At 33.8% G+C, this 115,343-nt stretch carries 55 protein-coding genes and 2 tRNA genes (2 of these 57 cut by a window edge); 49 read left to right on the top strand and 8 right to left on the bottom strand.

Going from position 1 to position 115,343, the window contains the following annotated elements:
- The 26 genes from BD809_RS08145 to BD809_RS08020 all read left to right on the top strand — a co-directional run.
- A protein-coding gene (locus BD809_RS08145) for a tetratricopeptide repeat-containing sensor histidine kinase (RefSeq protein ID WP_148782478.1) crosses the window boundary here: on the top strand, positions 1 to 873 show its final stretch. 1,062 nt of this gene lie to the left of the window's left edge; the window shows 873 of its 1,935 coding nt (coding positions 1,063–1,935); the start codon falls outside the window, past its left edge; the stop codon is at positions 871 to 873.
- A gap of 10 nt (positions 874 to 883) precedes the next feature.
- On the top strand, positions 884 to 1,567 hold the full coding sequence (locus BD809_RS08140) for a response regulator (RefSeq protein ID WP_148782477.1): 684 nt from the start codon (positions 884 to 886) through the stop codon (positions 1,565 to 1,567).
- Between the two features lie 179 nt (positions 1,568 to 1,746).
- Positions 1,747 to 2,274, top strand: coding sequence for a UpxY family transcription antiterminator (locus BD809_RS08135; RefSeq protein WP_148782476.1), 528 nt, complete (start codon positions 1,747 to 1,749; stop codon positions 2,272 to 2,274).
- A gap of 89 nt (positions 2,275 to 2,363) precedes the next feature.
- On the top strand, positions 2,364 to 8,843 hold the full coding sequence (locus BD809_RS08130) for a non-ribosomal peptide synthetase (RefSeq protein ID WP_148782475.1): 6,480 nt from the start codon (positions 2,364 to 2,366) through the stop codon (positions 8,841 to 8,843).
- 75 nt (positions 8,844 to 8,918) lie between these two features.
- Positions 8,919 to 9,662, top strand: coding sequence for a hypothetical protein (locus BD809_RS08125; RefSeq protein WP_148782474.1), 744 nt, complete (start codon positions 8,919 to 8,921; stop codon positions 9,660 to 9,662).
- Between the two features lie 151 nt (positions 9,663 to 9,813).
- Positions 9,814 to 12,195 carry an ABC transporter permease gene (locus BD809_RS08120; protein ID WP_148782473.1) on the top strand — a complete coding sequence of 794 codons (2,382 nt, stop codon included), beginning with the start codon at positions 9,814 to 9,816 and terminating at the stop codon, positions 12,193 to 12,195.
- A 380-nt stretch (positions 12,196 to 12,575) separates the two neighbouring features.
- On the top strand, positions 12,576 to 13,514 hold the full coding sequence (locus BD809_RS08115) for a cupin-like domain-containing protein (protein WP_148782472.1): 939 nt from the start codon (positions 12,576 to 12,578) through the stop codon (positions 13,512 to 13,514).
- Positions 13,515 to 13,554: 40 nt separating this feature from the next.
- Positions 13,555 to 19,857 carry a non-ribosomal peptide synthetase gene (locus BD809_RS08110; RefSeq protein WP_148782471.1) on the top strand — a complete coding sequence of 2,101 codons (6,303 nt, stop codon included), beginning with the start codon at positions 13,555 to 13,557 and terminating at the stop codon, positions 19,855 to 19,857.
- Between the two features lie 4 nt (positions 19,858 to 19,861).
- Positions 19,862 to 32,077: a non-ribosomal peptide synthetase/type I polyketide synthase gene (locus BD809_RS08105; protein ID WP_148782470.1), complete on the top strand. Its 12,216-nt coding sequence runs from the start codon at positions 19,862 to 19,864 to the stop codon at positions 32,075 to 32,077.
- 1,008 nt (positions 32,078 to 33,085) lie between these two features.
- Positions 33,086 to 41,017 carry a non-ribosomal peptide synthetase gene (locus BD809_RS08100; protein WP_148782469.1) on the top strand — a complete coding sequence of 2,644 codons (7,932 nt, stop codon included), beginning with the start codon at positions 33,086 to 33,088 and terminating at the stop codon, positions 41,015 to 41,017.
- A gap of 451 nt (positions 41,018 to 41,468) precedes the next feature.
- Positions 41,469 to 43,331, top strand: a complete 1,863-nt coding sequence (gene asnB, locus BD809_RS08095; RefSeq protein ID WP_148782468.1) for an asparagine synthase (glutamine-hydrolyzing) — start codon at positions 41,469 to 41,471, stop codon at positions 43,329 to 43,331.
- A gap of 86 nt (positions 43,332 to 43,417) precedes the next feature.
- Positions 43,418 to 46,546 carry a non-ribosomal peptide synthetase gene (locus BD809_RS08090; protein ID WP_148782467.1) on the top strand — a complete coding sequence of 1,043 codons (3,129 nt, stop codon included), beginning with the start codon at positions 43,418 to 43,420 and terminating at the stop codon, positions 46,544 to 46,546.
- Positions 46,547 to 46,724: 178 nt separating this feature from the next.
- Positions 46,725 to 47,549, top strand: a complete 825-nt coding sequence (locus BD809_RS08085) for a hypothetical protein (protein WP_148782466.1) — start codon at positions 46,725 to 46,727, stop codon at positions 47,547 to 47,549.
- A 15-nt stretch (positions 47,550 to 47,564) separates the two neighbouring features.
- Positions 47,565 to 47,993, top strand: a complete 429-nt coding sequence (locus BD809_RS08080; RefSeq protein WP_148782465.1) for a glycosyltransferase — start codon at positions 47,565 to 47,567, stop codon at positions 47,991 to 47,993.
- 102 nt (positions 47,994 to 48,095) lie between these two features.
- Positions 48,096 to 49,154 carry a fatty acid desaturase family protein gene (locus BD809_RS08075; RefSeq protein WP_148782464.1) on the top strand — a complete coding sequence of 353 codons (1,059 nt, stop codon included), beginning with the start codon at positions 48,096 to 48,098 and terminating at the stop codon, positions 49,152 to 49,154.
- Between the two features lie 78 nt (positions 49,155 to 49,232).
- Positions 49,233 to 58,115 (top strand): non-ribosomal peptide synthetase, encoded by an 8,883-nt coding sequence (locus tag BD809_RS08070; protein ID WP_148782463.1) that lies wholly within the window; start codon positions 49,233 to 49,235, stop codon positions 58,113 to 58,115.
- A 6-nt stretch (positions 58,116 to 58,121) separates the two neighbouring features.
- Positions 58,122 to 67,751 (top strand): non-ribosomal peptide synthetase, encoded by a 9,630-nt coding sequence (locus BD809_RS08065; RefSeq protein ID WP_148782462.1) that lies wholly within the window; start codon positions 58,122 to 58,124, stop codon positions 67,749 to 67,751.
- A 66-nt stretch (positions 67,752 to 67,817) separates the two neighbouring features.
- Entirely contained in the window at positions 67,818 to 68,837 is a 1,020-nt protein-coding gene (locus tag BD809_RS08060; RefSeq protein WP_148782461.1) for a thioesterase domain-containing protein, read from the top strand.
- A gap of 152 nt (positions 68,838 to 68,989) precedes the next feature.
- Positions 68,990 to 73,129 (top strand): non-ribosomal peptide synthetase, encoded by a 4,140-nt coding sequence (locus tag BD809_RS08055; RefSeq protein ID WP_148782460.1) that lies wholly within the window; start codon positions 68,990 to 68,992, stop codon positions 73,127 to 73,129.
- An 89-nt stretch (positions 73,130 to 73,218) separates the two neighbouring features.
- Positions 73,219 to 76,314 (top strand): cyclic peptide export ABC transporter, encoded by a 3,096-nt coding sequence (locus BD809_RS08050; RefSeq protein WP_170251819.1) that lies wholly within the window; start codon positions 73,219 to 73,221, stop codon positions 76,312 to 76,314.
- A 25-nt stretch (positions 76,315 to 76,339) separates the two neighbouring features.
- A complete protein-coding gene (locus tag BD809_RS08045) occupies positions 76,340 to 77,671 on the top strand; it encodes a serine hydrolase domain-containing protein (protein ID WP_148782458.1) in 1,332 nt (443 codons plus the stop codon).
- Positions 77,672 to 77,716: 45 nt separating this feature from the next.
- Positions 77,717 to 78,679, top strand: coding sequence for a TauD/TfdA family dioxygenase (locus BD809_RS08040; RefSeq protein ID WP_170251818.1), 963 nt, complete (start codon positions 77,717 to 77,719; stop codon positions 78,677 to 78,679).
- A 940-nt stretch (positions 78,680 to 79,619) separates the two neighbouring features.
- Positions 79,620 to 80,387: an aspartate/glutamate racemase family protein gene (locus BD809_RS08035; RefSeq protein ID WP_148782456.1), complete on the top strand. Its 768-nt coding sequence runs from the start codon at positions 79,620 to 79,622 to the stop codon at positions 80,385 to 80,387.
- A 5-nt stretch (positions 80,388 to 80,392) separates the two neighbouring features.
- Positions 80,393 to 82,489, top strand: coding sequence for a penicillin acylase family protein (locus BD809_RS08030; RefSeq protein WP_148782455.1), 2,097 nt, complete (start codon positions 80,393 to 80,395; stop codon positions 82,487 to 82,489).
- Positions 82,490 to 82,510: 21 nt separating this feature from the next.
- Positions 82,511 to 83,254: a thioesterase II family protein gene (locus BD809_RS08025; RefSeq protein WP_148782454.1), complete on the top strand. Its 744-nt coding sequence runs from the start codon at positions 82,511 to 82,513 to the stop codon at positions 83,252 to 83,254.
- Position 83,255: 1 nt separating this feature from the next.
- Positions 83,256 to 83,906: a 4'-phosphopantetheinyl transferase family protein gene (locus BD809_RS08020; RefSeq protein WP_148782453.1), complete on the top strand. Its 651-nt coding sequence runs from the start codon at positions 83,256 to 83,258 to the stop codon at positions 83,904 to 83,906.
- Here the strand turns inward: BD809_RS08020 and BD809_RS08015 are convergent.
- Together BD809_RS08015 and BD809_RS08010 are read right to left on the bottom strand one after the other, a co-directional pair.
- The gene (locus tag BD809_RS08015; RefSeq protein ID WP_170251816.1) at positions 83,881 to 85,134 is read right to left on the bottom strand and encodes a sensor histidine kinase; all 1,254 of its coding nucleotides are present in this window, start codon (positions 85,132 to 85,134) and stop codon (positions 83,881 to 83,883) included. The two genes, BD809_RS08020 and BD809_RS08015, sit on opposite strands and share 26 nt — an antisense overlap.
- 100 nt (positions 85,135 to 85,234) lie before the next feature.
- Complete coding sequence (locus BD809_RS08010) at positions 85,235 to 86,623, bottom strand: sigma-54-dependent transcriptional regulator (RefSeq protein ID WP_148782451.1); 1,389 nt, start codon at positions 86,621 to 86,623, stop codon at positions 85,235 to 85,237.
- A gap of 178 nt (positions 86,624 to 86,801) precedes the next feature.
- On the opposite strand from BD809_RS08010, the gene BD809_RS08005 reads away from it, so the two are divergent.
- From BD809_RS08005 to BD809_RS07910, 20 genes are all read left to right on the top strand, one after another.
- Positions 86,802 to 88,049, top strand: a complete 1,248-nt coding sequence (locus BD809_RS08005; RefSeq protein ID WP_148782450.1) for an efflux RND transporter periplasmic adaptor subunit — start codon at positions 86,802 to 86,804, stop codon at positions 88,047 to 88,049.
- A gap of 29 nt (positions 88,050 to 88,078) precedes the next feature.
- Positions 88,079 to 88,768 (top strand): ABC transporter ATP-binding protein, encoded by a 690-nt coding sequence (locus tag BD809_RS08000; RefSeq protein ID WP_148782449.1) that lies wholly within the window; start codon positions 88,079 to 88,081, stop codon positions 88,766 to 88,768.
- An 11-nt stretch (positions 88,769 to 88,779) separates the two neighbouring features.
- Positions 88,780 to 90,126: a TolC family protein gene (locus BD809_RS07995; protein WP_148782448.1), complete on the top strand. Its 1,347-nt coding sequence runs from the start codon at positions 88,780 to 88,782 to the stop codon at positions 90,124 to 90,126.
- 141 nt (positions 90,127 to 90,267) lie between these two features.
- Complete coding sequence (locus BD809_RS16030; RefSeq protein WP_148782526.1) at positions 90,268 to 90,471, top strand: transposase; 204 nt, start codon at positions 90,268 to 90,270, stop codon at positions 90,469 to 90,471.
- 1,158 nt (positions 90,472 to 91,629) lie between these two features.
- Entirely contained in the window at positions 91,630 to 93,045 is a 1,416-nt protein-coding gene (locus BD809_RS07985; protein ID WP_148782447.1) for an MBL fold metallo-hydrolase, read from the top strand.
- Between the two features lie 439 nt (positions 93,046 to 93,484).
- A complete protein-coding gene (locus BD809_RS07980; protein WP_246131465.1) occupies positions 93,485 to 93,850 on the top strand; it encodes a rhodanese-like domain-containing protein in 366 nt (121 codons plus the stop codon).
- Between the two features lie 347 nt (positions 93,851 to 94,197).
- Positions 94,198 to 94,887 carry an aspartate/glutamate racemase family protein gene (locus BD809_RS07975; protein ID WP_148782446.1) on the top strand — a complete coding sequence of 230 codons (690 nt, stop codon included), beginning with the start codon at positions 94,198 to 94,200 and terminating at the stop codon, positions 94,885 to 94,887.
- A gap of 529 nt (positions 94,888 to 95,416) precedes the next feature.
- Entirely contained in the window at positions 95,417 to 96,664 is a 1,248-nt protein-coding gene (locus tag BD809_RS07970; protein ID WP_148782445.1) for an NAD(P)/FAD-dependent oxidoreductase, read from the top strand.
- A 124-nt stretch (positions 96,665 to 96,788) separates the two neighbouring features.
- The gene (locus BD809_RS07965) at positions 96,789 to 98,009 is read left to right on the top strand and encodes a sulfite oxidase (RefSeq protein ID WP_148782444.1); all 1,221 of its coding nucleotides are present in this window, start codon (positions 96,789 to 96,791) and stop codon (positions 98,007 to 98,009) included.
- Between the two features lie 2 nt (positions 98,010 to 98,011).
- Positions 98,012 to 98,488, top strand: coding sequence for a monoheme cytochrome C (locus BD809_RS07960; protein ID WP_148782443.1), 477 nt, complete (start codon positions 98,012 to 98,014; stop codon positions 98,486 to 98,488).
- Positions 98,472 to 99,428, top strand: coding sequence for a sulfurtransferase (locus BD809_RS07955; RefSeq protein WP_170251814.1), 957 nt, complete (start codon positions 98,472 to 98,474; stop codon positions 99,426 to 99,428). Before BD809_RS07960 ends, BD809_RS07955 begins: the two co-directional genes overlap by 17 nt.
- Positions 99,429 to 99,434: 6 nt before the next feature.
- Complete coding sequence (locus BD809_RS07950; RefSeq protein ID WP_148782441.1) at positions 99,435 to 100,310, top strand: sterol desaturase family protein; 876 nt, start codon at positions 99,435 to 99,437, stop codon at positions 100,308 to 100,310.
- Between the two features lie 290 nt (positions 100,311 to 100,600).
- Positions 100,601 to 101,779: a molybdopterin molybdotransferase MoeA gene (locus tag BD809_RS07945; protein ID WP_148782440.1), complete on the top strand. Its 1,179-nt coding sequence runs from the start codon at positions 100,601 to 100,603 to the stop codon at positions 101,777 to 101,779.
- 186 nt (positions 101,780 to 101,965) lie between these two features.
- Complete coding sequence (locus tag BD809_RS07940; protein WP_170251812.1) at positions 101,966 to 102,718, top strand: sulfite exporter TauE/SafE family protein; 753 nt, start codon at positions 101,966 to 101,968, stop codon at positions 102,716 to 102,718.
- A 50-nt stretch (positions 102,719 to 102,768) separates the two neighbouring features.
- Positions 102,769 to 103,002: a MoaD/ThiS family protein gene (locus BD809_RS07935; protein ID WP_170251810.1), complete on the top strand. Its 234-nt coding sequence runs from the start codon at positions 102,769 to 102,771 to the stop codon at positions 103,000 to 103,002.
- Between the two features lie 18 nt (positions 103,003 to 103,020).
- Complete coding sequence (gene moeB / locus BD809_RS07930) at positions 103,021 to 104,103, top strand: HesA/MoeB/ThiF family protein (protein ID WP_148782438.1); 1,083 nt, start codon at positions 103,021 to 103,023, stop codon at positions 104,101 to 104,103.
- Complete coding sequence (locus tag BD809_RS07925; RefSeq protein WP_148782437.1) at positions 104,100 to 104,540, top strand: molybdenum cofactor biosynthesis protein MoaE; 441 nt, start codon at positions 104,100 to 104,102, stop codon at positions 104,538 to 104,540. Before moeB ends, BD809_RS07925 begins: the two co-directional genes overlap by 4 nt.
- A gap of 432 nt (positions 104,541 to 104,972) precedes the next feature.
- Complete coding sequence (moaCB, locus tag BD809_RS07920) at positions 104,973 to 105,884, top strand: bifunctional molybdenum cofactor biosynthesis protein MoaC/MoaB (RefSeq protein WP_148782436.1); 912 nt, start codon at positions 104,973 to 104,975, stop codon at positions 105,882 to 105,884.
- Position 105,885: 1 nt separating this feature from the next.
- Positions 105,886 to 106,893: a GTP 3',8-cyclase MoaA gene (moaA, locus tag BD809_RS07915; RefSeq protein WP_148782435.1), complete on the top strand. Its 1,008-nt coding sequence runs from the start codon at positions 105,886 to 105,888 to the stop codon at positions 106,891 to 106,893.
- Positions 106,894 to 107,271: 378 nt separating this feature from the next.
- On the top strand, positions 107,272 to 108,450 hold the full coding sequence (locus tag BD809_RS07910; RefSeq protein ID WP_170251808.1) for an OprD family outer membrane porin: 1,179 nt from the start codon (positions 107,272 to 107,274) through the stop codon (positions 108,448 to 108,450).
- A gap of 272 nt (positions 108,451 to 108,722) precedes the next feature.
- Here BD809_RS07910 and BD809_RS15955 read toward each other — a convergent pair whose 3' ends face one another.
- The gene (locus tag BD809_RS15955; RefSeq protein WP_262712883.1) at positions 108,723 to 108,851 is read right to left on the bottom strand and encodes a hypothetical protein; all 129 of its coding nucleotides are present in this window, start codon (positions 108,849 to 108,851) and stop codon (positions 108,723 to 108,725) included.
- Positions 108,852 to 109,137: 286 nt separating this feature from the next.
- Between BD809_RS15955 and BD809_RS07905 the strand changes: the two genes are divergently transcribed.
- Positions 109,138 to 109,791: a DUF6799 domain-containing protein gene (locus BD809_RS07905; protein WP_148782433.1), complete on the top strand. Its 654-nt coding sequence runs from the start codon at positions 109,138 to 109,140 to the stop codon at positions 109,789 to 109,791.
- Positions 109,792 to 109,856: 65 nt separating this feature from the next.
- Entirely contained in the window at positions 109,857 to 110,729 is an 873-nt protein-coding gene (locus tag BD809_RS07900) for a hypothetical protein (protein WP_246131463.1), read from the top strand.
- Between the two features lie 413 nt (positions 110,730 to 111,142).
- Here BD809_RS07900 and BD809_RS07895 read toward each other — a convergent pair.
- Positions 111,143 to 111,227 (bottom strand) — tRNA-Ser (locus tag BD809_RS07895).
- Positions 111,228 to 111,493: 266 nt separating this feature from the next.
- Here BD809_RS07895 and BD809_RS07890 point away from each other — a divergent pair.
- Entirely contained in the window at positions 111,494 to 112,525 is a 1,032-nt protein-coding gene (locus BD809_RS07890) for a M28 family metallopeptidase (RefSeq protein ID WP_148782432.1), read from the top strand.
- A 126-nt stretch (positions 112,526 to 112,651) separates the two neighbouring features.
- Here the strand turns inward: BD809_RS07890 and BD809_RS07885 are convergent.
- The 4 genes from BD809_RS07885 to BD809_RS07870 all read right to left on the bottom strand — a co-directional run.
- Positions 112,652 to 112,728: transfer RNA gene (locus BD809_RS07885), tRNA-His, on the bottom strand.
- A 59-nt stretch (positions 112,729 to 112,787) separates the two neighbouring features.
- Entirely contained in the window at positions 112,788 to 113,504 is a 717-nt protein-coding gene (gene bshB1, locus BD809_RS07880) for a bacillithiol biosynthesis deacetylase BshB1 (protein WP_148782431.1), read from the bottom strand.
- Between the two features lie 84 nt (positions 113,505 to 113,588).
- Entirely contained in the window at positions 113,589 to 114,752 is a 1,164-nt protein-coding gene (locus BD809_RS07875; protein ID WP_148782430.1) for a trans-sulfuration enzyme family protein, read from the bottom strand.
- Between the two features lie 108 nt (positions 114,753 to 114,860).
- On the bottom strand, positions 114,861 to 115,343 hold the end of the coding sequence (locus BD809_RS07870; RefSeq protein ID WP_148782429.1) for a tetratricopeptide repeat-containing hybrid sensor histidine kinase/response regulator. It continues 1,752 nt past the right edge of the window; the window shows 483 of its 2,235 coding nt (coding positions 1,753–2,235); the start codon falls outside the window, past its right edge; it ends in the stop codon at positions 114,861 to 114,863.

Here is a 115,343-nt window from a genome sequence, read left to right as displayed (position 1 = left end):
AGCTTACAAACGGTAGAACGTAAAATTCAAAATAAGTTTATGCGGATTTCTTATGAAACCGATGAATATATAGAAGAAACTGAACGCTTATCACAGAAAATAATCTGGGTATTACTAACTAGCTTTGGACTAATTTTAACTTTAGGATTACTGTATTTTATAAAGATTCAAAATGCAAAAACAGAAAAATTACTATTAGAAAACGAGCAACAGAAAGCGAACGAACAAGTCTATCTTATCACCTTAAAACAGCAAGAAGAATTAGAAAAGGAAAAAATTGGAGAGCGTAATAGAATTGCTGAAGAATTACATGATGGTATATTGAGCAAATTATTCGGGACAAGAGTAGGTCTTGGCTTTTTAGACTTTGAATGCGATGAAAATATAAGGAAACAGCATCAATTATTTTTAGAAGAATTGCAAATTATAGAAAAGGAGATAAGAGAAGTGTCTCATCAACTAAGTAACAATATCGATAGCTCGCAGATTGGTTTTTCTAAAATTATTTATAACCTCATAGAAAGTAAATGTAAAATAGGAAATTTCAAATATGAACTTGATTTTGATGAGCATATCAATTGGCAAAAAATTAATGAAGTTATTAAAGTAAACCTATATAGAATTATACAAGAAGCTTTATTAAATATTATTAAATATGCTTCTGCTAAAAATTTAACTGTATCTTTTAAATACAATAACAGAAATTTGGTTATAATAATAAAAGACGATGGTCTTGGTTTTGACGCAAAACAAAAGAAAAAAGGTATTGGAATAAAAAACATGAAATCCAGAGTTAAAAAAATAAATGGCGTATTTTATCTCCATTCCAAGCTAAATGAAGGTACTACAATAAAAATTCAAGTTCCTATTTAAATTATCAAAAATGGAAAACAAAGAATATTCAGTTCTTATTATAGATGACCATCCTTTAATTACAGATGCTTATAAATCTGCTTTTAATTACTATAGCAAACTAAATGAGTCTATTGTATTTTCAATAGTAACAGCTCAAGATTGTGATAGTGCTTTTAAGTTAATCAAAGAATTTTCTAAAAGTGAGAAAAACCTTGAGATTGTTTTTTTAGATATTAAGTTGCCACCATCGATAGATGGTGAGATTTTATCAGGAGAGGATTTGGGCTTGAGAATAAACAAAATGTTACCGGATACAAAAATTATTGTATCTACTACATTTAACGATAACTATCGTGTACATAGTATTTTTAAAAATTTAAACCCCGATGGTTTCTTGATTAAAAATGATATTACACCAAAAGAGCTTATAGAAGCGATTGACACTATTTTAAATGATCCGCCTTATTACAGTAAAACAGTTATAAAATTACTTCGCAAGCAAGTTTCAAACGATTTTTTACTGGATAATATTGATAGGAAAATTTTATATGAGTTATCTATCGGAACAAAAATGAAAGATCTTCCCAATATTTTACCACTTTCTATAGCAGGCATAGAAAAAAGAAAACGGCAACTAAAACAAATTTTTAATATTATAAGCTCCGATGATAAGGAGCTTCTCCATATAGCCAAAGAAAAGGGTTTTATATAGTTTAGTAACCCAAACAGAAAAAAGTAAGGATCATCCTTACTTTTTTTATTCCATATATTTTCCAAAGACTACATTAATTGAATAGTTTTGAAACAGACAAACCTTAGCATATTTTTAAGAAAATGTGACTCAAGGAAGCGTAGCTTTTATAAACCTTCCATATTAAACCAAATATTTTGATGAAATTCTTTACAAAAGGATGGCACGTTATCTATGTGAAATCTCGACAGGAAAGAAAAGTGTATGATTCACTAATGAAAATGTCCATAGAGTCGTTCTTGCCTCTCGTTAAAACTGTACGACAATGGAGTGATAGAAAAAAAACAATAGAAATACCTCTTTTCCCCTCTTATGTATTTGTTAATATTCATTCTTCGTTGGATTTCTATAGAGCATTATCTGTAGAAGGAGCATGTGCTTATATACGTTTTGGAAACGATTACGCGGTGGTTAGGGATAGTGAAATTGAAAAAGTAAGAATTCTCTTAAATATTGATGGAGTAACAGATATTGCGACCACAGAGGTTTTGCCTAAAGTTGGGGAGATTCGTAAAGTAGAATATGGTCCATTAGTTGGATTAGAATGTGAAGTTCTTCGAGTTGATAATAAAGATATGATTTTGGTTCGAATAGATTCGCTTGACAAAAATATTTCAGCAACTCTCTCTTCAAGCATATTGTCAGATTGTATATCAAGTGCCATTTGAAAAAAAAAGATTTCAAGCCTTCTGTGCTGAAACAAATATAACTCAGTAGATTACACTTTTTTAAATTTTTCTGTTCATAATTAGTACATATGATACAACCCAGTACGCTCTCTGAAATTCTCTTACAAAGAAGTAACTTGTCTTCGGTAGGAATAACATTTATTGAAGGTAGTTCAAAAGAAACTTTCCTGTCTTATGAAGAGCTGTACAAGGAAGCTTTAATAGTATTAGCAGTATTACAAAGTCGAGGAATGGGTCCGGCGGACGAATTGGTTTTCCAGATCGAAGACAATAGATCTTTTATCATTACTTTTTGGGGATGTATTCTTGGAGGTATAATCCCTGTGCCACTCACAATAGGTCATAAAGAGGATCACAAAGGAAAAATATTTAATGTGTGGTCCGTATTAAAAAAACCTAAGCTTATTTCTTCAAAAAAGAATTTAACCTCTTTAAAATCCTATGCAGAGGCTCATGATTTAATGGTTATCCATGACCATATTGAAAAGAACGTTATTGAATTTTCAAAAGGTATGGAGGTGAAGGAAAATGAACCGGCTATTGTCCATAAGGCTAGAGAAAATGATATAGCATACATTCAATTTTCATCAGGATCCACAGGAAGTCCTAAAGGAGTAATCTTGACTCATAAAAATTTAATTTCGAATGTTTCAGCTATTGCAAATGCAGCTTCTTATTCTGAAAATGACTCTATGATAAGTTGGATGCCTCTTACTCACGATATGGGTCTTATAGGTTTTCATATCAATCCTCTTTTTAGTGGTATGGATCACTATTTAATACCCACAACTCTTTTTGTGAGAAGACCAGCACTATGGTTTGATATAGCTACAAAGTATGAGGTGAGCATCTTGTGTTCTCCTAATTTTGGTTATAAGTATATTCTACAACACTGTTCTGACAGACAAGCGTATAGTTGGAACTTGTCTCATGTTAGAGTACTTTATAATGGAGCTGAACCTATTTCAGAGCAACTGTGTAAGGAATTCTTAGAAAAAATGGAGCCTTATGGACTTAGAAAACAGGTGATGTGCCCAGTATACGGATTGGCTGAAGCGAGCTTAGCGGTTTCAATTTCACGAATGGACGAAGAGCTTAAATCATATAGCGTGGTTCGTGAACTTTTAAATTTCGGGGATATGGTGATGCCCTCTCGGGAAAATGAGTCGGTTAGTTTTGTGAATGTGGGAACTGCAATTGACGATGTTTCAATTCGAATTACCGATCACCAGAATAAGGAACTTTCAGAAAAAACTATAGGTCATGTCCAAATAAAAGGGGCTAATGTAACTTCGGGATATTACAATAATTATGAGGCTACAGAGGAAGCTATACAAGATGAATGGCTTAAAACGGGTGATTTGGGCTTTATGAAGAATAATTGCCTGTACATAACGGGAAGAATTAAGGATCTTATTATTGTTAATGGGCAAAATTATTATCCACACGATATTGAAAGCGTTGCGGAAGAAATTGACGGAATTGAAATTAATAAAATAGCTGTTACCGGATTCTTTAATACTATTACAGATAATGAGGAGACCGTTGCATTCGTGTTCTATAGAGGCAAGAATTTTAATAAATTTGCAACTTTAGTAATTGAGTTGAGAACGTTAATTAATGCTAAAATAGGTTTCCAACTGGATCATATTATTCCCGTTACAGATATTCCTAGAACTACAAGTGGTAAACTTCAACGCTACAAACTACTACAACAATACCAAAAAGGTGTTTATCAGGAGGTTGAAGAAACGGTATTGCAATTATTGTCTACTCAGGAATCAAAAAATATGGAGGCGGTAGCTCCAAGGAATACACGAGAGACTGCTATTTACGATATATGGCAATTAGTTTTAGGTAGAGATGATTTTGGAATAAATCATAAATTTTTTGAACTAGGAGGGACCTCTCTAAAAGCTGCACAAGTAGCTATGCTGTTGTCAAAAAATCTTCAAATAGAGTTGCCAATTGATTTGCTATATGAATGTCCAACAATACGTGAATTAAACAAGGCAATTGTATCATTCGAAAGTACGGGATACACTGCTATTTTGCCGTCGCCTACTGAAGCTAAGTATGTACTTTCCGAAGCACAAAAAAATATTTTTAACGCATGGAAAGTAAACCCGAAGACCGTGGCGTACAATATTCCAGTTGCTCTTTCCATTGACGTACGGATTCAATTAGATCAAATAGAGAAAGCTCTGAATACGCTTTTAAAGCGTCACTCACTTCTTCTTTCGGTATTTGATGATGAAGATGAAGCATCATTTTTTCAGGAGAAGTATGAATTTGTTGCCTTAACCAAATTAAATTGTGATCCTGATAAAATAGAGGAAACTTTAAAAGAATTAATCACTCCGTTTGAACTTACAAAACCCAAATTATTCAGGTTTTATCTGTTAGAAGTTATTACACAAAATAACATTTTATTTTTAGATTTTCATCATAGCATAGCTGATGGTCAATCTCTTCAAATTTTTATAAATGAATTTGCTCAATTATTACAAAACTCAGAATTATCACCGATTTTAATAGACTATAAGGATTATATTCATTGGGAAAATTCAACAACATATCAAGAAAAACTTTTAGATCAAGAATCCTTCTGGCAAAGTAAACTTAAGGAGCCTTTACCTTTATTAGAATTACCAATAGATTTTGTAAGACCCCAACTCTTTAATAATTCTGGGGTACGGGTAAGAAAACAGTTAAGTGAGAACCTAAGTAATAGCTTACGTGATATAGCCACTTCAAATAACACTACCTTACATAATGTTTTATTCACAGCATACAAATGGTTCTTGTCAAAGATTACAGGCACTAACGTAAATTGTATAGGAGTTTCTGTCTCTGGAAGAACTCACATTGATTTACAGCCTATCTTCGGAATGTTTGTAAATTCACTACCGGTGGTCACTTCGGTTCAAGGGGACGACACCTTTCTTGAATCGTTATCTATTGAAAATAAAAATTTAAGAGCTACATTTAAAAATCAGGAATATCCTTTTCATAAATTAGTTCAATTTGATCAACGTGAAAGGGATGTAAGTAGAAACAACCTTTTTGATACAATGTTTCTCTTTCCTGATGTTTCAATTAATTCTTATCAGGACGGTGTTGCTTTGGAAAATTTCTTTTTTGATCCTGGCTATTCTAAATACGATCTTTCAATTGAACTGTATAATGAAAATTCGATCGTCTATATTTTGGAATATGCTTCGGCACTTTTTAGACCGGAAACAATAGCTAATTTTCAGAGCTATTTTGAACAAACTTTAGAAACGATAGCTAACAATCCCGCGGTAGTATTTTCAGAATTATCACTTCTGTCAAAACAGAAACAAAATGAAGTGATTGTTGATTTTAACAATACACCTCACAGGTTCCCTAAAGAGACGGTTGTTGATTTGTTTCTCGATCAGGTTCATGAAACGCCAAATAATAAGGCAATTTGTTATGGATCTTATAATGAAGATTTTATAACGTTGAATGATAGATCTTCTAAAATTGCAGCACATTTACAAAGTTTTGGTGTGAAAAAAGGAGATGTTGTTTCGGTACAATTAGATAAGCATCCTGAATTAATACATTGTATACTCGGAATTTTGAAAGTGGGAGCTGTGTATTTGCCTATAGGAGAGGATTTACCCATAGATAGGATAAACTTTATGTTGTGCGATGCCTCTTGTAAATTATTGATATGTAAAGAACCAGTAGAAAATCTGGATATTGCGAAAAAGCTGATACTAACATTGTCAGCACTAGATGCGGCCTTGACCAAAAACGAGTTTGAATTTACTCAAATTGAATCAAGCGACCTAGCTTATATCATATATACCTCTGGAACCACGGGTCGTCCTAAAGGGGTTATGATATCACACAAATCACTTGCAAATTACGTGCAATGGGCAAAAGACGCATATCTGGATTCAAATTCGGAAAGCATAGCACTCTTTACTAATATAGCATTTGATTTGACGCTTACTTCTATCTTTTTACCCTTATGTAGTGGAAACCCTATGTACATTTATTCAGGCGATTCAACAACTCTAGATTTTGAACAAGTGTTACAAAACAACGAGACGAATATTTTAAAAGTGACCCCCTCTCATCTTAGATTATTACTTGCATATGACTTCGGATCTATTGCAAATTGTCGTTTAAAGAAATTAATTGTAGGCGGTGAAATTTTGGATACACAATTGGCTAACGCTATTCACTTAAAATTTGGAGGAGCAATCAAAATTTTTAATGAATATGGTCCCACCGAAGCTACTATTGGGTGCATGATTTATATTTATAACCCTACAGATGACTACGCTTCTGTACCTATTGGTAAACCGATTGCAAATACTCAAATATATCTTTTAGATTCATTTTTACAGCCGGTGCCAACCGGGATTATTGGAGAGTTATTTATTGCCGGAGATGGTTTAGCAAAGGGATATGTTGCAAGTGAAGATTTGACAAATGAAAAATTTCTGAAGAACCCCTTTATTAAAGGATCAAAAATCTATAAAACTGGAGATATAGCCAAGCGTAATCTTCACGGTGATATTGAATATATTGGTCGGGCAGATGAGCAGGTAAAAATAAATGGCTACAGAGTTGAACTGGAAGAAATCAAAAGAGTTCTTCTTAATCACAGATCTATAACTTCCTGTGTGATAACAACCAAAATTGAAAATGACACGTTAAAACTGGTCTCTTATTACACTGAAAAACGAATATTAGAAAAACCACTTACCGTAATTGATTTAAAAAATTATTTGGCTGGAAGCATACCTCATTTTATGATACCTGAGATGTTTATAAAAGTGGATACTATTCCACTTACATCAAATGGTAAAATTGATATCAAAAAACTTTTACAACTTTCTAATCAAGCTACAATTCAAAATGAAACCACTGACGTATCGCAAAATGAAATATTTAAAGTTTTAAAGGAAGTTTGGTCAGAGGTTCTAAAAAAAGAAAACTTTAGTGATAAGGATAGCTTCTATGAGTTAGGAGGAGACTCTATAAAAGCGACTCAAATTGCATCAAAACTTCAGGAGCGAAATATTCTTGTTAAGGTCAAAGAAATATTAACCTATAATACCCTTCAGCAATTAGGACTCTACATAATTTCTAGAAAGAAAGAAATCGCCGTCCGAAATAAAATGTCACAAGAGATGGTTCAGGGGTCCAAAAAGTTATCACCTATTGAATGGTGGTTCACCAAAAATACTTTCAAGGATCCTGGATTTTATAATCAATCCATCGTGTTGAGTTTGAAGCGTAAGGTGATAAATGAATATTTAGAAAGAGCGTTTGAATTGCTAATTAGGCATCATGATGGGCTCCGTCTCAATTATAATACTAATCACGGAGATTTATTTTATAATACTAATCATATAGAAAGAAAATTCGAACTACAAAATTATTCACTTGCAGATACAAATGAAGACGATAGTATACAGCTATTTGAACGGATAAAGTCAGATTTCGATATTTCATCATCATTATTATTTAAGGCCGCTATCATTAAAAGCGAAGGTACATGTGATAGATTATTTCTTACGGCTCATCATCTTTTGGTAGATGGCGTTTCTTGGCGTATTCTATTAGAAGATTTATTAACTATATATCTGGCTTTAGAAAAAGAAGAGGATGTTTTGCTTCCATCTAAAACAGCTTCAGGTATCATTTGGCATCAATATATGGAGGAATTTTGTGAAACGGATGATTTTGTCAATGACACCAAGTACTGGACTAAAAGCGATACCTCCACTTTCAAAATTCCTTTAGATTATGAAACCGACGATTGGCAAGTTTCAAACGTTACAGAGCTGATAGGAACTTTTAGCAAAAATACCATTGATACACTTCTTAAAATTACAGGACAAAAGAATGTGTTTAACTTAGATATACAAATTGTATTATTCACAGCTTGGGCTTTGGTACTTAAAAAGTGGACTTCACAAGAAACGATTGTAATTCAAGTTGAAAATAATGGTAGAACAATGCTTGATCTTGATGTATCGAGAACAATTGGTTGGTTCACAACATTATTTCCGTTACAAGTTAAATTGGTGAGCGAAAATTTAAAGGAAACGCTTTTACTGATAAAAGAAAAGTTTAGAAGTATCCCCAACCAGGGCATTGGATATATGTTGATGCAACAATCAAACAACGCTACCAGCAATAATTTTTATCTTCCTGAAGTACGCTTTAACTATTTAGGAGAGTTTGGAGCTGAGTTTGCAAATGAGTTATTTGTTTTAAATAGTTTATTCTCTGGAAATGAAACCTCTAAAAACAATCAAATGACCGCCAAATTTGAAATTAATATGATGATTATTAATGGAGAATTACAGTACAAATTACTTTATAATACTAAGAGTTTGAAACGTGAAACAGTTGATCAATTACTTCATCAATTCGACAAAGAATTATCCTCAATTATTGAGATGGTTATGAAAGAAGAAGAGCATCATTTTTCACCTTCAGATTTTAGTAATGCCAATTTGATGCAGGAGGATATTGATAGCTTGTTTCTATAAATTAATATTTCTAACGACAGATAATTGAAAAACCAGTTCATTTATACCGGCCATGAATATTTTAAATAGATTACTATGGATAAAATAAACAGAGACATTAATCAACTTACAAAAGAGCAAATCATCATGTTAGCCTCGGCATTTACTGAGGATACTTTTGAAATTGTTACAACGGTTCCATCGAGTGATAATATTCCTTTAAATCTTAGCGAAACCTTACAGAATAAAGAAAATTTTGCTGTGCTAATGGAAGACGAAAATGCAAACTTTAATTATTTTTCAATTAAGTATCCGATCGGTAAATCACAAAGCGCCATTATGCCATTTGGAGTCTATGGAGTGAGCGATAAACGTAACATACGCTTCCCCTTGGTTATCAATGGCATTTGGGTCTCGCTTTTTATGCTTGATGAAGCAACTTTTGGAGCCGGTCTACAGATTTGTGATGCCAGCGAACTTTCAAAATATTATAGTCGTTTTACAAGTTGGAAGCAGCAGCTTATCTCTAAGGTTTTTAATTATTACTATCTTTCAGAATATAACTCGATCATGTCCTGGCCAAAACGTGGTGAAAGGAGTTTTACCAGGCAATTGGCAGAAGAAATTGGATTTTTGTGGCAGGATTTCAATAATAATGAATTATTTAGCTCACTTTCACTATCTACAAGCGAAATCGATTATGTTAAAAATTCTCTTTTTAGATGGAAGGTACTTGGTGAAAATGACCCGAATCCACGTCCGCCTATCACTCCGCAAATTATTCAATTAATAACCAGTATTATTGGATTCCCGTTAATGGCTGACCATAGTAATATCTAATATGTACTATATCGAACTTAAGTGTACATTTTAGGACATAATTAAAAATATACTAATAGATTAATAATTTGAATATCAGGTGGTTATTAGTTTTTTTACTGATGGCATCAAATTTGTCTCTCTCCGAATAACGATCTGTAAACCAAAAAATATGCTATATCATAACTTTTTAATTTCAATAAGAAATTTTTTCAAGAATAAGCTTTCATTTTTTATCAATGTCTTTGGTTTGGCTATTGGTTTGGCTTCTGTAATTCTGATCTACATGTGGATTAGTTCTGAATTAGGTGTAGATAAGTTTCATGAAAATGATGATCGATTATTTCAAGTTATGGAAAATCAGGTATTGGGTGGAGAGATTGTGACGCAAGGAGCTACTCCAGACTTGCTTGCCGAGACGCTCAAAAATGAAGTATCAGGAATTGAATATGCTGCAGCTGTAGCACCATCATCTTGGTTTGGAGATTTTACATTGCGTGTAGGTCTTGACGTGATTAAGCAAAAGGGACAATTTGTGGGTAAAGATTATTTCTCAATCTTTTCATTTACTATGTTAAAAGGGGATGCAAAGACCGTATTGCATGATAGAAATAATATAGTTATCTCAAAAGATTTAGCGACTAAGTTATTTGGAAGTCCTGAACAAGCTATCGGGCAATCTATAGAATGGAATTTGATTGGTAAACAAAAGGAAAGTCGAGTAGCTGGTGTATTTGAAACACTATCAGCAAATTCTACTGAAGAATTTGACTTTGTTATTCCTTACCAAAAATTTGTGGATCTCTCTAACGAAATAGGCCGGCCAATGACTTGGGGAAATCATGGTCCTCATACATATATTGTATTAGAAAAGAATGTGACTTCTGAAAGAATTGATAAACTTATCAAAGATTTCATAACGAAGAAAGATAAAAATCAGGATAATGTAATTCTCTTTCTGAAAGAGTATTCCAGTAACTACCTTTATGGAGAATTCGAAAATGGTACGGTAAGTGGCGGACGAATAAGTAATGTGAGGCTCTTTGCATTAATAGCCATTTTTATTTTAACCATGGCCTGTATTAACTTCATGAACTTATCTACGGCAAAGGCGACTAGAAGATTAAAGGAAATTGGTGTTAAAAAGGCAATAGGAGCGAGTAGGTTAGATTTAATAATTCAGTATTTAGGAGAATCGGTAATTCTCAGTTTTATAGCAATGTTTTTTGCGATTATCATAGTTCTATTAGTGCTTCCGCAATTCAATGAAATTATAGGAAAAACGTTAGAGTTCAATTTCACTCTAGAAATGATTTTGGCGCTTGCCTTCATTTGCATAGTAACGGGACTTATCGCAGGAAGTTATCCGGCAATTTATTTATCTGGCTTTGAACCAGCGAAAGTTTTAAAGGGAAAGTTGAGTAATTCGTTCTTAGAAATATGGACAAGAAAAGGTCTTGTTATTTTCCAGTTTATTTTATCAGTGATACTTATCGTTTCAGTTATGGTTGTGTACCAGCAAATCCAGTTCATTCAAAATAAAAATCTGGGCTTTGATAAGGCAAATATAGTATACTTTACATTAGAGGGTCGGGCTAAAAGCAATCTGGATCCATTTCTTAAAGAATTAAAAGCAATTCCGGGAGTAGAGAATGCTACCAGTATAGAAAATAGCCTAGTTGGTAATGAAGGTTATACCGTTGATGTAAATTGGCAAGGAAAAGATCTTGATCAATTAGTCAATTTCACCAGCTTTCAAATTAATCATGATTTTATCGAAACATTAGGCATTGAACTTTCAGAAGGTAGAAGCTTTTCTGAAAATTATGTCGCGGATAATACAAAAATCATACTGAATAAAGCAGCTATCGAGGTTATGGGATTAAAATCGCCTATAGGAACGACAATTCAACTCTGGGGAGAAAATAAGGAAATTATTGGTGTGGTTGAAAATTTCTATTTCGAATCATTTAGAAATAACGTCAAACCTGCTTTCATGATTTTAAGTCCGAATAAAACTCTAATTTCTGTTGTTAGGATAAAGAATGGCGCAATGAAAAATACACTGAGTCGAATTGGTAGTTTTTACAAAAATTATACTAATTTTTCATTTGATTATAAATTTTTGGATGATGATTTTGAAAAATTATATGAAACTGAAAACCGAATCGCAGAGCTTTCAAAATATTTTGCGCTACTTGCGATATTTATATCATGTTTAGGTCTCTTTGGTCTTTCGGCTTTTACTTTAGAACGAAGAAAAAAAGAAATAGGAATTAGAAAATCACTTGGTAGCACTAATATGGGAATTGTCTATGTACTCTCTAAAGAGTTTGTAGTATTGGTACTATTCTCTTTGTTTATTTCTTTGCCTCTAAGTTTTTACATAACAAAGTCTTGGTTAATGGGTTTCAGTTATAGAATTGAGCTTCAAGTATGGTATTTCTTATTAGCCGGATTGTTTGCCATTATCATTGCAAGTTTGTCTATCATATTACAGACTATAAAATCTATAAATGTCGATCCTGTAGAATATTTGAGAGAAAACGATTAATTACTAAATCATTTTTAGAATATAAAGTTTCGGAAAGGTGCGCCTTACGGATTCCCTTTTTCTTTTATACTTTACTATACTTAAAACGATTCTAATACATACTATCTGCTTAGCTCATCAAAAAGCTTTTAATTAGATCTGCCTATTTATTTCATATAGCTATCTGCTGATACGAGTGAATACCGTGGTCATTTCAGATAATACTAGCTTAAGAAACCTTGTTAAGGTGCTCTAATATTCATTTCTATTTAGGACCGACTATTTTTTAAAGAAAATTAATAAACAGTTCTACCGCACGTATTTAATATGCTTAACAGTCTCGGCTTGTGTGTTATATAATATGTATATCATAATAATCTAATAACTTAAAATTTGAAGAAATGAATGATAAAGACAATCCATATTATGATGAGCTATTTTCTTTTATTCCTGGGATTGAAAATGCAGGGCAATTACCAGAAGTTGATGCTAAAACCCTTAGCGAAAGTGATTTTCACAATAATTGGGTGAATAAAAATGAAGCTTGTCTTATTAAAGGTGCGGTAAAAGAATGGCCAGCTTGGACCAAATGGAGAAAACCTGATTATTGGACATCTTTTTGTAAAGATTTCAAAATTTTCATTTATCCCCATAGAAATTTTAATGATAGAGATCTCAACAATGAAGGTCGTATGGAAATGTCTTTTTACGAAGCTGCAAAGCGTTTTTTTAGTAACGAAGATAAAGATGAAGTACTTAGCCTTCCAGCCGAAATAATTAATGAACACTCTTTTTTTGGTCCTTTGGAAAACGATATGCTTACTTTTCCGTTTTTGACTAATCCTAAAAGTGCAAGAGCATATCCACCTAATCGTTTTTTCTTGTATAAGAACGCGTCAACCGGATGGCATTATCACGATGTTGATGAAACATTAATGTGTCAAGTAAAAGGTGATAAAATCGTCGCCTTGCTACCACCGGATATTCCAAATGCCCATACGGTAACTAATTATTTAAATAACGAAGAATACATGTCTGGGAAGCGTCTGGATCCTAATATGAACTTGAAGCCAATCTTGGTAAAGGTTATGGATGGAGATGCGCTCTATATCCCTATAAATTGGTTTCATGCCGTAGTACCGGCTGATAATCAGGTAGGAGTTACATTGGCGTATTGCTGGAGAAATTCACTTCATAAGTTCGGTAATTTATCCAATTATTTTGTGAGACGTACGTATAGACAAATACTTTGGCCTATTGGCCCATATACCTTTTTGATGCCATTTATGGGTGCGTACTCAGTCTTTAGTTTCTTTACCCATAAACTTTCTAGACGATAATTCTCAATATTAATAAGTGACATATTAAATCTGTATACGTATGCTCGATAAGAAGAACATTAAGGATATTATTAATCTAAATGCAACCCAAAAGGGAATGCTTTTTCATTATTTACGGGATGAGTATAACAATTCATATAATACTCAGCTCCACTTTATCTTTGAAGAAAATGTTTCTGTACCATTTTTAAAGAAAGCATTTTTAAATGTCCAACTAAATAACGATATACTTCGATCTGTTTTCAGATGGGAGAATATTAGCAATCCGATTCAAATTATACTGAAAGAGATTCCTTTAAATTTTGAGTACATTCATGCATTAACAAATAAAAAACAGGTTGAAACCATCAAAAATAGTGATTGGTTAAAGCGTTTCGATCTAAAACAAGTACCGCTGCGTATCACTGTTATTGAAGAGACAAAAAATCGTTATCACTTGTTAATAACTCATCATCATATTCTCTATGACGGTTGGAGTACAGGAATATTTTTGAAAGAATTTTTTGACGTGTATTCAAAGCTTACGCAAGGTTTCCAAATTAAAAGTCATTCAAAAATAAATTATAGCACGGCGTATAAATTATATAATCAACATCTTAATAGTGAAGTAGAACAAAATTTTTGGAAACGTTATTTAACTGGTTTTGAACCTGTTAACATAACACAGTATCTGGTAAGAAATGAAAGTGATAAGAACGATTTGCATCATAAAGTATTGTCCAGATCATCAATGCAAACCTTAGAACAGTTTGCTATACAAGAGAGCGTTACGAAAGCTTCTATTATTTATGCGGTTCTTGGAATTGTTTTTAGCAAATGCTTTAGTGTTACGGATTTTAGTTTTGGTACTACCGTGTCTACTCGATCCATAGCAAATAATGGATTAGATGAAGTTATGGGTGTTTTTATAAATACCCTTCCACTTAGAATGCAAGAAATAGATAAGATATCGGTACTCGAGCTTGTTCATCAGACTCATCAACATCTTTTAGAAAGAAATGAATTTAATACAATTCCTTACGCTCAGCTAAAAGAAATGAAGCAGTTAGGTCCCAGTAAGGATTTATTTGATATCGTAGTGGCTGTAGAAAATTATCCATTAGACAAGTCTATTTTGAATCTGGATACCCAGATAACACTAGATTCTGTAAGAGAAAGTATCGATTCTCCATTATTAATATCGGTCTTTTTCAAAGAAACGCTGGACATTGAGTTTACATTTGATGCCTCCAAAATCTCTACATTCGGTATTGAGAATTTGAAAATGTGTGTGACTACAATGCTCACAAAGCTTTTTGAAAATAGTACAACTCATATTGGTGATATTAGTCTTGCAACACCAGAGTTTTTAAAACAAATTGATGATTTAAATGCACAGAGTACCCAGCACCCTCATGAAAGTATTGTGACTATAATCAATGAAAGAGTACGCGAATACCCCAATAAAATAGCACTCTCAAATAATGGAAAAAAAATAACATATCAACAGTTTAATGAAACAGCCAACAAGATAGCAAGACTTCTTATAAAGCAAGGAGTAGTTGAAAATGATATTGTGGGAATTTTAGCTGAAAGGTCTGAGAACCTTATTATCTATATGCTAGCTATTTTAAAAACTGGTGCTGCTTATCTTCCAATAGACCCTCAATACCCCAAAAAAAGAATTGATTATATAGTTGAAAATAGTAAGTTATCGTTGTTAATTTCCGAAAATGAACTTAAAAATATCTGCAGTGATCTTTCCGTAAAGGTGATACAAGTCGATTTTAACGGAACACTATTCAGAAATGCGAATTCGGATAATTTAGATATACCTATAAAATCTGATAAAGCTGCATATGTTATTTATACATCTGGCTCAACAGGTAACCCTAAGGGGTGTGTGGTGTTGCATAAAAACTTGACCAATCTGTATTATGGTTTTCTTGATGTAACCGGCTATTCAGCGCAAGATGTTATTTCATGTATAACAACAGTTTCGTTTGATATTTTCCTTACGGAAACGATTATACCACTGTCCATTGGTATGTCTGTAGTATTGGTAAGTAGCGAAGATCAAAAGAACCCAGAAAAGATAGCCGAGATAATAATTGAAGAAGGGGTAAATATCTTCCAAGGAACACCTTCTCATTTTAGAATTTTATTGGATTCAGAAGTGTTTAACTTGGCATTGACGCGACTACGATCCATATTATTAGGAGGTGAAACTTTCCCAAAAGAAATACTTTCAATTTTAAGGAATACATACCAGGGTAAGATCTTTAATGCTTATGGTCCCTCTGAAACTACCGTATGGTCAACAGTCAAGGAAATATCAAAAGACTCAAGCATTTCTATAGGTACTCCTTTAGTCAATACTCAATTATACGTTCTTGACTCAAATCTTAATAAAACTCCTTTTGGCTTTCCGGGAGAACTGTATATTGGGGGGGATGGGGTATGTAACGGATACTTATATAACGAAGAGCTATCTTCACAACGATTTATCGTATTAAAAAATTCAAAAGATCCTGTATATAGAACGGGGGATTTAGTGAAATATCTTCCTAATGGAGATTTAAAATTTTTGGGACGTGTTGATAATCAAGTAAAATTACGGGGTTATCGAATTGAGCTTGGCGAAATCGAAACCAAAATTCTTAGCTGCTATCCTTATATCAAGCAAACTAAAGTTTTGGTAGATGAATCCGGGAACTTCAAAGATTTAGTTGCCTATGTGGTTGCATCAAAAATGGTAGATATCGAAGCGTTAAGAAATGAAATTAAGGGCTCTTTACCTGATTATATGGTGCCAGCTAAAATACTTCAGTTGCCAGAATTTCCTCTGACTCCTAATGGGAAAATTGATACCAAGCGTTTCCCTAAATTCAATGACGAATCGGATACTGTTAAGGAACTAATTGCTCCAAACAATTTAGTACAAGAAAAGCTTATGGGTGTTTGGGAAGAAATACTTTCAATTTCAGAAAAGGATATTAGTATCACCGACAATTTTTTTGAAATAGGCGGAAACTCTTTAAAAGCTATGGTATTACAGAATAGAATTAGAAAGATTTTCAATGTAAAAATAATTCTTAATCAAATTTTAAAGTCACCAACAATAGCTGGCTTATCCGATTGTATTGAGTTAAATGAAACACAAGCGTATGTGCCTATAAAGCCATCGCCTAAGATGCTTCGTTATGAACTTTCTCCAGCACAAAAACGGCTTTACTTATTACAGAGAATCCATCAAAAATCGGTCTCTTATAATATGTTGTATGTAGCTAAAATAAACGGCAATTTAAATATTGAAAAAGTGGTGGCTGCTTTTAAAGAATTAATAAAAACACATGCGGCATTGAGAACTTCTTTCCGTATGGTAAATGGTGCTCTCTATCAAAAAATAAATGAGCATGTATCTTTTGATTTAGAATTAATAAGCCGAAAAAGTTCGATGAATGAAGCTTTTGATTCATTTTTAAGACCATTTAATTTAGAGCAAGCTCCATTGATAAGAGCAGCGATTTATAAAAATGATGAAGAAGACCTTTCCTATTTATTGGTAGACTTACATCATATTATAGCCGATGGCGTTTCTCAGGGTATTTTAATTGAAAATTTTAGCAAATTTTATAATGGACAGAGCATTACAAAACCACAGATAGAATATGTAGATTATGTCTCTTGGCTATCAAAGAGTCTTGCCCATAATACAACAGCGTCAAAAAAGTTCTGGCACGAACAATTAAAAGATATCAATTCGTTATCAGACCTACCCATTGATTTTAAAAGAACGGCAGAAAGACAGGAACTCGGTGATGTTGTGAAGCACAAACTTAGTGTGGATACTACTAATACACTAAACACTATAGCTCTAGCCAATCACACCACTCCGTATGTACTGTTATTTACGGTTTTAAATATTTTACTACAAAAACTCTATAACGACTCTCAAATTTCTGTAGGGACTACAACTTCTGGACGAGAGCACGCAGATTTGGAAGGTGTGGTAGGAATGTTTGTTAATACTTTAGTGATAACTAATAAGATACCATCTGAAGTATCATTTACGACCTTATTGAAAATGGTACAGGAAAAAATATCGGTTTGCTTCGAGCATCAATCTTATCCTTATGAAAACTTGATTAATGAATTAGAAGTAAATCGTGAGAACAGCAGAAACCCGCTATTCGATGTGATGTATACCTATCAAAATTTTGAACAGAATGCTTTAGAACTTGAAAACTTGCAAATTCAGGAGATGGAGTCTTACAATAAAATTTCAAAGTTCGATCTTACACTCAGGGTTTCGGAGATTCATGGAAGTTTGAACCTAGAATTTGAGTATGCTGAGGCATTATTTAAAAGAGAAACTATTGAAAAATATAGTAACTATTTCGTAAATATTTTGCACTGTGTTTTAGAAGAGCCGGATACTCTTGTCTCAAAAGTTAAGCTCTTATCCGATAAAGAATTCATAGCTATTTATAACGAATTTGATAATACAGACATTAAGTATCCTGAACAAGAAACAATAGTAAGTTTGTTTTCAAATCAAGTAATAGCAAATCCTAACAAGGTGGCTTTGAAAATTGGAGATGAGCAACTAACATATTCAGAACTTGATGAAGAAATAAATAAGCTCTCAATGTATCTTCTGGAGTCAGGAGTCAAAAGTGAAACCATTGTGGGTCTGTTTGTTGACAGATCTATGCACACTATAATTGGGATGCTTGCCATTTTGAGGTGCGGTGCTGCTTATTTGCCAATAGATGTAGACCACCCGATATCGAGAATTAAGTTTATGCTTGAAGATAGCAAGTGCACATATTTGTTAACTACTAAAAACTGTATTGTACCCGATAATTACAATAAAAAGGTGCTGTTCTTTGAAGATGCTCAGGAGCATCCGACACAGGCTGCAAGTGATTTTAATATGGTGTCTCCCAGCTCCTTGTGTTATATAATTTATACATCAGGTACTACCGGGAAACCAAAGGGGGTAATGATAGAACATAAAAACGTTGTTCGCCTATTTTTTAATGACTCAACCAATTTTAACTTTAACGAACAGGATGTATGGACCCTATTTCATAGCCCCTGTTTTGATTTTAGTGTGTGGGAGATTTATGGCGCTCTTCTTTTTGGAGGGACACTTATAATTGTTCCGAAGGATACTACCAAAGATACCAGACTTTTCATTGATCTGCTTCATAAAGAAAAGGTTACTATTTTAAATCAAACTCCAAGTGCTTTTTACCAGTTGAGCTATTATAGCGCATCAGAAATTGACAAAAAAACGAAATTATATTTACGACACGTGATATTTGGTGGTGAAGCATTGCAACCAAAGAAATTAAAAGCATGGAAAAAATTATATCCTGAAGTACAATTAATTAATATGTTCGGTATTACTGAAACAACCGTACATGTTACTTATAAAGAAATAACGAGCAAAGAAATAGATAATGGTAAGAGTAATATTGGGGTACCTATTTCTACCTTATCCATGTACGTGCTGGATTCAGATTTAAATAGAAACCCTCCAGGTATAACTGGAGAATTATATGTCGGTGGTAGTGGAGTCGCTAGAGGGTATCTTGGCAATGAAGAACTTACTAAGAAAAAATTTATTGACAACCCGTTTAAACCAGGTAGCAAAATGTATAAAACGGGTGACCTCGGTAGAATTTTATGGAATGGGGATATAGAATATCTGGGACGATTGGATAATCAAATTCAATTACGAGGATATCGTATTGAGCTAGATGAAATTGAAAAAGTGTTACAAGAATATAGTCTAATTAAAGATGCCGTCGTAGCAGTAAAGTCTTTTACTAATGATGATGTGATATGCGCCTACTATATTGCGGATAAAAAGATTAATAATAAAGATTTCCGAAGTTTTTTATTAGAATTTTTACCAGATTATATGTTGCCTTCATTTTTCATTCGAGTTGCTAGTTTTCCGTTGACAAATAATGGAAAACTAGAAAAAAAACTCCTACCAGACCCTAGTATTAAAAGGTCTGTTGACGATCTTCCGAAGAATGAAATCCATAAAAAGCTTATTAAAATCTGGGCCGATATACTAGCGGTTCCCGAGTATGAGATTGGTATATATATGAATTTCTTTGAAATCGGAGGAGACTCTCTGAAAGTGGTACAAATTTCAGAAAGAATAAAAAAAGAGTTTAATAAAGAAATTTCTGTAGCTAAGATTTTCAGCTATCCTATAATAGCAGATCTGTCTGAGTACTTAAGTACCTCCAAAAATCCTGTTTCTTTCTCATCAACGGATACGGGAGATGATGTAGAACAAATCAGCAATGTTATTGACTTGCTTAACAATCTAAATTAAAGATATGAGTACATATACTGGCTTAGAAATAGCAATTATTGGATTATCGTGTAGATTTCCTGATGCCAAAACTCCAGAGGCATTTTGGGAAAACTTGAAGTCTGGCAAAGATAGTATTTCAAGTTTTACAAAAGAGGAAGCAATCGCCGAGGGAGCTACTGCAAAAGAGATAGAAGATCCAAAGTATGTAAGGTCAAGTGCTTACCTGAAGGATAAGGAGAAGTTTGATTCTTCATTTTTTGATTACCTTCCGGATGAGGCAGAATTAATGGATCCACAAACTAGATTGTTTCACGAAACATGTTGGGAGGCTCTCGAAGATTCTGGATATGCTAATGAAAATAATGCTAAAATAGGCGTATTTGCAGCGGGTTCTCCCAATCCAAAATGGATGCTACATGCAAGTATTAAAAATAAACGCGAAGAACTACTAGATGAATTCACCGCATCTCAATTAGGGGATATTACATTTTTAAGTACCCGAATAGCCTATAAGCTTGATTTAACTGGACCTGCGTTATTTGTTCAATCGGCCTGTTCATCATCATTAGTAGCAGTGCACGAAGCCTGTAATAGTCTTTTACTTGGTGAATGTCGTGTAGCATTAGCTGGTGGGGTGAATGTTAATAATTATTCACAACAAGGATATGTATACAAAGAAGGAATGATCTTGTCGCAAGACGGCAAATGTAGACCTTTTGATGCAGAGTCCAGTGGAACAATTGTTGGTGAAGGGTCGGGAGTCGTTGTCCTAAAGCGATTAAAAGATGCGCTTCAGGATAATGATAATATTTATGCCATAATAAAAGGTTCTGCTACCAATAATGACGGTTCCGCTAAAGTAGGATATACTGCCCCGAGTGTGCGTGGACAGATTGAAGTAATTAAAAGAGCCTTAGGCGTTTCTAAGATAAACCCAGAATCTATAAGTTATATTGAAGCTCATGGCACAGGTACGCAGTTAGGAGACCCTATTGAAATAGAGGCTCTCAATGAAGTTTTTAGCGGGGACACGAGAGAACCGTGTGTTATTGGGGCAGTAAAGTCAAACATAGGACATCTGGATAGCGCCTCGGGCATTGCAGGCCTGATAAAAACAGCCTTAGCTTTAAAAAACAGACAAATTCCTCCAACCCTAAATTTTAGGCAACCTAACAAAAAGGTACCTTTTGATGATGGACCTTTTTATGTTAGTAACCAATTGCAGGATTGGAAACAAGACGAACCCTTGCGAGCCGGAGTAAGCTCTTTCGGGATTGGTGGATCTAATGCTCACGTAGTTCTTGAAGAATCACCAGAGCGAATCCCTAGTTCTTCAAGTAGAGATTTTCAATTGCTACTAGTTTCTGCCAAAAGTAAAAAAAGTTTTGAAGGGAATGTAAAGAATTTGGCAACCTACTTTAAAGAACATCCGCAACAAGTTATTGCCGATGTGGCATACACTCTTCAAAAGGGAAGAAAACGCTTTCAATATAGAAGTTCGTTGATATGTGAAAATAGCGAACAAGCTATTGAAGCGTTAACTTCAAAAAGTATTGCCATTCATAAGGCTTCTTTGCAAGAGAATATTCAGCATGTAATATTCATGTTTTCAGGCCAAGGTAGTCAGTATTTTGAAATGAGTAAAGATCTTTACGAAAAGGAAGTATTCTTTAGAGATACCCTAGATGAATGTTTTGAAATCTCAGAAAAATTTTCAAATAAAGATTTTAGAGAGGCGCTTTTTACAAGTGGTCCGGCTGTTACCTCAGATGCAAGTCTAATCAATGAAACTGTCTATACTCAGCCCATTTTATTTAGTATTCAATATGCGATAGCTAAGTTACTCATGCATTGGGGCCTGATACCGGATTATTTAATAGGTCATAGTATTGGGGAGTACACGGCAGCTTGTATTAGTGGTGTAATGACACTTGAAGATACATTAAAATTAGTTATTAAGCGAGGAGAATTAATGGGTAAAACGCCTAAAGGATCCATGATTAGTATAACAGCAACTCGTGAAGAAATTGATGCTATTATTGCTGGACATTCTATGGAAGTCGATATCTCCGTAATTAATGGAGAAAATTCTATTGTAGTTTCGTCTTCTACGGAAGAAATGGAGTACTTTAAACAGGTGTTGGATCAGGAAGAAATAACCTTCGCTAACGTGGTAACATCTCATGGATTTCATTCACGTTTAATGGACACAATTCTTGAAGAATTTGAGAACGAAGTATCTGGGATAGAAATGCATCCTCCACAAATACCTTATATTTCAAATGTTACAGGTGAACTGATCGCTTTTGAAGAAGTTGAGGAGCCTAGGTATTGGAGTTCTCACTTAAGAAATACAGTGCTTTTTCATCAAGGAGTCTCTAACTTATTAAAAAGAGGAACTAGTTGTTTTATCGAAGTGGGACCGGGAAGGATTTTAAGTAATATAGTTCAGAACAATACTCTTAAAACCGATGCTAATGTTGTTTTATCAACAATGAGACATCCAAAGCAGGATGTTAATGACCAAAAGTTTTTAATAAGTAAAGTTGGTGAAATGTGGGTAAATGGTCTTGAGATTCGTTGGGACAATTTTTATCAGAACGAGAAAAGACACAGAATTTCTTTGCCGAAATATTCATTTAATCCACAAACCTATACCACTAATTATAGGATTGATCATATTCTGAGAATGGAAAATGATAAAATTCCTGATGCAGAAGTTTCGTCAAATCTTTTAAATTTTATTTATCAACCTACTTTTAAAAAGTCTTTATACCCAAATAAGCCTTTATCCTTAGCTCAAAAAAGTATAGTGTTCTTTGAGAAAGAGTCAAATTTTGACAATGCCTTGATAAACGACTTGAAATCATCGGGAGCAAAGGTTATTCGTATAAGAGAGAATTCAGAATTTAAAAAAATCGCAGAAGATCTTTTTGTTCTGGATGCTTGCGATGAATTGCATTTGGAGTTATTATGGAAGTCCATCTTGGATGCGGAAATAAGTATTTCTGATATTGTTTATAGCATAAACGACGTTTCAGAGAAAGTTTCGGATACAAAGGAAAATATAAATAACGAATTAAATAAAGGATATCTTCCATTGTGTTTGCTTGGTAAATCCATACAAAAAAATGGTGTTAAAAATAAAATTCATCTTTCAGTTATTGCTTCGGGAATAGCTAAAGTGACCGCTCAAGATGTTATCAATCCGCTTCGTTCCACAATACTTTCACCCATAAAAATTCTTCCTTCGGAAATAAATAATCTTAGCGCAAGATTAATTGATTTACCACAAAATATGGGTGGTGAAGAAATAGCTGAATATGTATCGTTGGCTATTAATGAAATATGCTATAACGCCATAACTCCGATGGTAGCATATCGCCACTATAATCGGTGGACCCAAAGTTTTGATGAGTTTTCAAAATCTGAAAAAATTGAATCTAATGTAGCTATCGATACAAAGAAAACTTATCTAATAACGGGCGCCTTTGGGGGAATGGGATTGAGCATTGCAAGTAACCTAGTATTAGAAAAGAGGGCTAATATAGTTATGGTGTATAGATCATTTTTTCCTTCTGAAGATCAATGGGAATCATGGCTAAAGGATACCACTAAGCCTGATAGTATTAAAGATAAGATTGCGCTTTTAAAACGTATGAAATCATCAGGTTGTAATGTGACACTTATGCAGGCCGATGTATCTGATATCGATGAGGTGGAACGTGTAGCTTCAGAATTACAGAAGCAGAACACCAAAATTAGTGGGATTATTTGGGCAGCTGGTGAAGTGGATCATGGGGGAATTGTACTAAATAGAGACCGCGCTGAGATGATGAAATATTTAGGTTCTAAACTTAATGGTTTGCACAACTTCCAAAAGTATTTTGATTTTAGAAAGCTAGATTTCCTTAGTTTGTTCTCTTCTATGGGTAATGTATTTTACCAAGTTAAATTTGGTCAAGTCAGTTATAATGCGGCAAATGAGTATTTAGATTCCTATGCTCATTATATAAAAGATACTTTTGGAATACACGCTTTTGCTATAAACTGGTGTGATTGGTTAAACGTAGGGATGACTTTTAATATAAAGAAGCAACAGCTTAGTTCTGAAAACTTAAAAGAAATCAACAGCACGATTGATGATGCTATTTATCCAGAACAGGGAATTAGTATTTTTTATCATTGTTTAAACAGCAAAGCGGTACAATCTGCCATTCACAAATCATCCATGACGGCTGCTTTGGCTCAACATAGTAATTATTTAGAAGCTACACGAAGAGAAGTTATCTCAACTGACGATAATTCTCAGATACAGAGCGATACCCTCCATTTAAACACAATAGAGCAAAGAATGATATCGCTCTACAAAACTTTTTTCGGAAAAGATGCTATAGGGCTTGATGATGATTTTTTTGATCTTGGAGGTGATTCTTTAAAAGCCATGACTTTGGCTTCAAGAATTAATAAGGCTTTTGATGCTGATTTATCTATAAGTGATATCTACGAATACTCTACGCTCCAACTGCTTATAGATAATTTATTTTTAAAAGGTTCCAAAAAACACATATCCATTCCGAAGGCAGAAAAGCAAACGTACTATCCGTTATCGTCTCAGCAAAAGAGCATGTATTTTTTGCAGACACTAAATGTTGATAGCATTGCATATAATGAACCAAAACTATATAAATTTAAAGAGGCTCCTAATCGTAAAAAAATAACGAAGGCTTTTGAAGGAGTGTTAAAAAAACATACCAGTTTAAGAACAATATTTACAGTAGTCGCAGGAGAAGTTGTACAATCCGTAAAAGAGGAGTTGTCGCTTGATCTACAAATAATTAAAAATGATGATGTACAACAAGCGGTAACCTCTTTTATAAGACCTTTTAAATTGACAGAATCTCCGTTATTTAGAATTGGTATTATAGAATCTTCTGCATCTGAGCAATATCTTGTTATAGATTCGCATCATATCGTAACAGATGGTACCTCTAATGGCATCATCATTAAAGATTTTATAGATTTATATAACGGAAAAAAACTAGAAGAAAACAGACTTGATTATGTAGATTATGCGGTTCATCAACAATCTGAAAAACAACAGGCTGCTATTGAAAAACAGGAAACCTATTGGATAGGAGAAATTGATAAAAACTATGTTAATTTAGAACTTCCAATTGATTATAAACGCCCGCTCAATCCCGATTATAAAGGTGGTATCCTTAGTTTAGAGCTTGATGATGTGGTTGTTGAACAACTCAAATCACTTTCACTAGCAAATGAAACAACCCTATTTACAACATTGCTCGGAGCGTTTTATATTTTATTGCATAAAATAAGTGGTAGCGAAGATATTATTGTCGGAGTACCTACTTCTGGTAGGAGAGATCCTGAAATTGAATCGATTGTCGGAATGTTTGTGGGTACGCTAGCACTTCGAAATTACCCTAATGGAGATCAATCATTTTCAGAATTTATTCAGATACTTAAAAAACGGGTAACTGAAGGTTTTGATAATCAAGATTACCCGTTTGAAAGTCTTATTAAAAATTTAGGGTTGGAGCGTGACGCAGGAAGAACTCCTCTTTTTGATACTATGTTTGTATTCGAAAACTTGGGTGACGCAGATGTCACTAATTGCTTTATTGAAAATGTCCCGCTTAAGTCAAATGTATTATCCCGTTTTGATCTTACACTATCTGCAGTAGAACAATCCAACAAGCTAATCTTTAATTTCGTGTACGCCTCACAATTATGGAATCGAAAATCTGTTGAAAATATTTCAAATTTCTTTTCAAAAATTTTATCGGAGGTTAGTTCTAATCCAAATCAAAAAATTGAAGCTATTGAAATCCTTTCAGAAAAAGAAAAAGATAAAATACTTTTTGAATTTAATGATACTCTGGAGGAAATCAATCCTAACAAATGTGTTATTAACTATTTTAATGAACAAGCGGTTGTGCACGCTAAAAAAACAGCGCTTATATTTGAAGATCAGTTGTTTACTTATGAGGCATTGCATCATAAATCTAACAAAATTGCCCAATCAATAATTGAAAAAACCCACAAAGAATCTGTACGAATAGCTATGGTTTTGAGTCCAGGCCTTGCAATGGTCTCAACTATATTGGCAATACAAAAAGCCGGTTGTACATACATACCTCTGGACCCTAACGCACCTGATAAAAGAAATACATTTATTGTACAGGATTGCAATGTAGAAATTTTGATTACCGAGGACACTCATGTATCACAATGTGAGTGGTTTGAAGAGGAAATATTAAATGTCTCTCCTCATGTGACTAGTACTAATGATGATATTACTGAGAATGTATTAGTAAAAAGAGATACCCAGCATATTGTATATATTGTATATACTTCCGGTACTACGGGGAACCCAAAAGGAGTTGCGATTCGTAATGAAAGCCTTGTGAATTACACGTTATGGAATATTGCAAATACAAAACTGTCATATAAGGACAACTCAATTGTGTTGGTCCCTTACTATTTTGATGGCTTTTGTTGTAATTTTTATTCCACCTTACTTTCTGGAGGAAGTCTCGTACTTGTATCACCTGATGATATGCTGAATTCAAGATCATTGGTGTCTAAGTTGTTAACTTATAATGTAACGAACTTTGCATCACTGCCGGGGCTATATGGAGCTGTTCTTGATGATCTGGAAGCAATGGAAGTTACTACCAGTATAAAACAAGTTATTCTGGCGGGAGAGAGAGCTAATAAGAAAATGGTTGAAAGACATCATCAAATATTGCCGGAAGTGATGTTGGCAAATGAATATGGCCCTACCGAAACTACTGTTGCCGCAACGCGTTCTAATGAGATGACCGGTGACAAGCTAAATAATATAGGAGCTCCTATATGGAACACATTCACATACATCCTTGACAAAAATCATAAACCATTGCCTATTGGAGTGCAAGGAGAATTATATATTTCTGGTACTTGTGTGGCACAAGGATATGTAAATAATAAAGAACTAACAGAAGCTACTTTTATTGATAATCCTTTTGTAGAGGGTGCTAAAATGTACCGCACAGGAGATTTAGCCAAATGGAACAAGGATGGATCCATTTCTCTACTGGGACGCGCAGATTTACAAGTTAAAATAAGAGGGCACCGTATCGAGTTGTCTGAGATTGAAACGGGACTTTTATCCTTTTCTAAAATAAAGGAAGCAGTAGTAGGTGTTATTAATGAAGAAACAGAAGGTATTCTAATTGCATTTTATACTGAAAAAAATGATACCGTTAATAAAAATGATCTTAATAAACACTTGTCACAGCTGCTACCAAAGTATATGATCCCTAATGATTATATTCTCTTAAACGAAATTCCCATTACAACAAATGGAAAGACTGATTGGAAGAAACTTAAAAGTGTTGAACTTATTTCGGAAGAGGTATATATCGCTCCCGTATCTAAAATCGAACAGACAATTGCCGAAGTATGGTGTCAAGTATTAGAGAAAGATAAAATAGGAATTAGAGATAATTTCTTTACAATAGGAGGAGATTCGATCAAATCAATTCAAATATGTTCTAGACTTTACGCGCAAGGCTATGATGTGTCTGTAAAGGACATTTTTGATAATCAGTCTATTGAACAACTGGCGTTGAAAATGAAAACGTTGAAAATTCACTCCAGTCAAATGAATGTTATGGGAGTTGTTCCCTTAAGCCCTATTCAGTTTTGGTTTTTTAATACTAGCGGTCAAGCCTTAAATCATTTTAATCAATCGGTTCTGCTTCAGTTTACAAAAAAAATAACAGAGGAAGAAGTTCGGTCAATCTTCGAAAAATTAGTAAACCATCATGATGCGCTCCGAGCCATTTTCAAAAAAGAAAAGAACGAATATAGACAAATATATGTAGCTCCTGAAGCATACATGTTAGATTTGGTAAGTCATACTTTCGTAAATGAAAAAGAGTTCGAAGTCGAATTTTATTCTATTGCAAATACATTACAGCAAAGCATTGATATCCATCGAGGCCCCCTCCTAAAACTCGCATTATTTATAACCCCATCGAGCACTAAATTATTGCTTATTTCACACCACCTTATAATCGACGGTGTGTCCTGGAGAATTCTCTTTGAAGATATAGATAGTTTAGTGACACAATTGAATAATGAACGTTCTTTAGAATTACCATTTAAGACAGATTCGTATTCATTGTGGACCGAAAGTTTAGCAAACTATAGTGATACAGAAGGCTATGCAAAGATTCGGGAATATTGGACTGCCATAGAAGCAACAAACTATTCTAAACTTCCCGTTGATAAAGAGTTACCACAGAATTTGTACAAGGATAATACTAAACAGAGTTTTGCACTTACTGAAGCTGAAACGACTTCTTTTAGTACAGATACAAATGCCAAATTTAATGCTTCTACTCTTGAGTTGTTAATTGCGGGTCTATCTATGACACTTAATGAAAAATGGAACATGGATACGTTCAAAATTGATTTAGAGGGTCACGGAAGAGTGCATGAAACGTGTAACCTAAATAGGACCGTAGGTTGGTTTACCAGCATTTATCCAGTAATAATCACTCATCATAAGGAGTTACATACTACAATAATTTCTACTAAAGAACAACTTAGATCGGTACCAAATCAAGGTAATGATTATCTACTAACTCGTCAGAATAGTAAAGAACGGGATGGCATAACGTATACTTCAGAGATTAGTTTTAATTACTTAGGACAATTCAGTAATACTCTTGGAGATAACAACTTTAAGGTTATTACAGATTATACAGGAAATGATGTAGATGGGCAAAAAGAAAGCTTGTATAAGTTAAACATAGCCGCTATTATAAAGGATAATCGGCTTGAAGTTTCAATAGAGTATAATAAGAAAGAGTATAATAATAAAACGATCAAGGAGATTCTATCGATATACGAGACAACACTGAAACAGTTTATTAGCGAAGCAGGTAAAACATTCAAAACCCTTTTGACTCCTTCAGACTTAACTTATAAAAAGTTACCTTTTGACAAGATTGTTGCACTACAAGAGCTTTACGATATAAGTGATGTCTACCCAATGTCTCCTATGCAACAGGGTATTTATTTCCATTCAAATTTTGAAGAAAAGGATATTTACTTTCAGCAAATGACGCTTCATGTAGAAGGTACATTAGATATTCATATTCTGAAAGAAACAATGAATATCATCATCAAGAAATACGATATTCTTAGAACTTCTTTTGTTCATAAGGATTTAGAATTTCCGCTACAAATAGTAAGGAAAGAAAATTTTATAGAATTCAGTTATAATGATATTTCGGATAAAATAGAAAGTTTTTCCTTACAAGAATCGATTAAAACACATGAATTGCTAGATCGTGATAAACCATTCAATCTTCAGAAGGATGTTCTTATGAGATTGAAAGTAATAAAAACAGGTGATAATCAATTCGCACTGATATTGAGCCACCATCATATTTTAATGGATGGATGGTGCGTGAGTCTAATTTTTAAAGATTTAAAAGAAATTTATCAAGCGATAAAAACAAAATCTTTAGCTCAGATAAATTTTGAGGCACCGTCCTATGCTAGTTTTATTAAATGGTTAGGTAATAGAGATTTCCTAAAATCAAAAGATTATTGGACCGCTTATTTAGAGGGCTATGAAGAATCGACTTCTTTACCTAGTGAAATAACTAAAACAGAGGTAACGAAATTGGCTTCCGAGCATGTTTTTGAAGAATTAGTAATAGATTCTGAAAGATTGCAAAAGCTCAAAGTGGTTGCTCAGACGTGTAAGGTTACCATAAGTTCGATACTCAAAGTGGTTTGGGGATTACTATTAGCGAAACATAATAATAGAGATGAAGTGGTTTTTGGTTGTGTTAACTCTGGGAGACCCAAAGAAATAGACAACGTAGAACAAATTGTTGGCTTATTTATTAATACTATCCCATTGCGCATAGCAATACGACCAGACGAATCTTTTAAACAACTTTTCCTGAGAATACAAAACGACTATATAGCGGCCGAATCTTATCAATATTATCCCTTGTATGAAATTCAGAAATTGACACATTTGGGATCAGATTTATTTAAGACGATTTTCGTTTTAGAAAATTATCCGGTTTATGAAACTATGAGTGAAGTTAGCGAAGCGTTTGAAACAGATTTCAACATTACAGGGCTTAGCTCACATTATCTCACAAATTATGACGTATCTTTTGTAATTGTTCCGGGTGATGTTTTAAGAATACGGTTAGAATATAACAATCATTTGTATAATGAAAATCAAGTGAAAAATATTATGCATCAAATAGATGCTATACTGGATGCGGTGATTGAGAATGTTAACATACAAATTAAAGATTTAGAAATTGTTTCTAAAGTTGAACTGGACATGTATCAGCAAATAAATGCAACCACAACTAAGGACGACTTCGAGTTTGATACCGTATTAGATCGTTTTAAAGCTCAGGTTGCCAGGTATCCTGAGAATATTGCAATAAGGCATAATAAAGAACAGTTTAGTTATAGGGATATTGATCATAAATCCAACTTAATAGCTGAATACATGTTAAGTAATGGTGTTAAACCAGGACAAGTTGTAGGATTATTGCTACCCTTATCTTCTAATGTTGTAACTGGTATATTAGCTATCTTAAAAATTGGGTGTACTTACTTACCTATAGATCTTACATATCCTGAGGAAAGAACCACGTACATGTTAAAGAACAGTTCATGCAATTTTTTATTAACCAATAAAACAGAAACATTTTATACTGAAGAAAAAATTAACAAGTTCTTTATAGAAGATGCGATAGAAACTCATTTACCATCCACATTGTTAGATAAAATTATCCCTGATACCTCAACACCTGCTTATATAATGTATAGTTCTGAAGCTACGGGAAAATCCCAGGGCGTTGTCATCTCACATAAATCTCTTTACAATTATATCGATTGGGCTGCCAAAGAGTATGTTAATGATAATGAAAAAACATTCGGTTTATTTACATCCATTGCTCTTGATAGTAATATCACCACTATATTTACCCCATTAGTTACTGGGAGTAACATGGTTATTTACAGTGATACCAATCCTCTGGTGAACTTAAAAAATATCATAAAGGATGATATGGTAACAACGCTTAAGGTTACACCTTCTGACCTTAAAATATTAGCAAATATTGATACATCGAAAACAGAAAAAGGCGGAAGCAAGATAGAACAATTCATAGTTGGAGGAGAAGCATTAAACACACAAATGGTCGACTCGATAAAGAAAAAATTTGATAATGTATTGATCTATAACGAGTATGGTCATACAGAAACTACAGGTGGGTGCATGATCCACGTTTTCAATAATGAGGATAATGCCCTTACAGTACCAATAGGTAAGCCAATACAAAATATGCAAATCTATTTGTTAGACGATACTTTGAACTATATACCTGTTGGGGCAACAGGCGAGATTTATATATCAGGAACCGGCATAGCAAATGGATATATTAATCAATGTGAAACTACAAAAGACAGATTTATAGAGAACCCTTATAAGAAAGGAAGTACACTATACAAAACAGGTGACATTGCTAGATTACTCTCATCCGGTGTGTTTGAGTATATAGATCGTGCTGACAGTCAAGTTAAAATAAACGGATACCGTATTGATGTATCGGAAATAGAGAGAAATCTGATTCAACACCCCGACATTGATGAACTAATTGTCGTCGTTGAGGAAAAGGATAATCCAAAACATCTCATAGCGTATTATAAATCGAAATCAGAAATTGCAGTAGGAAGCATGAAAAAATTTCTTGCAAACCGAATTCCGGTATATATGTTTCCTACATATTATATGCGTTTGGAAGTCTTTCCATCGATCGTTAATGGAGAAATAGACAAAAATGAGTTACCTGATCTTGATGACGTTTTAGTTTTCGAAGAACCAGTTACAAAAATAGAATTAGCCCTAGCCTCTATTTGGTCTGACGTACTCAAAATAAAAAAAGAGGAGATAGGAATTACCGATAGCTTTTTTGATCTTGGGGGACATTCCTTAAAGGCTATGCTTTTGATAACGAAGATGAACAAAGAATTTGATATTAATATTTTACTAGACGAACTTTATAATAATCAAACGATTAAGGAATTGTCGGTTTATATAGAGAACATGGTAGAAATTCAACATAGCGATAGCTTTAATGAAGCACATGAAGACATGTTGGACATTGATATTTAAATTCTTACAATTCGTGATATTATAAGGGAGATATGTGATGTAATAACATACACAAACATTTTCGATACGTTCATAATGCTGGCAAACCAAATTATAAGTCAAACAGTTATTGGGGAACATGAGCCAATGCTGTTCTATGGGTAAAAGGAAAGACAGTTAGTAATTGAAACCCATTTTTTATTAACAAATAAGTTAATACCAAGAGTTTGCTTTATACTGGTTAGCATCGCTTTCAATACAGTTATATCCATCTTAAATATTGTAACGTCTAAAAAGTTTTTGAACCTGTAAATGACGTTTTACCAATGCGTTATAATACGTCTCACCAAGAACACAAACCACGTCATATCCTGTATGGTAAAATACTAATGGAATGAATATTTTCGATGTCTAAAAAAGCTGCTTTAGTAAATGATAGCAACAAACTGAAATTAGAAAAATTTTGTAATTTTTTCGGAATCGTCTGCAGAAAATCCATAGCTAGTGTCGCAAGTAACCGTGTATCAGGATATGCTTTGTTATTTATATTTTTTTAGGGTTCAAACGGTAAACCGAAAAGAATATCTGGTGCACTAAAAGGTATAAATTAAGAGGTACATTGAAAATTAAAAGCTTCAACTAAATATTACGAAACTCCTTATATAAGTGAATTCTCATCGTATACACTTAATGTTTTATACATAATTTATTGGAACAGTTGCGTAATGGTGGGATTGTTTAATTTTCAAAGAAGTCTGGAATATTAGATGTTTAATGAATGTTAGCATTGGAGTGAAATGCTCTTTGAAGTTATCTCTTAAGATAATACGTTAAATGAAAATTTTGAAATTAACTTTTCTACAGAAGATGTTTTAATAAACTATGTATAAAAATGTAAGCCGACTAGCTGTCATCGTTGAATGATAACGGTCAATTAAGAGCTTTACAGCAAGTAGTAATAACATTAGCAGCCATATAAACTAAGTAAACTTTTTATCCCGTAATCCGGGCCTCACTAAAATATTAGTAATGAAAATACACGATTTCATATCAAATTTGAGAAATGAGCATGATATACACATCGTGCTTAATGGAGAAGAGTTAAAACTCAGGGGTACGAAGGAAAATCTAACCAAAGAGATTATTACCCAAGTGAAAGAAAGAAAAGCGGAAATTGTAACTTACTATAAGTCGATTCTTGCTAAAAAAGGTATCTCCAAAATTCCTAAAGCAGAGAACAAAGAGTATTACCCTCTTTCAAATGTACAGAGAACTATTTACTTTAGATATGAATTCGACTCTGACTCTACGGCCTTCAACATGCCAAAATTGATTAAATGTATTGGAAAACTCGATAAGGATATTTTAACTAAGGCCTTCGATAAACTAATTGAAAGGCATGAAAGTTTACGAACAAATTTTATTGTAGTGGATGGGCATCCGTTTCAAAAGATACAGCCTCCATTTTCTTTAAAAATAGATACTATTCGTGTTTTAGAAGATGAAGTGAAACAATCGATGTCTGACTTTATGAAACCGTTTAAGTTGGATACGGATGCGTTAATTCGTATTGCGCTTCTGGAGGTCTCTAATGAGAAGAATTATTTGTTGATTGATACGCATCATATAGTTAATGATGGTGTGTCAGATGGGCTGATCATTAAAGATCTCATTGCTTTCTATCACGGGATCGCAGTACCCGAATTGAAAATTCAATTTAAAGATTATACTGAATGGGAGAATAGCAAAGAGCAACAAGAACGAATTCAAAAAAACGAAGACTATTGGGTATCAGTTTTTAAAGATAAAGAAACCGTACTTCAATTACCGTATGATCATGATCGTCCAAATTTTGTGAGCGATAGCGGTGGAGTGTGTTTATTGGAATTGGATAAAGAGCTATCAAAACAGTTACAAGAATTAGCGCAACGAAACAATGTAACAATGTTTATGCTCTTTCTTGCTGCGTATAATATTCTACTTAGCAAGCTCTCCAATCAACAAGATATAGTGGTTGGAGTAACAACTGCTGGACGTAGTCATTCAGATCTGGATGAGGTGGTAGGGATGTTTGTACGCTCCATACCTATTTTAAATGAGGTGGTTGATTCCCAGACTTTTGAGGAATTTCTACATACAGTTAAACAATCGACTGTAAAAAGTTTTGACCATCAAAATAGTGATCTGGACGCGATTGCAGAGCGTCTCAATAGAAAACGAATTCCGGGTAGAAATCGTTGGTTTGATACGATGTTAGTGTTTCATAATTACGAGCAACCATCTATAGATATTTCGGGTCTTCAAATAGAACCTGTAATTATCGATTTTTCATCTGCAAAGTTCGATCTCACACTTAATGTAGAAAATGCAGAAGATCACTTCGTTTTATTTTTTGAGTACGCAAAGGATTTATTTGAAGAGTCCTCTATTGTCTTATTTGGAAGCTATTTAAAAAATGTACTTACTACTATTGCTACAAATGAATCAATATCAATTGGAGCGATAGAGTTGCTTTCGGAAGATAAGAAGAATACGATTCATGATTTTAATCCGTTACCAATCACAAGACCATCGCAAACAACTATCATCGATTTATTTCATAAACAAGTAGAAGAAAATGCGGATAGCACTGCGGTTATTTTTGAAAAAGAGGATGTCAGCTATTTTGAGTTGAATGAAAGAGCTAATAGGTTGAGTAATTATCTATTAAACAATTATAGCATTGGTAAAGATGATATTATTGGGATTTATGCAAGTCGAGGTGTTGAGATGATTATATGTCTTTTAGCTGTGCTAAAGGCGGGAGCTAGTTATACCCCCATTGATATAGAGCTTAATCAAACTAGAATTAAAGCAATAGTATCAGATTCTGATTTGAATTTTATACTCACCAATCTGTCAAATTCACTCAAAGACATTGTATCAAAGAATAAAATTGTAGATATAGACAACCTTTCAGAAGCTCTTTTAGTAGCTGATACTACAAATCCTCAAATTTCAATTTCTCAGGACTCTTTGGCATATTGCATGTTTACCTCAGGAAGTACCGGAAGACCTAAAGGCATATTAATAGAACATCTTGCTTTATTAGACTTCTGTCTTACTACGAGAGATATGTTTTCTATCTCTACAAGAGATCGCATGATACAGCAAGCATCGCTATCATTTGACACTTCAATTGAAGAAATTTTTCCTGTATTAATTTCTGGAGCATCCTTACTCATTATGCGGGATAAAGGAAGAGATATATTTGCAATTATTGATGCTGTAAAAAATAAAGGAGCTAATATTTTGAATACCTCTCCGGTTGTGTTAAATGAATTAAATAAATATGCTAAAGAAATTAGTTCTTTGCGTTTTATAATTATTGGAGGGGATGCATTGCATCCTTCACAAATAGATCAGATAATCCACTACTGCGACATATATCAAACGTATGGTCCTTCAGAAGTGACCATTGGTATTACCTGTGGGAAACTTTATAAACCTGAAGATGCAGCAAACATCGGAAAACCAATATCCAATAGAAGCGTTTATATATTGAATGAGACCAATACTCTTTGTCCTATTAATGTTCCCGGAGAGCTATGTGTTGCAGGTATAGGTCTTGCACGTGGATATCTTAATAATGATCAGCTTACTCAAGAGAAATTCGTCGTGAATCCTTTACATCCAGATGAGCGCATATATAGAACAGGTGATTTAGTGAAATGGTTGCCAAGTGGTGACCTTCAGTTTTTAGGTAGAATAGACAATCAAATTAAGATAGGAGGGATTCGAATTGAACCTGGAGAAATAGAACTACATCTTTTGGAGCATTCCCAGATTAATGAAGTAGCTGTCTTGTTATATGGTCCCGTAAATAATAAATCTTTGGTTGCATACTATGTCAGCAGCGAAGCAATAGAAATTGGAGAGATACAATCATTTTTACGAGATCGTCTACCACATTACATGATACCAACGTATTTCGTTTATATGTCATCTTTTCCACGAAATATCAGTGGAAAAATTAATAAAGGAGAACTTCCAGAACCAAAAATAAATCTTGAGACAGCTTTTGTTGGATCGTCTACAAAAGAGGAAAAACTGCTGGCTACCGTTTGGGAAAAAGTACTTAAAATAGAACGAATAGGAGTGACCGATAATTTTTTCTCATTGGGAGGTGATTCAATTAAATCCATGCAAATTGTTACCAATCTCAGGATGGAGGGATATTCACTATCGATTAAAGAGATCTTTAAATTTCAAAATATAAAGGAGCTTGCTCAAAATTTAGAGTTGCTTAATGATCCCGACGATCAAGAAATCAATGAGGATAAAACGAAGAAAAACTCAGTGTTAATTCAGGGCGATAAATTAGACGCTTATTTACGGGGATCTTCTATAAGTTCTCAATTAAATATTGATGTACTCCAACAGCTACACAAAAAAGAAAATATAGAATTATTGTATCCCTTATCGCCGATGCAACAAGGTATGTTATTTCATTCTTTATTGATTGAGGATAGTGGAGATTATTTCTCACACATAACTTTTCAGGTAGAAGGAGATTTAAATATAGATTTGTTACAACAAAGCTATTCCGAAATTATAAAACGTCATGAAATATTAAGAGCAAATTTTTTTCAAAAAGGATTTGAAAAACCCTTTCAAATTATTACTAAAAATAAGAAACCAGATTTCACTTTTATAGATGTACGTGCATTGTTAATTAATTCCTCTACAGAGGAATATTTAGATTCATTTCTCAAAAAAGATCAATTACGAGGTTTTCATTTGACCAATGATAATTTAATGCGTCTTACTGTAATACAAACGAAAGAGACTACCTATCAACTTGTCTGGAGTTATCATCATATTATAATTGATGGGTGGTGTATGGCTCGTATTATTAGCGAATTTCAGACTTGCTATAAGAATTATGCATCAGGAATCTTACCGCAATTACCTTCGGTAGTCTCTTATTCCAAATTCATAGAGTGGCTAGGTTTTTTTAACAAAGAGGAGGCTTCTCATTATTGGAGCAACTATTTGGAAAACTATAATAATTTATCTGAGATTCCACAACTTGCAAAAAGTACTGAGAAGGTGGTTTCACCAAATTATGTAGAAAAGGCATTCAAAATTTCAGAAAAAATAACGCAACAACTTCAGGATATTTCGATACGCTCTGGTGTGACACTCAATACCATTTTGCAAACAAGTTGGGGTATTTTATTGTCAAAATATAACAACACATATGATGTAGCTTTTGGTACCGTAGTATCCGGAAGACCTTCAGAAATAGATAGGGTTGAAGAAATTGTTGGCGTTTTTATTAATACCATACCGGTACGAATTCAATTTAATGAGACAACAACTATTGATGAACTGCTAAAACAAACACAGTTACAAGCTTTAGATGGCTTAGATTACTTGCATTATCCACTATCTGACATACAGAATACAAGTGAATTGAAATCAGGATTGTTTAATCATATTATGGCGTTTCAAAACCTTCCAGTAGAGGAAAACAACGCATTAGAGTCACCTTTTAAAATATCTAACGTAACCTCTTTAAATAGAACAAGTTACGACTTGTGGATTATCATTACGCCTTCCACGCAACTTGATATAGCTATTAATTATAATGCAAATGTTTATGACTCACAGACGATTGATAGAATAGAAACACATTTATTACACATATTAGCTTCAATTATTGCAAAGATTGATGTGCCTATTTCAGGTATAAATCTCTTATCTCCTTTAGAAAGCAATCAGATTTTATATGATTTTAACGATACAGCTAAGCCCTATTCTTCAAAAAAGTTAATGCATCAATTATTTGAAGAACAAGTAGTTAAATCTCCTGGTAATGTGGCTGTTATTAGTAATGGAAACTCTTATTCTTATCAATGGTTAAATGAAGCTTCCAATCAATTCGCTCACTATTTACGAGCTATCGGTATTGAGAGAGAAGATGCGGTTGCGGTTATTATGGACCGGGATATCTCACTCTTAGTAACACTATTAGCAATTTTAAAGGCTGGTGGAAAGTATATTCCAATAGAACCCTATATTCCCGATAATAGAAAGCTGGTATTAATTAATACGGTTGCAACCAAATTTGTTGTAACCAATGGCACCAACCATAAAGAGCTTGTAAAACGACTTGAAAGCATCAAAACGTTAAAAAAGCTTATTTCCTATGATAGTATTAACCGGTCAATGGTATGTAAGGAAATAGGAGGAGAAGGAATTAAGGAAATAAATATAGGATCCTATCCGATGCATAATCCAAAAATCATTGGTGATAGTATGGATTTGGCTTATATTATTTTTACATCAGGTTCTACAGGAAATCCAAAAGGAGTAGCGGTACAACATGCTCCAGTTATCAATCTCATTGAATGGGTAAATAATACTTATGATGTTAATACTTTAGATACTATATTAATGGTAAGTTCTGTGAGCTTTGATCTTTCGGTATATGACTTGTTTGGAGGTTTTGCTGTGGGTGCAAGTATTAGAATTGCAAATGAAGAAGAACTCGCAAGCCCAGCTACTTTGGCTAACATCATAATTGAAGAGCATATCACTTTCTGGGATTCTGCACCGGCGATGTTGCAGCAGGTACTTCCTTTCTTGGAACAGAGAAGAGAAGAAGTAAAGGAAAAAGGCGTCTTACGAATTTCTTTTTCCAGCGGAGATTGGATTCCTTTAGCCCTCCCCGATAGAATGAAAGCCCTATTTGACAACTATAAATTTATTGGTCTTGGAGGAGCTACCGAGGCTACTATATGGTCCAACTATTTTGAAGTACACGAGGTAAAAGAATATTGGAAAAGTATCCCTTACGGAAAGCCTATTCAGAACGCTAAATATTTAATTGTAGATGACGCCCTGAATTTATGTCCTATTGGTGTAAAGGGTAACTTAGTTATTGGCGGTCAGTGTTTAGCCCAAAGCTATTTTAATGAAAAAGAACTAAGTGCGCAACGTTTTATAGATAGTCCTTTTTACGAAGATGAAAAGCTATACTATACCGGAGATATGGCGAGATGGTTTGAAGATGGAAATATAGAATTCCTTGGGCGTAAAGATTCTCAGGTTAAAATTCGAGGTTATCGCATTGAACTTGGAGAGATAGAAAAAACAATTTTGCAACATCCTGAGATAAATCATGTAGTAACTCTTGTAAGAGAGCGTAGCAAGTATGATAAATATATATGCGCCTATTATTTGTGTGAAAGAGAACTAACTAAGAAAGAATTGGATGTTTTTTTAGGTGAATATCTCCCGTCTTATATGTTACCTAGTTATTATGTGAGACTTGAAGAGATTCCAATTACCAACAATGGAAAAATAAACAGGAAAGAATTACCCGATCCTTCGTATTTAGACAAAAACAGAAAACTCAAAAAACCTTCTACAGTAACCGAAACCAAGCTAATACAAACTGTAGGTGACCTTTTGCATATAGACTTTGATGTTATTAGTATGGAGGATGATTTTTTTGAACTTGGCGGACATTCTATTCTTGCAGTTCATTTAATGGGACAAATAGAAAAACAGTTCAACTGCATAATAAGTCTTAGAGAGATTTTTGAGAATGGTGTTCTTCATCAATTAGTAACGATCATTAACTCTAAATCACAAAATAAGACTTCTGCCATAACATCTATTGGTGAGCAAAAATCGTATGTGCTATCTTCTGCTCAAGAGCGTATGTACTATCACTATCTATATAATAAAGACAATCTTCTTTATAACATATCATTGGCTTATGTACTTAAGGGTGATGTGGATTATACAAAAATTGAAAGCTGTATTAAACAATTGGTAGCACATCACGGAGCTTTGCGTACAAGTTTTGAACTTACAGATTCTGGTGTTCGTCAAAAAATTGAAAGTACAGTAGAGACACCGTTCGAAATAGGTAAAATTGATAGCGATACTAGTATTGAAGATGAATTTAAAATCTTTAGAAAATCCTTTGATCTTTCTAAGGCCCCTTTAATAAAATTTAAAATAATGGAAGCTCCATTTAAAAAAATACTATTCGTAGATGTACATCATATCATTTGCGATGGAATTTCTTTAAACAATTTGATGAATGATTTCCAGAAGCTTTATTCTAATAAGTCATTAGATGATTCTCTAATTAGATATGTTGATTATGCCAGCTGGCAAAAGGATTTAAATGGATCCATAAACAACATGAAAACATATTGGTCCAATAAACTCACACCGCCTTTGTCTGTAATAGAATTACCTACGACAGAGCTAAATCAAGATTTACAAAGAAATGAGGCGGCAATTGCAAATTTGACAATATTAGAAGAGGATTATAAGAAATTGAAAATTGTTACGTCTAAAGAAAGGGTTTCTGAATACATGTATTTGATATCTGCTTTTTATCTTCTTTTATATAAAATTTCGGGAAGTGATGATTTAATTATTGAGACAGATGCTGTTGGACGAACTTCTATACAATTGGAAAGGGTAGTGGGAACATTCATCAATATAGTGCCTTTGCGTATAATTATTAATCCAGAAACTTCCTACAATGATTTTCTGAAACAGGTAAAAGAAACAGTACTGGAAGCCATGGAAAATCAGGATTTTCAATATAATGATTTGCTTCATCTTCTGAACGAAAAAGAAATAGCTACAGAGCGAACTATGGGACGTGTGCATTTTGCCTATGCGAACTACTATCAAAATGAGTCTAAGAATGATACCATTCAGTTTGAAGCATTGTCATTAGATAGAGATCATTCGTCCGGTTATGAATTAAAAATTGAAGCCCAAGCTAATAACGGAGAGTTGAAACTGTATTTTATTTATAATCTTCATTTGTTCGAAGAGGAGACGATTACTTTGCTAATGAAATATTATCGTGAAATTCTTACAGCCATCATTCAAGACACTAGCATACCCATAGGTGAGATGATATTTAATACTGTAGACTAATACGTACATACCCAGAATCGAAACGATACAACTTTCTAATATGTAAATCAGACTTACTTAAAGTCATGTAATTATATGATAAAAGATTCATAATGAATACAAAAGGTCTCTTTGTAGGTTTTCTGATAAAAAGCACAAATAAGTATAAAAACATTTAGCACGAGTACAAATATTTGTGGCTTGAAAGTTCTTCCGATTCTGTTTAGAAAAGAATTGGAAAAGAGCAAATTAAATTAGATGTCTACGAATCTATAATGGGAGTCAACAACACTGTTATCAGAGGTGTTGTATCGTTAGCAAAAACTTAAAGGCGCTAATACTGTGTAAAACGAGGAACTAAAACGAATAATAATGGTATAAGAAGTATCTGTTAAAGCAGGTTTATACCTACTACCTAGGCCAAATCAATTTTTTAAATTTAATAGGAATACCAAAAACTAAAAGCAACCGAATGTGTGGAATTTGTGGATATATAAAGAATAGCAGAGTTAACGACTCAGATCATGAGATTATTGAGAATATGAATAGGAAACTAATTCATAGAGGTCCCGATGCACAAAAAACACTTATCATGGATAATGTTGTTTTGGGATTCACTAGGCTGAGTATCATTGGTTTAAATAACGGAATGCAACCGTTATATAACGAGGATAAGTCTTTGATTCTTATTTGTAACGGTGAGATTTTCAATTATATTGAATTAAAGCGACAATTGAAGTTGAAAGGTCATGTGTTCTCTACTGAAACCGATATCGAGGTGATTCTCCATCTCTATGAAGACCACGGAAAGGATTTCTTGAATCTTTTGAATGGTCAATTTGCATTTGCACTCTACGATATTAAGAAAAAAGAGATGTTCTGCGCGCGAGATCATATGGGAGTAATTCCTTTTTATTACACCAAAGTTGAGAACACATTTATTTTCGGTTCAGAAGTTAAAGCAATATTGGAGCATCCCAGCGTAAAGACTTCGGTGGATCTTATTGGATTAGATCAAGTTTTAACCTTCCCGGGTCTTATTAGCCCTAGAACCATGTTCGAAAATATCCATAGTTTGGAAAACGGTCATTACTTGGTATATAACGAGAACGGAGAAATTAAGACCACAGAATATTGGGACCTAATGTATCCTGAAGAGAATGGAAACAATAACTATGATCACGAACAACATTATATAGAGACAATGGAGTCATTGTTCGATACGTCCTTAAAGTATCGATTGCGTGCTGATGTACCCTCAGGAATCTACCTGAGCGGAGGATTAGATTCTTCCATGATCGCATCTAAGATTCATAAAAATTTCCCAAATACCGTAAAGGATGCATTTTCAATAGATTTTACAGATTCGTTACATTCAGAATCGTATTATCAGAAATTAGTGGCACAACAAAGTGCATTGGATTTACACCAAAAAGTGTTTCTTTTTGATGATATAAGTGATCGGCTTATACAATCCGTTTATCATAGCGAGTGTCCAATAAAAGAAACTTATAATACAGCTTCTCTTTCCTTATCTGAAAGCGTTAGAAACAATAAAATAAAGGTCATTCTTTCGGGCGAGGGTGCAGATGAGTTTTTTGCTGGATATGTTGGTTATCGCTTTGATAAGATGAGAAAACAGGGATTAATTTCAATTGAAGGAGAAGAAGAGGAAACGAATCTTCGCGAAAAATTATGGGGTGATGCTTCTTTTTTTTACGAAAGAAATTATACGGCTTATAATAAGGTTAAAATGGGACTATATTCCTCTGCAATTAAAGATGTTTTTAATGACATTAACTGTCTTAACCATCCACTTATAAAAAAGGAACGTATAGAAAATAGGCATGTTATTCATAAGCGTGCGTACATAGATTATAAAATTCGCTTGGTAGATCACTTGGTTTCAGACCACGGAGATAGAATGGGAATGGCTAACTCAGTAGAGGTGCGATATCCATTCTTAGATAAAGATATTATAGAATATTCTACAACTATTCCTCCTGATTTGAAATTGAATGGTTTTACTGAAAAATATATTTTGAAAAAGATAGGTGAAACCTGTGTGCCACGAAAAATATTAGAACGAGAAAAATTTCATTTTATAGCCCCTGGAAGCCCTTATTTATTACAACAAAAGATTGAATATATTCAGGATTTATTATCCTATGACCTTATCAAAAAACAAGGTTATTTTGACCCTGATACCATCGAGTCACTCAAAAAGAAATATAGTGAAAAGGGTTTTACAATTAATGCACCTTACGAAAATGATCTGCTCATTACAGTTATTACTTTTGGTATTTTCTTAGATCAGTTTTTTGGTAAAAACTAAACGAGAGAAAAGTTACCTATCATCATTCGCATGAGCGTACGGTACGCTTCAGAAAATTAAATTATCATCTATTTAAAAAAGCATTTATGATTTTTCAGAAAGAATTATTAGAGAGCTTAAAACGCTTTAAGGATAACGTGGCCATACACGATAAGGAAGAAATCAGCTATTCTCAATTGTTAACACAGTCTTTGAAAATAGCTTCTTTTATCAAATCTAAAGGAATAGAAGAGCAATCTTACATTGGAGTAAGTGTATCCCATAAATCCTCCATAATAAAGGCTGCTATTGGAATTTTTCTATCGCGAAATATTTTTGTTCCTATAGACACAGAACTTCCAATAGATAGAAAGAAAAAGATTTTAGAAAAGGCCGAAATTAATACAATTATCACCTCAAAAAATGACAAGCCTCTACAAATTAAAACAAACAATCATTTTTATATAGAAGATATTTTTTCTGAGGCATTCTCTGAAAGTAATATTTCATTTCCGAAATGGAGAAGTGAAGATGATATTTATCTGTATTTTACATCGGGATCTACCGGAGAGCCCAAAGGTATCATTGGTAAAAATGAAAGCTTACTTCAATTTTTAAAATGGGAGATAAATGCGTTCTCTTTTGAACCGGCAGCTAGATTTAGCCAATTTATTAGCCCGTACTTTGATGCATTTTTGAGAGATGTATTTGCACCACTTTTAAGTGGCGGAACAATTTGTATTCCTCAAGAAGATGCTTTTTATACTTCAGATCAAATGATTCCTTGGATAGAAAAAATGGCTATTAATTATATTCATTGTGTACCAAGTGTTTTCAAGTTGTTTAATACTGCAGATATAACTTCCACTCATTTCAAATCACTGCATTATGTTTTTCTTTCGGGCGAACGTATTATTCCTTCAGAATTAGAAAATTGGTTCAATAAATTTAATACCGATATTCGGTTAGTTAATTTTTATGGTGCTACCGAAACTACTATGATTCGTTCATGTTATCATTTGAAACCTTCTGATGTAAGTAAAATGAGAATACCTATTGGCAAACCTATAGACGATACTCATTTTCAAGTATTGAATGAGCAGATGAATATATGTGGTCCCTTGGTACCCGGTGAATTATATATTGCTACCAAATACCTAACTAATGGCTATTTAAAAGATGAGGTATTACAGGCAGAAAAATTTGTTAACTTAACTATTAACGATGAAACATTTACCGCTTTTAAAACAGGTGATACAGTAAAGAAACTAATTGACGGTAATTTTGATTTGCTAGGCCGCACCGATAGACAAATAAAACTTAGAGGGATTCGTATAGAGTTGGCAGAAATAGAAAACGCTATAATATCTCATCCTACTGTGAAAGAAGCTTTGGTTATTCCTAATATCGAGGATGAGAAAAAAACCATAGAGTCGTTAGAAGCGTTCATTGTGCTTAAAAAAGCTAGTAAGGATATACAAAGTGATTTTAAGGAAACATTCCTCCATACAAAACTCCCAAGTTATATGATACCTTCTCAAATCCATGTTCTTGACGAGTTCCCATTATTAGAAAATGGAAAAACTGACGTTCAAAAATTATTAAAACACAGAAATACTGAAGTATCATCTAGTAAAGCGCCATCAAATGATATCGAAAAACTGCTACATGATATTTGGACTGATATTTTGGGGGTTCAAGCGATTTCAATAGATGCTAATTTTTTAAAGGTAGGTGGTAATTCAATTTCTTTAATGCGATTAATTGGAGTAATATATAAAAAGTTCAATGTACGTATTGCTCTTAGTGAAATTTTTAACAACTTAACAATTGAAGAACAGGCAATCAAAATATGTTCACTTCAAAAAGAAGATGTTCTGAAACTAACAAAATCTGATACCAAGAAATTATATCCTTTAACAACCAATCAGGAACGAATATTCTACCAATACGAAACTAACAAGGAAGACGTATCGTATAATCTACCTCTTGCATGGGAAATATCTGAAGAAGTTAGCATCCAAAAGATGGAAGATATTTTTAAGCAACTTATTGCAAGACATGAAGCTTTTAGAACGAGTTTCACTTACCAAGAAAATGTTCTATGGCAAAAAATTAGTGATGATGTGCCCTTTCAAATTGAAGAGATTTTTACTCAAGGTACTGATCAACATATAACCGAAGCAATAAACGTTTTTATTAGTCCATTTAATTTAAGTAAATCACCTTTGTTACGTGTTGCAGTTATTAATGCTGAAGGCTTCAAGAATGTTCTGGTATTAGATACACATCATATTATTTGTGATGGAATGTCTCAAATTATACTTTTAAAGGAATTTGTAGCTTGTTATAATGACAGTAAATTACCACCACTAGAATTTCGGTTCAGAGACTATTCAGAATGGGAGAACCAATTCAGAAAAACAGAAGAATATGTAAACACTAAGAATTTCTGGCATACCATGCTTGGCAATGATATACCTAAACTTCAGCTACCCGTAAACTTTAAAGTTGAAAATCTATCTAATTCTGGAGGCAGTTCTTTCACATTTTATATCGAAAAACACAAGATAGATACTATTGTCCAATCTTTTTCAGAAAAAAATATTACGCCTTTCTCTGTACTATACTCGATATACCATCTTTTTTTATTCAAACTTACCGGGCAACGAGATATTATAATTGGTATTAATACGTTGGGTCGTATACAAAATGAATTGTTAGCTATGATTGGAATGTTTTCAAAAACATTACCTATACGCTTTAACTCAGATAAGAATTCCTCATACAGTGAAATTCTGCCTGAACTACATAACATCTTGCTTCAAAGTAGTGAAAATCAAATTTATGATTTGTCACACATTAAGAAAAATCTGCTCCAAAATACATCTCAAAATATTGCAGATGAATTATTTGATACCATGTTTGTATTTCAAAATTTTGATTTCTCTGTAATTGAGAATTCAGAAATGGATTTTAGATCGTATTCATTGGATAATGAAACCTCTAAATATCCTCTAAGTCTTTTTGCTACTGAAGAGTCGGAGAAGTTTTGTTTCAGGTTTGAATATTATACTGCTCTTTTCACTGAAGAGGATATGAAGCTTTTGGGAAGTCAGTTTGTTCAATTAGTTCATACAATTGCTGAGAACATTGATGTCAAAATCTCAAATTTACTTCAAGATGAAGACATGTTGAACGAGGTAGAAAAAGATGAGATTTCTTTTAATTTTTAATATATCTCAGGCTGAATTCTTACTCTTCAATTGAAATAACAATTTATGTTGTGTAATATCTATAAATATGCTTAAAAAGCTACAGAAAGAACTAATTTGTACTCTCATTAAGTAGGAAGCAAGTAGTTTAAGATCAACTCAACTTATTGCAACTCTATTAATACATCATGGTTATGAAGTGGAGTATGTAGGTGTTTTCAATCAAAAAGCGATCAAATATTTTGAAGAAAATCAATTTAACCACGTCACTTTCGAAAACCCAGATGTCGCTGTCGAATCTACTGTGACAACGGATAAGATGACCAATAAACAGAAACGAAAAAACTTTAAAGCAAAGCTGGAGTTTGAAAAAGGGTTGCTTGTTAAGTGCTATCAACATTATAAGAAGTCACCACCCGCACTTGTTATTTTTGAGGTACTCAATACATCATGGACCGTTCCATTTGTGAAACTTGGAGTTCCTTTATTGGGTATAAGCATTACGTTATTAACAGAATTTAATCTGAATTTGCCATCAGTACATACCAATTATGTTCCATCTAAAAAAAAGAACCTGAAGGATTCGCTATTTATATTAAAGGATTGGCTCATAATTTATGTTTTTGTGCATTGGAAATATAAAATATTGAATCTTTTAGTATTGCGATGGATGTTTGGTTTTTCTAAAATTCCTAAAATTAATTTTAAGCAGTTTTTTAGGAAGAATGACTTTAGATTACTTTGGGGGGATTATCCCTTGAATGATTTCAGAATAAGTATTCCTTGCATTTTATGTTGTCCACAAGAATTTGATTTTCCTCATAGAAAACGTAGTGATGAAATTTTTTATGCCGGAAGCTCCATTCTTTTGAACCGAAAAGAAAATGTGAATTTCGATTGGGTAAAACTTGATTTGAACCGAAAGAATATTTATGTCACTCTTGGTTTCATGCCAGAATATACTGATAAAAAGTTAAGGGTTAACTTTTTCAAATTTATTATTCAAGCCGCTATGCAACTCTAGGATTCGTATAATTTTATAGTACAAATTGGAGACGAATCCGACCTGAAAGGGATCAGTATACTTTCAAATGTTTATATATATTCTTGGGTCTCTCACATGGCGATTTTTGAAGATGTTTATTTAATTATTTGCCATGCAGGATTAGGTACTTTACGAGAGGCACTTTATCACGGAAAACCCTCAATTGTATTTCCTGTCTTGGGAGATCAACCCGGTAATGCTTCAAGAATTCTGTATCATAAATTAGGGCTTTTAGGAAACCTGGACACAATTAATTGTACCGAAATGATCAGGCTTATTGCTGCGGTTACATCCGACGAAGAAATAAAAATAGCAATGCATAAATTTTTTAACATTTTCAGAGAACAACAAGAATTTTCGTTGGGAATTGAATTTTTTGAAAAATACATAAAAAATATAAAGGACAGTCCTTCAACGTATTAAAGAGTGATGCTCTAGGTATATCTACTGCAATGCCTCTCCGGATTAGTCTATATAAACCCTTAGGTATTTTTAACTACTCATATAATTAAAATTAAAAAGAAAATGAACACGATTAATAACTTCGACAGTCTAAATATTCCAAAAGAACTAAGAATTGAAGTTCTGAAACTAAAAGATAGTAATACCCTGTCTGCAGTATCTATTATACTGTTTAATTACTTATTAGTAGCATTGTCAATTTATTTATGTTATAAAGTTTCCTTTTGGTTTTATTTAATTAGTATTGTAGTTATCGGATCCGTGCAGCGTGTTATGGCTAATCTACTTCACGAAGCTGCACACGGGCTGCTCTCTCCAAACAAAAAGTTGAACGATATATTAGGTACATATTTTACTTCCTATCTAATATTACATTTACTAATCCCATATAAAAAAACACACCTTCATGGACATCATCCCCATTGCGGTGATGAAGAGAAAGATCCAGATTATAATTTCCAGCTTTCTATGGGATTGTATGATGATAACGAAAGATATAGTATTTTCTTTTTAAAGAATATTATCTTAACTCTTATTGGGTATAGAACGATTGAATATATACGATTTATTTATAATGACCGCGTATTTTACGATACTAAAAATTTATCTCGCAAAAACAAAAATGAGTTCAAAAAAGAACGCCTTCGTTTTTTTGCATTATGGGTAGTAATCCTCACTACCATAGGTTTTTCTGGTTTATTTTTGGATTTTCTAATTTTCTGGATGATACCTCTTTTTACAACTTATATTACCATAGGATGGATTGCAGAACTGGCAGAACATTATCCTTTACCAGAATCTGAAAATGCTGAATTACTTTTGACAAGAAATCGTCATGGGAATGGTATCGAGAATTTTATATTCGGGAGACATGGCGACCGCTATCATTTGGTGCATCACCTTTGTCCTTCCATACCGTGTTATAGATTAAAGCAGGCTCATGAAATTTTACGGAAAAGTGAGGCCTATTGTCAGTGGGATGATATTTGGGGAGGTATATTTTTTAGACGACTATCAAATACCGAAACACTTTTATCTTACACCAAAAAGTATCGCGAATGGAAAAAAAATCCAAAAGAAAAATCCTTCGGCAGATACATGTTATACACCTCCAAGCCATAATTATTTTTCCAATCTTGGAATTCTCGTTAAATATACTTTGGAACAAGCAGCTATATTTTTTACTTATAGAATTGACTTATGAATACTACACCATATAAAGACGATATTAGACATAAAAGTTATTGGGCTAAACAATTATTAGATTATAACTTTACAGATTTTTTCAACTCTTTTCAACCAAAACAACCGCTTCATATCCGACAAGGACGTGACAGTTGTACTCTAGTTGCTGATAATGAACTAAATCAAAAATTTCTTGCCGTTTCTGAATCTCTAAAAGGGAGACAAATCTTTCTTGCCACCAATTTGTTGGTAATGGCTCAAAAGTGTTCAGGAGCTAACGATGTGTTATTTTTTACACCTGATTTTTTAGATTCTGATGCCAGCAATCAAGAAGGCACCGTACTTCCGATTCGTATAGAAAATTTTCAAAATCAAAGCTTCAAGGAAGTACTCAATACTACCAAGAATAAAATTATAAAAGGGAATACCCAAACCAATTGCTCTATTTTTTCTCTACTCAAAGATAGGGTAGTGAACGCTAACGAAATATCTTCAATAGGATGTTGGAGTAAAGGAGTTCAAGAAGATAGTAGCATCAATAAGCTGGAATTGGATTTACTTTTTATTTTCGACATACATCAAAATTTAGAACTTACTATTGATTATAATAGCCAAAAATATGATGCAAAGACTATTGAGAAACTGGCACAACTCTTTTTTGACCTTTTAAAAAATTTACTTCTTCAAAGCACTGTTTCTATTTCTGAAATCGAACTTACCTCTGAGGAAAACAGAAAGCTGTTGTTACAAGAGTTGGATTTCACTAATGTAAAATATCCTGAAGATGAAACCTTGTGTAGTTTATTTAAAAAACAAGTTGAAATTTATGGAGATAAAATCGCTATAGAATTTAAAGGTGCCCAACTCACCTACAAAGATTTAGATGAGCGAAGTAATCAAGTAGCAAATCTTCTTCTAAACAATAATGTAAAACCCGGCGATGTTATAGGATTTTTAACTGATAGATCAGAAGATACAGTTGTTGGAATACTCGGAATTTTAAAAGTGGGGGCCGCCTACGTTCCTATCGATATTGATTATCCCGAAAAAAGGAAAGAGTATATTATTACTAATAGTAAAACAGAATTAGTTCTTACTGTGACCCAAGATGATGAGATTAGTTCTGTAAAAGTACTTTCTATTCAAGCTGCTGCCTCTTTTAGCATCAACCCCGTATCAGTTACTATATCTCCTGAAGATTTAAGTTATATTATTTATACTTCCGGAACCACAGGTAATCCGAAAGGAGTCATGATAAGCCATAAAAATGTTGTTCGGTTACTTTTTAATGATAATTTCAATTTTTCATTTGTTCCTGATGATGTTTGGCTCATGTTTCACAGTCCTTGCTTTGATATAAGCGTGTGGGAAATTTTTGGGGCACTCTTATATGGTAGTTCCTTGATTATCATCCCTAAAGAATCAGCAGTTGATACCGCTACCTTTATTGAAATACTTAGAGAAAAGAAAGTAACGGTGTTAACACAGACACCAAGTGCTTTTTACAATTTTGTATATCACGATCTGCAGCATATTAAGGCAGATCTCAATTTGAGATATATCGCACTGGGAGGCGAAGCATTTAGTCCGGCAAAAATAAAGGTCTGGTTTAAAAAAAGAAGCCATATCAAGGTTATAAATATGTACGGAATAACCGAGACGACTGTTCATAATACTTTTCACGAAATCACCCAGCATGACATAGATTACAACGTGAGTAATATTGGAAAACCACTGCCTACACTTTCAGCTTATGTAATGGATTATCAAAGAAATTTAGTGCCTAAAGGAATGATTGGTGAACTTTATGTTGGAGGACTTGGAGTGGCAAAAGGATATTTAGGAATGGAAGCTCTTACCAAAGAGCGATTTATAACGAATCCTTATAAGCAGGAAGAAACAATTTATAAATCTGGTGATTTGGTGAGAATTCTTGATAATGGTGATTTAGAGTATCACGGAAGAATCGATCATCAAATACAATTACGAGGATATAGAATAGAGCTTGGTGAAATAGAAAATCAGCTAATAAATTTTTCAGAAATAAGTGATACCGTAGTGTTACTTAGAGAAAAGGAAGAGAGTTCGTACTTGATTGCGTTTTATGTTTCTAAAAAGGAAATAGATAAAGATATTTTGAAAATGTATCTGGAAGAACATCTCTTGGAGTATATGATTCCAACACGCTTTGTTTTTGTCGATAAAATTCCGATTACTTCTAACGGAAAGGTAGACAGGGTTGAGCTTTTTAAACTTGCTGAAACTAAAACAAAAGAAAAAATTCAACCGACTGGAGAATTTGAGATCGCACTGACAGAGATTTGGAGCACGTTACTACGGATAAATAAAGATGTAATTGGAAGAGATGATAATTTTTTTGAACTGGGCGGAAACTCGCTCGCAGCAGTATTATTAAAGCATAAAATTGCGAGCAGTTTTCAATTAAGCATTAATATTACTCAAATTTTCGAGAATGGTGAGCTTAGTGATATGGCTAACTTAATAGCGAATTCCGAGAAATTCATAACGACACCTATTCCTGTAGCAGATATTAAAGATTTTTATCCATTATCTCCAGCACAGAAAAGATTGTATTTTATTTATCAATTCGATAAGCAAAGTACTACCTATAACATGCCTTTTGCTAATGAGTTGAAAGGGGAATTGGATAAAACAAAATTAGAAAAAGCTGTAAGCAACTTAATTGCACGGCATGAAATTCTTAGAACCGTTTTTGAAGTCATTGAAGGAAAGCCAGTTCAAGTGGTGAAAGCTAGTGGCATTTTTGAGATAGAGTATTATCCGGAAGGAACAAATACAGCAAACGTTGTAAAAGAATTTAGAAAACCATTTTCATTGGAATCATTACCATTATTTAGAATAGGGGTGTTACCAACCAGTGATAATGCATCTCTTTTATTATTTGATATTCATCATATTATTTCTGACGGAATATCCCAAACCTTGTTGTTAGACGAGCTTATTTCCTTTTACAATGGAGTTGAGCTCCCAGCACCTAAATTACAGTACAAAGATTATGTAGCTTGGTTTAATAGTAATGAACAGCGTACTATATTGGAACGTCAAAAACAGTACTGGTTATCAAAATTCACTGAGGTTCCTGTATCCTTAAATTTACCTTCAGATCATAAAAGACCTATACAGAAAAGCTATAAAGGAGATACCCTGTCGTTTCAGTTTGACAGCGTTACAACACAAGAGATAAAACGCACGGCACAAGAATGTGGTGTTTCGGTATATATGCTATTATTAGCGTTATATACACTCTTTATTTCTAAAGTTTCTCAAGAAGAGGATATTGTTATTGGAACCATAACTTCAGGAAGAGTACATCCAGATATGGAAAAACTTTTGGGTGTATTTGTAGGTACTTTACCTATTAGAATTGCAATTGACAGTACTAAAAGTTTTGAGCAGTTATTGGCAGTGGTCAAAAAAGATGTGGTTCAAGCATTAGAACATCAAAGTTATCCTTATGAGGATCTAATCGATAATTTAAAATTAGATAGAAATACCAGTAGAAACCCGCTGTTTGACATTTGCATGGTTTTTCAAAATTTCGAAAAAGCTTCTGAAGAAATAAAAAATATTTCAATAGAGAATCATGAGACTAATTATAAGCTCTCCAAGTTTGATCTTTCATTTATTGTACATGAGTTTTCGGATTCTTTATATTTCGGGTTTGAATATTCTACGGAGATTTTTAATCAAGCGACTATAGAAAGATTCATCTCCATTTTTCAAACAATAAGTTCCCAAGCATTGGCGTCAAGGGATGAGAAGATAGCAACAATTAAAATCATTGATGTCAAAGATCAAAATAAGCTTAAACGATCTCTAAGCTCATTTTCTAATGAACCGAAGCTCACTAGTACTGTAATTGAAGTGATTGGAAAACGGGTAAAAGAAACTCCTAATGCAGTAGCCGTGTCATTTGGGAAGGAACAACTAACTTATCATCAACTTGAAGAGAAAGCTAATAGGGTAGCAAGTTTTTTACAATCGAAAGGAGTAAAAAGAGGTAGTATTATAGCAGTATTGTTGGATAGATCACCGACAATGATAACAACCCTCATAGGTATCATGAAGACCGGGGCAGCTTATTTGCCTATCGATCTGGATTCACCAGCAAAGAGAACACAACAACTACTTGATGATAGTAATGCACGTGCATTGCTCACAACGTCAGACTTGAAAAGTAATTTTGCTTTAACCCACGAGGTTTTTTTGGTAGATGAACTAGATTCTTTTTCATTTAATCCATGTACAGTTACTGAAAAACTTTCGCCCAACGACAGTGCATATATACTTTACACCTCGGGTACCTCGGGTAACCCTAAGGGGGTAGTAGTAACTCATAAAAATCTAATGAACATGTTTTTTCATCCGAAATTCTTATTTGATTTCTCAAGTAAGGATGTATGGACCATGTTTCATAGGTATTGCTTTGATTTTAGTGTCTGGGAGATGTTTGGAGCACTTGTATTTGGAGGAAAGTTGGTACTTATATCAAAAGAAGACAGTTTAGACCCTTTGCAATTTATGTATATTCTTAAAAAAGAAAAGGTAACTGTTTTGAATCAAACCCCAACAGCCTTCAAATCACTTATGCAGGAGGATTTAAAACAACATGATACTCCGTTAGAAAATTTACGATACGTGATTTTTGGAGGAGAAAAATTAAATCCTAAAAACCTCTTAGAATGGCATGTTAAATACCCTTCAACCAGGTTAGTGAATATGTACGGTATTACCGAAACTACTATCCATGTTACTTACAAAGAGCTCAGTAATCAAGAGATTAAAAATAATACAGCTTCTGTAGGAAAACCGCTTCCCGGTTATTACACCTATATTTTAGATAAAGACATGCAATTCCTTCCAAAGGGGTATCCTGGAGAATTATATGTGGGAGGTAATGGAGTAGCACAAGGGTACTTAAACAACGCAGAATTAACTAAAAATAAATTTATCAAAGATCCCTATCGTAAGGATGGAACGCTCTACAAAACGGGTGACTTGGTTAAAATAAATCATGAAAATGAACTTGAATATCTGGGTAGAATTGATCATCAAATTCAGTTAAAAGGATTTAGAATCGAATTAGGTGAAATAGAAATAGCACTTTCAAATTACAGGTTTATCCATGACGCTAAGGTTGTAATAAAAGAGAGAGATGATGAAGTTTTCTTAGTAGCATACTATACAGCAGATAAAGAGTTAGAAACCGTTCAACTTCGTAGGCTGTTAACGCGAAGTATTCCCTTGTATATGATTCCTTCTTATTTTGTACATGTTGAACATTTATCATTAACAGCTAATGGAAAATTGAATGTCGGGGCATTACCTAACCCGGTATTCGTTTCAAGTAAAGGGTATGTAGCTCCCAATACACCGGTAGAAAAACAAATAGCACATATTTGGTCAACCACCTTAGGAGTTGAAACCATAGGTGTTAATGATAACTATTTTGCTATAGGAGGAGATTCAATCACCGCTATACGAGTAATAAGTATGTTAAACAATTTACTGATTACTCATATAAAAATTGTAGATCTCTACAACCACCAAACTATTAAAGAATTGGCATCATATGTAACTAATGAGGATGCTGAGGAGAGCGATCATTTTTATAGCGAGACAGAAGTAGAACTTGAACAGTTTAATACATCTTATTTATCTAAAAAACCAGATGAAACTATTGAGGTGGTCTATCCTATGTCCAATATAGAAAAAGCCATGTGCTTTATTCAACTAAAAAATACTGATGACACCCTGTATTATGAACAACTATTATGGGATGTAGCTTATGAGAACTTCAGTATTGAAGCTTTAACAAAGGCCTTATTTCTAATTTCGAAAAAACAAAACGCATTAAGAACTGCTTTTGACTTGAGTGAAAATGCACATGTTATTTACAAAGAACTTTCTATCGATGTACCCTTCAGAGATATTAGTGATGAAACTAAAACAAATCAACTGGAAATTATAAAGAAGGACATGGAGCATTCAAGGAAGAATTGTTTCATGCTTGATGAACCTCCATTATGGAAAATGAGTGTTTATAAAATTAATAAAAATCATCATACTTTACTCTTTGAAATACATCATGCAATTTCGGATGGTTGGAGTATTGCAACATTTACAAACGAACTTAATAATACATACAAGACGCTACTTTTGGACGCCGATTATACGCCCACACCACTTAAGTCTGGATACAGGGAATTTATTATTGAAGAAATAGTACATGATAAAAAACAAGAGGGCATCGCATATTGGAAAAAAGAACTCAAGGATTTTAAAAAATTCACTTTTGGACATACAGCTTCAGAAAGTTCCTTTAAATCTTTACGGGTTCCTTTAGAGAATGATCTTTTCAACAAACTGGATGAATTAGCTTCTAAACGTAATACAACTGTAAAAAATATCTTTTTTGCTGCCTACCTGCAAACTCTCAATTTGTTGAGCTATGAAAATGATATTGTTGCCGGACTTGTAACTTTTAATCGTCTTATTGGGGAGGATGGTATAGATGTTTTTGGAAATTTTTTAAATACAATACCAGTTCGATTTCAATTTAAGGACGCATTTACTTCCAAAAAACTTCTTGACGCTCTTGATGAAAAATTGAAAGAAATTAAAACACATGATCGTACATCGCTATTTAAAATTGGTAGAGCGATTGGTTTAAAGGATTTTACACAAAACCCCATAACCGATCTTCTTTTTAATTTTACGAGCTTTCATGTTACTTACGAATTGTCTTTAGAAAAGATAAATCATTCAGAAAAAATTGAGAAAGTAGAGATAAAAGACTTTATAAGAGGGCATGGATTGTTTGAAGTTAGCGTGAACGGTGTGAAGGATAACTGTTTTATACAGTATGATTATGTTACTTCTTTTTTAAGTGATGAAAAATTTAGACAGTTTCAATCAATCTTTACTAGATTATTATCCTTCTTTACAACAGATTACAATACCGAAATAAGACTGGAACATCTAATGCCTAAGCAGCATAAATTGCTAACGAAAACGTTTAATGACGAAAAAGTGACATATCCAAAAGAAAAGACGTTTTTGGACTATTTCAACGAACAAGTGAAAAAAGCGTCAGTAAATGTGGCATTACACTTTGAAGGGAAAACGCTTACATATAAGGAGGTAGATGATAAATCAAATAAACTTGCAAAATATTTATTGTCGAGCGGCTTACAAGCTGAAGAACTAGTACCTATTTCATTAGAGCGTTCTTTTGAAATGGTAATCGCTATAGTGGGTATTCTTAAGGCTGGGGGCGCATATGTACCTATAGATCCATTATATCCAATCGCCAGAAAAAGTTATATCATCAACGACACAGTGGCTCGATTTATTATTACCAATTCTAAAGAAAAGGAAGTTCTTAAAACGGTTCACGAGACGTTAGAATTTATTTGTTTGGAAACAACCACTCTTGAAAACAGTAATTATTTTGAAGGTAATCTTCCCGATGTTTGCTCGTCGCATTTGGCATATGTTATATATACATCAGGTACTACAGGTAAGCCTAAAGGAGTTTTGAATACACATGCTGGTATTTTTAACAGATTGCTTTGGATGCAATCCTATTTAGAAATTGATAATAGGGACATATTCTTACAAAAAACCACCTATTGTTTTGATGTTTCAGTTTGGGAATTTTTACTCCCCTTGATGTTTGGAGCTCGATTAGTAATTGCTAAGCCTGAAGGCCAGAGAGATAGTCAATACATAGCCAATTTAATACGGGAAAGAGGGGTTACGCATGTACATTTTGTACCGTCAATGTTGTCTGTTTTTCTTCAATTAAATACGACTATAGAGAACCTAACATATTTAAAATCTATTATCTGTAGTGGAGAGGCCTTAAATGTTCCATTAGCTAAACGATTCATGGATAAACTTCCCAATATTACGTTACACAACTTTTACGGCCCCACAGAGGCTGCCATAGACGTCACTGCAATAGAAATAAAGCCGAAACATATAAAATCCGGCATTGTCCCTATAGGATATCCAGTAGCAAACACGCAATTATATATTGTGAACGACACGATGCAACTACAGCCTGTGGGGGTTCCCGGCGAGATTATTATTGGGGGAGTTCAGGTAGCTAAGGGTTACCTCAATAAGAAAGCATTAAGTGATGAAAAATTTATAAAAAATCCATTTGTAAATGATGCTTACTCACTATATCGTACCGGAGATCTTGGGCAATGGCTTGAAGATGGTTCTATACAATATCTAGGCAGAATTGACGATCAGATAAAGCTTAGAGGATATAGAATTGAGCTAGGCGAAATTGAAACGCAACTCCTATCCTTTGATAAGATTGTTGATGCGGTTGCTATTGTTAAAAGTAATAAGGCGGAAGATTCATTTATAGTTGGGTATTATGTAGCTTCTGAAGATTTTGAACACCAAGAGTTAACATCGTTTCTTTTAGAGAAATTGCCATCTTACATGATACCTTCTTTCTACTCGAGGTTAGAAAAAATGCCTTTGACAGTGAATGGAAAATTAGATAGGAAAAAACTTCCCGAGGTAACATTAGATACGACTGAAATATTCGAAGCCCCTACTACAGATTTGGAGAAAAAAATAGTCACTATTTGGGCTGAAATTTTGGATATTGATAGTCATACTATCAGTATAAATAAAAGCTTCTTTGAAATAGGGGGACATTCTTTAAATGCAACTGTTTTAATAAACAAGCTAAGTAAAGAATTTGAAAAAGAATTTCCTCTCCAAGAAATTTTCACGAAAAACACAGTAAAAGATATGGCCGAATATATAGGATTGAGACTCTGGTTGAGTCAAAAGGGAGCCAAAGAAATTAATAAAATTGAACTATAACTAAGCATGAAAGATCTTATCAACAGACTAATAGCTAAAGGTATATTCTTAGAAGCTAACGGGAGTAAATTAGATGTTTATGATTCGCATAAAAATCTAACCGAAGATTTAGTGGCAGAATTAAAAGAGAAAAAGCCTGAACTTCTTACTTTTTTAGAGAATAACACTGTTTCGGAAAATGAATGGTTCTCAATTCCAAAAGCCGAAATTAAGGATAATTACCTTTTATCTTCCGCTCAGAAACGAATGTACTTTTTATACGAATTTGATAAAGAGTCTATAGCGTATAATATGCCTCAGATTTATCAATTTTCGAGAACAAATCTGATTGATCGATTAGAGGTGATTTTCAATGGATTATTTGAAAGACACGAAATTTTGAGATCTAATTTTAACTTTGTTAACGGTAAATTGGCCCAACAAGTTAAGACTTCTGTTGATTTCAAGATAGAACGATTTACGGCATCAGCAGAGGAGGTAGATAATCTTGTAGAGAATTTTATAAGACCGTTCAATCTGCAAGAAGATGTTTTGTTACGGGTTGGTCTCATAACAGTCAAGGGGAGAAATACAATTCTGATGCTAGACATGCACCATATAGTAAGTGATGGAGTTTCTCAAAAAATTTTATTAAAAGATTTTGTAACCCTAGCAGAAAATAAGCCTTTGCAGCCACTTAAATTACAGTATAAGGATTATGCAGAATGGCAACAAAGTGACGTTCAGAAAAAATTACTTCTCAAGGACCAAAAGTTTTGGTTAAATTTATATAAAGAACCGGTTACAGCTCTTGAATTACCCCTAGATTCAAAACGCTCAGAGATTAAAAGCGGACATGGAGCGAGTTACAGTTTTAGATTACCAAAGACAATTGAGAAGGGTTTACAAAAAATAGCAAAAGAAGAAGAAGTAACTATGTTTATGCTACTTCTTAGCTTATTTAATGTCGTACTAAGTAAATTATCCAATCAAGACGATATTGTTGTGGGTACACCCACATCGGGACGTACGCATGCAGATTTAGAAGGTATTGTAGGAATGTTTGTAAATACTTTACCACTGAGAAACACACCTACAAGTTCTAAGTCCTTTACTGAATTTTTAAAAGAAGTTAAGAACAATACAATTCAAAGTTTCAATCATCAATCGTATCAATATGAAGATTTAGTAGAGACATTGGGGGTAGAACGGAATACGGATAGAAACCCTTTATTTGATGTTATGTTTTTATATACTAAGGACGATACTTTGGAAGTGGAACAAAAGTATGAACTCTTTGGAGGTGACATTTCCTCGTATGATACTAATCATACGGTCTCTAAATTCGACATCACGTTATCCGTCACAGATCATACCGAAGGTATTTCTTTTGATATAGAATACGCACAGGATCTCTTTTCAGATGCAACCATAGTAAACTTTGCAAAGTATTTTGAAAATATTGTGACAGACATTTGTAGCAACAAAGCTGTTAAATTAGAAGAAATATCTTTGATTAGTGATGAACAAATAAACCAAATATTAGAAAAGACTACCGACAGGGTATCGCTGTACAAGCCCACTTCAACAGTTTTAGATTTATTCAGGAAACAGGTAGATTCACATCCAAATCATAACGCTATTACGTGTGATGGTAATGAGATTACATACACTGAATTAGATATAAAATCCACACAGTTTGCAAAATATTTAATTAAGAAAGGTGTTAAGCCGGAAGCACTTATTCCTATATGCATCGAACGATCTATTGAATTAATTATTTCAATTTTGGGTATAATGAAAGCCGGGTGTGCTTACGTTCCGATTGATCCAATGTATCCTTCGGCTCGCATCAAATACATCATTGAGAACACCGATCCAACGTTGATTTTAGTATCACCTCACTTAAAAAATAATATCCCAGATATTGGGGACGAAGTAGAGATATGTTCGATATCCAAAGCATTATTTTTGACTGATTATACAACCGAAATTAAATTGCCAAAAGTAGCACCTGATCATTTGGCATATGTAATTTTTACTTCAGGAACAACAGGAAACCCGAAAGGTGTCTTAATAGAACATCATTCACTTACCAATTGTGTTCTTACGGCCAAAGAAGTTTTAACTTTGGATGCTTCTTTAAAAATGTTAGGAGTAACGTCGGCTACTTTTGATATTTCCTTGACCGAATTCTTCTTACCGCTAGTGACAGGAGGAATACTTTTTCTAGTAACACAGAGCCAGCTTGAGGATCCTAATATTTTAGTTAAAGAAATTTCTAAATTAAAACCTACGTTAATTCAAACTACACCTTCCAGATTACAAAGTTTGTTGACCGTTGGATGGAAGAATGTAGAGAATTTAACAATTGTCTCGGGAGGAGAAGCGCTATCCAAAAAGCTTTTGAAAAAACTTCTGATGATAAGTGAACGGGGAATTTGGAATTGGTATGGTCCAACAGAAGCTACCATTTGGTCAACATTTAAACTCTTACAAGAGGATTCACACATTACCATTGGTAATTCATTAGGTAATATCCAAACCTATGTAGTTTCACCGGACCATCAACTTCTTCCGTATGGAATTGCAGGAGAGCTTTGTATAGGTGGAGCAGGCGTTGGTAGAGGCTACCTTAAAAATAAAAAATTAACAAAATCAAAGTTTGTCAAAAACCCGTTCATATCAGGGGCAAGGATGTACAAAACAGGAGATTTGGCGCGTCGTTTAGAAAATGGTGAAATAGAACTTATTGGGAGAAATGACAACCAGGTTAAAATTAATGGTTACAGGGTAGAGCTTGGAGAGATTAGAACACAGTTGCAGAGTATTCCAGAATTAGAAGATGCCGTTGTAACAGTAAGAAAAGATGGAAATGATGATGATCAATTGGTTGCTTATGTAATTAAGAAAAATAATATAAAAACTACCGAAATTTCTAGACAATTGTCTAAGATGATGCCCTATTATATGCTGCCTCATTTGTATATCGTACTTGAGGCGCTACCCAGACTTATTAATGGCAAAGTAGATTATAAGGCTCTACCGAACAGCGTTATAAGTAAGTCTGACAACTTTAGAGCACCTACCAATGAAATCCAACGTAAATTAAGAGCGCTATGGGCGAATGTATTAAAGCAAAATGCTGATAACATAGGTATTGATACTAGCTTTTTTGATCTTGGGGGACATTCTTTAAATGCTATCGAATTGGTTAATAAAATTAATACAACCTTTTCTGTAGAACTACCTTTGAGAGAGTTGTTTATTAAAAGAACAATCTCAAAGTTAGCTATTTTTATAGAAGAAGAGTTTAATGAATCTTTTGACGCTTCGGTGCCAAACAATGAAGCATCGATTTTTGAACTTACTTCTGCTCAGAAACGTGTTTATTTCCTATATGATTTTGATAGAAACGCGCTGATAAATAACAATACGAGAGGATATAAATTTGAGAAAACTTTGAATGCGGATCGAGTAGTCTCTATTTTCAAAAAGCTTATAGAGCGTCATGCTATGCTTAGAACCAAGTTTGGTGTCCTCGATGGTGAACCTAAACAGCGTGTATATATTACATTACCTTTTGAAATATCTGTTTTTGAGGATATAAATGCTAACAATGTTCCAGATGCAATAACTTCCTTTATTAGGCCCTTTGACCTTTCTAAAGAAGCCGCAGTGCGGGTTGGGTTAATACAGCTTGTAGATGAGGGAAGCGTTCTAGTTATCGACATGCATGAAATTGTATCTGATTCGGTCTCACAGCGAATAGTAATAAGTGAATTTCTTAAACTGTACGAAAATCAACAAATATCTAATCTATCTAATAGTTTTGAAGATTATATAGAACTGGTACAAACTGAAGCATATAAAAACAAGATAAAAAAGCATGAACCGTATTGGTTATCTTTATTTAAAAGAGGACAGGATGTATTAGAATTACCGTATGATTTTCCTCGACCTTTAGTAAAAGATGTTTCCGGATCTAATGTATTATTCAATATTGAGCACGAGCAGTACTTGAATCTTAAGCAATTCGCCACTGAAAAGGATATAGTATTAGAGTCTCTAATTTTTGCCTTTTTTGGGGTACTACTTCATAAAATAAGTAGTCAAGACGATATAACTATAGGATTCACTGCAGCCAGACCCAACCACGGTTTTGGAAAAGAATTAGTTGGCTTGTTTCAAAATACTTTGGCCATGCGAAATCATCCTGAAGGCTACAAAACGTTTATAGAGTATCTCAATGAGATAATAAATGAGTATGCCTTAGCCTCCCAGCATATGGCATATCCCTATGAGCTCTTAGTAGAATCTTTAGATGTCAATAGAGATGCTAGTCGAAATCCATTATTTGATGTCTTTTATACGTTTCAAACTCAAAAAGATTACACGCTTACAGATCAAAATAATAATACCTCTCACGTTGAGACCTGCAGATTTGAACGAAATATATCCAAATTTGATTTATCTTTTGATGTGCTTGACACCAACGATGCGTTAAGTGTACAAATTAGCTACATGACCGCCTTATTTGAGAAAAATACAATAGAAAGATTTGCTAATTATTTTACCCAAATTGTTAACGCTGTTCTCGCAGATTCTGAAATAAAGCTGTCAGAAATTGATATCGTGGATACTGTTGAAAAAGACATCTTGCTTCATACGTATAACGTACATAAACCTGTTGTTAATAAAGATACAGTTCTTACAAGTTTTGCTGAAGCTGTATTAAAATATGAGAGTCGAACAGCACTTATTGGTTTACAACAACGTTTATCATACGCCCAATTTGATAAAATCACTTTAAACATTGCATCGGCTCTAGTTGAAGTCTATGATGTAAAAAAAGGAACATTAATAGGGCTCCATTTGGAACGAGATGAAAGTATGGTTCTTATTATTTATGGAATTCTCAAAGCGGGAGCAGCTTATGTACCTCTAGATCCCAAACATCCAATCGCTAGAAAAGAATCCATAATAAAAGACTCTGGATTAAAATTTATTATTACCAATGTAGCTGTGTCATTTGAAGAGAACAAGGTCCCCATTGTAAATGCCTTAACCTTACTAGCAAACAGCCAAAAAGTATCTTCTGATATACAAAAAGTTGTTCCGACTGTAAACCAAAAGGATTTGGCTTATGTTATCTATACTTCTGGGTCTACGGGAACACCAAAAGGAGTCATGGTTTCTCATAGTGCACTCTATAACACAATTATGAGTATGCAACATAGATACCCGGTAAAGCAAGACGGAAATTTCTTATTCAAAACAAATTACGCATTCGATGTTTCTATGTCAGAGTTATTTGGATGGTACCATTCCGGCGGAAGCTTGTCAGTTTTAGAAAAAGGAGAAGAAGCTAACGTCGATAAAATACTACAGACGATTGAATCAAATAAGGTGACGCATATCAATTTTGTTCCTTCTATGTTCTCACTATTTATAGACAAATTGGAAGAGGTTGGAATAGATAAGATCGCACCGTTGTCTTTTATATTTCTAGCCGGAGAGGCGTTATCAAAAGAGCTGGTAGCTCACTATAGGAGGTTAGGCCCTACCGATGTACAGTTGCAAAATGTATACGGTCCTACAGAAGCAGCTATTTACAGTAGTGCGTATTCTCTAAAGACATTTTCATTAGATAGGAACATCTCCGTACCAATAGGGAAGCCATTAGATAATGTATTGCTTTATGTATTGGATGAGAAAGCCAAACTTCAAGGTATTGGTATTGTTGGAGAATTATGTATTGGCGGAAACGGCGTAGCTATGGGGTACTTAAATAACGAGGTTCTTTCGGCAGAAAAGTTCATAAAAAATCCTTTTGGAGAGGGATTACTTTATAAGACTGGTGATTTAGTTCGATGGTTGTCCTCAGGCGATATTGAGTTTTTAGGACGAAAAGACGATCAGGTTAAAATTCGCGGTTATCGCATGGAATTGGGAGAAATTCAATACAGATTATCGCAGTACAGTGAAATAAGTGAATGCGCTGTGGTGGTGAAAAAAGATTCTGGAGACGCGATGCTAGTTGGATATTATGTGGGAGAAAAAGAACTTTCAAACGAAGCTATTACTGCTTTCTTATCTGCCAGTCTTCCTCCTTATATGATTCCATCTCATTTTATGAAACTCGAAGAACTCCCTTTAACTAGAAATGGAAAGCTCGACAAAAAGTCGCTACCGTCTCCTACTATTATTCTTACTGAAGAATATGTGTTACCTAAAGGTGAAACAGAAAAGAAGCTTGCGTGTATTTGGGCTAGTATTTTAAATATTCCAGAGGAAACAATAGGTAGTAAAAATAGTTTTTTCGATTTAGGAGGTCATTCCTTGAAAGCAGGGTTTTTAGTCAGTAAATTATTCAAAGAATTCGGAATTTCTATACCACTTAAAATCGTTTTTTCGCATCCGGATATTAGTGCTTTAGCAAATTATATAGATGATGCAGATAAACAAGAATACGTTTCATTCAGTAAAACTGAAGAAAAAGAGATGTACGCTCTATCTTCTATTCAGAAAAGGATGTTTATACAGGATGAGTACGATGAAAACGTATTAAATAATATGTCATATATCTACCTTTTTGAAGGGGAGATTGATATGAGTCGTTTTAAGAAAGCTTTTGACAAGATTTTTGAAAGACACGAAATATTGCGGGCTTATTATGATATGGTTGACGATAAAATTGTGCAAAAATTCAGAAAGGAAGCGCAATTTGAAATAGCACACTTTAGTGCCACAGAAGATGAAGTAGATACCATAGTGAATAAATTCATTAGACGATTTGACCTCAGGAATGATCTGTTATTTCGAATAGGTATTATTACACTTGCTAAAGAAAAGTTTATTTTGATGATTGATATGCACCATATCGTTTCTGATGGTGTTTCTGTAGCTATTCTAGGTCGTGATTTTGATGCTTTTTATAATAATAAACCTCTTCCCGAGTTGAGATATCAATATCGTGATTTTGTAGAGTGGCAGCAAAGTCCAGCCAGACAGAAACAAATACTTAGTAAAAAAGAGTTTTGGAAGAATTATTTAAAAGACCTTACTATATTAAACCTTCCACATGATATTAAAAGACCATTGGTATCTTCAAACGAAGGGGATAATTATTTTTTCAAGTTTGATAAAGATCTTACCCATAAAATTAAGGATCACTTAAAACAAGAAGGGGGAATTACTGCATATATGTTTATTCTTAGCGCCTTCAATGTGCTGCTTTATAAAATAAGCCATCAAAACGATATTGTTATAGGGACTCCTGTTGCCGGGAGAGAGTTTTCTGAGTTTGATGATCTGGTAGGTCCTTTTATTAATAGTGTTCCTATTAGAACTTTTTTGAATGGTGACCTTACATTTCAAGATTTGCTAAAGGATATAAGAGAAAATGTTCTTGATTGTGTTAGTGCTCAGGCATATTTTGATGAAAATGTATTAAATGATGTGTATGTCATGCAGGATTCATCAAACAATTCTATTTGGAATGTATTCTTTGCAGCGGCAAACTTTGAACCCCCTAAAGTTGAAATATCTGATGTAAAAGTCTCTGATCATACCCATGGTACACAACATGTAATGTTGGATCTGTTTTTAACATTAATGGAAGGGGATGACGAAACAATATTCTGTATGGAATATTCTTCAGAACTATTTTCTCGCAAAACTATAGAGCGATTTGCTAGTTATTTAGAGCATATTGTTACCTATGTAATTGACAATTCGACCACCACGATAGATGCTATTGAGATGCTGGCTGAAGAGGAGCGCACTGTACTTCTAAACGATTTTAATGGAGCTATTCTTCCAATTCCTGAGAATAAAACCCTTGTAGATTTATTTGAAGTATCAGCGGCATCTTTTCCAGATGCTATCGCGGTAACATATAATGAAATTGATGTGTCTTATGCGATGTTAGACCAGCGTGTAAATCAACTTGCGCATTATCTGTTGAGTGAAGGCGTTTCCAGAGGAGATAGGGTGATGCTTTGTGAAGAAAAATCAATAGATCTTATAGTTTGTATCATGGCTATTTTTAAGATTGGAGCAGTATACGTACAACTAAATCCTAATCTCCCTGAGGATAGACTGCGATATATTATGTCAGATACTGGTTCCGACATAGTAGTACTGGGCGTCTCGGTAAAGGATAGATTTTCTGAGAATCTTTTTCCAGGAAAACTGATTAGTATGGACGCAGCTATTTCTGTATTTCCGACGACTCCTCCTGTGCGTAATATTGGTAATGATCATTTGGCTTATATGATCTATACATCAGGTTCTACAGGTCAGCCAAAAGGAACGTTGGTCACTCATAAATCATTAGTAGATAAGGCAATAGCATGGAGAGAGATTTATGATTTGGATACCGACACACGATTACTTCAAATGGCCGATTCAAATTTTGATGTTTTCATTGGGGACTTATGTAGGTCTCTTTTAAACGGTGGGCAAATGGTTTTATGTTCTTCAAAGGATTTCTATCATGAACGATTATATAAATTACTAAGTAAATATAAAATTACAATTTTGGAGTTCACTCCAGGTATAATTATTCCGTTTATGAAATACATCGCAGCTCATGAAAAAGATGTTTCATTTTTAAAAACCCTGATTATTGGATCAGATATGTGTAGTGTTAATGAGTTTAAATACCTAATAGACACATTTGGAGATCAATTTAAAATTATTAATAGTTATGGTGCCACCGAGGCTACCATTGATTCTGTGTACTTTGTAGGCAACGATATAGATAATTTTGATATTTATAGAGCTTTACCTATTGGAAAACCGCTTCCTAATACATCAGTTTATATTGTGGACAATAATCTAAGGTTGGTGCCAATTGGCGTTTATGGAGAACTCTGCATTGGTGGTGTTGGTGTTTCTAATGGGTATCATAATAAAGAAGCGCTAACCGAAGAAAAATTTTTAGAAAATCCCTTTGTAGAGAATTCTAAAGCCAAACTGTATAGAACGGGGGATATTGGTAGATGGTTGCCCGATGGAACTATAGAGTTTATCGGCCGAGAAGACGACCAAATAAAGATTAGAGGTTACAGAGTTGAACTAGGAGAAATTGAATCTACATTAGTAATGCACAAGAATATTAAGGCTGCCGTTGTAGTTCCTTTTGACAAAAATAACCAAACCTATTTAAGCGCATACCTGGTCTCTGACACAGAGTTTAATGATAGCGAACTATGGAAATTTTTGTTCGATAAATTGCCTTATTATATGATTCCGTCTCACTACCAATATATCGATGAAATTCCGTTAACATCTAATGGTAAGATTGATAGAAAATCTTTACCGGTATATGATGCTAATATCGAGCAAATCATTGTTGCACCAACTACCCAAACTCAAAAAACGTTACGCGATATTTATGCAAAGAGTCTTAAAATAGAAGCAGTGGATATAGGTGTGACGGTAAATTTCTTTGAGCTCGGTGGAACCTCTCTTATAGCAATATCCATGTTGAACACGATATTCAAAGTATTCAATATTGATTTTTCGTTGAAAGAGCTGTTTGCTAATCCAACTATAGAACTGATGTCTGAATTTATAGATACAAGTAAATGGATTTCAGAGGAAAACCAGGATGTAAATAAAGAAGAAACCACCGAAATTAGAATTTAAGATTTTTACATTCATAAAATTTTAAACTACTCATTTTATTTTTATTTATCCAACCGTTTACCTTATATGAGAGATTTTTTAGCCGAAATAAAAGCAAATAATATTAAGATTACTGTTGATGATGATCAGCTGGTTCTAAAAGTTCAACAAAACTTCAACAACCCCAATATTATCGCTAAAATAAAGGATAATAAGCAAGAGCTTATCGATTTTATATCATCTATGATGAGTGAGGGTGGTCGCAGGATACTAGTACCGCTGCATAAGGCAGTTGAGAGTAAAGGGAATTTATTTTTTATTCATGACGGTACGGGAGAGGTACAAGGGTATGAAGAATTAATAAAGGAGTTAAGTGAATACAATTGTTATGCTTTGCGCTGTAGAGTTTCAGAAACTTCTGGACCCAAGCACCTTGATATCAAAAATATGGCTTCTGAGTATATGCAGAAAATAATAAAAATTCAACCAGAAGACTCATATACGATATTAGGTTGGAGTACGGGTGGTATTATAGCTTATGAAATAGGAAGACAATTGGAATTGGCCAATAAGAAAGTTGAAAAAGTAATCATGTTTGATTCATTTTATGATGAAGAGCAATTGGAAAATAATTCAAAATACGTAAAACAATTTGAGGTATCTTCTGAAATTGCTCTTGCCAAAAAATTTTTAGATAGATTTGATTATACTAGGAACTTTTCGACAGTAAGCGAGGTATGGGATTATTGTAAAAATTTATCAATTAGAGAATCGCAGCTAGAAGAAGTTAAGTCTTTAATTCCACTATATTTAACAGACTTGTTGAAAGGTAAAAAAAAATATTCTTATGATATAATTAGAACTGTAAACAATATTCGGTCACTCGATTATGCCGTTGATACTTTCCAATTTACAGGTTCCATTAGAGCGCCTATAATTTATTTTAAAGCCGGTAATTCGCTAACGAAATTCAATACGACTTCCGATTTCCATATCAACACTATCATAATAGAAAATAGCGATCACATGAGTATTATGACTGCTCCATACATACACCAAGTGGTTGATGAACTTTTTAAAACTTTGCTTAAACCTGTCAAGGCATAAGTTTGATCAGGTCAGGTAGAGAAGATCCATTTGTATTAACTATTATCATGTTTAAACAAATATTCAATTATTTTCTCGATCTATAGGAATGATAAAAGTAAAGTAGTTAGTACACTAGTTTCCATTTCAATTAATACAATCCCATACTTTTTATGAGAGAGCTCTTAGCAGAAATTAAAGCCCATAATATTAAGATTTCTGTGGATGACAACCAGTTGGTTTTAAAAGTTCCACAAGATTTTAGTAATCCCGATATCATAACGAAAATTAAAAATAATAAGCAGGAGCTCATTTATTTTATTTCTTCGATGGTGGTTCAGGATCAAAGCGACTATATTGAAATTGAAAAGGCTCAAAAAAAAGAGTACTATAAACTATCTTCTGCTCAAAAGAGAATGTATTTTTTATATGAGTTTGATAAAGCTGCAACGACCTACAATATGCCACAAGTATCTAAACTCCCTAGTGATGTAGATGTACTGAAGATTAGTGAGATTCTTAAAAAATTAGTAGTACGTCACAAAAGTTTACGCACTCAATTTCATCTTATAAAGGGTGAAGTGTTTCAAACAATTGTTGATTCTGAAAATTTTAACGTTGAACACTTTACTGCACCTCCTTCTGAGGTGGCTGAAATTAAAAGAAGGTTTATTCGACCCTTTAAATTGTCTGAAGGTTTTCCATTTCGTGCCGGTATAATAAGAAGTAACCAAACATTCTTTTTATTAATCGACATGCATCATATAATTAGTGATGGAGTGTCTCATCAAATACTGTTATCCGACTTTATGTCCTTGCTGTCAGATGCATCGTTAGAGCCACTAGCATTAGATTATCATGATTTCGCAGAATGGCAGTATACGAATAACTATTATAATAAGATTTCTAAACAAAGGGGGTATTGGCTGCAAATCTTTGAGGAAGAGGCAAGAACCCTTACTTTACCATACGATTTTGAGCGTCCTTTAGTTAGAAGTGATTCAGGAGGTAATATTGCATTTGCCCTTTCACCTCATAAGACAAGGATGTTAAAAGCATTAGTCAAGCAGGAAGAGGTTACACTTTATATTATTTTATTTGCAGTCTATGTAGTGCTCTTACATAAGATTTCCAATGAAGAAGACATTATTGTTGGGACACCCGTTGCGGGCAGGACACATCCTGGATTAGAAAATATAGTTGGAATGTTCGTAGATACATTGGCCTTACGTACCTATCCCAATCTCAATAAGTCGTTTAAAATTTTTTTGGCTGAAGTAAAAAAGATTTTTTTGGATGGCTTTAAGAATCAATCCTTTCCTTATGAAGATTTGGTTGAAGCACTTAAAATTGAGAGAAACCCGAATAGAAATCCGTTATTCGATATTTTCTTTTCTTTTAATCAGTCTTTGGATTCAACGAATTCATTTGAGAAGAAAAGCAAGGAGGAACAGGTAGGAGCTGATATTCACTATAATGTCGCTAAGTTTGATTTATGTTTAAACGTAGTAGAAACAGCCAAGGAAATTCAGTTTGACTTAGAATATAGCACGGTCCTATTTAAAGAATCAACCTGTAGAAGATTTATTCAATATTATGAAAAAATAATTGATCAAGTTATAAACAATTCGGCGATTTTGCTTCAAGACATTTGTGTGCTTACAGCAAAACAAAAGAAGACGTTGTTATATGAATTTAATTTGCCTATAAAAACCTATCCTGTCTCAGGAACTATCATAGATGTAATAGAAAGACAGTGCATTTATAGTCCTAATAAAATTGCTGTTAGTTGTCATAATTCCACCTTAACATATCTGGATTTACAACAACAGCTAGTCAATACAGCCATATTTTTACACGATAGTACAGAGATCAAAAAAGGAATCGTAGTTGGCATTTATATGAGTCGGTCTATAGAGGCTGTTATTACTTTATTAGCAGCATTAAAGCTTGGAGCTATCTATGTACCATTAGATATTGAATGGTCCGAAGATCGCTTAAATACGATTGTTACCGATGCCAATATTCAATATATTTTGTATGCTAATGCTGCCAATAAAATTGAAAGACTGCCTTGCATTAAAATAGATATTAGGAAGAAGTTTTTAAATAAGAGTGAAAAGGGTACCAATCCTAAAGATTTACCGACGGTTTTTGTAGAAGATGATGCTTATATAATATATACTTCGGGAAGCACCGGTTTGCCAAAAGGTATTTTGCATCAGCATAAGTCGATTCTCGATTATGCACTAACCTTCAAGAATTATTTTTCACTTAAGCAAAATGACGTTGTTATTCAGCAATCAAAATTATCTTTTGACACATCGATTGAAGAGATATTTCCTATTCTTATTACGGGTGGACACTTGGCGATCGTGCCTGGGAATCATTTCGATATAATCAAGCTAGATGAATGTATCATCTCGAATCAAGCAACACTGTTAAGTACTACACCACTTGTATTAAATGAACTAAACAAAAACTTCGAAAAATATACCTCTCTTAGGGCTGTGATAAGTGGAGGGGATGTTTTGCTACCATCATATGTTACCAAGATCATTGAAAAAGTAAAAATATACAATACCTATGGTCCTTCAGAAACCACAGTCTGCGCAACCTATCATGAAGTTAATAGTTGTGAAAAAGCCTCACATATTGGTAAACCCATTCAAAATAGGACGGTTTATATTTTGAACCCACATAATAGGTTGGTTCCGCTAGGAGTAGTGGGCGAGATTTGTATAGGTGGAAATGGTCTAGCCAAGAGATATGTGAATAATAAACAGCTAACCCAAGAAAAGTTTATTGATAATCCTTTTGAGGAAAACAGTTATTTATATAAAACAGGTGATTTGGGAAAATGGTTGGGTGATGGGAGCATCGTTTTTTGTGGAAGAAGTGATAATCAAATAAAAATAAGGGGTTATAGAGTTGAACTGGGCGAGATAGAAAAGGTATTATCAGGACACAGCGAAGTTAGTGATGTTATTGTAATAGCACATGGAACCGGAGATTCAAAACAGTTGTCAGCGTACTATTTATCGGAAACAAAGATTAAAGCTGAGGTATTAAGAAATTATATCGCTATGCGACTACCTAATTATATGGTTCCACTGTTTTACGTACATATGAGTGAATTTCCTATGACGCTTACGGGAAAAGTGGACCGAAAAGAATTTCCAGAACCGGCTATAGAACTGGATGCGGAATGTATTGCTCCCAGCTCAAAAGTAGAGCATCAATTGGTTGCTATTTGGTCAGAAATTTTAAACCTGTCTAATGATCTAATAGGAACGGATAAAAATTTTTTCTCACTTGGCGGACATTCTATCTTAGCCATTCGGATGCTTCATTTAATTTCAGAAAAAATTCAAGTGGACATACCTCTTCTGGATTTATTTATGGCTCCCACCATACGTGAGTTAGCAGTAAAAATTGAACGTTATTCTGAAAATAAAAAACTGGATGATACTGATATACTGTTGTTGTATAATGCAGGTAAGGATAAGGATAACTTATTTTTTATACATGATGGTACGGGTGAGGTACAAGGATATTTAGATCTGGTAAAAAAGCTAAAAGATTACAATTGTTATGCGCTTCATTATAACTCTTCAGACTCGCTGGAGCCTCAACCTCTTAACATTTCAGAGATTGCTTCAGAATATATTCTGAAAATAATGAAAATTCAGACCGAAGGAGAATATAAGATAATAGGGTGGAGTACTGGTGGATTAATTGCTTACGAGATTACTAGACAGATGGAATTAGTAACTGATATATTTGTTCAAGTAATAATGATCGATACGTTTTATGATAATGAGCAATTTGATGGTATAGCAAATCAAGCATTGGAGTTTACGATCACTTCCGAAGTTGCTCTAGCTAAATATTATTTAGAAAAATTTGATGACACTAAAACCTTTTCTACCATTACAGATGTGTGGAACTACTGTAAAACTCTATCGATCAAAGAATCAAAATTAGAAGAGATAAAGACCTTAATCCCTGAGTATTTAGGAGACTACTTATACGCTAGAAATAATTGTACAGATGAAATATTTCGGGCTGTAAATACTATTAGATCTATCGATTTCGCGGTAAATTCCTTCAGGTTAATCAACTCAATTAGATCTCCGATTACCTATTTGAAGGCTGGTGATTCGTTGACAAAATTCAATACATCTTTAGATTTATACATTCAAACGAAAATAGTAGACCATAGTGATCATATGAGTATCATGACTCCTCCATATGTATGTCAAGTAGGTGATACCATCATTAAGGCTTTAACTGTAGCAGTTAACAACTAGTCAGATATACAAAAGTATGATAGTTTAATTTTCTTTCAGTTAAAAATAATATTCACACGAATATCCAATTATATTCTCAATTTATGATTATGATAAAAAGTACAATTATTAGCACGTTAGTATCATTAGGAACTTCTTTATTGATGGTAACTTCCTTATTTTCTCAAAGCAATCTACAATTAAACCCTAAAATGATAGCTTCTATTGATGAGGAGGTTACAACTATGATGGAGGAAGGTAAAATTCCAGGACTGAGCCTGGTAATTTTTCATAAGGGACAGGAACATATAAGAACCTATGGTTTGGCTAATATAGACTCAAATGAGCCGGTTACTAAGAACACTCGATTTGAGTTGGGTTCAAATAGTAAAGCATTTACGGCTTTGGCACTCCTTAGTTTAGTGGAAGATAAAAGTGTCGATCTGGAAGCTTCTGTTTCTAGCTATATACCGTGGTTTCGTGTGAGGTATAAAGACAGTATTGTAAAAGTAAAGGTAAAAGACCTATTGTATCACACTAGTGGAATTCCTTGGGAAACCTTATCTAAAATTCCTGAAACAAATCAAGACGATGCCCTGGATAGAACCGTAAGAGTTTTAATTGATCAAAAATTAGACCACCTACCAGGAGAAGCGTATGAATATGCAACTATAAATTATGATATTCTGGCTTTAATAATTGAAAAGGTTAGTAACAAGGACTTTGAAACTTATCTTACAGAGCATGTATTCCAACCATTACATCTTACAAATACCTCTATCGGTATTCCCGAAAGCGACAATGCTATGTCTAAAGGATATAAAATTAGTTTTTTTGAACCACGTCTTTTTATAGCGCCGCCCTACAAAGGAAATAACGCCGCAGGTTATGTAATTTCTAACGCTGTGGACGTTTCAAAATGGATGCGTTATCAAATTAATCCAACTGAAAGTTCCTTAACTAAAATTATTGAAAAAAGTCATGAGAGAGATACACGAGTTCCGCTGCATGATATGTCCTCTTACGCGGGAGGCTGGAATGTTTCCTTGGATGGCTCAAACGAATTATATCACTCCGGTTTAAACCCAAATTATAGTTCCTATATAAATATAAATAAGGACACTCAGAATGCAATTGCTGTTTTAACAAATTCAAACAGCAGTTATACAAATAGCATTGCTAATAACGTTTTATCCATAATAAAAGGAAAGAAAGTAGAAAGAGATTTTAATCCTGATAGTGGTATAGATTCTAGCTTCACCATTGCTTCCATAGTTCTAGCTTTCTATTGTTTAGCAGTTTTAATTTATCTATTAATAAATCTCAGCCAGATAGTATTAAGATATCGTAAATATGAAAAAGCTAGCTTAAAGAAAATAAGACATATATTCATTATGATGCTGGTTCTGGTACCTTATCTCTATGGAATCTATTTATACCCAGAAGCATTAGCCGGTTTTGATTGGGATTCTATAAAAATATGGGCTCCTCAAAGTTTTGAGTGGATGATCATACTAATTCTTATAGCAATTTCTTTGAGTATGATTACTTATATTTTGAATCTGTTTTTTCCTGAAACGGATAAATTCAAAAAGAAACTTCCTCAGGTCTTTGTTATTAGTATTTTAACAGGTTTATCTGGTATTGCGGTTATAATGCTGGTTACTTCAGCAATAAATTCGGATAAAGAGTTCTATTACTTCGCATTTTACTACCTACTGGTACTTGGTATTTATCTACTTGGAAGAAAGTTTGTACAAACAAACCTTATTGAACTCACCAATGAAACAGTATATGATCTACGAGTACAAATAGTTGATAAAATCTTTAAGACAACCTATCATGATTTCGAAAAAATTAGCCGTGGCCGGGTGTATACTACATTAACTGACGATACCAATGTCATAGGAAACTCTGCAACCGTTTTTTTAGGATTTATTACAAGTATCATTACTGCAGTAGGAGGATTCATTTATTTAGCATCCATAGAACCTTGGGCGACTATAATTACTATATCAGTGATGATATTTCTATCCGGATTAAGTTACTTTCTTGTGTATACAACCAAAAATTACGTAGAAGAAGCGCGTAGTGAAAAAAATGTATTTATGAGGTTAGTTAGTGGTATCATAGATGGATACAAGGAAATTAGTATGAGTCGTATTAAAAAACTAGAATATAAAGATGATATTTCCTCCAGTGCAAATCGTTTTAGAGAAAAACAAAACATTTCTTCTATTAAATCTTACGATGTATCTCTTGTTGCAGAGCTATTACTTGTTTTGTTATTGGGCTTTGCTGCCTTCGGAATTTCGGAATTCTTTCCGAATGTCAAAAATTACGCTATTATAAGTTTCGTTATGATCCTATTGTATTTAATAGGACCTATTAATACACTTTTACAGGCAATTCCACAAATTTTGCAAATCTCAGTTTCCTGGAATCGTATCAAAGAATTTATTGAAGATATTCCGACGAAATTAAATACAGATACCCCTATAGTTCCTAAATTGAATCCATTACTTGATATGACACTTAACGATATTACCTTTCAATATAAAGGTGATGATGATCATACTAGTAATTTTTCGATTGGACCAATTAACCTTAAAATTAATGTAGGAGAAATCCTTTTTATCGTGGGTGGTAATGGAAGTGGAAAAACCACATTGGCAAAGTTGCTAACAGGGTTGTACTTACCTGATAGCGGACATATTTCTTTAAATGGGAAGAAAATTGAAGACGGTCAATTAAGCGAATATCTCTCTGCCGTTTTCAACCCTACATATCTTTTTGAGAAACTATATAATGTGGATTTCCAAAAACATAAAGCAAAGTTCGAACGGTATGTTGAGCTATTTGATCTGAATGATAAGGTTTATGTAACCGATGAAAATAAATATTCTACTTTAAATTTATCGTCTGGGCAACGTAAAAGACTAGCACTTTTGAATTGTTTTTTAGAAGATTCCCCAATTTATTTATTTGATGAATGGGCGGCCGATCAAGACCCAGAATATAGAAAGTTTTTCTACCGAAATTTACTCCCGGATATGAAACGTCAAGGCAAAATGATAATTGTAATTACGCATGACGATCATTATTTTGATGTAGCAGATAGATTAATGAAAATGGAAAGAGGTATGCTGGTAGATTATCAACTACCAAATTGGTCAAAGAATACTGTTGAAATACTTGATAAATAAAACTAATTTTTAAAAAACATATATCATGAAAAAATATAGAATAAAGAAAATTAATTTGAATAAACTACTCTTGTGTACTATTGGTCTATTATTAATAATAGTACCTCTAGATGCACAAACAGAACAATCTTTTAAATCTAATGGAACTCTAATTAGTGACGTAAATTTTGACGCAGAAATAAACACTATGCGAAACAGAATAGGAATTCCGGGAGTTTCCATAGCGATTATTGAAGATAACAAGGTGGTATATTCACAACAATATGGTTGGAGTCACCTTGAGAAGAAAAAGCCGGTTGACAATGAAACGTTATTTGAGGCCGCTTCAATAACAAAAATGTTTTTAGTGTATGTGGTTAATAGACTTGTGGACCAGGGCAATATGGACCTTGATACTCCGGTTCATCAATATTTGGATTATCCAGAGCTATCTTATGATGATCGATACAAATCATTAACGACACGTATGTTATTAAGTCATACGGCAGGCTTGGAAAATTGGACAACAGAAAATGATCCTGAAAAGTTAGAATTTGTCGCTAATCCGGGCTCAGGATTTACGTATTCTGGAGAAGCATATCATTATCTGGCTGAGGTTGTAAGTACCATATTAGGTTCTTCTTATGAGGACTATGTTGAAGAAATGATTCTCAAACCATACCATTTAAACAATACATACCTTAACTATGGAGGCGGATTATTCGGTAATCGAGTTAAAAATCATCATGCCATGGGATATACCAGCTATAGAAAGGAATTTGAAGGGCTTCAAAATAAGGAATCCATCCCTGCTTCAGGTAGCCACACCAACGCAAAGGATGTTGCTCAATTAATAATCCATACTTTCTCCGGTGCCCATTTATCTGAGAAGCAGCAACAGAAAATGCTTGCTTCTGAGACACAACTAACTTTTATACCCGACACGGATGAATTAAAGTTTGGAGTTGGTTTGGGGGTTTTTTTAATAAAATCTGAAGAAGATACTATTACTTTCTTTAGTGGGGTAAATACAGGGTTTCGTTCTGAATTTTTCTATTCACCGATTACCAAGCGTGGATTTGTTTATATGAGTAATAGTGATGAAGGATGGATGATGATTTCTAAAATAGACGAACTTACAACTCAGTTTAATTTGAGGAGAGTTTTCAAAGATGATGCTTTTCTACAATATCCAAGTCCTTATTTTGAACTTAGAAACATCTATAGTACGGAAGGTGGTGAAAAATTCATTAGTTCGGTCACTCCAAATAACAGTAACAATATTGATCCAGAAGTAATTGATTTGCTAAAGGGATGGTTAGAACAAGTTGATGAATTAACCTTCAATAACTTATTGAAACTATATTCCAATAAGTAATCATAGTTAAGGGTAATACAATATAACTATCAAAAAAGAATGACCATGAAAATAAACGACATACAAGACATTGAAGTAAAGCAAGGTTTACCCATTCTCATAGAATTGGACAATTTTTCGGTTCCTCGATTTATTGAATACTACAATACAAATAAAGAGAATATTGAAAAAATTCTTAGCAAAAGAGGAGCTATTAAGTTTAGCGGAATAGCTATCGATTCGTTACACTCTTTTCAAGAAGCCACCAACGGTATATCTGATAATTTTTTAGATTATATAGACGGAAACTCACCAAGAACCAAACTTCAAGGAAAGGTCTACACATCAACCGAGTATGAGAGCTCTCAGAAAATCACCATGCATAACGAGTTGTCATACTCCTCTAAATGGCCTAAAAAACTTTATTTCAGTTGTATAGAGCCATCGATAACGGGAGGTGAAACCTTACTGGCAGATTGTAGGACTATTGTACAGAATATGAATCCTTCAATTATAGAAGAAATTGAATCAAGAGGAATTACATATATAAGAAATTTACACTCAGGTCAAGGTATGGGGCCTTCTTGGAAAGATACTTTTGAAACAGAGGATAAAAACGAAGTGGAACAATATTGTTTAACAGCTCATATAAAATATGAATGGCTTAATGACGATTCGTTGCGACTCTACCAAAATTCAAAAGGAATTATTAAACACCACATTACCGGAGAAAAAGTATGGTTCAATCAAATAGATCAATTTCATCCAAGTCACCTTGGTACAGAAGTTTTCGAAACACTACAATTGCTCTATGAATCACCAAAAGAGTATCCAATGTATGTGACTTTTGGAGATGGAAAAGAAATACATGAACAAATGATTTCTGAAATTATTGAAAGCATTGAAAAAGAAACTTTATATCCGGTCTGGCAAAAAAATGAACTGCTAATTTTAGATAATGAACTTGTATGTCATGGTAGAAACTCTTATACGGGAAACCGTCTTATTTTAGTTACCATGGGGAATTAATTTTGAGCTAGCACCGTTAAAAGAGCCTCTGTTTATTGAGTTGGCAAGTGGGTGTTCAGAGCTCTCAAAAAAACGTAAACCGTTTTATTATGCCTCTATTGAACAAATGCTTAGCTAATACAAATGAATGGTTGGATAGCGCTCAAAAATAGTCAAGTATGCAAACATGATGTGTAAAATCGATTTAAAATCACCCATGCTTAAAACTGGTGATTAAAATTTATCAAATTACAAGTTCCCAAGGAGCTACTCTAGATCTGTTAACCCAGTCGACCTAATGCGAAACTGTCTCAATGGTATCAAAATAATAAAGAAGAAGTATCATTCATAATAACTAAGTAAACATGGTGCACTACTTTTTCATGACTTCAACTTGGACGTTGTAAATGATTTTAAAAGCTTCGTAGACAGATTAGGTAGGTCTCCTATTACTTATATGGTTAGATATGGCCCCAGATCAGAAATAGATCATTCCATTAAGAATATTGACCATTCTACTTCTTATCGTAACAAATATCATGTGCATTACATAACGAATCTTTATATAGTAGAATTTAGGGGATAAGAACTATGATTTGTCGATCACAACTTGTCTTGTGAAGGAAGATACGACAATAGCAGATTCATGGTAATATTTCATTCTCTACCGCCGATCGTGAAAATGATATACCCAAAGATTTTATCATAAGTAACACTTTCTTTAGGGAGGGAATTGAAATTTATCTAAAAGAACATCAAGTAATTGAAAAAGCCTAAAACAATAATATGGTAGTTTCCCATATAGGAAAGGCGGGGTGCGATCTATAGATATTATACTGGTATGCCATGGAAGAAATCCTTATAGAGGTTATAGAACTATTGCTACAGCTATCGTAGAACCGTTTGGCGAATACTCGTTACTAGTCAGATAATAAAACTAATCTAAAAGACATAATTGATCTTGAATACAAATAAAATTATAGGCATTATTGGTGGGATGGGACCTGAAGCAGGAATAGAGTTGCATAGGAGAGTTATACATTTTTCTGAAGCATCCCGTGATCAGGAACACTTTTCAATTGTACATGTTGGTTTTCCATCTAAAGTTGTGGATAGAACACAATACTTAGAACATAAAACCATTATTAATCCTGCTCAAGCAATATTAGAAATGGTTCATATAGCGGTAAATTCAGGAGCTACAGTGTTAGGTATAGCTTGTAATACGGCACATGCCCCTCAAATTTTTGAACCTGTTAAAATGGGACTTTCTACACACGAAAAACCAGTAAATTTAGTGAATATGGTTGAAGAAGCCTGTGTATCTTGTATACAGGAAGTTCCTCTCAATTCTAAAATAGGTATTCTGTCGAGTAATGGTGTTTTCAAATCAGAGTTATATTCGGCTATGTTACAGCACCGTGGATTTGAGATTGTTTTACCTTCACCAAAATTTCAAGAAGAGGTCATTCATAATATGATTTACAATAGTGTATTTGGCATTAAGTCTAACTCCACTATACTACGTACAGAGGTGTTAGAATTACTACATAAAGCTATGCGCTTTTATTTAAATAATGATGTACAAACTATTATTTTGGGTTGTACAGAATTCTCCCTTTTGAAGGAAGTATTGTCTATCGCCTATCCTAACATTCTCGTCATAGACACTATTGATGTGCTAGCCAAGGCACTTATACGAGAAGCATCTAAACCCGTAACTGCTTAAAACAAATGAAAGTTTATATTTTACTTTTTCTGTTAAATGGTCTTTTGTTGTCTTGTAAAAAAGAAAAAAGTAACGTTTCTATTGAACAGAGCCAAGAGACTATACGCTGGGATAATTGGGGAATACCACATATCTATGCGAAAACCGACACTGCTCTATATACAATGGCGGGCTGGTCACAAATGACCAACCATGCTAATTTAATACTGAAACTCTATGGTGAATCTAGAGGGAAATCTTCAGAGTATTTTGGTACAGGGCTGGAGAGAGATACCTATTTAAATCTATTCGGACTAACTGAGTACAGCGAAACCATTTATAACAAGTTTTCCGAAGAAGAAAGAATGATGGTAAATGCTTTTGTTGAAGGTATTAATCTGTATGCAGAAAAAAACAAGTCGCGACTTAATAAAGACAATCTTCAGGTTTTGCCTGTTGTCCCAACGGATGTTGTTGCTCATTACTTACGTTTATTCTACTTTGAATTTTTGATAAATAGAAATTTATCTGTCGAAAAAAAATGGGTTCCTGGTTCTAACGGATGGGTTGTAAATTCCAGAAAAACTACTAAAGGGTCACCTTTGTTACTTGCAAATCCTCATCTGCCATGGTTCGACTTTTGGATGTTTTTTGAATGTCAATATATCACCCCTAAACAAAATTTATATGGGGTAACATTAGTGGGACTTCCTACTATCGGCATTGGATTTAACGAGAACCTTGGATGGACTCATACTGTAAATCCTGTGGACAATGTAGATTTTTACGAAATACAAACAAAAGATAATACCTATCTTGTGGATGCAGTATATAAGCCCTTTATCACGGATACACTTTTGATTAAAGCATCAAAGAAAGATTCGAATAGTATTAAAGAGGTTATTCGAAATCAAACTGATTATGGTGTAGTTTTGCGAGAGGTAGATAATAAGGCACTGGTATTGAAATTCCCTGATTTAAGTACTATTTCTTCAGTATTTTTGCAATGGAAAGCAATGGGTAGTGCTAAGAATTTCACTGAATTCAAGACTTCAATTTCAAAAAATTCGCTTCCATTATTTAACACCCTCTATGCTGATAAACAAGACACTATTCTTTATTACTTTGGAGGTAAAATTCCTAAAAAGAAAGGAAGTTTTAAAAAATGGGAAAATTCAGTACCATCTCAAGAAAGTAGTGATATTTGGTCCACTTACTATTCATATGATGAATTGCCTAAGAACATTAATCCTACTACAGGATGGTTACAAAATGCCAATGATGGTCCTTTTACTGCCACCATACCTACAGAAGGAGAGGGCACTATTATGAATATCAATAAGATACTCCCCAATACCATGGGATTTAGAGCTCAAAGATCAGCACTTCTTTTATCTGATACAGCGAAGATTTCTTTTGACGATTTCACAAGATTTAAGTTCGATACAAAATCTCAATTAGCTATGAGATTGCAAGATGATATCGTAGCTCTTAAAAGTATAAGTAGCGATAGCCTCCAATTAGCTGCTATCAATATTTTAGAGAATTGGGATGGGGATTTCAGGGCTGAAAGCACGCAAGCAGTTTTATTTTTACAGTTTGTAGATCAATTGTATAAGAACGTTAATTTTAGACATGCGATTCCGTGGTCAATTAAAAAACCATTGACGACACCCGATGGATTTCTTGATCCTGAAATAGCACTTGTAGCACTACAAAAGGCGACTAAACATATGATGAGTATATACGGTTCTCTGGAAATAAAGTATGGTAAGCTCTATAAATTTGCTATAGGTGAATATGAGTTTCCTGCAAATGGTGGAAGTGATGATGTAGGTATCTTCAGAACGATAACGTTTATGAAGCAAAATGACCACAAATATTTAGCTGTACATGGTGACAGCTATATCAGCGTTGTTCAATTTGGGGATACAGTTAAAGCGAAGGCAATACTATCGTATGGAAATGCCACAGAAAAAAGTAGCGGACATGTGGGTGATCAATTGGAGTTATTTTCTAAGAAGCAATTGCGTACTGTCCTTTTTTCTAAACAACAACAATTACAATGCTTAAAGAAAGAAGAAACCTTTCGAAGTATTAAATTAGATATTTTAAACCAATAGAAACTTAAATACATACACTCAATGAGATCAATAAAGCTTTTTTGTCTTCCATACGCAGGTGGTTCAGCTTCAATGTACAGGAAATGGGAGTCATTTGTAGACGATTCTATCGAAATAATCCCGGTTGAACTAGCCGGACGTGCTAAAAGAATTAAAGACCCTTTCTACGAAACAGTTGCAGATGCCGTACAAGATGTAGTAAGTTTTTTAATAGATAGACTTGACGATAGTGATTATGCGCTCTTTGGACATAGTATGGGAGCTATGCTGATTTATGAAGTGGCACTTGAAATTGAAAAGAAAAATTTAAAAAAACCACTACATTTGTTTTTCTCAGGAAGAGGAGCTCCAAACATAAAACCAGTCAAGGACAAGAATTATCACTTATTGGAGGGTGATTTATTTAAAGACAAATTATTAGAATTAGGAGGTACTCCTCCGCAGTTTTTTGAACACAGAGAATTATTAGATCTATTTCTACCTCTGTTGAAAAACGATTTTAGATTGGCATCAGAATGTTTTGTAAAACGAGAGTTAAAACCATTTCATTGTAATATTTCTGCTTTTTTCGGAAAAGAAGAAGATATTTCTTCAGAAGCAATGATAGCATGGAAAGATCATTCCACAAAAATGTGTCATCTGTATTATCTAAATGGAGATCACTTTTTTATTCATGAAAGCGCACCGGCAATGGTAAAGATTATTATGAAGCAACTCAATAGCGATTCTAAACAAAAAGGCAGGAGCTGTATTAACGAATGGTAAGATGGTATATATTTTTTACACAAAATTTTCAGAAAAAATACGGGATGATTTACTACTTACTTATAAGAGTTGGTTGCCCCCACAATTAGTCAAAAAAAATTCAAGTTTCAGGTTTTGGGAGGATCAACATCGCAATTTACTAGGTTTATTATTACTTATAAAAGGGTTGAAAAAGTTCGGGTACTCTAAGGAGGTATTAGACAAATTAGTCTATGATAATTATTTAAGACCCTCTCTAAAAAACATACCCTTAGATTTTAATATCTCACATTCTGGAGATTATGTTGCATGCGCTATTTCCAAGACCAACAGAGTGGGAATTGATGTGGAAATTATTCAGAATATTGATTTTACAGGTTTTAAATCGGTAATGTCTTCATGTGAATGGGAGATCATTAAGAACTCATCCACTGCAACTCATACTTTTTTCGAATTTTGGACTATTAAAGAAAGTGTAATTAAGGCAGATGGTCGAGGTATGAGCCTGCCATTATTGGATATTGAAATTTTTGACGAGCACGTAGTATGTAAAAATGATAAATGGTATATCTACAAATTAGATTTTGTAGAAAATGCTTGTGCAGCTCTAGCTACATGTAGTGATACACAAATAGAGGTTGAATTTTTTAATTTCTATAAAATTGAATCGTAAATATGGTTTTTGAATGCGGTACAGAGGTTACTGTTAATGTGCCATTATGTAATTGGATAATTTCTCTGGAGAGACTTAAGCCTAATCCTGAACCGTCTTCTTTTGTGGTATAGAAAGGGATGAAAATTTTCTCAATAGCTTCTGGTTCTATACCCGAACCATTATCTGTTATACGTATGGAAGCGTTTTCTTCGCAAATAAGAGCGACCCCAATTGAGGGATTTTCAGTTTTGTTTACTGCTTGTATAGCATTTTTTATCAAATTGATTAATACCATTTCCAGTAAGTTGATATCCCCCATAATTTTAGAATTACCTTTGTCAGGAAGTACAAATGAATATGCGATATGACCATCCAGAAATTGAGCTTTCATAAGACCTTTAACTCTATTTAATAGTGTAACAAGTTCAATTTTCACAAAATTAGGTTTTGGGAGGCTAGTGTAATCTCTATAAGCATTTATAAATTTGATAAGTCCTTTGGTTCTCATGCGTATAGTAGAAAAGCCATCGTTTAAATCATCTAAACTTTCTTTTGATATTTCAAATCTTCCGCTGGAAGCATTCCAATAAAAATCTTCTTTTATTATATCACCAAGTGTTGAATTTATGGAGGTTATTGGGGTAAGGCTGTTCATAATTTCATGTTTCAAAACAGAAGCCAATTTTTGCCATGATTCTACTTGTTTGTTTAAAAGCTCCTTGTATATATTTTGGATTACTACCAATTTTAGAACTTTATCAACTAGTTTTAAAGTAGTAGTGTAGACAGCTAGCTGCACAGTACTGCTAACAATAATTACAGCACTCTGTCCAGAAGGAAGTTCAAGTATTCGCGCTAAAAGCAGTTTGTTCTTTAATTCGTTGATGTTCTTGAGATGGTATTCGCCTAAAAGTACTTTTGAACTTTTGTTCATCAGATCTATTTTACCGTCGGGACGATAAGCAATTACGCCGGTATTGACATGATTTACAATTGTGTTTAAAAATTGTGAATGTTCCAGTTTTTCTGAACGTTCTTTTCTAAAGGCGTTTAATACAGAATTGAACGAGGCATTCAAATCGCTAAAACTGTTGTCAAGGTTATTATTAGTTTTGAAATTTACTGAAAAATCCTGGTGTTGAATAGACTCTAAGAAGAGTGTTAAGTTTTTATTAGTGCTAATAATAATTTTATAGGTTGAATACACTAAATAGCAAACGAGCAGAAAACTAACAGCACCTATCATAAAAAAAAGCAAAGTTTTTTTAATAAAAAAGCAATACATGCTAAAACCAATAAGCAATATTGTTAGTATTAAACGTTTCAATGCAACAAATTCGAATGTTTTATAACCCATGTTTCTTAAGTCTTCTGTAAAGTGATTGTCTTGTTAAACCTAAATCTTTGGCCGCCTTAGATATATTCCCATCGTATTTTAGAAGCGTGTTTTTTATAATTTCGTGTTCGTGTTCTTCGAGGCTTAAATCTATAGTTTGTTCCAAGTTTTTATCTTCTTTTTTCTGAAGATTCAAATTAAAATGTTCTTTAGAGATGTAATCTTGATTACACAAGATTACTGAGCGTTCTATCGCATGTTGTAATTCTCTTATATTTCCTGGCCATAAATGGCTTTGCAAATACTTTATGGCTTCAGAATAAAAACCTGTTATAGGTTTTTCATATTTTTCTGAATATATTTTTAAAAAGTGATCTGCTAGCAAAGGAATATCTTCAAGCCGCTCGCGTAATGGAGGAATCACAATTTCTATAGTGTTAATTCTATAGAGTAGATCCTGCCGAAAGGAATTTCCGGACACCATTTCGTATAAATCTAAATTTGTGGCGCAAATGAGTCGAATGTCTATAGGAATTTCTTTACTGGATCCAACTCTATTAATTTTTCTATTTTGCAACGCCGTGAGCAATTTTGATTGAAGGGGAAGCGATAAATTTCCGATTTCGTCTAAGAACAAGGTGCCTTTGGAAGCTTTTTCGAAGCGTCCCAGACGGTCCTCTTTTGCGTCAGTGAAAGCTCCTTTAACATGACCGAATAGTTCACTTTCAAACAACGACTCTGTTAGAGATCCCAAATCAACATTGATAAAGGGTTGGTAGTGTCGTTTTGAGTTTCTGTGAATGGCTCTGGCAATGAGTTCTTTACCAGTTCCATTTTCACCCAAAATCAAGATATTAGCATCGGTTTTAGCCACTTGATCTATAAGTTTGAATATTTTAGTTAGACCATTACTATGCCCTATAATGTTTTTATAGCGTTCACTTATTTGATCGTTAAGTTCTTTTTGAGTATCCTTTAATTTAGCAATTTCTAATTTATTATTTCGAATGCCAAGACTAGAATGAATAGTAGCCAAAAATTCATCATTGTCCCATGGTTTTAATATAAAATTTCCCGCTCCAAACTTAATAGCCTTAATGGCTGTTTTAATATCCCCATAGGCGGTCATAAGGATCACTACAACCGTAGGATCTAGTTCTAAAATTTTTTCAAGCCAGTAAAAACCTTCTTTACCACTACTAGCATCTTTAGTAAAGTTCATGTCTAATAAAATAATATCATAACTTTTCTTTCGTATATATTCTGGAATTAGAATTGGGTCGTGTATGCTATCGACAAGATTAAAATGTCTTTTCAAAAATAACTGGGCAGCTTTTAGAACACCTTTATTATCGTCAACAATTAGAATAGACTCTTTTTTTTTCGATCTGGAGCTCATAGAGATTGTCTTTAATTATGCCTAAAAAATGTACGGTTTTGAACATGATGGCGTACTAAAAGTACGAATACGGACGTAAATGTAGTGAAAATTGACTAAATATATGTTTTTTTGTGAATGGTATGCTTGTTGTCATACACAGTTGCAAATATTAATATACAACCAATATTACCATAAAATGGATAAGAAAATAGAAAAAAAGAAAATTACTGCAAAAAAAATCCTTGTTTGGGGTATGCTATCTTTAATTGTGGTGTTCATTTTATATTTGACCATTTCAGCCAATTCAAAGTCGACTGTCAAAATTGAATACGATAAACTCTCGGTTGCAACTGTCAAAAAGCTACCGTTTCAGGAATACATTATTGAAATGGGAGAAGTGGTGCCCAATAGAACCTTTTATCTAGATGCAGTAGAGGGTGGTAATATTATCAATGTTTTCAAAGAGAGTGGGGCTATTGTCAAAAAAGGAATGCCCATCCTTGAGTTGGAAAATGCCAATTTAAAATTGAATGTATTAAGTCAAGAAAATTCTCTCAATGAACAAATTAACCGAGTTAGAACAACTCGACTTCAGCTAGATCAAAATTTCTTAGCACAAAAGACGGCTCTTGCTGAAATAGAAAACTTTTTACACGTTCAAAAACCTAAATTCTATCGTGATAGTATTCTGTTTAATAAGGGGATTATTTCTAAACAGGAATTTGAGAAAACGCAAGCAGACTATAGATATAACCTAAAAAGAAAACAGTTTACTAATGAATCTTTCAAAAAAGATTCTGCTTCAAGGGTTTTACAACTAGAGCAATTGAGATCTTCAGAAAGAAATATGATTGAAAATTTGAGCGGTGTAAAGCAAATATTGGATAATCTTATTGTAAAAGCTCCAATTGATGGACAACTATATACCGGACAATTGCAAGAAGGCCAAAATATAAACAAGGGAGAGCGAATTGGACAGGTAGATGTTTTAGGTACATATAAAGTGAGAGTACCTATAGATGAAATTTATTTATCTAGAATCAAAAAGGGATTGAACGCTAAAACTGATATTAATGGGGAATCATACTTACTTACAGTACGTTACATTTATCCAACTGTGGAGAATGGTGAATTTATGGTAGATATGGAATTTATCAATGAAGTTCCTGAAGGAGTGATTAGTGGACAGTCTCTTAGATTAAGAATAGAATTGGGACAGTCATCAGAGGAATTAGCTATCCCTGTAGGTGGATTTTACAATAATACAGGTGGAAATTGGTTATTTGTTTTAAATGAGGGGACCAATGAAGCCGAGAAACGAACTATCGAATTAGGGAAAAAAAATATCGAATACTATCAAGTTTTGAGTGGTCTTGAAGTAGGAGAAAAAGTAATTATTTCTTCGTATGATTCTTTTGGCGATAACGAACGCATTGTTTGGTAATTAATATATAATCATTAAAAATATACATTATGATAAAATTAAAAGATTTAACTAAAAAATACATCAGTGATGAGGTTGAAACCACTGCAGTAAATCAAATAAATTTGGAGGTCAAGGAAGGTGAGTTTATTGCTATTATGGGGCCTTCAGGTTGTGGTAAATCATCGTTACTTAATATTCTCGGATTGCTCGATAGCCCGAATGAAGGAGAATATTGGTTCGATAATATTGAAGTGGCGACGTTTTCAGAAAAGAAGCGATCCAAAATTAGAAAGGGAAATGTTGGCTTTATTTTTCAAAGTTTTAATTTGATTGATGAATTAAAGGTTTATGAAAATGTAGAATTACCTCTACTATATCAAAAAATGCCAAAGGAAGAACGAAAGAGAAGAGTAGAAGCAGTTCTGGAACAGATGAATATAGCCCATAGGAGTAATCATTTTCCTTCACAACTATCAGGAGGTCAGCAGCAAAGAGTTGCCATAGCTAGAGCGCTTGTAATAAACCCTAAGCTCATACTGGCCGATGAACCTACGGGTAATTTAGATTCGAAGAATGGTGAAGAAGTTATGGAGCTTTTATCTGATTTAAACAATAAAGGAACTACTATTGTAATGGTGACACACTCAAATTATGATGCAAATTATGCGCATCGTATTATCAATTTATTAGACGGAAAAATTATAACAGAAAATATAAAAGAAGAGCATGTTGCTTGAAATCAAAATTCATGAAAAGTAAATTAACCAATAGTACCTTAATTCTGTTTATAATTATAATTTATTTCTCTTCAAATTGTAATGCGCAGAGAACACTTACTCTTGGAGATGCCATAGGATTTGCTATGGAACACAATGTGACTATTGCAAAGGCTGAAAATATGGTTAGAGAATCCAAAAACTCTGCGGTTACCTCATATTTGCAGTTGCTCCCGTCATTAATTGCAAATGGTCAGGCGAGAAGAGCTAGTGGAACTAATTTTGATGAAATTACTGGAACTGTCTCAACAAGTACCGGGAACTTCTACAATGCTGCTATTAACGTTAATTGGGATATTTTAAATTTATTGCGTAGAGTTTCTGTAATTAAAGCTGCTAAAAATAATGTACAAGCTAATAAGCACAGTAAGGAGGCTTCAAAAGACTTAGTAGTGCTTTTAATTATTGATAATTATTTAGAAATTTTACAAAATATTCAACAAGATAAAATATTCCAAGAGTTTTACACGATCCAAGAGAAAAACCTCAATAGAACAATGGAAATGGTAAAATTGGGAAGCTTACCAGCACAAGATGAATTGATTCAAAAAGCAGAATTAAGTAGATTAAAGGCTGCAATTGTTGAGAATAGAAGAATACAGAATGAGCAGATTAATAAGTTAAAATTAATGCTTAGTATTGATCCCGGGGAACATATAGTTCTACAAAATATAGAACGTACAGCGCCACAGATAACATCAAACGATAATACTATATCTGATTTTTATTCAGAAGCTTTAAATAACCGAGAAGATCTGTTGCAGCGAAGGCACGAAGTTCTCAATTTAAAACATCTTCTTAACATACGGCGTGCAGATTATTATCCTCAAATAAATCTTTTTTACACTTATGGAACAAGTTTTTCATCTTTTCAAGAGCAGAGTTTCGATGATCAATTTTTTAAAAATAACATTACTAATTCTTTCGGAGTGTTAATTTCAATCCCGATTTTTGATGGAATGCGTGTAAGAAACTCTGTATTTAGAGCTAAGATAGCACATGAAAATGCTAAGTTAGACCTTGAACAGTACAAAAGAACCGTCTATGTGGAAATATCTAATGCAAAGAATGCTCTAATTAGTAGTTCTGAAGAAATACTGTATAGACAAGATCAGGAACAGAGTATGAGTGGTGCTTTTGAATTGGAACAAGAAAAATACTATTTAGGGGCGGGTAATCCACAGGATTTTGAAATATCCAGACGAAATTATATTGAAGCCGCCCTACTTCTAAATCAGATTGAGTATCAACAAATGTACAATGCTTATGCGCTCGATTATTATCTAGGCAAAATTTATAGTAATGAAAAAGACAAATAGAATTATATACGGCTCTGTTATGTTTGTACTTTTTTATGATCAAAATAAAGATGAGGGTGTAAATTGAACTCTGTCTGAGTTAATTCTATTCAGGCAGTTTTTTCACAATCGAAAAATAAAAAGAATTAGAGAAAAGGCACTATTATAGCTATACTGGCAGGTACTAAAGTAGATCATATTGTACAGCAATTACTAAAAATTTCAAATTCACTTAGAGATAAAGTAAATGACATTACTCTGGATACGGCTACTTTAATGAAAGTGATTGCTAAGAAATGTTTTTTTAAGATCATACAAGTCACAGGTCGTTTTCACGTGCAAAAACTAGCTTTAGAAGCCTTGTGAGATATTAGAATAAAATATCGTCGGAAAGCTATAGATCAGAAAAATGAGCAAGTCAGACGAGCTAAAATTAAATAAAAAAACTCCATTGCTACAACCTTTTCTATTGGAGACACCAGAAAACAGCTTTTGGCCAGAAACCGTATTTACTCTATGAAAGAACCAATATGTGGGCAGAAAATCAATACTTGAGGTCTAAAAGACTATTCTCACAAGGCCCTGTTATCATCAAAGTATATTGCAAGTATAGCAATCTTAACCCACAATATTCATTGTGGGTTTTCTTTTTCAGAGAAAGAAGGATTGTAATCAATTTTTTTCACTTAATAAATTATCAGTATCTTATTAGTTTTTCTGAAGAGTATTCATCGAATTTCTTACCGTTCAATATTTCATATATTTTGATCTAGGGTATTCCAAAAAATCTATAATCTAACCTTAGCTACTCAACTATTTGCAACAACTCAAAATACATTGTATCATCTTTTCATTAGCCCACTTTTCTTTTTCTAGAATATCTATACCATATTGTGTATAAAAATGATGTTTGCGTAGAAATTTTAAATCCAAATGATGCCATTCAATATCCCTGATTTCCATTACTCCTTTAGTACACCACTCTATCCTAATATGAGCATTAGTGACAACCTCTTTTGGATGCTCAAAATTATGAAACGGAAGTTTGTTGCATGTACTATGTAAAAGTAACTCCTTACACTATTGTTTCACTTGTTGTACCATCATTCCTTACTGATTAAATTAAATGCTCCTTTAATCAGAAATTTATGGGTTTTTTAAATTGAGAAACAAGCTTTAACATGGTAACTAACTTAGCAAAATAATCTAATAGTGATCAGTAACATTTGTTACATTGATTAAAATTAGAGCGAAATAAGTTTTTTACTGCACACGCTTTTTGACTCAATGTACTTGACTATATATTTTTTCTGTGAATTCTTACCTATCCCTGATAATTATCATTAATTCTATCTTAGGTAGGCTATATTTTTACATCATCAGAATCGTACTTGATAAAAGTAGGATTTTTAACTAAGTATGAAAGTGTAACCTTGGTTTAGAGTTGTAATGTAACATAAGTAACTGTAAATCATAAATATCAACACTATTTTTATACGATACTATTAATTAAAATTAAGCACGATGAAAGTAGAACAGATTTATACAGGATGTCTGGCTCACGCAGCCTATTATATTGAGAGTAATGGAGAAGCAGCAGTTTTTGACCCATTACGAGAAGTACAACCTTATATCGATAGAGCACAAAAAGATGACGCTGAAATCAAATATGTTTTTGAAACTCATTTTCACGCTGACTTCGTAAGCGGACATTTGGATCTAAGAAAAAAGGCAGGATCAGAAATTGTATTTGGGCCTGGTGCGAAACCAGCCTATGAAGCGATAATAGCTAAAGACGGACAGGTTTTTGAAATAGGGGATTACAAGGTAAAAGTAATCCATACTCCTGGTCACACGATGGAAAGTACTACGTACCTCTTAATTGATGAAAATAATAAAGAACATGGTCTTATTACCGGTGACACTTTATTTATTGGAGATGTAGGACGTCCGGATCTGGCACAACATGTAGTCTCTGATTTGACAGAGGAAAAATTAGCAGGTCATTTATATGATTCACTTCGTAATAAAATACTACCATTAAACGATGATCTTATCGTTTATCCAAATCACGGAGCTGGATCTGCTTGCGGAAAAATGATGAGTAAGGAGACAACAGACACACTTGGTAACCAGAAAAAAACAAACTATGCATTACGCGCAGATATGACTAAGGAAGAGTTTATTAAGGAATTATTAACCGGACTTACCGCACCTCCTGGATATTTTCCTCAAAATGTTTTGATGAACATCAGAGGCTATGAAAGTCTGGATAGTATACTGGATAGAGCGACAAAATCATTGTCTCCTGAAGAATTCGAAGTGGTAGCTAATGAAACCGGCGCATTAATGCTGGATACCCGGGATGCAGAAGATTTTGCAAAAGGGTTTATACCAAATAGTATAAATATCGGACTCGAGGGTAGTTTTGCCCAATGGGTCGGTGAAATGATTCCAGATGTTAAGCAGGAAATTCTATTGATAACCTATCCTGGAAAAGAAGAAGAAGCCATAACAAGATTGTCTAGAGTAGGCTATGATAATACAGTTGGATATCTAAAAGGTGGATTTAGTTCCTGGAACGAAAGCAGAAAAGATTTTGAAACCGTTACTAGAGTGACTTCTTCAGATCTTGAGAAAAGTTATAAAACTCAAAAACCATTGCTTTTTGACGTTCGTAAAAAAAGTGAGTACGATTCTGAACATGTACTAGGAGCCATTAATGTACCACTAAACGAAATAAACAATCACTTAGCACAGTTTCCTAAGGATAAACCGTTGATACTTCACTGTGCCGGCGGGTATAGAAGTATGATTGCTGCCTCAATTTTAAAGCAAAGAGGATGGGTTGATATTGCTGATGTAATTGGTGGGTTTGAAGAAATTAAAGAAACCAGCGTCCCGAAATCAGAATACATTTGTCCTACCACCTTACTTTAAATTACCTGATATCTGTATAGGATCAGATGGGAGATATGAGCAACATCTTTTTGACCAGTATTTTGCGTGAAAGCTTTCAAATCGTTGGTAAAGGCGATATGCGGTAAGGTGAGGATTACTTTTATTTAGGTGATTTCTGCAAAGAACACATCTGTCATTTGGCTTTTATCAGTATGAATTGGAGTTTTGCTCCATAGTTGGGTACTTTCGAGGAAGTCTTTCACCGTTTATAACAATAATAATCTTGTGTGTAACCTATGTTACTGTTTCTGAAAAGGTCGTTATGTAACTTTGTGAGTATTCGTAACCTGCAAGAAATTATTAAAGATTAGGAATAAGTATAAACTCAAAATAAAAAATGGTTGGTTAGTATTGGTTGGTTTTTGAAAGGAAGTAGTCAGTATGCTACGACTGCTTCCTTTTCAATTTAAAATATAATATGAAAAAAATATTTGTAATTATGACTTTTTTAAGTTCAATTTTTGGTGCGAAAGCACAACAATCTGAAGCTATAAAAATACTGGACGTGGCCTCTTTTAAAGAAGCTGTTTTGGGAAAGAACGTTCAGCTTGTTGACGTACGCACTCTACGAGAATATGAGGCTGGACATATAGACAATGCTATAAACATAGATTATTTTAAGCAAGAAAAGTTTGAACAATCATTCGATGCACTCGACAAAGAAGAGCCTGTGTATGTATATTGTCGCTCGGGTAACCGAAGTCAAAAAGCAGCCAGAAAACTTTTAGGTATGGGTTTCAATACGGTTTATGACTTAAAAGGAGGCTATATGTTTTATAAGTAATTTTAATAGTGTAAAAAGATGTTAGATAAGGAACTATACAAAAAAATAGCTCAGGAGATTCACAGTGATGAGAGTCCTGGGGGATTGATGCTAAAAAAAGCATATCATTATCATCCAAAAGTTGATGAATATTGAAGATCGTTTAACGATTATTGAGAATAAGCTGAAATAAAAAGATTAAGTCGAATTTGTAAAGTAAAAGCTGTTATAGTTTCCTTTTTCAAATATTGAATAAAGGAGTTGTTCTATGTAAGAAAAAATTAAATAAGTAGTCAGTTGTTCTGGTAGAAAAATGTAGAAGAATAAAGGCTAAAAACCGCTAGACTTAACCGAAAATTAAACATAATATGAGAACATTAGGTATGATTGGTGGTACTTCCTGGCACTCTACAATCGTTTATTATAAACTAATCAATGAGTTAGTGGGTAGTAAAATAGGTACGCGGGCTAATCCGGAGTTGTTGTTGTACAGTATTAATATAGAATTGATGCGTGAACAGAATAAGGAAAAGATAAACACAAAATACCTTGAGGTAGCTAATAAGCTGGAAAAAGCAGGAGCCAAAGCTATTATAATTTGCGCAAATACCCCACACATGGTGTACCCCTTTGTGCAGCCCCAAATTAATATACCAATATTACATATTGCTGATGCAATAGGTAAAGAAGCTTCTAGGTTGAAGCTTAGTAAACTAGGATTATTGGGAAACCAGCCAACAATGACAGGGAGTTTTATTCCCTCATTTTTGGAGTCCAATTTTGGAATCAAGACTATCATCCCAGATGTGGAACACATAACCAAATCCCATACGTATGTCTCTCAGGAATTAACACAAGGAAAGTTTACTGATAAGGCAAGAGAATTTTTCCTACAACAGATTCAACTGCTAAAAGATAGAGGTGCCGAAGGGATTATTTTGGGTTGTACCGAGTTGCCTATGTTGATTGACGCAACACATTCAGATATACCACTGATAGCTACTACTCAGTTACACGCTAAAATGGCATCAGACTTTATTATGGAAAAGGAAGTGTAACGATCTGTTATCTATTTCGGCATTTGTTTAATACTAATGTTAAATGATAGCGATGCTGTTGTTTAGAATTTGGCTTTTTATCTATATGAAATGTAAAGAAAATAGCGCAACTAGCATTCGCTAACAATTATTCAGAAGGGTGGCTACATTGACTATGGAGATGTATTTTCTATTCATTTTGAGCACTTAAAATAGCACTATAGTTGCTTCGTGACAATTGTCATAAATCTTATGAATTATTCTCTCTATTTTGGAACAATTTAGAAACAGAATAGAATCAAAAAAATCAAGCACGATATAATCTTTTATATGCTACCACTAACTCGTGTTTCTTTTTTGACAAGTTCACCCATCGTTTATTCTTTTGAGTGCAAATCACTGATTACGAATTACAAAATTTGAAATAGTCAAATCTTATACTCGATTTTGAATTATATCAAAATAATTGAATTTCACCCTTTGTGTAACCTAAGTTACTGTGAAGGTAAAGTTTAATAATTACATTTAATAGGTCCATAAATAGATAAAAATGAAAACACATTATCAAATTTTAGTTATAGGAGGAGGCACCGCCGGCATCATGACCGCTGCCCAATTACTTAAAAAGGATAAAAGTTTAGACGTGGCACTTATTGAGCCTGCTGATATTCATTATTACCAACCTGCTTGGACTTTGGTAGGTGCCGGAACTTATAATTATAATAAAACGGCAAGACCAATGAGTTCTGTTATGCCAAAAGGTGTTACATGGATAAAGGACGCTGCTTCGGGATTTGATCCGGAAAATAATAGTGTTTCTACAAAATCAAGCGGTAATATAGGTTATGATTATTTGGTGGTTGCACCAGGACTTACCTATGACTATTCGTTGGTTCCGGGATTAAAAGAAGCCATTGATAAGGGGGTAGTATGTAGTAATTATACAGACCCAAAACACACCTGGACGGTTCTTAAAAATTTTAAAGGAGGAACTGCCTTGTTTACCCAACCTACAACAACTATAAAATGTGGTGGTGCTCCACAGAAAATAATGTATCTGGCAGAAAGCTATTTCCGTAAAAGTGGTGTAAAAGATAAGACCAATGTTGTTTTTGCTACTAATGGAGGTGTAATTTTTGGCATTAAAAAAATTGCTGAAACCTTGACGAAAATTATAGATAAAAAGGATATTAATGTCCGTTTTGGTCATCAACTTAAAAAAATTGATGCAGAAAAACAAATTGCTTGGTACGCTTTAGGGGATAATGAATCTGAATATAACCACAAAGATATTGAAGTATCAAAAGAGGGTGACTTAGTAGGTATCCATTATGACATGCTTCATCTGGCGCCACCATCTGTTGCTCCTAAATTTATACAGGAATCCATTTTGGTCAATGAAGCTAAATGGTTAGATGTGGATCAATATACAATGCAACATAATAAATATCCTAATATTTTTGGATTAGGGGATATAGCAGCACTACCCACTGCAAAAACAGGCGCTGCTATCAGAAAACAAGCACCCGTAGTAGTCGATAATATTATACGACTTATGAAATATAATAGAATTGGAGACAAATCTTATAACGGGTATTCTTCTTGTCCTTTAGTCACCGACTACGGCAAAATGGTCCTAGCAGAGTTTGATTATCAAAACCGGTTTACCCCGGATCCCAAATTAAAACAAATGTTTATTAAAGATTCATCAAAGGAACATTGGAGACTCTGGATACTCAAAAAATACATGTTACCTTTTTTATATTGGAATAAAATGCTCAAAGGAAAGGAAGTTTAGTTTTCTATAGTTAGCTTAAAACCGATGCTATGAAACTTAACTTTACAGGGTTATTGTAACATTTGTTACAGAAATTAAGAATTTATAATCTTAATTTTAACAAAAAATAAGGTATTTCTGTTATATGGAACGAAGAAATTTTGTTAAGAAAGTAGTTTTAGGCTCAATGGCTACTATTATTGGAGCAGATATTGTTTTTGGATCCACAATGTTGGAAGGTTATCAACCTCTGGCACTTCAGGATCCAGATCCTTTTAAAATGTTCAATAAGGATAAGCAAATGGAAGTTCTTAATGACAAGCCCTGGAATATTGAGGCTAAAGCACATTTGTTAGACGAGAAAATAACATCTAATAATTATATGTTCATTCGCAATAATGGTTTAGTCCCTGATGCTATTGATAGTAACGAATGGACATTGACGATTGACGGAGAATCAGCAAAGGAATTAAAAACTTATACGCTTGCCGAATTACAAACAAAATTTCCACAATATACCTATCAGCTTACTTTAGAGTGCGGCGGTAATGGACGTAGTGAATTTGATCCTCCTGCAAAAGGAAATCAATGGACAGTTGGTGCGGTCTCATGTGCAAAATGGACAGGCGTTCGGTTGCGGGATATTCTGGAAGATGTCGGTATAAAAGATAGCGCTGTGTACATTGGATATCATGCTGTGGATGCTCACCTGAGTCGAGATCCTAAAAAAGAGCCCATCTCTCGAGGCGCTCCTATAGCAAAAGCATTACAGGATGAAACATTAGTAGCTTTCAAAATGAATGGACAAGATATACCATTAGTTCATGGATATCCTTTACGATTAGTTGCAGGGGGATGGCCAGCTTCTGTTTCGGGTAAATGGGTGAACAGGATAAGTGTTCGTGATAAAGTACATGATGGTACCAAAATGACCGGAACTGCATATCGTGTTCCTTGTGAACCTGTCGCACCGGGAGAAAAAGTAAAGGATGAGGATATGTGCATCATAGAGTCGATGCCGGTAAAGTCGCTTATTACATATCCTAAATCAGGAGCAATAATTAAAAAAGGAAATAAATTAAATATTAGAGGACATGCCTGGGCAGGAGAGCTGGAAGTTACAAAGATGGAATATTCTATTGATTTTGGTGCCACCTGGATCGCTGTCTCTGTAGAAAAACCGGTCAATCGTTTGGCATGGCAACATTTTGATGCTACCATAGATTTTCCGAAAAAAGGATATTATGAAGTCTGGTCAAGAGCTACTGATTCACAAGGCTATAGTCAACCAATGCTGGTGCCCGGATGGAATCCTAAAGGTTATTTAAATAATGCTTGCCATCGTATTGCAGTAAAAGTTGAATAGTAATGGATAGGCAGGAACAATTTAGAAAACAGGTTAGGGTAATCTATCAACTGCTGAAAGTGGTCGTTTCTATTATCATTATAGTTGCAATTGCTGGAATTTACCTCATTGTAGATCCAAGCTTCTCGGTTTTTAAGAAATCAGCACCTGATTCCGCATATATTGTTGTTCAGGAGGATGAGGAAGATAGGATAGAAAACGGAATTCATGTTCGTAGTGGATTAGTCGAAGCCGAAGGCTTGATGGAAGTGGTAAATAATTGTACCAATTGCCATTCTTCAAAGTTAGTTATTCAGAATAGGATGACTGCGGAACGATGGATAGCAACCATTCGCTGGATGCAGGAAACTCAAAACTTATGGGATTTAGGTGGTAACGAAGAAATCATAGTAAATTATTTAGTAACAAATTATCCTCCAATAAAAAAAGGAAGGCGTGAAAATTTAAGAAATGTTGAGTGGTATGACTTACAGAATTAGTAGTGTTATAATTTTGAGTGTGTTTGTGTTCTCCTGTAATAAGCAAAGAGATAAAACTTTTCCAAAGTCCGAATTAGAGGTAAGCTCTTACGCTAGTTCAGACCATCTGATAGAAGCAGAGGAGTTACTAAAAGTATACCGACAAAAGCATTTGAAAATTATAGACTTCAGAAAGGCAACAGCGTATGCTGAAAAGCATATTGATGGCGCATTAAATATTTGGCGTACAGATATCGAAGATACTTCGTATCCCTACAAAGGTATGATGGCAAATAAAGAAAAGTTAGAAGCCCTGTTTAGAAAATTAGGAATTAAAAATGATGATCTGTTGATTGTATACGATGATAAAGGTTCTGCTGATGCCTCTCGTTTGTGGTGGGTACTTAAGAATTATAATTTTGAATCTGTAAGGATTTTAAATGGAGGATTGAAGGCTTGGGAAACAATCGAAGGAGCTATGAATGACAAACTTGTGCCGATTATTTCTTCGGAATTTATACTTCCGGTAATGAGTTCTTTGGATTTACTAATTGAAAAAGATGAAATGATAGAAATGGTCAATTCAAACAGAAAAAAAATAATTTTAGATACTAGAAGTCAGGATGAGTTTACTGGAAAAAGGCAGAAGAATGGTGCTGCCAGAGCGGGGAGAATCCCAAATAGCGTTCTTATCGATTGGGCTGAAGCCATTGAGTATGAAGGAACCCAGAAATTTAAAACGTATAATGAATTAGAAAAAATTTATAATAGGCTAGGAGCATCAAAGAACGATCTTATTATTTCATATTGTCATAGTGGTGTACGCTCTGCACATACTACCTTCGTGCTAACCGAATTGTTGGGTTATAACAATGTAAAAAATTATGATGGGTCTTGGGTCGAATGGAGTTATTTCAAGAATTTACCTTTTGAACAAGACAGTATAACAAAATTAAATTAAAAAGTTATGGAGAAGTATATAACTGCTTTTATAGATTCATTTGTGAACAGTGTCGACTGGACATGGCAATCTATAGTATTTGAAGTCCCTTGGTACACCAATTATTTTTGGGGTCTTATGGCGATTTCATTATTGGTATGGGGATTAGAAATTGCATTCCCCTGGCGAAAAGAACAGTCGATTTTCAGGAGAGATTTTTGGTTGGATGGCTTCTATATGTTTTTCAATTTCTTTGTCTTTGCAATTATTATAAGTGGTTTTTATAGATTGTTAGAGGTGTTGTTCAAAGATATTGGAGTTTCTGCAGAGAGTTTAACGATTATTAACATTTCTGGCTTGCCGATGTGGGCACAGCTGGTCATATTTTTTATAATATTAGATTTTGTACAGTGGTTCACACATGTATTGCTTCACAAATATCCATTCTTATGGCGATATCATAAAATACATCATTCTGTCAAAGAAATGGGGTTTGCAGCACATTTGCGTTATCACTGGATGGAAAATATATTTTACAAGCCTCTTAAAACTATTGGTGTAATGGTTTTGGGTGGTTTTGAACCTGAACAAGCTTATATAGTTCATTTTATTGCAATTACCATTGGGCATATCAATCATTCGAATATTAAGATTACCTGGGGTCCGTTGAAGTACATCGTCAACAATCCTGTGATGCATCTGTATCATCACTCTTATGTATTACCTAAAGGAACATATGGCGTGAATTTTGGAATTAGCCTTAGTTTGTGGGATTATATATTTAAAACGAATTATGTTCCTGAGGATAGTGGTACTATTGAGCTTGGTTTTCCGGGAGATGAAAAAGTTCCGAAGGATTTTATAAGACAAATTACCTATGGTTTTCGAAAAAGAGATAAATAATTTATCTTAAGTATACTTGAATTAAAATATAAAGTAAGATTATTTGACTAATTTATGGATGTTTAGCTTTTTATCTAAGAATAGGATGGATTTACACTTCTTAACAATAAGACTTCTAACTAACATTTAATATGTATTTAATCATGTGGAAGGAACAAGATTACATCGTGTATGTATTACTTCTTTTGTTTTTTACTTTCACTTAAATACATTAATCAATTTTTTATATCTTAAATTTAAGATCAAGTATTTAAAATTACAGTAAAAACAACCTGATTTATATTAAAAATATGATTAAAGTGGAGGAAGCAAGGAAATTAATATTGACTTGTGATGATAGGGTTAGGCATGTAATGGAGGTAAGTTTAGAGGATGCATTGGGTTATAGTTTGGCTGAAGATATAATTTCTCTTATTGATATGCCGCCGTTTAGACAATCATCAATGGATGGTTATGCTATAAATATAGGTGACAGTTCAAATTATAAGGTAATCGGAGAAATAAAGGCTGGAGATAATCATGATTTTCATCTTACTTCTGGGGAGGCTGTTAGAATCTATACGGGAGCACCTGTACCTGATACCTCAAATGCTGTACTTATTCAGGAAAAAATTGAGGTTGAGGATGATCAGATTTTTACCGAAGAAACTCCCGATAGTGGTATGAATATACGACCCATTGGAGAACAAATTAGAAAAGATGAGTTGGCTCTAAAAGCAGGTGTTAGAATAAATTCGGCACATATAGGATTCATCTCCAGCGTCGGTGTGAATAAAGTCAAAGTATATAGCAAACCATCTATAGCCATAGTAGTCACGGGAAATGAACTTGTCACCAATGGGTTGGTGCTACCATATGGCAAAGTGTACGAATCTAATGGACCTATGTTAAGGAGTATGTTAGCGTCAGAACAATACAATGTTCCCGAGGTCATAAGAGTTGAAGACAATTATGAAAGTACAATATACACCTTAGGAACTACTATAAGTGATAATGATGTTGTCATAATCACAGGAGGGATTTCGGTAGGAAAGTATGATTTTGTTGGTAGAGCTTTAAAAAATTTGAATGTCCAAGAAATTTTCTATAAAGTAAATCAAAAACCCGGAAAACCATTGTTTTATGGAAAAAAAGGAAATACGTCAATTTTCGCCTTACCGGGAAATCCGGCTGCAGCTTTGACTTGTTTTTATATATATGTTTACCCTTTACTCAAAACGTTGGAAGGAGCTTCAAAAAAAGAATTGAATAGTCTTAACCTTAGTTCATTATCAAACTATAACTCAAAAGAGACTCGTGCTCAATTTTTAAAAGCTGTAATACAAGAGGATGGTGTTCAAATTCTGGGCGGACAAAGTTCGGCTATGCTTTCGGCATTTGGCGAGGCAAATGCATTGATTTTTTTACCCGAAAATACTTTCAATATTACCAAAGGTGATAAGGTAAAAACGATTCTATTACCTTGGTAGCTTTAAGTTTGAAAGATTGTATGATGTGGCTCAATCATTTTTTTTAAGTGAGGGATATGTGAATTATAGAAACTCCTATTGCTTTAGATAACGGGATAGAAAAAGGATAATTTATTAAAACAGCAGAACAAATAAAATGAACTTTAATGATTGAACTACATATTTTAAATGTATTAATTATCAAATATGCGTATGATTAGTGAAGTCAATGATTTATGGATTTTTCTCGGTATTCTGCCGATAATCGCATTCCTGTATGCAGGTGTGGGACATGGTGGGGCCAGCGGATACCTGGCACTTATGTCATTATTTTCTGTGATGCCAGAAATGATGAAACCCACGGCATTACTCTTAAATTTATTTGTAGCCGGAACATCTTTTTTTTATTATTATAAAGGTGGCTTTTTTAATAAAAACCTCTTTTTTTACTTTGCGATTACTTCAATTCCCATGGCTTATTTGGGAGGTTTAATAGAACTCGATGCCACGATTTACAAAAGAATTCTGGGAGTTTTACTAATTTTTGCTGTGCTTAAAATGCTGAATGTTTTTGGGAAAGAGAGTGAGATTCTACATAAAATAAAACTTTGGCAAGGTTTGGTGGTTGGTGCAGTAATAGGTTTCTTTTCCGGTTTAATTGGTATAGGAGGAGGCATCATTTTGACACCTATAATTCTATTGTTCCATTGGGGTAAAATGAAGGAAGCTGCTGCAGTATCTGCATTATTTATTTGGGTAAATTCTATAGCGGGACTTGCTGGACAACTAACAAATGGTGTCGTTTTAAGCAGCCAATCGTTTTTAATGGTTGGAGTGGCAGTTATAGGAGGTTTTTTGGGAAGTTATTACGGGAGTAAAAGAATGAGTAATAACATGGTGCGATACATGCTCTTGATAGTATTGGTTACCGCCTCGCTCAAGTTAATTTTTATAGAGTGATAAATGAAAAATTGTATAACTGGATTCGTTGGTCTTAAATGAAATTAAAAATGATTATTGATATAAAATATTTTGGGATGCTCGCTGAAATAACGGGACGTAGTAATGAGAAGTTTGAGTGTTCAAATACTAAGGTTTCCGAATTAAAAAAAAACTTAATTAATCGATATCCGGGTCTCAATAATGTGAATTTTACAATTGCTCAAAACCAAGAAATAGTGAATGAGAATTGTAAAGTTACCGGAGAAGAAGTTGCAATTTTCCCACCTTTTTCAGGAGGGTGAATCTTTAAAAATTATATATTGAGTAGATACCACAGACATATTATTTTAGAAGAAATTGGAGTTGCTGGACAAAAGAAAATACATGCAGCAAAAGTATTAATTGTTGGTGCCGGAGGACTTGGATGCCCCATTCTGCAATATTTGGTTGCAGCAGGAATAGGAACTATAGGAATTGTCGATCATGATATTATTGAAGAATCAAATTTACAACGACAAGTACTGTTTGGAATGAGTTCTCTTGGCAAAAATAAAGCCATGGCCGCCCGTGAAATGCTTTTTAATCTCAATCCTACAATCAAAATTAATACGTATCCCACAAAGTTGATTTCAGAAAATGTAAAGGATATTTTTACAACCTATGATATCATTGTGGATGCAACTGATAACTTTTCAACTCGTTATCTAATAAATGATGCCGCCGTAATTTTAAATAAACCAGTGATTTATGGAGCTATTTATAAGTTCGAAGGTCAGGTTACTGTTTTTAACTATAAAAATGGTCCAAGCTACCGCTGCCTTTTTCCTTATCCAACTCAAAAAGGACTAGTATCTAATTGTGAAGAAATAGGTGTTTTAGGAATACTACCGGGAATAATCGGCACATTACAAGCTAATGAGGTACTTAAGATTGTTTTGGGAATAGGAGAGCCCTTATCAGGAAAATTATTTTGTTACAATGCGCTCACTAATCAATCAACAACAATTAAAGTAGCAAGAATTAAAGAGACCATACGACTGGTGAAGCAGCGGGGTGAAGATTTTGAAATTTTTGATGAGGTATTTAATTGTAATATAGTTCTTAATCAAATAGGTGTTGAAGATATTCAGGATGATGATGATATTCAATATATCGATGTACGGGGGTTAGCTGAGCTACCTCGATTTTTTCATGAAAACCTTGTTAAAATTTCATTACATGAGTTAACCGATAATTTACAAATGATTTCAAAAGATAAAAAAGTTATTGTCTTTTGTAAAACTGGTCAACGCAGTAATCAGGCAATTTCCCTCTTAAAAAAAAATAATATAACAAATTGTTGGAGTTTAAAGGGCGGTGTATCCGCATTAACCAACTCAAAGTTAATAAAACGTACTGAATGAAAACAACCTATAAAAATGTATTCAAAACCGGAGCGATTACTTCAGGATTTATTGGGGACGCAATACAAAAACATCAATCAAAAACTGCTATTGGAGCACATAATATTTTCTTAGGTCAGGTAAGAGCTGATGTGATAGAGGATAAAACTGTAACTGCAATTGAATATACTGCTCATGAAGAGATGGCAAACAAGAAATTTCATGAAATAAGGGAAATTGCATTTGAGAAATTTGATCTCTCGTGTATGCATATATATCACAGTCTTGGAGAGGTGACAACCGGTGAAATATGCTTGTTTGTTTTTGTGTCATCTCCCAGACGAAAAGTGGTTTTTGAGGCGTTAAATTTTATCGTTGAAGCTATAAAAGCAGACGTTCCTATTTTCGGAAGAGAAATATTTGAAGATCAGTCGCATCAATGGAAAATTAATAGTTAAACAAATGTTTATTTGTTGCATCGTTAAAATTGTAAATTTATAATTATGCCACATACTTTTTTGTTTGAAAAATTAAATTTTTTGGGTGATTATGAGGTATAGTTAAACTATTTTACTTAGTTACCAAAGAATTTTCATGTGAAGAAAAATTCGGTTGGACAAACCAACATAGAAGAGCTTCAATTATCTCTTACTATTATATTTAGCAGAAGGCACATCCAGTTGAACAAATAAAAATAAAGCACATTTTCGAGACAACTTTTAGTGCGTTAAGGGAAGTTTTAAAGTAACTTATCATTATTAGTGAGCTGTGTTTATTCAATGAAATTGAATATCTAATATTTAGAAAAGAATGAAAAATATCAGATGTATTGAACTCATAACGAAACTCACAAATAAACGGTTAAACAAATAGCCAAATTTAAAATTCAAATGGTAGATATCACACATAAGAATACTACGTTGCGTACAGCAACAGCGCAAGCTATTGTAAAGGTAAGTAGTCAAAATACGATTACGGCTCTTGAGAACAAAACGGTGCCCAAGGGTGATGTGTTTGCTATGAGTAAGGCAGCTGGATTACTCGGAGTAAAAAAAACACCAGAGTTGCTTCCGGATTGCCATCCGTTGCCTATTGAATATACAGGAATTGATTTCATAATTGATGAATTAGAAATTAAAGTATTGATAACCGTAAAAACCATTTATAAAACGGGTGTGGAGGTAGAAGCAATGCATGGTGCAAGTGTGGTTGCTCTTAATATGTATGATATGTTGAAACCTATTGATAAAGGCATCGAAATTCATCATATAAAACTCATCGAGAAAACAGGAGGTAAGTCTGGTTTTAAGGACAAATTTGGACGTGATTTAAAAGCGGCTGTTATTGTCTGTTCAGATTCTATTTCTGCAGGTGAAAAACAAGATAAAGCAGGAAAAGCGATTATAGCAAAATTAGAAACCAGCGATGTAGCTATACTAGATTACATTAGTATTCCAGACGAAATTGCAATCATTCAGGAAAAAGCAAAATACTATCAATCTCAAGGGGCAGATTTGATAATTTATACTGGCGGAACTGGTTTATCTCAAAGGGATGTGACACCAGAAGCACTGAAACCATTACTCGATAGAACCATACCTGGAATAGAAGAAACAATAAGAAAATATGGTCAAGATCGTATGCCTTATGCTATGTTGTCTAGAAGTGTAGCAGGAACAATAAAAAATTCGCTAGTTCTCGCATTGCCAGGATCTACCAATGGAGCAAGAGAGTCGATGGATGCTATCTTTCCTTCCCTTTTACACGTTTTTGGAATTCTCAAAGGCGCAAGACACAATTAATATGAAAAACGAAAAAAAAAGCATACTTACAGATACTTTTGGCCGCGAACATAACTACCTGCGTATCTCACTTACCGAACGTTGCAATTTGCGATGTACATATTGTATGCCAGCAGCTGGTATAACGCTTTCCCCTAAGTCTCATATTATGACTTATGAGGAAATCTATACCATCGCCAAAGAATTTGTAGCTAATGGTGTTACCAAAATAAGACTTACTGGTGGCGAACCATTAGTGAGGAAAGATGCTGCATTGATTATGGAAAAGCTGGCAACACTTCCTATAGAATTAGCAATTACTACTAATGGTGTCCTTGTAGATAGATTTATAGAAACATTCAAAAAATGTGGGATTAAAACCGTTAATATAAGCTTAGATTCATTGAGTGCTAGTAAGAATAAGTCAATTACACGACGCGATTATTTCACAAAAGTGTATAATAACATTCAGTTATTACTAAAAGAAGGATTTGAAGTGAAGCTGAATTGCGTCTTGATGAAAGGCTTTAATGATAACGAAATCGTTGATTTTATAGCATTAACTAAGAAACAACCATTGCAAATTAGATTTATTGAATTTATGCCATTTGATGGCAATAAATGGAATATGGAAAAGCTCGTTTCTCTTGAAGATATATTGAAACAAGTATATAATCGTTATGACATTTCTGATTTTATTAGGCTAAACGATAAACCAAATGACACCGCCAAAAACTATCAAATTAAAGGCTATAAAGGTACGTTTGCAATCATCAGTTCTGTAACAAATCCTTTTTGCGATAGTTGTAATAGAATACGACTAACAGCCAATGGACACCTCAAAAATTGTTTATTTTCAACTACAGAGTCTGATGTATTGACACCACTTCGTAATGGAAATCCAATAGCAGCTGTCATTAAAAAAGCAGTGCTCGCAAAGAAAAACACACGTAACGGGATGGATACACTTCAAAAATTTAAAGACCCTGCATTTCATAATAACCGGAGTATGATCGCGATAGGGGGTTAATAAGATGCCCCTGGTATATGTCTTAACTTAAGATCAGTGCTAGTCCATTCTTTTAAAAACTTAAGAAATCATTCAAATTTTAATAGCAATATTAAGTTAGTGAAGATTTAGTTTATCTGTAAATCAATTAATTATGTTTTAAAATTTTGTTGGTTTCAATAAACTTAAGTCTTATTTTATCGATCGGTCTTTTCTGAAGAACATCGTAATGAATTTGGGATAAAGAACGATTTAAATTGCGCATTGTAAAGTAACAATTGTTACTGAAAATAAATGTATTTCCTTGTTCTTTTGTAAAGAAATGAGAAAATAAAACATGGTATGCTAAACATTAAAAACTTCATTTTTTTACTCTTAAGTTTTCTAAGTTGTTCTAATATGTATTCACAAAGCCATAATTTTAATGATAATGACAAGATCACATCTTTAAAAGAAATCTTTACAGAAGCTCATTTAGAAGGTCATATTCGCAATTTCTTTATGAGTACTAGTAATCAAAATAGCTTAAAAGACTATTATACGAACGCCACAGGTGGTTCTATTGCAATTAAGACTAAAGAATTTAAAGGATTTGAGTTAGGGGTCAAAGGTATATTTACCTATCAGACTTTTTCATCAGCCTTGAATAAGCCAGATGCTACAACCGGAAGAATTTCAAAATGGGAACACGAACTGTATGATATCAATGACTTTGATAATTTTAATGATCTGGATCGATTAGAAGAATTATATTTAAAGTATAATTTTGGGCGCGGTTATCTCACCTACGGAAAACTGGAGATTGAAGATACGCCTTTACTAAACGAAAGTGACGGCAGGATGAAACCTTTTGTTTTTAAAGGCTTGTGGCTAAATTATGAATTGATGGACGGACATCATTTTAATCTTAGTTGGCTGGATCGTGTTTCACCGCGAAGTACGGTAGAATGGTATGATTTCAATGAGGCTATAGGACTTACCAACAATGGCTTCCAACCTAATGGGGAGGTCGCGCAGTATCATGAAAATACAAATTCTAGAGGGATTGGAATTTTTAATTATTCTGGAAATGTGAAAGATTGGACTTTTCATTTTTACAATGTGCATTTAGATAGAATAATCAATACATCTTGGTTACAAATTGATTATTTATTTAAAAACTGGAATATGGGTGTTCAATATGCACTTCAATTCCCTTTGGATTATCAAATGAAATTGGCATATAATGAAAGATATATTCAGGATACAGAAAATGGCCAAGTTTTGAGCACACAATTACAATATAAATTTACTAAGATGAAACTTAGTGCAGCGTTTACTCATGCGTTTGATACGGGTAGGTTTCTTTCTCCGCGAGAGCTGGGAAGAGACCAATTATTTACCTCAATTTCAAGATCACGTATGGATGGTTTTGGAAATGTAACTGTTTTAACCTTAGGAGGAAGTTATGATTTTAAACCTGACAGATGTACTATGGAATTAAAATTTACGCGACTTTTTGGGGCAACAGTGAATGAATTTGAAAACAATAAGTATAATCTCGATGCGTATTATCAGGTGAATTCTCGCTTTCATTAAGGTCTTCAAGGATTTTTTGACGGACTCAATTTTGATATTTTATATGTCTATAAAAAGAATGTTAACAATAATGATCCAGCTGTAATTTTTAATAGAAGTAATTATCATCAAATTAATTTTATAACCAATTATAATTTCTGAGAGTCAGATTAAATTAAAAACTCTACTGTACTCTTGCAAAAAACAATACCCTTTTCTTTGGCAGGTGAATTAATATAGATCATGGTGTAGTCATCTTCTTTAATCCAGGCTTTCAAATTCATTTCTCTACCTCAGGAAGGTCTTATGATTCTTACAGCAATATCTGCCTGTGAAGTATTGCCACGCATATTATCATCAGCTTTCTTCACCACACCTAAAGCCTCAAGGTCTTGCTGGCTTTGAATCGATGAAATGGGCATTACTATAATAATGATCGGTATAAATGATTTGGTTGATTTCATACTTTTCATAGCATTAAAGCTAACTGCTCATAAAGAAAAATAATATGACGCATATCATGCGGTAGGTTATTCATGCTTAAAAAATCCAGTTTTTCTTTGCGGCACTTATTCATGGAAAAATGGGTAATGAGTAGAGATTGATTCTACTCCTTAAAGTGTCGGAAAAAGTATATTGAATGATCAATGTCATTATTTTTTAATGTTCTACAGTATATATTACAAAGAATTCAAAAATATAAAGATTATGAAAAAAATAGTACTGGCTTTCGCTTTAGTTTTTATAGGAACTATGGCATTAAGAGCCCAAGTTCAGGATCGTGATCAGACACGTTTAATGTTGGTAGATGGTGATATGCTACAGATCAGGGATCAAGATCAGATGCGATTACAAGAAAGTATTACATTAAATGATGGTACTGTACTCAATCCTGACGGATTGTATGTGACACGTAATCAAGAACGTTTGCGTCTTAAAGAAGGTGAATGTCTCGATATGGATGGGATCAAATATCGTAATGAATATCAATATCGGTACAAAGTAAAACAGGAAAACAAAGGACTGGCAGAAGCGCGTAAGCAGGAGCGTAATCAAAACCGGGTTCATTTTATGTTCATCAATGGTGAGGTACTTCAAATCAAAAACCAATCTCAAAACCGTCTGCAAAGACAACTCAGTCTGGCAAATGGTGTAACGGTAAATCCTGATGGAAGTTACCAAGACCGTGACAGGAAACAATTACGTCTTCAGGATGGAGAATGCTTAAATATGGAGGGGAATAAGATCCAGAATATGCAGCAGCATCGAAAAATGCTGCTTAAAAACCAAACAATGATGAAAAAGGGGGGTAAAAAACCTACAGTATCCAAAAAGAAAGGTAAAAAAGGACTATTTAAATAGCGAAGAAGAGTGTTATTGATATACACAAAATTTTTACATCGTTTCAGATATACTAAAATTGAGTAATGAGAAATCTAATGTTTTTATATACAGTGGCATTTTTAGTGTCGCCAATTATCGCTGTTTCTCAAAATGATGAAAATAAAAATAAATCATATCTATTGCTAGACGTGAGCTATATGAGTGATGCTGTTTTTATGGGAAGGCGTGATTCTATTGCCACACCATATCTTTATTCTTCTGTGGGGTACTACGACAAATCAGGTTTTTATGCCAATGCTTCATTATCTTACTTAACAAGATCTGATGAGGGTAGAGTAGACCTTTCCTTAATTACAGCTGGGTATGAATATACTCATAAAGGATTTACTGCCGAAATCTCTGGAACTGCCTATTTTTTTGATGAAGACAGCTACAATGTACAATCACAGGTTGTAGCTGATCTTACCGGAAGTTTGGGTTACGACTTTACTATTTTAGAGCTCTTAGCAACAGGAAGTAGTTATTTTAATAATAATAGCGGTACTGATATTTTTGTTGGTTTACATCTCAATAGAACGTTTTATGTGTTGAGTAAAAAGCTATCGATTATGCCTTCGGTAAATTTGTATGCTGGGTCTCAGTATTTTTATGAAGAGTATTACAGAAATAATCGTCAGGGTAACGGTAATCGTGGTGGGCAAGGAAGTGGAGATGTGAACTCCTATATAGTTGATATTAAGAAGGTTGATAAATTCAATATTTTGAGCTACGAATTAAGTATTCCCCTCCATTATTTTTATAAGTCATTTGTTTTCTCATTTACTCCAGGATTTGCGTTTCCACAAAGCAGAGCTACTATAACTACAGAAGAACAAACTTTTAAAGAGGACCTGAATAACACTTTTTACTGGTCTGTAGGAATCAATTATTGGTTGTATACTAAAAAAAGAAAATAGCACTTTTTATTATGATCATTTATAAAAATAACCTTTCGATACTGTCCAGTAAAAATATAAAGTAAAGTGCTCGCTGTTCTCGTAATTCTATTGAGGAAATCCTTGGCAAGCGTTGAAACCACAATCAACTGCGTGTGTTTGTTTTGTTACTTGCACAAGCAAATGCAATTAGATTAAGTGTTGTTCTTGTTAGTGCCCTTCCTTGGAAGGAAGGGTTAGGGATGGATGCTTATACAAGAAAAACAGAGATTACTCGCTTTGCTCGTGATCCCAAATTGGTAATCTTTGGCAAGCATAGAAACCACAACTCACTACGTGTGTTTGTTTTTTTGTTTTCCTTCGACTTTATGAAGTAAACTTCAAAGGCTACAGAAAACAAAAAACCCACAATTTCCATTGTAGGTTTCCTTTTGCGGAGAATGAGGGATTCGAACCCCCGGAGGTGTGACCCTCAACAGTTTTCAAGACTGCCGCATTCGACCACTCTGCCAATTCTCCTTTGCGGGTGCAAATATAGGAGCTTTTTTCAATATTGAAAGAGTTTTTTACAAAATATTTAAAAGTTTTTTTAAAACCTTTTTTTACATGTAGGGATATGCATCAAAATCAGTATCTTGCTCTCTGTTTTTGATGAAATATAAAAATTTGATTTTTTATGAGTAGAGGCTCCAATGGCTTATTATTGATAGTATCTCGACTAATCAGCAAATTTTCTTTATGTCAAATCCTTAAAATAAAGTACTATTAATTTAAATTTTTATTGTGTGAAAAAAGTTATCATAGCTTTAGGTTTTTTAGTCATCGGTTCATGTGGAACCTCTCAAAGTTCAAAGCAATCGGTAGTTACTAAAACTTTTGATATAAAAGAATATGCAGAACGCATTACAGCAAAAGATCTAAAATCATATTTGTACGTTTTTGCAGGGGACGATTTTGAAGGCAGAGATACCGGAGAGGAAGGTCAAAAGAAAGCAGCCGAATATTTGAGAACACAGTATCGTAAAATGAATATACCTGCTCCAGAAGGAGTAGAGGGCTATTTTCAGACGATTCCGAAGAGTTTTTTTAGAGGAGACATCAAAGCTTCAGAAAATGTTTTAGCCTTTATAGAGGGCTCAGAAAAGCCTGAAGAAGTGCTTGTACTGTCTGCTCATTACGATCATGTAGGTATAGATAGTAAAGGAGAGATTTATAATGGTGCAGATGATGATGGATCTGGTACAGTGAGTCTTTTAGAAATAGCTGAGGCTTTTCAAAAAATGAAAGATGAAGGTCACGGACCCAAGCGCTCTATTTTGTTTTTGCATGTAACCGGAGAGGAGAAAGGGCTGTACGGATCAAAATATTACACGGAGAACCCTGTATTCCCTTTAGCGAATACCATAGCAAATCTAAATATTGATATGGTGGGCCGTATCGATAAACATCATGAGGGAGAAGAAAAAGAGAATTATATTTATCTCATAGGAAGTGATCGACTGAGTACAGAACTGCATGAAATAAGCGAGAAGGCTAATGCAGAGTATACGAATCTAAACTTAGATTATACGTATAATGCAGCGAATGACCCTAATCGTTTTTACTTTAGAAGCGATCATTATAACTTTGCTAAAAATGGGGTGCCTATTATTTTTTATTTCAACGGAGTTCATGAAGACTATCATAAACCTACGGATACACCTGATAAAATAGAATATGAGCTTATGGCTAAGCGCGCACAGCTCGTTTTTTATACAGCTTATGAACTTGTAAATCGTGAGCAACGAATTGTTGTTGATGGAGAAGTTGAAAAGTAAAAAGAAACAGACAAATATAAAAAAACCTTTATGCAATGGCATGAAGGTTTTTTTTATGATCTTTTCTGAATTAAAGTATTTTATAAAAACGAAAAAGACCTTGCAAAAGCAAGGTCTTTAAGAATATGGGGTGGAAGACGGGATTCGAACCCGCGACCCTTGGTACCACAAACCAATGCTCTAACCAACTGAGCTACAACCACCATTTAAATTCGGATGCAAAAATAAGTCATTTGAACCATTCTGCAAACTTTTTTTTAAATTAAATTAAGTCAAAAATGGAATCTACTGCAGCATAGCGTTCTACGGTGAAACCTTCTGCATGATCGACTCCTATAATACGCCCTAAATCTGCTGCGCGATATGTAATACTATTCAAAAAGTTATCACTGGAGATTGGTGTAGAAGGTTCTTTACTGTTTTTATCATAAAATTGAGAAGTATAAGCTAATACGCTTTTCATTTTAGTCTCTATAAAACCCGAAATATCCACCACAATATCAGGTGTCAGAGATTTCCACTGTATATAGTGAAGTACCAAGCGAGGTCGCCACGGGGATTGTACTTGGTTCTCATCATGGGTTTCTATTTTTCTTAATCCTGATAAAAAACATGCATCCCTAACCAGTCGGCTTCCTTTTCCATGGTCAATATGTCGGTCATCGATTGCATTACATAAAACAATATCCGGACGATATTTTCTTATTTTTTGGATTACCTGAAGCTGATGCTCTTTATCATTAATGAAAAAGCCATCCTTCATTGCTAAATTTTCTCTAATAGATACGCCTAAAATTTCGGCTGCATTTTTTGCTTCTACAGCTCTGAGCTCTTTACTTCCCCTGGTTCCTAATTCCCCTTGGGTTAGATCTAAAATTCCCGCTTTTTTTCCTTTACTTATCTCTTTGGCTAGTGTACCTGCACAGCTCAGTTCTATATCATCGGGATGTGCGCCGATTGCTAGTATATCTAACTTCATTCTTCTAATTTTGGATCAAAGGTACCATAATAAACAGGGATTCCTGACATTGGTAATTTTGATATAATAATGAGACCTTATGGATTAGGCATATTCCTTTTTGAGAACCTCTAGGGCAGCAGTGATATCCTGTTTAAGATCCTCCACTTCTTCAATTCCTACACTAAATCGTAATAAACCATCCTTTATACCTTGGTCAGCTCTCTCTTGCTCAGATAACAATGCATGAGAGGTGAGGGTGGGAGAAAGGATTGTGCTTTCTACACCGGCCAAACTCATCGAACTTTTTATAAGACTTAGTTGCGCTTGAAACTTGCTGGCATCTAATCCAGGTTGTAGTTCAAAAGACAACATGCCTCCGTAACCACGCATTTGTTTCTTTGCTATAGCATGATCCGGATGTGAGGGAAGACCCGGATAGTAGACTTGATCAATGTCAGAGTGATTTTGTAGCCATTCGGCCATTTCTTGCGCATTTTGATTTTGCTGTTTCACACGTATGCCTAAAGTCTTAATGCTACGCTCCAGCATCCACACGGTAAAATCACTAAGACTTCCGCCAAAGTTTTTAGCTACCTGAAAAATGGTGTCCATATGCTCCTCAGAAGCTACCACAGCACCCGCCAGAATATCACTATGTCCTCCTAAATATTTTGTGGCAGAATGAATTACAATATCAATCCCCATAAGGATCGGATTTTGATTCACGGGGGAAGCAAAAGTATTATCAATAACAGTTAGTATATTATGTTTTTTGCCGATATTGGCAATCGCTTCGATATCTATAACGGATAGTAAGGGATTTGACGGAGTCTCAATATATAAAACCTTTGTATTTTTCTTAATTGCTTTTGAAACTGTCTCGGCATTGGTTGCATCTATATAGGTATACTCAATCCCATGTTTATCAAATTCTTCATTGACCAGATTAGCAGTTCCTCCATAAATATTGCGTTGTAGAACTATGTGGTCCCCATGTTTTATGAACGCAAACAGGGTAGTGCTAACTGCCGCCATACCGCTACCAAAAATTAATGCAGCTTCTCCATGCTCAAGTTTAGCGATTTTCTTACAAAGTGCTTCCTGATTGGGTGTATTAAAATATCGTGGATACCTTTTGGTGTCAACATTGTCAAAAGCATACGACGTGGAGAGGTAAATAGGAGAAATAGCACCTTGAAATTGTGTGTCCTCAATTTCTCCATAGTGTGTACATATGGTGTTAAAACCCATTTTTTTTGATTGCATAATAATAGCTTAGAAATTGCAAACTAAAATACTATTTCAAAAGCAAAGTATATGAGAATTGTTTCGCTATTTTTCAAGAGTTTGTAAACAAATGTACCAATAGAGATGTTACAGGCTTTTTACCTTAGAAATGTTCTTCATAATGGTTTGAAAGAACTGTTGCGTATCGTAGGGTTTGACAATTACATCATTCATTCCTACAGCTAAAGCTTGTTGTTTAACCTCGCCTTCTTCTACGGCGGTCAGCGCGATGATCGGGATTGTAGAGTTAAATGTTCGAATCACCTTGGTGGCTTCAAGACCGTCCAGTTCGGGCATATTGATATCCATTAGTACCAGATCATATTCCTCTTTTTTAAGCATAGAAATGGCATCAATACCATTGCTGGCCACATCGCATGTATAACCTTTTTTCTTTAATATATTTTGAGTTACAATTTGATTGATTCTATTGTCATCAACTATAAGAATATTAAAATTAGTGGTTCCTACGCTTAGATTTATACCGGTTGCAGCCAATGTTTCTTCGCTCTTCATTGCTTTCTTATACTTAAGGTCAAAATGAAATTTAGAACCTAAGCCTTCAACACT

It is taken from the genome of Aquimarina intermedia (genome assembly GCF_008124785.1).
GTDB lineage: Bacteria > Bacteroidota > Bacteroidia > Flavobacteriales > Flavobacteriaceae > Aquimarina > Aquimarina intermedia.
Note: the sequence above shows the minus strand (reverse complement) of the source record. Positions and strands in the feature narration are given on the sequence as shown.

Excerpts from the sequence above, each read along its gene's own strand:
- BD809_RS08140 (WP_148782477.1), top strand. The coding sequence starts at position 884 with ATGGAAAACAAAGAATATTCAGTTCTTATTATAGATGACCATCCTTTA.
- BD809_RS08135 (WP_148782476.1), top strand. The coding sequence starts at position 1,747 with ATGAAATTCTTTACAAAAGGATGGCACGTTATCTATGTGAAATCTCGA.
- BD809_RS08130 (WP_148782475.1), top strand. The coding sequence starts at position 2,364 with ATGATACAACCCAGTACGCTCTCTGAAATTCTCTTACAAAGAAGTAAC.
- BD809_RS08125 (WP_148782474.1), top strand. The coding sequence starts at position 8,919 with ATGGATAAAATAAACAGAGACATTAATCAACTTACAAAAGAGCAAATC.
- BD809_RS08120 (WP_148782473.1), top strand. The coding sequence starts at position 9,814 with ATGCTATATCATAACTTTTTAATTTCAATAAGAAATTTTTTCAAGAAT.
- BD809_RS08115 (WP_148782472.1), top strand. The coding sequence starts at position 12,576 with ATGAATGATAAAGACAATCCATATTATGATGAGCTATTTTCTTTTATT.
- BD809_RS08110 (WP_148782471.1), top strand. The coding sequence starts at position 13,555 with ATGCTCGATAAGAAGAACATTAAGGATATTATTAATCTAAATGCAACC.
- BD809_RS08105 (WP_148782470.1), top strand. The coding sequence starts at position 19,862 with ATGAGTACATATACTGGCTTAGAAATAGCAATTATTGGATTATCGTGT.
- BD809_RS08100 (WP_148782469.1), top strand. The coding sequence starts at position 33,086 with ATGAAAATACACGATTTCATATCAAATTTGAGAAATGAGCATGATATA.
- asnB (WP_148782468.1), top strand. The coding sequence starts at position 41,469 with ATGTGTGGAATTTGTGGATATATAAAGAATAGCAGAGTTAACGACTCA.
- BD809_RS08090 (WP_148782467.1), top strand. The coding sequence starts at position 43,418 with ATGATTTTTCAGAAAGAATTATTAGAGAGCTTAAAACGCTTTAAGGAT.
- BD809_RS08075 (WP_148782464.1), top strand. The coding sequence starts at position 48,096 with ATGAACACGATTAATAACTTCGACAGTCTAAATATTCCAAAAGAACTA.
- BD809_RS08070 (WP_148782463.1), top strand. The coding sequence starts at position 49,233 with ATGAATACTACACCATATAAAGACGATATTAGACATAAAAGTTATTGG.
- BD809_RS08065 (WP_148782462.1), top strand. The coding sequence starts at position 58,122 with ATGAAAGATCTTATCAACAGACTAATAGCTAAAGGTATATTCTTAGAA.
- BD809_RS08060 (WP_148782461.1), top strand. The coding sequence starts at position 67,818 with ATGAGAGATTTTTTAGCCGAAATAAAAGCAAATAATATTAAGATTACT.
- BD809_RS08055 (WP_148782460.1), top strand. The coding sequence starts at position 68,990 with ATGAGAGAGCTCTTAGCAGAAATTAAAGCCCATAATATTAAGATTTCT.
- BD809_RS08050 (WP_170251819.1), top strand. The coding sequence starts at position 73,219 with ATGATAAAAAGTACAATTATTAGCACGTTAGTATCATTAGGAACTTCT.
- BD809_RS08045 (WP_148782458.1), top strand. The coding sequence starts at position 76,340 with ATGAAAAAATATAGAATAAAGAAAATTAATTTGAATAAACTACTCTTG.
- BD809_RS08040 (WP_170251818.1), top strand. The coding sequence starts at position 77,717 with ATGAAAATAAACGACATACAAGACATTGAAGTAAAGCAAGGTTTACCC.
- BD809_RS08030 (WP_148782455.1), top strand. The coding sequence starts at position 80,393 with ATGAAAGTTTATATTTTACTTTTTCTGTTAAATGGTCTTTTGTTGTCT.
- BD809_RS08025 (WP_148782454.1), top strand. The coding sequence starts at position 82,511 with ATGAGATCAATAAAGCTTTTTTGTCTTCCATACGCAGGTGGTTCAGCT.
- BD809_RS08020 (WP_148782453.1), top strand. The coding sequence starts at position 83,256 with ATGGTATATATTTTTTACACAAAATTTTCAGAAAAAATACGGGATGAT.
- BD809_RS08015 (WP_170251816.1), bottom strand. The coding sequence starts at position 85,134 with ATGATAGGTGCTGTTAGTTTTCTGCTCGTTTGCTATTTAGTGTATTCA.
- BD809_RS08010 (WP_148782451.1), bottom strand. The coding sequence starts at position 86,623 with ATGAGCTCCAGATCGAAAAAAAAAGAGTCTATTCTAATTGTTGACGAT.
- BD809_RS08005 (WP_148782450.1), top strand. The coding sequence starts at position 86,802 with ATGGATAAGAAAATAGAAAAAAAGAAAATTACTGCAAAAAAAATCCTT.
- BD809_RS08000 (WP_148782449.1), top strand. The coding sequence starts at position 88,079 with ATGATAAAATTAAAAGATTTAACTAAAAAATACATCAGTGATGAGGTT.
- BD809_RS07995 (WP_148782448.1), top strand. The coding sequence starts at position 88,780 with ATGAAAAGTAAATTAACCAATAGTACCTTAATTCTGTTTATAATTATA.
- BD809_RS07985 (WP_148782447.1), top strand. The coding sequence starts at position 91,630 with ATGAAAGTAGAACAGATTTATACAGGATGTCTGGCTCACGCAGCCTAT.
- BD809_RS07980 (WP_246131465.1), top strand. The coding sequence starts at position 93,485 with ATGAAAAAAATATTTGTAATTATGACTTTTTTAAGTTCAATTTTTGGT.
- BD809_RS07975 (WP_148782446.1), top strand. The coding sequence starts at position 94,198 with ATGAGAACATTAGGTATGATTGGTGGTACTTCCTGGCACTCTACAATC.
- BD809_RS07970 (WP_148782445.1), top strand. The coding sequence starts at position 95,417 with ATGAAAACACATTATCAAATTTTAGTTATAGGAGGAGGCACCGCCGGC.
- BD809_RS07965 (WP_148782444.1), top strand. The coding sequence starts at position 96,789 with ATGGAACGAAGAAATTTTGTTAAGAAAGTAGTTTTAGGCTCAATGGCT.
- BD809_RS07960 (WP_148782443.1), top strand. The coding sequence starts at position 98,012 with ATGGATAGGCAGGAACAATTTAGAAAACAGGTTAGGGTAATCTATCAA.
- BD809_RS07955 (WP_170251814.1), top strand. The coding sequence starts at position 98,472 with ATGACTTACAGAATTAGTAGTGTTATAATTTTGAGTGTGTTTGTGTTC.
- BD809_RS07950 (WP_148782441.1), top strand. The coding sequence starts at position 99,435 with ATGGAGAAGTATATAACTGCTTTTATAGATTCATTTGTGAACAGTGTC.
- BD809_RS07945 (WP_148782440.1), top strand. The coding sequence starts at position 100,601 with ATGATTAAAGTGGAGGAAGCAAGGAAATTAATATTGACTTGTGATGAT.
- BD809_RS07940 (WP_170251812.1), top strand. The coding sequence starts at position 101,966 with ATGCGTATGATTAGTGAAGTCAATGATTTATGGATTTTTCTCGGTATT.
- BD809_RS07935 (WP_170251810.1), top strand. The coding sequence starts at position 102,769 with ATGATTATTGATATAAAATATTTTGGGATGCTCGCTGAAATAACGGGA.
- BD809_RS07925 (WP_148782437.1), top strand. The coding sequence starts at position 104,100 with ATGAAAACAACCTATAAAAATGTATTCAAAACCGGAGCGATTACTTCA.
- moaCB (WP_148782436.1), top strand. The coding sequence starts at position 104,973 with ATGGTAGATATCACACATAAGAATACTACGTTGCGTACAGCAACAGCG.
- moaA (WP_148782435.1), top strand. The coding sequence starts at position 105,886 with ATGAAAAACGAAAAAAAAAGCATACTTACAGATACTTTTGGCCGCGAA.
- BD809_RS07910 (WP_170251808.1), top strand. The coding sequence starts at position 107,272 with ATGTATTCACAAAGCCATAATTTTAATGATAATGACAAGATCACATCT.
- BD809_RS15955 (WP_262712883.1), bottom strand. The coding sequence starts at position 108,851 with ATGCCCATTTCATCGATTCAAAGCCAGCAAGACCTTGAGGCTTTAGGT.
- BD809_RS07905 (WP_148782433.1), top strand. The coding sequence starts at position 109,138 with ATGAAAAAAATAGTACTGGCTTTCGCTTTAGTTTTTATAGGAACTATG.
- BD809_RS07900 (WP_246131463.1), top strand. The coding sequence starts at position 109,857 with ATGAGAAATCTAATGTTTTTATATACAGTGGCATTTTTAGTGTCGCCA.
- bshB1 (WP_148782431.1), bottom strand. The coding sequence starts at position 113,504 with ATGAAGTTAGATATACTAGCAATCGGCGCACATCCCGATGATATAGAA.
- BD809_RS07875 (WP_148782430.1), bottom strand. The coding sequence starts at position 114,752 with ATGCAATCAAAAAAAATGGGTTTTAACACCATATGTACACACTATGGA.